At 72.4% G+C, this 115,343-nt stretch carries 86 protein-coding genes and 3 pseudogenes (1 of these 89 running past the window's edge); 48 read left to right on the top strand and 41 right to left on the bottom strand.

Translation table 11 applies throughout. The annotated features are described in order from the left end of the window. On the bottom strand, positions 1-1,043 hold the 5' portion of the coding sequence (locus NFU81_RS10805) for an FHA domain-containing protein (RefSeq protein ID WP_251488066.1). The gene continues 121 nt to the left of window position 1, outside the view; 1,043 of the gene's 1,164 nt are visible here — the first part of the coding sequence; the start codon lies at positions 1,041-1,043; its stop codon lies off the left edge, out of view. Positions 1,044-1,146: 103 nt separating this feature from the next. Here NFU81_RS10805 and NFU81_RS10800 point away from each other — a divergent pair, with 103 nt between their 5' ends. After that, a complete protein-coding gene (locus NFU81_RS10800) occupies positions 1,147-3,117 on the top strand; it encodes an ATP-dependent DNA helicase (protein WP_251488063.1) in 1,971 nt (656 codons plus the stop codon). A gap of 91 nt (positions 3,118-3,208) precedes the next feature. Here NFU81_RS10800 and lexA read toward each other — a convergent pair whose 3' ends face one another. Next, positions 3,209-3,988 carry a transcriptional repressor LexA gene (gene lexA / locus NFU81_RS10795; RefSeq protein ID WP_251488061.1) on the bottom strand — a complete coding sequence of 260 codons (780 nt, stop codon included), beginning with the start codon at positions 3,986-3,988 and terminating at the stop codon, positions 3,209-3,211. A 561-nt stretch (positions 3,989-4,549) separates the two neighbouring features. Here lexA and nrdR point away from each other — a divergent pair. The 3 genes from nrdR (at position 4,550) to NFU81_RS10780 (ending at position 8,831) form a co-directional block, all read left to right on the top strand. Then, a complete protein-coding gene (nrdR, locus tag NFU81_RS10790) occupies positions 4,550-5,062 on the top strand; it encodes a transcriptional regulator NrdR (RefSeq protein ID WP_251488059.1) in 513 nt (170 codons plus the stop codon). Positions 5,063-5,180: 118 nt separating this feature from the next. Next, positions 5,181-8,060: a vitamin B12-dependent ribonucleotide reductase gene (locus NFU81_RS10785; RefSeq protein ID WP_251488057.1), complete on the top strand. Its 2,880-nt coding sequence runs from the start codon at positions 5,181-5,183 to the stop codon at positions 8,058-8,060. Positions 8,061-8,225: 165 nt separating this feature from the next. Then, the gene (locus NFU81_RS10780) at positions 8,226-8,831 is read left to right on the top strand and encodes a YdbC family protein (RefSeq protein WP_251488054.1); all 606 of its coding nucleotides are present in this window, start codon (positions 8,226-8,228) and stop codon (positions 8,829-8,831) included. A 37-nt stretch (positions 8,832-8,868) separates the two neighbouring features. Here NFU81_RS10780 and NFU81_RS10775 read toward each other — a convergent pair whose 3' ends face one another. Next, positions 8,869-9,531: a TetR/AcrR family transcriptional regulator gene (locus tag NFU81_RS10775; protein WP_251488051.1), complete on the bottom strand. Its 663-nt coding sequence runs from the start codon at positions 9,529-9,531 to the stop codon at positions 8,869-8,871. Between the two features lie 73 nt (positions 9,532-9,604). Between NFU81_RS10775 and NFU81_RS10770 the strand changes: the two genes are divergently transcribed. The 6 genes from NFU81_RS10770 (at position 9,605) to NFU81_RS10745 (ending at position 14,346) form a co-directional block, all read left to right on the top strand. Continuing rightward, the gene (locus NFU81_RS10770) at positions 9,605-10,336 is read left to right on the top strand and encodes an SDR family oxidoreductase (RefSeq protein ID WP_251488048.1); all 732 of its coding nucleotides are present in this window, start codon (positions 9,605-9,607) and stop codon (positions 10,334-10,336) included. Beyond that, positions 10,333-11,169, top strand: coding sequence for an SDR family NAD(P)-dependent oxidoreductase (locus NFU81_RS10765; protein WP_308208275.1), 837 nt, complete (start codon positions 10,333-10,335; stop codon positions 11,167-11,169). Before NFU81_RS10770 ends, NFU81_RS10765 begins: the two co-directional genes overlap by 4 nt. Before the next feature lie 97 nt (positions 11,170-11,266). Beyond that, entirely contained in the window at positions 11,267-11,932 is a 666-nt protein-coding gene (locus tag NFU81_RS10760) for a histidine phosphatase family protein (RefSeq protein ID WP_251488044.1), read from the top strand. A 56-nt stretch (positions 11,933-11,988) separates the two neighbouring features. Then, positions 11,989-12,894, top strand: coding sequence for an ADP-ribosylglycohydrolase family protein (locus tag NFU81_RS10755; protein ID WP_251488042.1), 906 nt, complete (start codon positions 11,989-11,991; stop codon positions 12,892-12,894). 48 nt (positions 12,895-12,942) lie between these two features. Further along, complete coding sequence (locus tag NFU81_RS10750; RefSeq protein WP_251488040.1) at positions 12,943-13,635, top strand: ribonuclease HII; 693 nt, start codon at positions 12,943-12,945, stop codon at positions 13,633-13,635. A gap of 54 nt (positions 13,636-13,689) precedes the next feature. Continuing rightward, positions 13,690-14,346, top strand: coding sequence for a hypothetical protein (locus NFU81_RS10745; RefSeq protein WP_251488038.1), 657 nt, complete (start codon positions 13,690-13,692; stop codon positions 14,344-14,346). Positions 14,347-14,385: 39 nt separating this feature from the next. On the opposite strand, the gene NFU81_RS10740 is transcribed toward NFU81_RS10745, so the two are convergent. After that, positions 14,386-14,973 (bottom strand): hypothetical protein, encoded by a 588-nt coding sequence (locus tag NFU81_RS10740; RefSeq protein ID WP_251488036.1) that lies wholly within the window; start codon positions 14,971-14,973, stop codon positions 14,386-14,388. 449 nt (positions 14,974-15,422) lie between these two features. Between NFU81_RS10740 and NFU81_RS10735 the strand changes: the two genes are divergently transcribed. Then, complete coding sequence (locus NFU81_RS10735; protein ID WP_251488034.1) at positions 15,423-17,582, top strand: RecQ family ATP-dependent DNA helicase; 2,160 nt, start codon at positions 15,423-15,425, stop codon at positions 17,580-17,582. Positions 17,583-17,971: 389 nt separating this feature from the next. After that, positions 17,972-19,183, top strand: a complete 1,212-nt coding sequence (locus NFU81_RS10730) for a DUF4192 domain-containing protein (RefSeq protein WP_251488031.1) — start codon at positions 17,972-17,974, stop codon at positions 19,181-19,183. Here NFU81_RS10730 and NFU81_RS10725 read toward each other — a convergent pair. Beyond that, complete coding sequence (locus tag NFU81_RS10725) at positions 19,095-20,405, bottom strand: alpha/beta fold hydrolase (RefSeq protein WP_251488028.1); 1,311 nt, start codon at positions 20,403-20,405, stop codon at positions 19,095-19,097. The two genes, NFU81_RS10730 and NFU81_RS10725, sit on opposite strands and share 89 nt — an antisense overlap. 750 nt (positions 20,406-21,155) lie before the next feature. On the opposite strand from NFU81_RS10725, the gene NFU81_RS10715 reads away from it, so the two are divergent. From NFU81_RS10715 to NFU81_RS10695, 5 genes are all read left to right on the top strand, one after another. Next, positions 21,156-21,887, top strand: a complete 732-nt coding sequence (locus tag NFU81_RS10715) for an NUDIX hydrolase (protein ID WP_251488025.1) — start codon at positions 21,156-21,158, stop codon at positions 21,885-21,887. Positions 21,888-21,930: 43 nt separating this feature from the next. After that, positions 21,931-23,703 (top strand): ATP-binding cassette domain-containing protein, encoded by a 1,773-nt coding sequence (locus NFU81_RS10710; protein WP_251488021.1) that lies wholly within the window; start codon positions 21,931-21,933, stop codon positions 23,701-23,703. Between the two features lie 105 nt (positions 23,704-23,808). Further along, positions 23,809-24,711: a FadR/GntR family transcriptional regulator gene (locus tag NFU81_RS10705; protein WP_251488017.1), complete on the top strand. Its 903-nt coding sequence runs from the start codon at positions 23,809-23,811 to the stop codon at positions 24,709-24,711. A 256-nt stretch (positions 24,712-24,967) separates the two neighbouring features. Beyond that, a complete protein-coding gene (locus NFU81_RS10700; protein ID WP_251488014.1) occupies positions 24,968-26,530 on the top strand; it encodes an RNA polymerase sigma factor in 1,563 nt (520 codons plus the stop codon). A gap of 112 nt (positions 26,531-26,642) precedes the next feature. Further along, positions 26,643-27,512 (top strand): S1 family serine peptidase, encoded by an 870-nt coding sequence (locus NFU81_RS10695; RefSeq protein ID WP_251488010.1) that lies wholly within the window; start codon positions 26,643-26,645, stop codon positions 27,510-27,512. A gap of 76 nt (positions 27,513-27,588) precedes the next feature. Here the strand turns inward: NFU81_RS10695 and NFU81_RS10690 are convergent, their stop codons facing one another. Then, on the bottom strand, positions 27,589-27,819 hold the full coding sequence (locus NFU81_RS10690; protein WP_033173880.1) for a DUF7455 domain-containing protein: 231 nt from the start codon (positions 27,817-27,819) through the stop codon (positions 27,589-27,591). A 425-nt stretch (positions 27,820-28,244) separates the two neighbouring features. Between NFU81_RS10690 and NFU81_RS10685 the strand changes: the two genes are divergently transcribed. Next, positions 28,245-30,365, top strand: coding sequence for a DNA gyrase/topoisomerase IV subunit B (locus NFU81_RS10685; RefSeq protein WP_251488007.1), 2,121 nt, complete (start codon positions 28,245-28,247; stop codon positions 30,363-30,365). Positions 30,366-30,394: 29 nt separating this feature from the next. Here the strand turns inward: NFU81_RS10685 and NFU81_RS10680 are convergent. Continuing rightward, a pseudogene (locus NFU81_RS10680) lies at positions 30,395-30,520 on the bottom strand (tyrosine-type recombinase/integrase); the annotation flags it as partial. Positions 30,521-30,578: 58 nt separating this feature from the next. Here NFU81_RS10680 and NFU81_RS10675 point away from each other — a divergent pair. Further along, positions 30,579-30,890 (top strand): annotated as a pseudogene (locus NFU81_RS10675) (RtcB family protein); the annotation flags it as partial. Positions 30,891-30,947: 57 nt separating this feature from the next. Here the strand turns inward: NFU81_RS10675 and NFU81_RS10670 are convergent. Together NFU81_RS10670 and NFU81_RS10665 are read right to left on the bottom strand one after the other, a co-directional pair. After that, positions 30,948-31,748 (bottom strand): eCIS core domain-containing protein, encoded by an 801-nt coding sequence (locus NFU81_RS10670; protein ID WP_251488004.1) that lies wholly within the window; start codon positions 31,746-31,748, stop codon positions 30,948-30,950. A 92-nt stretch (positions 31,749-31,840) separates the two neighbouring features. Further along, positions 31,841-33,229: a COG1470 family protein gene (locus NFU81_RS10665; protein WP_251488001.1), complete on the bottom strand. Its 1,389-nt coding sequence runs from the start codon at positions 33,227-33,229 to the stop codon at positions 31,841-31,843. A gap of 197 nt (positions 33,230-33,426) precedes the next feature. Here NFU81_RS10665 and NFU81_RS10660 point away from each other — a divergent pair, with 197 nt between their 5' ends. Further along, positions 33,427-34,053: a helix-turn-helix transcriptional regulator gene (locus NFU81_RS10660; protein ID WP_251488164.1), complete on the top strand. Its 627-nt coding sequence runs from the start codon at positions 33,427-33,429 to the stop codon at positions 34,051-34,053. A 103-nt stretch (positions 34,054-34,156) separates the two neighbouring features. Here the strand turns inward: NFU81_RS10660 and NFU81_RS10655 are convergent, their stop codons facing one another. From NFU81_RS10655 to NFU81_RS10595, 13 genes are read right to left on the bottom strand one after another with little or no spacing between them, the layout of a single operon-like run. After that, positions 34,157-35,317, bottom strand: a complete 1,161-nt coding sequence (locus tag NFU81_RS10655) for a zinc ribbon domain-containing protein (RefSeq protein ID WP_251487998.1) — start codon at positions 35,315-35,317, stop codon at positions 34,157-34,159. Then, a complete protein-coding gene (locus NFU81_RS10650; protein ID WP_251487995.1) occupies positions 35,314-35,874 on the bottom strand; it encodes a phage tail protein in 561 nt (186 codons plus the stop codon). The genes NFU81_RS10655 and NFU81_RS10650 overlap by 4 nt, the downstream gene beginning before the upstream one ends. 1 nt (position 35,875) lies before the next feature. Next, positions 35,876-37,840, bottom strand: a complete 1,965-nt coding sequence (locus NFU81_RS10645; RefSeq protein ID WP_251487992.1) for a putative baseplate assembly protein — start codon at positions 37,838-37,840, stop codon at positions 35,876-35,878. After that, the gene (locus NFU81_RS10640; protein WP_251487989.1) at positions 37,837-38,244 is read right to left on the bottom strand and encodes a GPW/gp25 family protein; all 408 of its coding nucleotides are present in this window, start codon (positions 38,242-38,244) and stop codon (positions 37,837-37,839) included. Before NFU81_RS10640 ends, NFU81_RS10645 begins: the two co-directional genes overlap by 4 nt. 3 nt (positions 38,245-38,247) lie before the next feature. Continuing rightward, positions 38,248-38,520: a PAAR domain-containing protein gene (locus NFU81_RS10635; RefSeq protein ID WP_251487985.1), complete on the bottom strand. Its 273-nt coding sequence runs from the start codon at positions 38,518-38,520 to the stop codon at positions 38,248-38,250. Positions 38,521-38,541: 21 nt separating this feature from the next. Then, complete coding sequence (locus NFU81_RS10630) at positions 38,542-40,407, bottom strand: VgrG-related protein (protein WP_251487981.1); 1,866 nt, start codon at positions 40,405-40,407, stop codon at positions 38,542-38,544. A 3-nt stretch (positions 40,408-40,410) separates the two neighbouring features. After that, a complete protein-coding gene (locus NFU81_RS10625) occupies positions 40,411-41,214 on the bottom strand; it encodes a LysM peptidoglycan-binding domain-containing protein (RefSeq protein ID WP_251487979.1) in 804 nt (267 codons plus the stop codon). A gap of 4 nt (positions 41,215-41,218) precedes the next feature. Beyond that, positions 41,219-41,650: a phage tail protein gene (locus tag NFU81_RS10620; RefSeq protein ID WP_031525793.1), complete on the bottom strand. Its 432-nt coding sequence runs from the start codon at positions 41,648-41,650 to the stop codon at positions 41,219-41,221. Between the two features lie 48 nt (positions 41,651-41,698). Further along, the gene (locus NFU81_RS10615; protein ID WP_251487976.1) at positions 41,699-43,408 is read right to left on the bottom strand and encodes a hypothetical protein; all 1,710 of its coding nucleotides are present in this window, start codon (positions 43,406-43,408) and stop codon (positions 41,699-41,701) included. A 39-nt stretch (positions 43,409-43,447) separates the two neighbouring features. After that, positions 43,448-43,588: a DUF6760 family protein gene (locus tag NFU81_RS10610; RefSeq protein WP_199923532.1), complete on the bottom strand. Its 141-nt coding sequence runs from the start codon at positions 43,586-43,588 to the stop codon at positions 43,448-43,450. Further along, a complete protein-coding gene (locus tag NFU81_RS10605) occupies positions 43,585-44,046 on the bottom strand; it encodes a hypothetical protein (protein ID WP_251487974.1) in 462 nt (153 codons plus the stop codon). Before NFU81_RS10605 ends, NFU81_RS10610 begins: the two co-directional genes overlap by 4 nt. Beyond that, positions 44,046-44,489 (bottom strand): phage tail protein, encoded by a 444-nt coding sequence (locus NFU81_RS10600; RefSeq protein ID WP_251487971.1) that lies wholly within the window; start codon positions 44,487-44,489, stop codon positions 44,046-44,048. Before NFU81_RS10600 ends, NFU81_RS10605 begins: the two co-directional genes overlap by 1 nt. A gap of 53 nt (positions 44,490-44,542) precedes the next feature. Beyond that, complete coding sequence (locus NFU81_RS10595; protein WP_251487970.1) at positions 44,543-46,069, bottom strand: phage tail sheath family protein; 1,527 nt, start codon at positions 46,067-46,069, stop codon at positions 44,543-44,545. A 216-nt stretch (positions 46,070-46,285) separates the two neighbouring features. Here NFU81_RS10595 and NFU81_RS10590 point away from each other — a divergent pair, with 216 nt between their 5' ends. Together NFU81_RS10590 and NFU81_RS10585 are read left to right on the top strand one after the other, a co-directional pair. Beyond that, complete coding sequence (locus NFU81_RS10590; RefSeq protein WP_251487968.1) at positions 46,286-51,031, top strand: phage tail protein; 4,746 nt, start codon at positions 46,286-46,288, stop codon at positions 51,029-51,031. Next, the gene (locus NFU81_RS10585; protein WP_251487966.1) at positions 51,028-51,672 is read left to right on the top strand and encodes a hypothetical protein; all 645 of its coding nucleotides are present in this window, start codon (positions 51,028-51,030) and stop codon (positions 51,670-51,672) included. The genes NFU81_RS10590 and NFU81_RS10585 overlap by 4 nt, the downstream gene beginning before the upstream one ends. Here NFU81_RS10585 and NFU81_RS10580 read toward each other — a convergent pair. The 5 genes and pseudogenes from NFU81_RS10580 to NFU81_RS10560 form a co-directional block, all read right to left on the bottom strand. After that, entirely contained in the window at positions 51,662-53,917 is a 2,256-nt protein-coding gene (locus tag NFU81_RS10580) for an ATP-binding protein (RefSeq protein WP_251488161.1), read from the bottom strand. The genes NFU81_RS10585 and NFU81_RS10580 overlap by 11 nt on opposite strands. A 65-nt stretch (positions 53,918-53,982) precedes the next feature. Continuing rightward, positions 53,983-54,720 carry a Pvc16 family protein gene (locus tag NFU81_RS10575; RefSeq protein WP_251487963.1) on the bottom strand — a complete coding sequence of 246 codons (738 nt, stop codon included), beginning with the start codon at positions 54,718-54,720 and terminating at the stop codon, positions 53,983-53,985. A gap of 54 nt (positions 54,721-54,774) precedes the next feature. Next, on the bottom strand, positions 54,775-57,480 hold the full coding sequence (locus tag NFU81_RS10570) for an HYR domain-containing protein (protein ID WP_251487960.1): 2,706 nt from the start codon (positions 57,478-57,480) through the stop codon (positions 54,775-54,777). Between the two features lie 169 nt (positions 57,481-57,649). Then, positions 57,650-57,826 (bottom strand): annotated as a pseudogene (locus tag NFU81_RS41590) (phospholipase); the annotation flags it as partial. A 370-nt stretch (positions 57,827-58,196) separates the two neighbouring features. Beyond that, a complete protein-coding gene (locus tag NFU81_RS10560) occupies positions 58,197-59,219 on the bottom strand; it encodes an LLM class flavin-dependent oxidoreductase (protein ID WP_251487958.1) in 1,023 nt (340 codons plus the stop codon). Between the two features lie 283 nt (positions 59,220-59,502). Between NFU81_RS10560 and NFU81_RS10550 the strand changes: the two genes are divergently transcribed. From NFU81_RS10550 to NFU81_RS10540, 3 genes are all read left to right on the top strand, one after another. Further along, on the top strand, positions 59,503-59,676 hold the full coding sequence (locus tag NFU81_RS10550; RefSeq protein ID WP_251487957.1) for a hypothetical protein: 174 nt from the start codon (positions 59,503-59,505) through the stop codon (positions 59,674-59,676). A gap of 2 nt (positions 59,677-59,678) precedes the next feature. After that, on the top strand, positions 59,679-60,125 hold the full coding sequence (locus NFU81_RS10545; protein ID WP_251487955.1) for a hypothetical protein: 447 nt from the start codon (positions 59,679-59,681) through the stop codon (positions 60,123-60,125). Between the two features lie 345 nt (positions 60,126-60,470). Further along, positions 60,471-62,219, top strand: a complete 1,749-nt coding sequence (locus tag NFU81_RS10540) for an NlpC/P60 family protein (protein WP_251487953.1) — start codon at positions 60,471-60,473, stop codon at positions 62,217-62,219. 130 nt (positions 62,220-62,349) lie between these two features. Here NFU81_RS10540 and NFU81_RS10535 read toward each other — a convergent pair whose 3' ends face one another. After that, a complete protein-coding gene (locus NFU81_RS10535) occupies positions 62,350-63,309 on the bottom strand; it encodes a DMT family transporter (protein ID WP_251487951.1) in 960 nt (319 codons plus the stop codon). A gap of 98 nt (positions 63,310-63,407) precedes the next feature. On the opposite strand from NFU81_RS10535, the gene NFU81_RS10530 reads away from it, so the two are divergent. Then, a complete protein-coding gene (locus NFU81_RS10530) occupies positions 63,408-64,298 on the top strand; it encodes a LysR family transcriptional regulator (protein ID WP_251487949.1) in 891 nt (296 codons plus the stop codon). A gap of 390 nt (positions 64,299-64,688) precedes the next feature. Next, a complete protein-coding gene (locus NFU81_RS10525) occupies positions 64,689-68,720 on the top strand; it encodes a glycoside hydrolase family 3 C-terminal domain-containing protein (RefSeq protein ID WP_251487947.1) in 4,032 nt (1,343 codons plus the stop codon). Positions 68,721-68,795: 75 nt separating this feature from the next. Here NFU81_RS10525 and NFU81_RS10520 read toward each other — a convergent pair whose 3' ends face one another. Beyond that, positions 68,796-69,593, bottom strand: coding sequence for a helix-turn-helix domain-containing protein (locus NFU81_RS10520; protein ID WP_251487945.1), 798 nt, complete (start codon positions 69,591-69,593; stop codon positions 68,796-68,798). Positions 69,594-69,680: 87 nt separating this feature from the next. Between NFU81_RS10520 and NFU81_RS10515 the strand changes: the two genes are divergently transcribed. From NFU81_RS10515 to NFU81_RS10505, 3 genes are all read left to right on the top strand, one after another. Next, positions 69,681-70,061 (top strand): nuclear transport factor 2 family protein, encoded by a 381-nt coding sequence (locus NFU81_RS10515; protein ID WP_251487942.1) that lies wholly within the window; start codon positions 69,681-69,683, stop codon positions 70,059-70,061. Between the two features lie 375 nt (positions 70,062-70,436). Continuing rightward, positions 70,437-70,916 carry a DUF485 domain-containing protein gene (locus NFU81_RS10510; RefSeq protein WP_308208274.1) on the top strand — a complete coding sequence of 160 codons (480 nt, stop codon included), beginning with the start codon at positions 70,437-70,439 and terminating at the stop codon, positions 70,914-70,916. Positions 70,917-70,927: 11 nt separating this feature from the next. Beyond that, positions 70,928-72,577 carry a solute symporter family protein gene (locus NFU81_RS10505; protein ID WP_251488157.1) on the top strand — a complete coding sequence of 550 codons (1,650 nt, stop codon included), beginning with the start codon at positions 70,928-70,930 and terminating at the stop codon, positions 72,575-72,577. Positions 72,578-72,584: 7 nt separating this feature from the next. Here the strand turns inward: NFU81_RS10505 and NFU81_RS10500 are convergent, their stop codons facing one another. After that, positions 72,585-73,292, bottom strand: a complete 708-nt coding sequence (locus NFU81_RS10500) for a response regulator (protein WP_251487939.1) — start codon at positions 73,290-73,292, stop codon at positions 72,585-72,587. Then, a complete protein-coding gene (locus NFU81_RS10495; RefSeq protein ID WP_251488152.1) occupies positions 73,289-74,908 on the bottom strand; it encodes a sensor histidine kinase in 1,620 nt (539 codons plus the stop codon). The genes NFU81_RS10500 and NFU81_RS10495 overlap by 4 nt, the downstream gene beginning before the upstream one ends. A gap of 220 nt (positions 74,909-75,128) precedes the next feature. Here NFU81_RS10495 and NFU81_RS10490 point away from each other — a divergent pair, with 220 nt between their 5' ends. From NFU81_RS10490 to NFU81_RS10480, 3 genes are all read left to right on the top strand, one after another. Then, on the top strand, positions 75,129-75,944 hold the full coding sequence (locus NFU81_RS10490) for an ABC transporter ATP-binding protein (RefSeq protein ID WP_251487937.1): 816 nt from the start codon (positions 75,129-75,131) through the stop codon (positions 75,942-75,944). Beyond that, positions 75,934-76,800 carry an ABC transporter permease gene (locus NFU81_RS10485; RefSeq protein WP_251487935.1) on the top strand — a complete coding sequence of 289 codons (867 nt, stop codon included), beginning with the start codon at positions 75,934-75,936 and terminating at the stop codon, positions 76,798-76,800. Before NFU81_RS10490 ends, NFU81_RS10485 begins: the two co-directional genes overlap by 11 nt. Before the next feature lie 97 nt (positions 76,801-76,897). Continuing rightward, positions 76,898-77,974 (top strand): ABC transporter substrate-binding protein, encoded by a 1,077-nt coding sequence (locus NFU81_RS10480; protein ID WP_251487932.1) that lies wholly within the window; start codon positions 76,898-76,900, stop codon positions 77,972-77,974. Here NFU81_RS10480 and NFU81_RS10475 read toward each other — a convergent pair. Both NFU81_RS10475 and NFU81_RS10470 read right to left on the bottom strand, forming a co-directional pair. Beyond that, positions 77,958-78,878, bottom strand: a complete 921-nt coding sequence (locus NFU81_RS10475; protein ID WP_251487930.1) for a sucrase ferredoxin — start codon at positions 78,876-78,878, stop codon at positions 77,958-77,960. The genes NFU81_RS10480 and NFU81_RS10475 overlap by 17 nt on opposite strands. 102 nt (positions 78,879-78,980) lie before the next feature. Next, positions 78,981-81,434 (bottom strand): DNA gyrase/topoisomerase IV subunit A, encoded by a 2,454-nt coding sequence (locus tag NFU81_RS10470; protein ID WP_251487928.1) that lies wholly within the window; start codon positions 81,432-81,434, stop codon positions 78,981-78,983. Positions 81,435-81,645: 211 nt separating this feature from the next. Here NFU81_RS10470 and NFU81_RS10465 point away from each other — a divergent pair, with 211 nt between their 5' ends. The 3 genes from NFU81_RS10465 to NFU81_RS10455 all read left to right on the top strand — a co-directional run bounded on the left by NFU81_RS10465 (position 81,646) and on the right by NFU81_RS10455 (position 85,237). Next, positions 81,646-83,010 carry a M16 family metallopeptidase gene (locus NFU81_RS10465; RefSeq protein ID WP_251487926.1) on the top strand — a complete coding sequence of 455 codons (1,365 nt, stop codon included), beginning with the start codon at positions 81,646-81,648 and terminating at the stop codon, positions 83,008-83,010. A gap of 17 nt (positions 83,011-83,027) precedes the next feature. Next, on the top strand, positions 83,028-84,392 hold the full coding sequence (locus tag NFU81_RS10460) for a M16 family metallopeptidase (protein WP_251488150.1): 1,365 nt from the start codon (positions 83,028-83,030) through the stop codon (positions 84,390-84,392). A 170-nt stretch (positions 84,393-84,562) separates the two neighbouring features. Next, complete coding sequence (locus NFU81_RS10455; protein WP_251487923.1) at positions 84,563-85,237, top strand: GntR family transcriptional regulator; 675 nt, start codon at positions 84,563-84,565, stop codon at positions 85,235-85,237. Between the two features lie 171 nt (positions 85,238-85,408). On the opposite strand, the gene NFU81_RS10450 is transcribed toward NFU81_RS10455, so the two are convergent. Then, positions 85,409-85,699: an HPr family phosphocarrier protein gene (locus tag NFU81_RS10450; protein WP_251487920.1), complete on the bottom strand. Its 291-nt coding sequence runs from the start codon at positions 85,697-85,699 to the stop codon at positions 85,409-85,411. Positions 85,700-85,852: 153 nt separating this feature from the next. Between NFU81_RS10450 and NFU81_RS10445 the strand changes: the two genes are divergently transcribed. The 5 genes from NFU81_RS10445 (at position 85,853) to NFU81_RS10425 (ending at position 92,031) form a co-directional block, all read left to right on the top strand. Then, positions 85,853-88,687: a bifunctional acetate--CoA ligase family protein/GNAT family N-acetyltransferase gene (locus NFU81_RS10445; RefSeq protein WP_251487918.1), complete on the top strand. Its 2,835-nt coding sequence runs from the start codon at positions 85,853-85,855 to the stop codon at positions 88,685-88,687. A gap of 140 nt (positions 88,688-88,827) precedes the next feature. Further along, complete coding sequence (locus NFU81_RS10440) at positions 88,828-89,412, top strand: DUF5998 family protein (protein WP_033173900.1); 585 nt, start codon at positions 88,828-88,830, stop codon at positions 89,410-89,412. Beyond that, complete coding sequence (locus tag NFU81_RS10435) at positions 89,412-90,605, top strand: alkaline phosphatase family protein (RefSeq protein ID WP_251487915.1); 1,194 nt, start codon at positions 89,412-89,414, stop codon at positions 90,603-90,605. The genes NFU81_RS10440 and NFU81_RS10435 overlap by 1 nt, the downstream gene beginning before the upstream one ends. A 49-nt stretch (positions 90,606-90,654) precedes the next feature. Beyond that, positions 90,655-91,305, top strand: coding sequence for a thymidine kinase (locus tag NFU81_RS10430; RefSeq protein ID WP_251487912.1), 651 nt, complete (start codon positions 90,655-90,657; stop codon positions 91,303-91,305). Positions 91,306-91,467: 162 nt separating this feature from the next. After that, positions 91,468-92,031, top strand: coding sequence for a redoxin domain-containing protein (locus NFU81_RS10425; protein WP_251487909.1), 564 nt, complete (start codon positions 91,468-91,470; stop codon positions 92,029-92,031). Between the two features lie 86 nt (positions 92,032-92,117). Here NFU81_RS10425 and NFU81_RS10420 read toward each other — a convergent pair whose 3' ends face one another. Next, positions 92,118-93,557 carry an MFS transporter gene (locus NFU81_RS10420; RefSeq protein WP_251487906.1) on the bottom strand — a complete coding sequence of 480 codons (1,440 nt, stop codon included), beginning with the start codon at positions 93,555-93,557 and terminating at the stop codon, positions 92,118-92,120. Positions 93,558-93,651: 94 nt separating this feature from the next. On the opposite strand from NFU81_RS10420, the gene NFU81_RS10415 reads away from it, so the two are divergent. Continuing rightward, the gene (locus NFU81_RS10415; RefSeq protein WP_251487903.1) at positions 93,652-94,605 is read left to right on the top strand and encodes a helix-turn-helix transcriptional regulator; all 954 of its coding nucleotides are present in this window, start codon (positions 93,652-93,654) and stop codon (positions 94,603-94,605) included. 45 nt (positions 94,606-94,650) lie between these two features. On the opposite strand, the gene NFU81_RS10410 is transcribed toward NFU81_RS10415, so the two are convergent. From NFU81_RS10410 to NFU81_RS10385, 6 genes are all read right to left on the bottom strand, one after another. Then, entirely contained in the window at positions 94,651-98,589 is a 3,939-nt protein-coding gene (locus tag NFU81_RS10410; RefSeq protein WP_251487900.1) for a discoidin domain-containing protein, read from the bottom strand. A 94-nt stretch (positions 98,590-98,683) separates the two neighbouring features. Beyond that, on the bottom strand, positions 98,684-101,773 hold the full coding sequence (locus tag NFU81_RS10405) for an alpha-mannosidase (RefSeq protein ID WP_251487897.1): 3,090 nt from the start codon (positions 101,771-101,773) through the stop codon (positions 98,684-98,686). 51 nt (positions 101,774-101,824) lie between these two features. After that, a complete protein-coding gene (locus NFU81_RS10400) occupies positions 101,825-102,658 on the bottom strand; it encodes an NAD-dependent epimerase/dehydratase family protein (RefSeq protein WP_251487894.1) in 834 nt (277 codons plus the stop codon). Continuing rightward, a complete protein-coding gene (locus NFU81_RS10395) occupies positions 102,658-103,548 on the bottom strand; it encodes a carbohydrate ABC transporter permease (RefSeq protein ID WP_251487891.1) in 891 nt (296 codons plus the stop codon). The genes NFU81_RS10400 and NFU81_RS10395 overlap by 1 nt, the downstream gene beginning before the upstream one ends. Beyond that, complete coding sequence (locus tag NFU81_RS10390) at positions 103,545-104,552, bottom strand: carbohydrate ABC transporter permease (RefSeq protein ID WP_251487889.1); 1,008 nt, start codon at positions 104,550-104,552, stop codon at positions 103,545-103,547. Before NFU81_RS10390 ends, NFU81_RS10395 begins: the two co-directional genes overlap by 4 nt. Beyond that, positions 104,549-105,898, bottom strand: coding sequence for an ABC transporter substrate-binding protein (locus tag NFU81_RS10385; protein ID WP_251487884.1), 1,350 nt, complete (start codon positions 105,896-105,898; stop codon positions 104,549-104,551). The genes NFU81_RS10390 and NFU81_RS10385 overlap by 4 nt, the downstream gene beginning before the upstream one ends. A gap of 208 nt (positions 105,899-106,106) precedes the next feature. Between NFU81_RS10385 and NFU81_RS10380 the strand changes: the two genes are divergently transcribed. From NFU81_RS10380 to NFU81_RS10355, 6 genes are all read left to right on the top strand, one after another. Continuing rightward, positions 106,107-106,889, top strand: coding sequence for an IclR family transcriptional regulator (locus NFU81_RS10380; protein ID WP_251487881.1), 783 nt, complete (start codon positions 106,107-106,109; stop codon positions 106,887-106,889). Between the two features lie 118 nt (positions 106,890-107,007). Next, the gene (locus NFU81_RS10375; protein WP_251487878.1) at positions 107,008-108,294 is read left to right on the top strand and encodes an enolase C-terminal domain-like protein; all 1,287 of its coding nucleotides are present in this window, start codon (positions 107,008-107,010) and stop codon (positions 108,292-108,294) included. Beyond that, a complete protein-coding gene (locus tag NFU81_RS10370) occupies positions 108,291-108,944 on the top strand; it encodes a ThuA domain-containing protein (protein WP_251487875.1) in 654 nt (217 codons plus the stop codon). The genes NFU81_RS10375 and NFU81_RS10370 overlap by 4 nt, the downstream gene beginning before the upstream one ends. Beyond that, positions 108,929-110,008, top strand: coding sequence for a Gfo/Idh/MocA family protein (locus tag NFU81_RS10365; RefSeq protein WP_251487872.1), 1,080 nt, complete (start codon positions 108,929-108,931; stop codon positions 110,006-110,008). The genes NFU81_RS10370 and NFU81_RS10365 overlap by 16 nt, the downstream gene beginning before the upstream one ends. A gap of 279 nt (positions 110,009-110,287) precedes the next feature. Continuing rightward, a complete protein-coding gene (locus NFU81_RS10360) occupies positions 110,288-113,410 on the top strand; it encodes an alpha-mannosidase (protein ID WP_251487868.1) in 3,123 nt (1,040 codons plus the stop codon). Beyond that, positions 113,403-115,343 (top strand): ROK family protein (locus tag NFU81_RS10355; protein ID WP_251487865.1); only part of this gene is annotated, 1,941 nt, incomplete at its 3' end. The genes NFU81_RS10360 and NFU81_RS10355, both read left to right, overlap by 8 nt.

The following is a 115,343-nucleotide window of genomic DNA, read 5'->3' as shown; positions in this document are numbered from 1 at the left end:
AGCAGTTCCAGACGGTCGTGCAGGACGACCGACTCGCCCTTGCGCAGCCTGCGGGTGACGCCGTGCTCCAGCGGCCCCGTGGACTCGCCGCCGGGCAGCCGGCGGCGCACCCGGGTGCCGTTGGCGCTGCGCTCGTCCAGCACGCTCAGGGCGCCGCCGTCGTAGCTCAGCACCACATGGGTGCGGCTCACCGACTCCACCGCGCTGTCGCCGACCCACGCACCGAGCGCCACGCCACCGCCGGCCGGGGCGCGGCCCACCGCCACCGGATCGCCCTCCGTCACCATGAACCGGCCGCGCACGGTCCCGTCCATGACCACTTTGACCTGGGCACGGGGGCGCAGTGGGCCGGTGTCGGCGAGCTGCACACCGTGCGTGGGGCACAGCACCCGGTCCTTGCGGCGGCGGGGCAGCGCCGTGCCGGGCCGGTCGGCCGACCCGAACAGCGGGCAGCCGTTCTCCGGGCAGCGCCAGTCGCGGCTCAGCACCGCGCGGTGCTGAGCCGAGCGCTCCCAGCGCCTGACCACCCCGGCTTGCAGCAGCAGGCCCTCTTCCTCCTTGCGCGACACCTGCCATTCCTCGGGCACCGGCATGATCCGGGGCCGGACCCCGATGCGGCCGCCGGGCTCCAGGACAGGGCGCAGGAAGCGGTCCCGGTCACCGGCAATCCACGGGTAGGCGCGATGGAAGTCGAGGAAGTTGTCGGCGCTGACCACCCGCAGGCCGAGGGCGTCCGCCAGCTCCAGGATGCGGTCGTCGGCGCGCGGCAGCACCTCCAGCACCCCGTCGCGGTACCAGCACTCCAGCAGCTGCCGTTCCGCAGGCGTCAGCCGCCCGTCGACGAGCAGCGAGCGGTCGGTGATCGGGTAGACCTGGACGGCCGGGTCGCGGGCGAAATCCGCCAGGCCGTCGAGCAGTCCCGCGAGCCTGCCGAGATCGGCCGCCCTCGTCCCACCCAGCGCCGGCTCGCGGACCACGTTGGCGACGTCGATCACGTACTCCGCGGCCGAGGAGTCCAGGGTCAGGCGGTGCTCGAACGGCATGTGACCAGAAGCTAGCACCGGATGACGGGACCGGTCCCGTGGATGACCGACAATGGCGCAGCCGGACGGCGCTGTCGGTGGCTGCCCGTAGGCTTGCTCTCCTATGACTGACACGCCCCCACCCGCGCTCACCGACCTCCTGCATGCCGCCGTCACCGCCGTCGGAGGCGTGGAGCGGGCCGGTCAGGTCACCATGGCCGAGGCCGTCGAGGCCGCCGTGGACGACAAGTCCCATCTGCTCGTCCAGGCCGGCACCGGCACCGGTAAGTCCCTGGGGTATCTCGTGCCCGCGCTCGCCCACGGGGAGCGGGTGGTGGTGGCCACCGCCACCCTGGCCCTCCAGCGGCAGCTCGTGGAGCGCGACCTGCCCCGCACGGTCACCGCGCTGCAGCCGCTGCTGCGGCGCCAGCCGCAGTTCGCGATGCTCAAGGGCCGGTCCAACTACCTGTGCCTGCACCGCCTGCACGAAGGGGTCCCGCAGGACGACGAAGAGGGCCTCTTCGACCCGTTCGAGGCGGCGGCGCCGACCAGCAAGCTCGGCCAGGACCTGCTGCGGATGCGGGACTGGGCCGACGAGACGGAGACCGGCGACCGTGACGGCCTCACGCCCGGGGTGTCCGACCGCGCCTGGGGGCAGGTCTCGGTCAGCTCGCGCGAGTGCCTGGGCGCCACCAAGTGCGCGTACGGCGCGGAGTGTTTCGCCGAGGCGGCACGCGAGCGCGCCAAACTGGCCGACGTGGTCGTCACCAACCACGCACTGCTCGCGATCGACGCGATCGAGGGCACCCCCGTCTTGCCCAGCCACGAGGTGCTGATCATCGACGAGGGGCACGAGCTGGTCTCCCGCGTCACCGGTGTGGCGACCGGCGAGCTGAGCGCGGGCAGTGTCAACCGCGCGGTCAAGCGCGCTGCCCGGCTGGTCAACGAGAAGGCGGCGGACGCCCTGCTGAGCGCCGCGGAGGGCTTCGAGCGGGTGATGGAGCTGGCCCTGCCCGGGCGCCTGGAGGAGATTCCCGAGGATCTGCTCTACGTCCTCGCGGCGCTGCGGGACGCCTGCCGCCAGGTGATCACGGCGCTCGGCGACACCCGTGACAAGTCGGTGCAGGACGAGGACGCGGTGCGCAAGCAGGCCCTCGCCGCGGTGGAGCACGTGCACGAGGTGAGCGAGCGACTGGTCTCGGTCTCGGAGTACGACGTGGTGTGGTGCGAGCGCCACGACCGCTTCGGGGCCTCGCTGCGGGTCGCCCCCCTCAACGTCTCCGGGCTGCTGCGCGAGAAGCTGTTCACCGAGCGCTCGGTCGTCCTCACCTCGGCCACGCTCAAGCTCGGCGGCGACTTCAACGGCGTGGCGGCCTCGATGGGCCTGGCCGCCGAGGGCACCGAGGGCGACGACGTGGCGCGGTGGAAGGGCATCGACGTCGGGTCGCCCTTCGACTACCGCAAGCAGGGCATCCTCTACGTGGCCAAGCACCTCTCGCCGCCCGGCAGGGACGCCGGCCGCGAGGACATGCTGGACGAGCTCGCCGAGCTGATCGAGGCGGCGGGCGGCCGTACGCTCGGGCTGTTCTCGTCCATGCGCGGCGCCCAGACGGCCGCGGAGGCGATGCGCGGACGGCTGGACCACCCGGTGCTGCTGCAGGGCGAGGAGACGCTGGGAGAGCTGATCCGCGCCTTCTCGCAGGATGCCAGAACCTGCTTGTTCGGCACGCTGTCGCTGTGGCAGGGGGTGGACGTGCCCGGTGTGAACTGCCAGCTTGTGGTGATGGACCGGATCCCGTTCCCGCGGCCCGACGATCCGCTGATGAGCGCCCGGCAGAAGTCCGTCGAAGAGCACGGCGGCAACGGCTTCATGGCGGTCGCCGCCACCCATGCCGCGTTGCTGATGGCGCAGGGCGCGGGCCGGCTGATCAGGGCGTCGGGCGACCGCGGGGTGGTGGCCGTGCTCGACCCGCGGCTCGCGACCGCCCGCTACGGCGGCTTCCTGCGCTCGTCCATGCCCGACCTCTGGTACACGACCGACCGCAACCAGGTGCGGCGCTCACTGGCCGCGATCGACGCCGCGGCGAAGGTCTGAGGGGCCGGGCGCGACGACCGCGCCCGGGGGCCGCAACGAGGCCGCCCCGGAACCGTCGTACGGATTCCGGGGCGCTCGGACGACCCGCGCGTCAGACCCTGCGCAGGACTGCGACGACCTTGCCGAGGATGGTGGCCTCGTCGCCGGGGATCGGCTGGTAGGCGGCGTTGTGCGGCAGCAGCCACACATGCCCGTTGTCCCGCTTGAAGCGCTTCACCGTGGCCTCGCCGTCGAGCATGGCGGCGACGATGTCGCCGTTCTCGGCGACGGGCTGGCGGCGGACGGTGACCCAGTCCCCGTCGCAGATGGCGGCCTCGATCATCGAGTCGCCGACAACCTTGAGCACGAACAGCTCGCCGTCGCCCACGAGTTGCCGGGGGAGCGGGAAGACGTCCTCGACCGATTCCTCGGCGAGGATCGGTCCGCCGGCCGCGATCCGCCCGACCAGCGGCACATAGGAGGCCGACGGCTTGCCCGAGGTGTCGGTGGGCTGCGGGTGCCCGGCGTCGGAGGCACGTACTTCGTACGCCCGGGGGCGGTGCGGGTCGCGGCGCAGAAAGCCCTTGCGCTCCAGTGCCATCAGCTGATGGGCGACCGACGACGTGCTCGACAGCCCGACGGCCTGGCCGATTTCACGCATGGACGGCGGGTATCCGCGGCGCTGCACCGAATCCCTGATGACTTCGATGACCCTGCGCTGGCGTTCGGTGAGTCCGGAGCTGTCGGCGCGAATACCCGGGGGCCGTCCGGGAAGTGAGCGCGCGGGCTTCGGGCTGTTCTCTTCGTTCATCACGTCCAACGGGCCGATTCGATCCGGGGAGCGGTCATGGGCGGTCAATGTCGCTGTGGCGCTCTCTGCGGTGGTGGTCACGGCGGCCCCTTTCGAGATGTTCTCCCACCGCATGAACTGCGGGAGGCCCGCTTCACGGCCGCGGGCAGTTAGTACAACGGTAGTGGGTTTCGAAAGGTTGCGCCAAACACACGTTCGAGTGAATTTGTATAAATCCGCTGACGTGATCAAGGTACCGGGTGTATTGATCGAATGGAAGTTCGACTTCCGCTTCTGTGTCGGCCGGTCCGCTCAGGTGCCCGTCCGACTCGCAGGGGCGCCTGCTGTGACGCTCCGGCGGTGCGGTACCCCAGTGTGTCACCGGCGCCCCGCCGTCGCCCGGGCGGCGGCGCGACACACAGGACGCACGGTCGCCTACGGTCGGCGACTTGTGACACGCTCGGCGAGTCGGTTGAATCCACCGCACCACATCTAGTGGTTGGATAGGGACCGGCCCCCACGGGTTGTGGTCCGACGGGGGACCCGGCGGGTCCAACGCCGCAGGAATCACCTATGCTTGGGGACTGCTTCACGGGGTCGTTCGACACCGGGGAAGCATCTTTGGCGCGCGCTCACCACGGAGTGAGGGAGGGAGTAGGAACGATGCACTGCCCCTTCTGCCGACACCCCGACAGCCGTGTCGTCGACAGCCGAACCACCGACGACGGCGCCTCGATCCGCCGGCGCCGCCAGTGCCCGGACTGCGGTCGCCGGTTCACGACCGTGGAGACCGCGTCACTGATGGTGATCAAGCGCAGCGGCGTGACGGAACCTTTCAGCCGCAGCAAGGTGATCGTCGGCGTGCGCAAGGCGTGCCAGGGTCGCCCCGTCACCGAGGACGCCCTCGCCCAGCTCGGGCAGCGGGTCGAGGAGGCGGTCAGGGCCACCGGCAGCGCGGAGCTGTCGACCCACGACGTGGGACTGGCCATACTCGGTCCGCTCCAGGACCTCGACCTCGTCGCGTATCTGCGGTTCGCCTCGGTCTACCGCGCGTTCGACTCGCTCGAGGACTTCGAGAGGGCCATCACGGAGCTGCGCGAGCAGCTGCCACCCACCACTCCTGGCGGGCTCGACGAGGACCTCGGTGTCCCCGCGCCCGCATCCGCCGCCGACTGAGCGGCGCGCAGGACACAGATTTCTGCCGGAGCGCGACGCGCGCCGAGGCCGTGGACAACACCGTGCTGCGGGAAGAACCGCGCACATCAGGGCGTTTTCGCCCGTATAGGGAGGCGGAATGACAGAGACGACGAGCGGCCCGGTACGCGGTTCCCGCACCAAGGGGTCCAAGACGAGCAAGGGCCTGCACATGGAGCGCATCCACACCACCCCCGGCGTGCATCCGTACGACGAGGTGGTCTGGCAGCACCGTGACGTCGTCATGACCAACTGGCGCGACGGTTCGATCAACTTCGAGCAGCGTGGCGTCGAGTTCCCCGACTTCTGGTCGGTGAACGCGGTCAACATCGTCACCAGCAAGTACTTCCGCGGCGCGGTGGGCAGTCCGCAGCGCGAGCAGAGTCTGAAGCAGCTGATCGACCGGGTGGTGCTCACCTACCGCAAGGCGGGGGAGAAGCACGGCTACTTCAGCTCCCCCGACCAGGCCGAGGTCTTTGAGCACGAGCTGACCTACGCGCTGCTGCACCAGGTCTTCAGCTTCAACTCGCCGGTCTGGTTCAACGTGGGCACCGCCCAGCCCCAGCAGGTCTCCGCGTGCTTCATCCTGTCCGTCGACGACTCCATGGAGTCGATCCTCGACTGGTACAAGGAAGAGGGCATGATCTTCAAGGGCGGCTCGGGTGCCGGCCTGAACCTGTCCCGTATCCGCTCCTCCAAGGAACTGCTCTCCTCCGGCGGCAACGCCTCGGGGCCGGTCTCCTTCATGCGCGGTGCCGACGCCTCCGCCGGAACCATCAAGTCGGGCGGTGCCACCCGCCGCGCCGCCAAGATGGTCGTCCTGGACGTCGACCACCCGGACGTCGAGGCCTTCATCGAGACGAAGGTCAAGGAGGAGGAGAAGATCCGCGCGCTGCGCGACGCGGGCTTCGACATGGACCTGGGCGGCGACGACATCACGTCCGTCCAATACCAGAACGCCAACAACTCGGTTCGGGTCAACGACGAGTTCATGAAGGCGTACGAGTCGGGTGCGAACTTCGGGCTGCGGGCCAGGATGACCGGCGAGGTCATCGAGGAGGTCGACGCGCGGTCGCTGTTCCGCAAGCTGGCCGAGGCGGCCTGGGCCTGCGCCGACCCGGGCATCCAGTACGACGACACGATCAACCACTGGCACACCTCGCCGGAGACCGGCCGGATCACCGCCTCCAACCCGTGCAGCGAGTACATGCACCTGGACAACTCCAGCTGCAACCTGGCCTCGCTGAACCTGCTGAAGTTCCTGCGCGACGACGGCGAGGGCCACCAGTCCTTCGACGCCGAGCGCTTCGCGAAGGTCGTCGAGCTGGTCATCACCGCGATGGACATCTCCATCTCCTTCGCCGACTTCCCGACCGAGAAGATCGGCGAGACCACCCGCGCCTTCCGCCAGCTGGGCATCGGGTACGCCAACCTGGGCGCCCTGCTCATGGCGACCGGCCACGCCTACGACTCCGACGGCGGCCGCGGCCTCGCCGGAGCCATCACCTCGCTGATGACCGGAACGTCCTACAAGCGCTCCGCGGAGCTCGCGGCGGTCGTCGGCGCGTACGACGGCTACGCCCGCAACGCCGACGCCCACAAGCGCGTCATGAAGCAGCACTCCGACGCCAATGGCGCCGCCCGCAGGGTCGACGACCTCGACACCCCGGTGTGGGCCGCGGCGACCGAGGCGTGGCAGGACGTCGTCCGGCTCGGCGAGAAGAACGGTTTCCGTAACGCGCAGGCGTCGGTCCTCGCGCCCACCGGAACGATCGGCCTGATGATGGACTGCGACACCACGGGTGTCGAACCGGACCTGGCCCTGGTGAAGTTCAAGAAGCTCGTCGGCGGCGGCTCGATGCAGATCGTGAACAACACGGTCCCCACCGCGCTGCGCAGGCTCGGCTACCAGCCCGAGCAGGTCGAGGCGATCGTCGCCCACATCTCCGAGCACGGCAACGTGATCGACGCGCCCGGGCTGAAGAACGAGCACTACGAGGTCTTCGACTGCGCCATGGGCGAGCGGGCGATCTCGGCCATGGGCCACGTGCGGATGATGGCCGCGGCCCAGCCCTTCCTGTCGGGCGCCATCTCCAAGACGGTGAACCTGCCGGAGTCGGCCACCGTCGAGGAGGTCGAGGAGGTCTACTACGAGGGCTGGAAGCTCGGCCTGAAGGCGCTGGCGATCTACCGCGACAACTGCAAGGTCGGCCAGCCGCTCTCGGCCAAGAAGAAGGACGACGGCAAGGCCGACAGTACGGCGCAGGCGCCCGCGCAGGTCGAGAAGGTCGTCGAGTACCGCCCCGTGCGCAAGCGGCTCCCCAAGGGCCGTCCCGGCATCACCACGTCCTTCACGGTGGGCGGCGCCGAGGGTTACATGACGGCGAACTCGTACCCCGACGACGGTCTGGGCGAGGTCTTCCTGAAGATGTCCAAGCAGGGCTCCACCCTGGCCGGCATGATGGACGCCTTCTCCATCGCGGTGTCCGTGGGCATGCAGTACGGCGTCCCGCTGGAGACCTACGTCTCGAAGTTCACCAACATGCGCTTCGAGCCGGCCGGACTCACCGACGACCCGGACGTGCGGATGGCGCAGTCGATCGTCGACTACATCTTCCGCCGCCTGGCGCTGGACTTCCTGCCCTTCGAGACCCGCTCCGCGCTCGGCATCCACTCCGCCGACGAGCGGCAGCGGCACCTGGACACCGGTTCGTACGAGGCCGGCGAGGACGAGGTCGACGTCGAGGGACTGGCCCAGTCCGCACCGCGGCAGGTCGAACCCCGTACGCCGTTGTCCGTGGCCAAGCCCCCCGCGGCCACCCCGGCGCCCAGGGAGGCGCACAACTCGACGGAGCTGCTGGAGATCCAGCTCGGCCTGAACGCCGACGCACCGCTGTGCTTCTCCTGCGGCACCAAGATGCGCCGCGCGGGCAGCTGCTACCTGTGCGAGGGCTGCGGCTCGACCAGCGGCTGCAGCTGACGGCACGGCCTGACCGGCCGACCGGCATGTGACGGCGGTGGGGAGCGGACCGAAGGGTCCCGCTCCCCACCGCCGTCCGCCGTTCGGGGGCATCTGTCGGGCGCGGCGGGGACCGGAGTCGCGGACCGGGCCGAACTCAGGCCTGCGCGCCACTACGATGGCGCGGTGTTGGTGAAGTGGATACGCTGCGGCGTCCTCGACCAGGCCGGTTTCGACCGGGGGCAGCGCAGGTGGGCGGCGCTCAGGGAGCAGCCCGGATTCCACGGCCAGGGCGGCGGCTGGAGCCGTTCCCAGCCCGGCGTGGCACATCTCTTCGCCTTCTGGGACGGGCGGGCTGCCTACGACGCCTTCATGGCGGGTCCGCACGATGCCCTCGCGGCGACGCAGGAGGGCACGTTCGAGATGCTCGCGGCGCGGAACTTCACCCGCAGGCTGGACGTGAAGGTCGGATTCGAGCCGGACTTCTCCGACGCCGACCTGCTGCGGGTCGCGTTGTGCAAGGTGCGGCCCACCCGCGTCGACCACTTCGTCCAGGCGCAGGAGCGCGTGTGGAACCCCGCGATGGCCGGGTCGCCCGGCATGCTGCGCGGTGTCTTCGCGGAGGGTGCCGAGAGCGACTTCCTGGTGTTGTCGGCGTGGAATTCCGCCACGGAGCACGGCAAATACCGTGAGGGGGCGGTGGCCCGGCTCTCGGACCGGGCCGGCCTCGACGGCGACGTGCTGTCCGTGGCTGGTGACGTGGTCGACGTCGTGCAGGCGTGGACCGTCTGACCGGGCCGGCGCGGACCGTATGAGGGGACGCGCACGTTCACGCGGTGCCGACTGGGCGGCCCTCCGGAGCCTCGGCGGTGCCGGGCTCCGGCTCGGCCTGGGCGGTCCCGCCCGGTCGTAGCAGCGTGGTCAGCGCCGTGGTGATCTGCTCCGCCAGCCGGGAGTCGACCGGCGCGTGCCGGCTGATCAGCCGGTACCACATGGTGCCGAACGCGAAGTCGACGGCGAGGTCGAGCGACACGGTTCCGTCGGACAGCGAACCTTCGGCCACCCCGCGGGCCAGCAGCGCCCGTAGCGCTTGCCTGCGAGGTCCGATGACCGTGGACTGCAGCCGGTGCGACAGTTCCGGGTCGTGCTGCGCCTCGGCCATCAGCCCGATCAGCGCGTTGCCGGTGAGCGCGGTGGTGAGCGTGAACGTGGCGTCGAGCAGCGTGCGTACGTCGCGCAGCGTGTCGCCGGTCTCCGGGTCCAGGCGTTCCGCTTTGCGCAGTGCGAGGTCGCGCAGGGCATCGATCAGCACGTCCTGCTTCGCCGGCCACCACCGATAGACGGTCTGGCGGCCGACTCCCGCGGTCTCCGCGATGCCCTTCATCGTCAGCTGCTGGTAGCCGTCGCTCTGGCACAGCTCCAGCGCCGCGTCGAGGACGGCGCGTCGGGCCGTCTCGCTGCGGGGTCTGCCACGTGCCGGTGTGTCGTTCATGAGGTCACTTTACAAGGCATGGTGTCTCGCATATGATTTACGAGTCAGCATGTCTCGTAAATGGGGGAACGAAATGCCCGCATCGACAGAACGTGTCGTCGTCATCGGCGGCACATCGGGAATCGGTCTGGCCACCGCGCAGGAGCAGCTGCAGGCCGGTCGCGAGGTCATCGTCACCGGCCGCGACAAGGGCAGGTTGGACACCGCGCTCGCACAGCTCGGGGAGGGCGCGTCCGGCGTGTCGCTCGACGCGCTGGACGAGACGGCCACTCATGACTTCTTCGCAGGGCTCGGCCCGGTCGACCACGTGGTGGTGGCCGTCACCGGCAGCACCGCGGCGGGTCCCTTCGGTGAACTGCCGATAGCCGATCTGCGGGCCGCGGCGGAAGGCAAGCTCGTGGCCCAGACGGTCGCCGCCCAGGCGGCGCTCAAGGCACTGCGCCCCGGCGGTTCGATCACCTTCGTCACCGCGGGCTCCGCCGGCTCTGCGCGGCCCGGTACCGCCGGACTGGCCGCGGTCAACGCGGCCGTCGAGGCGATGGTCCCGGTCCTCGCCGTCGAACTGGCGCCGATACGGGTCAACGCCGTCTCGCCCGGCATCATCGACACCCCGTGGTGGGACTGGCTGGACGCCGATGCCCGCCAGCAGGTGTTCGACGGCTTCGCGTCGACCGCGCCCGCTGGACGGGTGGGCCGCCCCGAGGACGTCGCCGGAGCGATCGGGTATCTGATCGGCGCGACCTTCACCACCGGTGTGGTGCTCTCGGTCGACGGCGGTTCCCGGCTGCGGCCGGCGGCGTTGTGACCGGGCGCCGCCGGCGGACCGTACTGATCACCGGATCCACCGATGGAATGGGCCGCTGGCTGGCGCTGCGCCTGGCCGAGGCCGGCGACCGGGTCCTGATACACGGCCGGCATGCCGAGCGCGCGGAGGAGGTGCGCAGCGCGGTGTGGAAGGCCACCGGTGAGGACCGGGCCGAGGTGCTGCTCGCCGACCTCGCCGCGCTGCCGGAGGTCGACCGGCTGGCCGACGAGGTGGCCGCCCGCACCGACCGGCTGGACGTCCTGGTGAACAACGCGGGGATCGGCGGCGCCTCACCCGGTGGTCGGCGAGAGGTCGACGCGTACGGGATCGAGCGCAGGTTCGCGGTGAACTACCTGGCCGGATACCGGCTGACCCGCCGGCTGCTGCCGCTGCTCGTCGCGTCGGCGCCGTCCCGCATCGTCAATGTCGCCTCGGCTGGCCAGCATGCCATCGACTTCGCCGACCCCATGCTGGCCGCGGGTTACGACGCCTCGCGGGCGTACTCCCAGAGCAAGCTCGCCCAGATCATGTTCACCTTCGACCTCGCGGAGGAGTTGCGCGGGAGCGGCGTCACGGTGGACGCGCTGCACCCGGCCACTTTCATGGACACCACGATGGTGCGGGAGGTCGGCATCAGCCCGTGGAGCACCGTCGAGGAGGGCGGTACGGCGACGCTGCGGCTCATCAATGACGCCGAGCCGGGAAGCGGCCGCTATTTCAGCGGGGTCAGCGAGGCGCATGCCGATCGGCAGGCGTACGACCCGGCGGCCCGGCGAAAGCTGCGGGAACTGTCGGACGACCTGATAGCCGGTCCCGCCGGCGCCGGGAGCTGACGGAAGCGACGGTCCACCCCGTGCCGCCGGCGGCGGGGTGGACCTGGTCGGCGGCCCCGGCGAGCCGGTGACCAGGTCGCACCATAGGCTGAGCGCCATGGGACGCCCTCGCCGCATCGTGCTCATCCGGCACGGCGAGTCCCAGGGCAACAGGGACGACACCATCTACGAGCGGGTGCCGGACCACGCCCTGGAACTCACCGCCACCGGCCTGCGCCAGGCCGCCGAGGCCGGAGAAGGGCTGCGGCAGCTGTTCGGCGACGAGCAGGTCCAGGCGTTCGTCTCGCCCTACCGGCGCACCTGGGACACGTACCGCGCCCTGAAGCTGGACCCGCGCCTGACCCGGGCCAAGGAGGAACCCCGGCTCAGAGAGCAGGACTGGGGCAACTGGCAGGACATCGAGGACATCCAGCGGCAGCGCAAGGCGCGCGACGCGTACGGCCACTTCTTCTACCGCTTCGCGATGGGGGAGAGCGGTGCGGACGTCTACGACCGTGTCGGGGCGTTCCTCGAGACCCTCTACCGGGCCTTCGACAAGGAGGACTTCCCCGAGAACGTCCTGCTCGTCACCCACGGGATCACCATGCGCCTGTTCTGCATGCGCTGGTTCCACTGGACGGTGTCGGAGTTCGAGGCGCTGTCCAATCCGGACAACGCCGAGACGCGCACCCTCCTGCTCGGGCCTTCCGGCAGCTACGCTCTGGACCGGCCGTTCGAACGCTGGCGCACACCGGCTCCGCCGGGCGGCGACGACGGCGGGTGAGTTTCAGCACAAGGAGATTGACCCGGAACAGGCGCGATGTCAGAGTTTTCGACGTCATGACGGCTCACACCACCCACTCCGCGCGACTCTCCCGCGCCCTCACCAGCCTCCGGGGGCTTGCCGTGGGCGACGCCCTCGGCTCCCAGTTCTTCGTCCCCGCCCACTACACGGCACTGCAGAACGGCGAACTCCCGCCGGGCGCCTGGCAATGGACCGACGACACCGAAATGGCCTGCTCCGTGGTCGCCGTGCTCGCCGGCCACGGGCGCATCGACCAGGATGCGCTCGCCCTGTCCTTCGCCGAACACCACGACTTCGACCGGGGCTACGGCCCTGCCGTCAACCGCATGCTGCGGCTGATCCGCCAGGAGGGCGCCGACTGGCGGGAACTGGCGGCCGGGCTCTTCAACGGGCAGGGCTCGTGGGGCAACGGCGCCGCGATGCGCGTCGCCCCACTCGGCGCCTGGTACGCCGGCGATCCCGTCCAGGCCAGCCACCAGGCCGAGATCTCCGCGTACACCACCCACCAGCACCGCGAGGCGGTCGCCGGTGCGATGGCGGTCGCCGCCGCGGCGGCGCTGGCCGCCGATCCCGCAGGTCCGCAGGACCCGTCCGACCTGCTCGGCGCGGTCCTCGACGTCGTGCCGCGGAGCGCCGTCCAGGCCGGCGTCCGGCGGGCGCGGGACATGCTCGACTACGCCGACGTCGCCACTGTGGCAGCGGTGCTCGGCTGCGGCCGGCGGACGAGCGCCCACGACACCGTACCCTTCGCCCTGTGGTCGGCCGCACGCCACCTCGGGGACTACGAGCAGGCGTTCTGGGCCACCGCGAAGGCCGGCGGCGACATCGACACGACCTGCGCGATCGTCGGCGGCATCATCTCCGCCCGGCCCGGCGGCGAACCCCCGGCGGCATGGACCGAGCGGACCGAAGCCCTGCCGGACTGGGCCGGGATGTCCTGATCGGCGCGTGGAAAGCGCCGGAGACCGGCGAGTAGGCTGGTGACCGCCATGGCCTACCCACCACCCACACACAGCGTCGAGCGCTCCATGCGTGCCACGCTCGGCGTGAAGACCGTCGCTGGCATCGACGAGGTGGGCCGCGGCGCCTGGGCGGGGCCGGTCACCGTCTGCGCCGCCGTCACGGGCCTGCGCCGCCCGCCGGACGGCCTGACCGACTCCAAATTGATCACTCCCAAGCGCCGTACTCGGCTGGCCGCGGTGCTCACCGGCTGGGTCACCTCCTACGCGCTCGGCCAGGCGTCCCCCGAGGAGATCGACGCGCTCGGCATGACGGCCGCCCTGCGGCTCGCTGCGCTCCGCGCCCTCGAAGGACTGCCCGAGCCGCCCCAGGCGGTCATACTCGACGGCAAGCACAACTATCTGGCCGGCGGCGGGCCGTGGCAGGTCAGGACGGTGATCAAGGGCGACCAGTCGTGCGTGTCGGTCGCCGCCGCCTCCGTCATCGCCAAGGTGCGGCGCGACGGCGAGATGGCCGAACTCGGCGTGGAATACGCCCCGTTCGCGTTCGCCGACAACGCCGGTTATCCCTCGCCGGTCCACCGCTCGGCACTTGAGGAGCTGGGGCCGACGCCGCTGCACCGGATGTCGTGGTCGTACCTGGACTCCATGCCGCGCTGGCAGCACCTGAAGAAGGTGCGCAACCCGGACGACTCAGGGGAACAACTCGGTTTCGATTTCTGATCCAGCACCCACCCGCCGCTGCGCATTCGGTGCGCATTTGATAGACATCAACTCATGCCTCTCACCCCCGAGGAGCCTCAGATTCACGAGAGCGTCCCGGGTCCTCGCACTGCTCCGACCAGCGGCCGGAGTGCGTCGACCCCCCGTCCTGTCCCAGGCCCGCCCCGGCCCGCCGCGCCGCGGCCGGCACCGCCGAGGGTAGTCGCCACCGTCGGCTCCGGCCCTGTGGGAAGCGGCCGCCCGACCGGTAGTGCCGGTCCCGCGGCTGCGACCCAGCCGGCCCCTGCCGCAGCGGTGCCCCAGCAGCGCCCGGCCACCCGGGAAGCCGCACAGATCCAGCTCATCCCCGCCCCGGCCGACGGTGCGCTCGACGCGGCCGAGGAGGCCGTCGACCTGCTGCTCGACACCGGTCGCGTGCCCGGAGAGATCCTGGTGCTCACCACCGGCGAGCAGCACCCGTGGGCCGTCCACGAGTTGAGCTTCGGCGAGGCGTCCTACTGGGCGCAGCACGACGCCGGCGACGACGTGTTCTACGCCGACATCGCCGCTCCGCGTGCCGCCGGCCGCCCGGTGGTGGTCGTGGCGCTCAACGGCGGCAGCGACGACACGCTGCCGCGGGCGCTGGCCACCGCGCTGGCCAGGGCCGGACTGCTGCTGATCGTGTGTGGCGAGCCGGCCCGTGTCAACAGCCTGCTCGGCGCCAGCGCCTGAGCGTCCGCGCACCGGGCGGGTCGTCCCGCCCGGTGCGGCTCAGCGCGAGGAGACGTGCCGCAGTGTCTGCGGTGTGCCTTTGGCGACCGGCGGCGGGTCGCTGCGGGCACGCGACCAGGAGGTCGCATTCGGTGTCCGCCCGGCGCGGTTCTCACCGATGACGTGCCAGCCGTCGGCGGTCAGCGTCACGTAGGAGCCGCAGCGCAGCCCGTGCAGCGTGCAGGCGTCGCGCAGCCCCCACATCCACGCGCCGTCCTCCGGGGTCCACCCCGGCGCCCCGTCGCGGCAGATCATCAGCACCGCGGTGCGGACGGGTCTGCGCAGGCGCAGGTCGTGCGGAATGACGCGGCGCAGGTGGGACAGCAGCGCATTGCGGCGCTCCCAGCCGTCCACGACACCGCTGCGACCGGCGAACGAGGCGCTGGCCCTGATCCGCCCGTCCGGGTCGTAGACCGCGACCACCGCGGTCGACGGCGACGGCAGATGTCTGGCGTGCAGGTCCTTGACCACTTCCCGCGGACTCGCGAGCAGCGGGACGCCGATGTCGGCCCACTCGGCCGGCTCCAGCGTGCGTGACGCGAGTGAGGGAAGGGCGGAGGACGTCCCCGGAACGAAGCCGATGGTCACGGTCCTCCCTTCACGGATGCACCCGTGGACCGGCCGCGGGCGTGCGCCGGTCAAGGGGCTCGAAGAGCCGTTCGGGGATCCGCGTCCAATTCTTCCCCGCGTATTGCCCTGCGGCAACGGGCAATTGGCGTCGGCGACCGGAATAGTCCCGTCCGTCGGATAGATCCCGGCCGCCGCGGCGCTGGCGGGTCTCTCGCCTCCATACCGCCAGGACCAGCGGGAACGCCGTTGTGACCGCGGGCTCTGCGCCGCAGGCCGGCCGTGACAGCCGGCGTCCGGCCGCTGTCCGGGAAATCTCCGGCGAGCAGCACGGGTGACGCTGCCGCCTTCACGACTTCAACCGATTGCGGCGGCGGCACGACCGCTGCGTGCAGTGCCCGTACGCGCCGGCGGCCCTGCCCGACGCGGCGGATTGGCTGATTGTCCGTGCCATCGGGTTGCATGGGGGCATGGACAACCTGGAACTCCGTGCAGAAGCCGATGCCATCCTCGCCGGGCTCGTCGGCGACCCCGGAGGCTCGGCGCGGCTGCGGGAGGACCAGTGGCAGGCGGTGTCGGCGCTGGTGGAGGAGCACCGGCGGGCGCTGGTGGTGCAGCGCACCGGGTGGGGCAAGTCGGCGGTGTACTTCGTGGCCACCGCCCTCCTGCGGCGGCGCGGCGCCGGGCCCACGGTGATCATCTCGCCGTTGCTCGCGCTGATGCGCAACCAGGTCGAGTCGGCTGCGCGTGCCGGAATCCGGGCGCGCACCATCAACTCGGCCAACCCGGAGGACTGGGAGGCGATCTACGGGGAGGTGCAGCGCGGCGAGACCGACGTTCTCCTGGTAAGTCCTGAACGCCTCAATTCCGTGGACTTCCGCGACCAGGTGCTGCCGAGGCTCGCGGCCACCACCGGTCTGCTGGTCGTCGACGAGGCACACTGCATCTCCGACTGGGGCCATGACTTCCGGCCCGACTACCGGCGGCTGCGGACGATGCTGGCCGAACTGCCCGCGGGCGTGCCGGTACTGGCCACGACGGCGACCGCGAACGCCCGGGTGACCGCGGACGTGGCGGAGCAGCTGGGCACCGGCGGTGACGAGGCACTGGTGCTGCGGGGGCCTCTGGACAGGAAGAGCCTGCGACTGGGGGTCCTGGAGCTGCCGGACGCCGCGCACCGGCTGGCCTGGCTGGGGGAGCGGCTGGGGGATCTGCCGGGTTCCGGGATCATCTACACCTTGACCGTGGCGGCGGCCGAGGAGGTCGCGGCGTTCCTGCGCCAGCGCGGTCATCCGGTGGCCTCCTACACAGGGAAGACGGAGAACGCCGACCGCCTGCAGGCGGAGGAGGACCTGCTGGCGAACCGGGTGAAGGCGCTGGTGGCGACCTCCGCGCTGGGGATGGGCTTCGACAAGCCGGACCTGGGCTTCGTCGTCCACATGGGCTCGCCCTCGTCGCCGATCGCCTACTACCAGCAGGTCGGCCGGGCGGGCCGCGGGGTGGACCACGCGGACGTGCTGCTGCTGCCGGGCCGCGAGGACCAGGCGATCTGGGCGTACTTCGCCTCGGTGGGCTTCCCGCCCGAGGAGCAGGTGCGGCGCACGCTGGCGGCGTTGGAGGACGCGGGCCGCCCGCTGTCGCTGCCCGCTCTCGAGCCGCTGGTGGACCTCCGGCGCTCGCGCCTGGAGACCATGCTGAAGGTGCTGGACGTGGACGGGGCGGTCACTCGCGTGAAGGGGGGCTGGACCGCGACAGGGCAGCCGTGGGCGTACGACGCGCAGCGGTACGCGTGGGTGGCCCGGCAGCGGGAGGCGGAACAGCAGGCCATGCGGGAGTACGCGGCGACCACGGGGTGCAGGATGGAGTTCCTGCAGCGGCAGCTCGACGACGAGAAGGCGGCCCCGTGCGGTCGCTGCGACAACTGCGCAGGCTCCTGGCTCGACCCCGCGGTCTCGCCTGCGGCCCTGTCGGGAGCCGCCGGGGAGCTGGAGCGCCCGGGGGCCGAGGTCGAGCCGCGCCGCATGTGGCCCTCCGGCATGCCCGCGGTCGGAGTCGACGTCAAGGGCCGTATCCCCGAGGACCAGCAGGCGGCCACCGGGCGGGCGCTGGGCCGGCTGTCGGACATCGGCTGGGGCAACCGGCTGCGCCCGCTGCTGTCCGCGCAGGCCGCGGACGGGCCGGTGCCGGACGACGTGCTGGCCGCCGTGGTGACGGTGGTGGCCGACTGGGCGCGCTCGCCGGGCGGATGGGCCAGCGGCACCCCCGACGCGATGGCCCGGCCGGTGGGCGTCGTTGCCATGCCGTCGCGCAGCCGTCCCGAACTGGTCGCCTCGCTGGCCCAGGGCCTGGCCCGGGTCGGCCGGCTCCCGCTGCTCGGCAGCCTCGGCTACGCCCCGCAGGCCGACGACCATGCCGCGCACCGCAGCAACTCCGCCCAGCGGCTCCGCTCGCTGGCCGCGTCCTTCACTGTGCCGGACGACCTCGCCGCCGCCCTGGCAGGCGCTCCCGGCCCGGTCCTGCTCGTCGACGACTACACCGACTCCGGCTGGACGCTCGCCGTGGGCGCACGCCTGCTGCGCCGGGCCGGGGCCGCTCAGGTGCTCCCGCTCGTCCTCGCCCTGGCCGGGTAGCAGGGGCGGGAGTCACCGCTGGAAGCGCCCGCCACCCGGTCGGGTGCGGCGGGCTTGTCGGCACCGATACGGGCCACCGCATCGCCGGTGCCCGGGACGAAGCCCTGCGCTTCGTCGGCGCCCGTGAACGCCAGCGGCTGCCTGTCGGCGGGGTGTCACCATACCGTCACGCAGTGTGGGCCGTTCGGGTGGGCTTGGGTGGGAGGCCGGGGGATTCGCCGTTCTGCCTGGAGTGCAGGCTCGGCATCGTTACGCGGCCTGTGGATAACTCTGGGCCAGAGTTATCCACAGGTTTTGAGGGGGTCTGGCGTGAAGCGCCCCGGCTGCGGCAAGCTCGAATCATGACACAGAGCAACCAGATTCAGCACGGAGAGTCATCATCGTCCGGCGTGGAGACGAAGGTCGTCCTGCGCAGCCCGGAAGAGCTCGCGCAGGCCCTGCCGTTCCTGATGGGCTATCACCCCACCGACTCGATCGTCCTGCTCGCCCTGCACGGTGAGCACGGGCGCTTCGGCGGCAGGCTGCGGGTGGAGCTGCCCGACGAGCCGCAGGACGTCGCGGAGTGGCCGGGCCTCGCACGGCAGCTTGCGGACTTCCTGGTGGCAGGGAGCCTGCGGCGCGGGAGCCGGCCGTCCTCGATCGTCGCCTTCCTCTGCCAGGACCCGCGCGCGGGCGAGCGGCCCTCCCAGGTGATGGAGCGTCTGCGGCCGCTCGCCCAGCAACTCCGGGTCGCCTGCGGTGAGATGGACGTCCCGGTGATCGAGGCGCTGTGCGTCTCGGGGGGCCGATGGTGGTCCTACTGCCGGCCCGGCTCCGACAGCACCGTGGAGGAGCCCGACGAGGGTGCCCCGGTGGCGGAGGCCGGCCGATCAGTGATCGCCGCCACGTCCGCCTACGCCGGGATGCCGATGCCGGTGTCGCTGCGCGAACTGGAGTCCCGGCTGCGGCCGGTCGAGCCGCCGGCCCTCGAACACGAGACAGCGCTCGACCTGGCGTGCGCCCGGCTGGTGCCGCGCATGCTCGACCGCAGCGCGAGCGTCTCGGTCACGGATCGCACGGTCGAACTCGCCCGCGGCGCACTGGAGGACTTCCTCTCCGCACCGTCGGTCAACGACCCGGTGTCGTCCGACAGGAGGGACGACGCGCTGCTCGACCACAAGGACGCGGCCGAGATGATCCTCGGCCTTCAGGACCACGCGGCCCGCGACCGCGTCGTGGAGTGGGCGGACCCGGTCAGGGCCGGGGCCGCGATCCGGCTGTGGCGAGCGCTGGCCAGGCGCTGCGCGGGGCCGTACGCGGAGCACGCGGCGGCGCTGCTCGCCCTGACCGGCTGGGTGGCCTGGTGCCTGGGCGACGAGGCGGAGGCGCGCGTCGCCCTGTGCAGGGCGCTGGACCTCGAACCGCACTGCACCTTCGCCCGCCTGCTGCAGCACGCCGTCGCCCAGGGCCTGGACCCCGACGTGGTGCGGCACTCCCTGCGGAGCGCCCGGCGCAGAAGGGTCCTGGAGGCGGCTACCGTTCGCCGCGGACCAGCTGGACCAGCCGGTCGAGGACCTGGCCGCCGCTCGCCCGGAGGCCGTCGTGCTCGTATTCGTCGGTGACCCAGGTCCGCAGACCGCGGATCGCCCGCGCGGTCTCCAGGGAGTCCGCGGTGTCGACGTACATGTCGTCGTGGTACACGGCGGCCGCGACGGGCACCCGGTTCTGCGCCAGCCGGGCGGGGTCGTAAAGGTCCGGCCACTGCTCGCGCTGCGCCAGCAGGTCGGCCGTCTCGCGCAATGGTGCAAGCGCAGGGTCGGTCTCGAACATCCACGGGTGGATGGTCTCCCCGGTGAAGAGCACCGGTCCGTCGCCGTCCAGCGCGGCGTCCGCGTCGAAAGCGGGGAATTCGCCTCTCACGGTCTCGGCCGCCCAGTGAGTCCCCCGCGCGGAGACCGACACCTGACCGTAGATCGCCTCGTGCAGCAGCGCGTAGAGGGGGCCGCCCGCGAACGAGAGGTGCCCCTGGACCTCGGCGAGGAAGGAGTCGGACAGGACGCGGCCGGCCGGCCCGGTCACGAAGGCGTCCTCGACCAGATAGTGCAGGGTGTGCGAACCGGTGCCGGAGCCGAGCATCAGGCCGAGTGCCTGGAACGCGCGCGGGGTCAGCACACCGCCGCCCGGCAGTTCGGCGGGGCGCTCGCGCAGGTGGCGGGCGATGTCGCGGACCGCTTCGACGTCGTCGGGGTAGCGGGCATAGTGCGCCGCGTTCTTCCGCTGGATGCGCGGGTAGGCCGCGCGGTAGACCTCCTGCGCCGGCGTCCGCAGCCCGGGCAGGCCGCCGGTGATCAGTACCTCGTCGAGGGCGTCGGGCGCGAAGGACAGGTAGCTGACGGCGCAGAAGCCGCCGAAGCTCTGGCCCAGCACGCTCCACGACTTGTCCTCGCCGAGCAGCCGGCGCCGGATGGCCTCGCAGTCCCGCACGATCGAGTCGGCCCTGAAGTGGGAGAGGTATTCCGCCTGCGCGGCCGCGTCGCCGCGGGCGGGCAGCGTCCGGCGGTTCGCGGGCGTCGACAGCCCGGTGCCGCGCTGGTCGAGCAGCAGCACGCGGTAGTCGTCCAGCGCACGCGCCAGCCAGCCGTCCCTGCCCAGCGGGCGCGGGCTGCGGTTGCCGGGGCCGCCCTGGAGGAAGAGCAGCCACGGCAGCCGGTCGGAGTCCTTCTTCACCGCCACCACTTCCCGCGCGAAGACCTCGATCTGCTCGCCGTCGGGTTCGGCGTGGTCGAGCGGCACCTGGATGCGGTGGTCGGTGAGGATGGTGCCGGGCTGGCGGTGGACGGGCATGCTGCCTCTTCCTGTTGTCTGCGGCTGCGCGGGTTCCGGGTGCGGCACGAGCAATGTCGTTCGTTCAGGAACCGTAGACGGCCCGTGACCTGCGCGCTCGGCAGGCCGTTCCTCACGAGTGCAGCTCTCAGCGCGACAGCCGAACCCCCTGCGGCCGGACGCGGGCGCGGACAGCGAGCCCGCCCGCCGGCCACGAGGTGATCAGGGGCTTCGACCCGTTCGGGCACAGGAGCGGCGCCGTGCGGGTCCACGAGACCGCCGTGGCAGCGGCGGGGCCGGCGGCCGCAGGCCTTGACGAGGCCGCGGTCACGCTGATGACCGGAGTGCTGGACGCGGACGCGGCCGCGTCGTTCGGCCTGCGGCTGCCCGAGATTTACGCGGCGGAGCAGCGGGGCCGGCGGCGTCGCGCCCTGCCTGCATCCGCTGGCCCGCCGTCCCGCCGCGCCAGCGGCGGCCGGGCCGGTCCATCTGCCGGCCGCCCCGGCCGGGGTGCGGACCGACGTGCCGGGCGGGGCCGTCGCGCTGCGGCCGCTGTCCCGTGCACCGGTGGGGGCGGTCCGGCTGAGCGGGATGCGGGTCGCCGGGCGCCGTTCGCGGTGCGCGTCGGCCGGCTGGGGACGGCGATTGCGGAGGGGGCCGCGCCGGGGCCGCGGCTCGGTGCCTGACGCGGGCAGGACGACGGAAGGAGGTGATCGCGGAGCAGGTGTCGAACCTGCTGATTATCGTCAGGCAGACGACTAAGATCGCGGCATGTCGCCCTACGACCCGTCGGCCTTTCCGCCCTTCGCCGTCACCGTCGACCTGGTCGTGCTGACCGTGCGGGAGCACGCGCTGTGTGCGCTGTCGGTACGCCGGGGTGAGCCTCCCTACCAGGGGAGATGGGCACTACCCGGCGGTTTCGTGCGGGCGGACGAGGATCTCTCGCAGGCCGCGGCACGTGAGCTGGCCGAGGAGACCGGGCTCCGCGCGCAGAGCGGCGCCCACCTGGAACAGCTCGCGACCTACGGGGACCCGCAGCGCGACCCGCGGATGCGGGTGGTGAGCGTCGCCCATCTGGTGCTGGCGCCCGACCTGCCCGCTCCGCGGGCCGGCGGCGACGCGCGCAGCGCGCGCTGGGCGCCGGTCGGCACGCTGTTCGCCGAGGGCGGGCAGGAGCCCGCGGAAGCGGCGCCGTTGGCCTTCGACCACGCGCGCATCCTGGCGGACGGGGTGGAGCGGGCGAGGTCCAAGATCGAGTACTCGTCCCTGGCCACGGCCTTCTGCCCGCCCGAATTCACCGTGGGCGAGCTGCGCCGGGTCTACGAGGCGGTGTGGGGAGTGGCGCTCGACCCGCGCAACTTCCACCGCAAGGTCACCGGCACGGTGGGCTTCCTGGTGCCCACCGGGGGGACGACGACACGTCAGGGCGGTCGTCCCGCACAATTGTTCAGGGCGGGAGGGGCCACCCTGCTCAATCCGCCGATGCTCCGGCCCGAGGTGTAGTTCGCGGGGCGATTTACCCCATTTCCGGCGTTATGGTGCTGGGGTGATCCAGGCCATCGGATTGACCAGCAAGCCCCGCCGCGGCGCTCCGCCCGCTGTCGCCGACCTCACCTTCGACATCCGCCCGGGCGAAGTCACCGGCCTGCTCGGCCCGGCCGGGTCGGGCAAGTCCACCGTCGTCCGCCTGCTGCTCGGCCTCCAGTCCGGCAGAGGCGCCACGCTCGTCGACGGCCGCCCGCTGCACGAACTGGCGGGACCTGCCCGGGCCGTGGGCGCCGTGCTCGGCGATGTCCCCGGGCATCCGGGCAGGACGGCACGCAGCCACCTGCGGATGCTCTGCGCCGCCCATGGCCTGCGCGTCGCACGCGCCGACGACCTGCTCGAATCCGTCGGCCTCGCTGAGGTGGCCGACCGGCGGCTCGGCACGTACTCGCTCGGCATGGACCGCAGGCTGGCCTTCGCAGTGGCGCTGCTGCCCGATCCGCACGCGCTCGTCCTGGACGACCCGGTACGCGACCTGCCGCCGCGCGAAGCCGCCTGGATGCACGCGCTCGTGCGCCGCCACGCGTCCGCCGGCGGCGCCGTCCTGCTGACCGGCCGGGACGCCGGGGCGCTGGCCAGGACCGCCGACCGGGTGGTCGCGCTGGCGGACGGGCGGATCGTCGCCGACCAGACGGCCGCGGTCTTCGCCGGCACCCGGCTGCGCCCGCACGTGGCCGTACGCTCCCCGTACGCCCAGCGGCTGGCCGGGCTGCTCGCCGAGGACGGCGCCGAGGTGGTCGCGGCCGGCGGCAGCCGTATCGCGGTCTACGGCGCCACGGCGGCGGCCGTCGGCGAGGTCGCCTACCGACACGGCATCCTGCTGCACCAGCTGGCCGACGAGACGGCCGCAGACGCAGCCCAGGACGCTGTCCAGGCCCCGGAGGACGCCGACCGCCAGCCGTCCCCAACCCCCAGGAACCGGCCCTCCCCGCATCGCACGCAGCACCGGCCACTGCACCCGGTGCGCTACGAGCTGCGCCGCTGCTTCGGCGTGCGCACCCCCTGGCTGCCGGCGGCAGCCGCACTGGCCGCCTCCGTCCTCTGCGCGCTGCTGCTGGCGCGCGGCGGTGCCGCCCACGCCTCGCCGCTGCGCCTGCTGTCCGGCTGGCCGGCGGCCCTTCCGCTGCCCGCCGCCGCGGTCGGCGCGGGAGCGCTGGGCGCGCTGTCCTACGGGCAGGAGTTCGCCTACCCCGCGCTGACGCCCGGCTTCGGTCCGGAGCCCCGGGCCGCGCGGCTGCTGGCCGCCAAGCTCGCGGTGAGCGGCGCCCTCGCGCTGGGGCTGGCCGCGCTGGCGGCGCTGCTGAACTCCGCCGCGCTGCGGGTCGCCCTCGGCCCGGGCCGCGCCCCGGACCCGATGGCGCTGTCGGCCACCACGGCGGGCTGGGCCGCGCTGGCTGTCGGGTGCGCGTGGACCGGGGTGCTCGCGGCGTGCGCGTTCCGCACGACGGCGCTCGGGCTGTCCGCGGTGCTGTCGGTCCCCCTGCTGGTCGCACCAGGCGTACGGGCGTTGCTCGGTGGGAGTGCGGGGCGCCAGTTCCTCGACGCGGGCGGCGCGTTGTGGTCGCTGCTCAGCGGGGCGTCGCGAGCCGACGACCGTGCGGCTCTCGCCGCGCTGCGATCGGCCGCCCAACCACTCTTCGTGGCAATGGCGTTGTCGCTGTCCGGCCTGGTCATCGCCTATGTGGCAGGCGCATTGCGCGGTCGCAGGCGTGGCCGCAGGTCAACTCCCGTCCGTTCCGGGGGAGCTGTCAGGATCGAGGGTGAAGAGGGATGATTCGTCCCCATAAAACGTCAATTATCAGGTGATGAGCGCTCACCCTTTCGTGTGCTTTTCAGCAAAGCCCTCAAGGCTCGCATCGGCATCGCCGACAAAGGATGCGTGAGTACCCTTGCGCACACCATGATGACCGCGGCTCGATCCGCCGACTCCGGCATGGCCGGCCCGGGCGAGCTGGACCGCTACTCGTATGCCGACGCCCCCGGCGGCGACCGCCCAGGACTCGGCTCCTGGGACGGTATGGACCCGGACATGGGCCGCGTGGGCCGCCGTGCGGGCGGCAGCCGCGGCCGCGGACTGCACGGCCAACTCGTCCAGCAGCTCGGACAGATGATCGTCTCCGGCGATCTCGGCGCCGACCGCCCGCTGGTGCCGGAGGAGATCGGCCAGCGGTTCGAGGTCTCCCGCACCGTGGTGCGCGAGTCCCTGCGGGTCCTTGAGGCCAAGGGCCTGGTCAGCGCCCGGCCCAACGTCGGCACCCGGGTCCGGCCGGTCAGCGACTGGAACCTGCTCGACCCCGACATCATCGAATGGCGCGCCTTCGGGCCGCAGCGCGACGAGCAGCGCCGCGAGCTGCTCGAGCTGCGCTGGACCATCGAACCGCTCGCCGCCAGACTCGCGGCCGGCCACGGCCGCGAGGACGTCCAGCAGCGGCTGGCCGACATGGCCGAGATCATGGCCCACGCCGCGGCCCAGGGCGACGCGCTCACCTTCACGCGCGCCGACGTGGAATTCCACACCCTGCTGCTGCAGGTCGCGGGCAACCGCATGCTGGAGCACCTGTCCGGGATCGTGTCGTCCGCGCTGCACGTCTCCGGTGGCCCGGTCACCGGCTGCGAGCGGCCGGGCGACACCTCGGTGGGGCTGCACCACCGCATCGTCGACGCCCTCGCCGAGGGTGACGGCGGCACCGCGGAGGCGGCGATGCGCCAGCTGCTCGCCGTCCCTTCCGAGCAGGCGGCCGCTCCCGCCGACCATGTCGTCCCCGCCCCCCGCGAGCACTGACCGCCCCGCCCGGCCGCCGCGGACCCGCCCCCCAGCCGGGGCCTGCGGCGGCCCGCGCGTGTCACATGTCCGACTTTGCCGCTGATCTGCACAATTTGGGGTGTGACTCGGGCCACGTAAGCTGGGCGTAACGCCAGGCGAGGCAGTGCGATGACTTAAGAGGTGGCGGCCGTACGAGGAATATTCGGCGTCGATCTTGACGCTGAGTCGCTCTGCGGTTCCACCGAGTCGTTCCCATCGTTCCGAGAGGTTGTTCGTGTCGGCCAGCACATCCCGTACGCTCCCGTCCGAGATCGCCGAGTCCGAGTCTCTGATGGCGCTCATCGAGCAGGGTAAGGCCCAGGGGCAGATCGCAGGCGACGACGTGCGTCGGGCGTTCGAAGCGGACCAGATTCCGGCAACCCAGTGGAAGAACGTTCTGCGCAGCCTCAACCAGGTCCTCGACGAGGAGGGTGTGACGCTGATGGTGAGTGCCGCTGAGGCGCCCAAGCGCACCCGTAAGAGCGTCGCAGCCAAGAGCCCGGCGAAACGTACTGCCACCAAGACGGTCGCCACCAAGGCGGCCCCTGCCAAGAAGACCGTAGCGCCCAAGGCCCCCGCTTCCGAGGCGGTGGCCGAGGCCGAGACCACGGTGGAGCCATCGGTGGAGGCGGAAAACCCAGCAGCCAAGAAGGCGCCCGCGAAGAAGGTCGCCGCGAAGAAGACGGTCGCCAAGAAGGCCCCCGCGAAGAAGGTGGCGTCCAAGAAGTCCGCCGGCGAGGACGAGGCGGTCGAGGCAGAAGAGGGTATCGAGGACGCCGCTCCCGGCAAGGCCGGCGAGGACGAGGCCGAGAAGACGGAGTCCGAGAGCTTCGTGCTCTCCGACGACGACGAGGACGACGCGCCCGCGCAGCAGGTCGCGGTCGCCGGCGCCACCGCCGACCCGGTCAAGGACTACCTCAAGCAGATCGGCAAGGTCCCGCTGCTCAACGCCGAGCAGGAGGTGGAGCTGGCCAAGCGCATCGAGGCGGGCCTCTTCGCGGAGGACAAGCTGGCGGCGGCCGACAAGCTCGCCCCCAAGCTCAAGCGCGAACTGGAGATCATCGCCGAGGACGGGCGCTGGGCCAAGAACCACCTGCTGGAGGCCAACCTCCGGCTGGTCGTCTCGCTGGCCAAGCGCTACACCGGCCGCGGCATGCTCTTCCTGGACCTGATCCAGGAGGGCAACCTGGGCCTGATCCGTGCGGTCGAGAAGTTCGACTACACCAAGGGCTTCAAGTTCTCCACGTACGCCACCTGGTGGATCCGGCAGGCGATCACCCGCGCGATGGCCGACCAGGCCCGCACCATCCGTATCCCGGTGCACATGGTCGAGGTCATCAACAAGCTGGCCAGGGTGCAGCGCCAGATGCTCCAGGACCTGGGTCGCGAGCCCACTCCGGAGGAGCTGGCCAAGGAACTCGACATGACCCCCGAGAAGGTCATCGAGGTCCAGAAGTACGGCCGCGAGCCGATCTCCCTGCACACCCCGCTGGGCGAGGACGGCGACAGCGAGTTCGGTGACCTGATCGAGGACTCCGAGGCGGTCGTGCCCGCGGACGCGGTGAGCTTCACGCTTCTGCAGGAGCAGCTGCACTCGGTGCTGGACACCCTGTCCGAGCGCGAGGCCGGCGTGGTCTCGATGCGCTTCGGCCTGACCGACGGGCAGCCCAAGACGCTGGACGAGATCGGCAAGGTCTACGGCGTCACGCGAGAGCGGATCCGGCAGATCGAGTCCAAGACGATGTCCAAGCTGCGGCATCCGTCGCGCTCGCAGGTGCTGCGCGACTACCTCGACTGACCTCCGCGATCCGCCGCCCTGCCCTGCGGGGCGGCGGATCTCTGCGGATGCGGCCTCCGGCCCTATCGATGACTCTGGGTATCCAGAGGAATTCACAGGGTCAGGAGGCCGCATGCATGTCCCCATCCGCACCCGCCCGCGTCGCCGCGCCGTGGGCGGCCGCCGTGCAGTGATAGCCGTGGCGGCCCTGCTGCCGGCGCTCGCCGTCCCCCTGGCGGCGCCCGCGGCCCCGGCCGCCGCCAACGGAGTCGTGGTCGGGGGCGCACCGACCACCACCGGCAGCGAGCCGTGGGTGGTGGCGCTCACCAGCCGGCAGCGATTCGGCTCGGCCAGATCCGGGCAGTTCTGCGGCGGTGTGGCGGTCGGGCCGCGTACGGTCGTCACCGCGGCACATTGCTTCGGCCAGGAGGCGCTCGGCGTCACCGACTGGCGGAAGGTCCCCGATCTGCGGGTCATCTCCGGGCGTACGGATCTCAGCGGGTCGGCGGGACAGGAGCTGCCGCCGGCCGACGTGTGGGTCAACCCGGACTTCGACGCCGCCACCAACGCCGGCGACGTCGCCGTGATCACGCTGTCGCAGGCACTGCCCGGCGGAGCCGTCATCCCGATGGCCGGACCCGCGGACACCGCGCTCTATACGGCGGGGACCCACGCGCAGGTCTACGGCTGGGGGGACACGACGGGCACGGGGGCCTATCCGGTGTCGCTGCGGTCGGCCACGGTCGACGTCCTGGCGGACACGGTGTGCGAGAAGGCTTACCCGGGCAACGCCGACGGTACGTATATGCGCGCATCCATGGTGTGCGCGGGGGTTTCAGGCGGGGGCAAGGACGCCTGCCAGGGCGACAGCGGCGGTCCGCTGGTCGCGGAGGGCAAGCTCATCGGCCTGGTCTCCTGGGGGACAGGCTGCGCGGAAGCAGCCTTCCCCGGGGTGTACACGCGCGTCTCCGCGGTGTCCGCGCTGGTGTCCCAGCACATGTGACGGGAAAGCCTGCGGGCGGACACCCCCTCATGGGGTCCGTCCGCCCGCAGGTCCGAGCTGTCGCTGGTGCGACGTGTCAGCGCTCGTCATCTCCCGCCGACGCCGGGGGGTCGGTAAGCCGTCCGGTCTCGTCCTGTATTTCTGCAGCGATCTTCTTGAGTTCCGGCTCGAACTTGCGGCCGTGGTGCGCGCAGAAAAGCAGCTCTCCGCCACTGATGAGCACGACACGCAGGTAGGCCTGAGCGCCGCAGCGGTCGCAGCGGTCTGCCGCTGTCAGCGGACTCGCGGGGGTCAGAACAGTAGTCACGTCGCCTCTTCTCTAGCTCGACGAGCTGTCGTACCAGGGTCAACATCCAACCAGGCCGAAAACGTTCCCGCTGACGACTTTTCCTCGAAAACGGGCCTCGGGATGACTGGGTGTGACCGATTGGCGGCGAATAGGAGTTTTTTCGTCAGATGTTGCTTGTGGGGCTTTTGGTGTGCTTGTCCACATCTGGCCCCGACCGGCTTGCCGGGGTGTTGGTGAGGACGTGCCCGGAGCCTAAATGGTTCATGCCTCTTTGGGAACGTGACATGTGTATCACTCGCGCGGGTGATCGAACACATGCTCGAACGAGACTAGGATGGAGGCCCGAATACCGGGTGGCGGCGTGGCCGCCGCCGCTGACCTCGGTACCCTCTCACCGATACGGCTGAAGACCTTCAGGCCATCCAGATCGAGGAGTTGTCCGCGTGACCGCCGAAACATCCGTGCCGTCCTCCGCGCTGCTGACGGGCGCCGATCGCGACGGCTCCAACTACACTGCGCGGCACCTGCTCGTTCTCGAGGGGCTCGAAGCGGTTCGCAAACGGCCCGGCATGTACATCGGCTCGACGGACAGCCGCGGCCTCATGCACTGCGTCTGGGAGATCATCGACAACTCGGTGGACGAGGCGCTGGGCGGCCACTGCGACTACATCGAGGTGATCCTCGGCGAGGACGCCTCCATCGAGGTCCGGGACAACGGCCGGGGCATCCCGGTGGACGTCGAGCCCAAGACCGGACTGTCCGGCGTCGAGGTCGTCATGACCAAGCTGCATGCAGGCGGCAAGTTCGGCGGTGGCTCGTACGCCGCCTCCGGCGGTCTGCACGGCGTCGGCGCGTCGGTGGTCAACGCGCTGTCGGCCCGCCTCGACGTGGAGGTCGACAGGAGCGGCCACACCCACGCCATCAGCTTCCGGCGCGGGGTGCCCGGCTCGTTCAGCGGCGCGGGTCCCGACGCCGCCTTCGACCCCGCCAGCGGCGTCAAGAAGGCCAAGAAGGTCCCTCGCACCCGTACCGGCACCCGCGTGCGGTACTGGGCGGACCGGCAGATCTTCCTCAAGGACGCCAAGCTCTCGCTGGAGACCCTGCACCAGCGCGCCCGGCAGACCGCGTTCCTCGTCCCCGGCCTGACCATCGTGGTGCGCGACGAGCGCGGCATCGAGTCGGACAAGCCGGTCGAGGAGACATTCCACTTCGACGGCGGCATCAGCGAGTTCTGCGAGTTCCTGGCACCGGACAAGCCGATCTGCGACGTCCTGCGCCTCACCGGAAGCGGCACCTTCAAGGAGACCGTGCCGGTCCTGGACGACCGCGGCCACATGACGCCGACCGAGGTCACCCGAGAACTGGGCGTCGACATCGCCCTGCGCTGGGGCACCGGATACGACACCACCGCCCGCTCGTTCGTCAACATCATCGCCACGCCCAAGGGCGGCACCCATGTGACGGGCTTCGAGCGCTCCGTGACCAGGACGATGAACGAAGCGCTGCGTGCGGCGAAGCTGCTGCGGGTCGCCGAGGACGACATCGTCAAGGACGACGCCATGGAGGGCCTGACGGCCGTCGTCACCGTACGGCTCGCCGAGCCGCAGTTCGAGGGGCAGACCAAGGAGGTGCTCGGCACCTCGGCCGCCAACCGGATCGTGGCCACCGTGGTCGCCAAGGAGCTGAAGGAGTTCCTGACCTCCACCAAGCGGGACGCCAAGGTCCAGGCACGCGCGGTGCTGGAGAAGGCCGTCGCCGCCGCCAGGACCCGTATCGCGGCCCGCCAGCACAAGGAGGCGCAGCGCAGGAAGACGGCGCTGGAGACCTCCTCGCTGCCGGCCAAGCTCGCCGACTGCCGCAGCGACGACGTCGAGCGCAGCGAACTGTTCATCGTGGAGGGCGACTCGGCGCTCGGCACCGCCAAACTGGCCCGCAGTTCGGAGTTCCAGGCCCTGCTGCCGATCCGCGGGAAGATCCTCAACACCCAGAAGTCGTCGGTCTCCGACATGCTCAAGAACGCCGAGTGCGGCGCGATCATCCAGGTCATAGGAGCCGGCTCCGGGCGCACCTTCGACATCGACCAGGCGCGCTACGGCAAGGTGATCTTCCTGGCCGACGCCGACGTCGACGGCGCCCACATCCGCTGCCTGCTGCTGACCCTCTTCCAGCGCTACATGCGCCCGATGGTCGAGGAGGGCCGGGTCTTCTCCGCGGTCCCCCCGCTGCACCGCATCGAACTCGTCCAGCCCAAGAAGGGCCAGGACAAGTACATCTACACCTACTCCGACAGCGAACTGCGCCAGACCCTCCTGGACCTCCAGCGCCGCAACGTCCGCTACAAGGACGGCATCCAGCGCTACAAGGGCCTCGGCGAGATGGACGCCAACCAGCTGGCAGAGACGACGATGGACCCCCGCCACCGCACCCTCCGCCGGATCAACATCAGCGACATCGAAGCGGCAGAACAGGCCTTCGACCTTCTGATGGGCAACGAGGTGGCCCCCCGCAAGGAGTTCATCACCAACTCTGCCACGACGCTCGACCGCTCGAAAATCGACGTCTGACCTGCGGCTTTGCAGCCGAGCGGTGGGGGGGTGCAGATGTTCAGCGTCATCGCCGCGTTGGTGTGGCCGAGGCGCTCGGAGACGGTCTTCACGGACTCGCCGTGCTTGATGAGCAGGCTGGCGTAGTGGTGCCGCAAGACGTGCGGCCCGACGCCCGCCCCGCACCACGAGGCCCGTGCGGCAGCCAACCACCCCAGGTGCACACGAAAGGCCGGCGTGGCCCAGGCCCTGCCGCACAACAAGGGCCTGGTCGACTGCGAGCTCGCCGTGTTCGTCGCGGACACCCCGCGGATGGCGGCGTACCGCAACGACCTGTTCTGGGCGCAGGAGTACGCCAAGCGCAACCGCGCGCTGATGATGGGCCTGCTGCAGGACGTAGACGCGCGGGGTGGAGTGCCGCAGGGACTCCGGGGTCGTCGACGAGACCCGGGCGCGTACAAGCCGATCGAGAAGGTCATCGACCAGCAGCGCGGCCTGGTCGAGGTGGTGGCCAAGCTCAAGCAGGTCGTCTGCGTCAAGGGCTGAGCCGCGGAAGGGGCCGGGCTCTCCGGGGAGGGGGCGCGGACGGCGGGGGAAGAGGCGTCAGCTTTCGGGCGGCGCTTCTTCCTCGTCCTCCTTGTCGCCCTTTTCCTGCTCCGGCGCCCGCTGGACGGCCGCCGCCGCGTCGTCCTCCTCGCGCTGGACGGCCGCTCCCGCCGGGACGGCCGCCGGGGGCGCGGGTTCCGCCGGCCGGGCGGCGGGGGAGGGCGCGGCCATGACGCGCTCGGCGTTGGCCGACGCCTCCTGCTCGAAGCGGTCGGAGGGGTTGCTCACGCGGATGCCGCCGGCGGCCTCGGTGCCGTCGACCGGGCCCTGCCGCTGCTGCATGACGTGCGTCAGCTCGTGGGCGAGCGTGGTGCGGCCGGCGTCGGACGCGGTGTCGTAGGCGTCGCGCTGGAAGACGATGTTGTTGCCGACGGTGTAAGCGCGGGCGCCGACCTCGGTCGCGGAGGCGTGCGCGCCGGAACCGGTGTGCAGGCGGACGTCGCCGAAGTCCGCGCCGAGCCGGGACTCCATGTCCGTACGCGTCCCTGCGTCCAGGGGCTCGCCGCCCCCACCGCCGACGACGTCGTGCACGGACGACCGCGGTGCGGGCTCGGGCGCCTCCGCGTGGTCCTCGTCCTCGTGCCGGCGCTCGCGCTGGAGCACCGCGCCCACCCCGCTGTTGCCGACGAGCCGCTGGAGCACGCCCATGCCGGCGGTGCCGACCACGTCCGTGCGGCCCGCGGCCGCCGCCCTGAGCAGATGGGGCAGGGCCGCCTGCTGCGCGTCGGCGTCCGCGTTCTGCCGCTGGGCGCCGTCCTGCTCGTGGTCGTGCTCAGGGCCGTGGTCGTGCGCTCGCATGCCGGCTCCTCCCGGAGGGTGTCGTACGAGGGGTGATGCGGGTGATGCGGGTGGTGCGGTTCTCGTGGGCCTTGCGGGTCGTGCGCGCCCGGTCAGCGCCTGGGGCTCTGGAGGGTGCCGCCGAGGAAGAGGGACTCCGTGCACTGCGAGGGGACGGGCGCCTTGACCGGGCGGCCGACCTCGCGGCAGCCGACCGTCAGCGTGGCCCTGCCGCCCGCCGGGATCACGATCGGCGTGACGAAGTGGTAGTCGGAGGAGCGGAAGTCCTCCAACGCCAGACTGAGGATCTGCCCGTCCGCGGTGGCGACCACGAGGGTGCCCGCGTCGCCCTGCGGGTTCTGCACCAGGATGTCCGTGACGTTGAAGCTTTTGCCGCTCGCGACGGTGTAGGAGGCCGACTTGGTGCCCCCGCCGACCGAGTCCTTGGCGCTGATGCGGGCGCTGGTCGGCACTCCGGCCGCGGCGTTCGTGCCGCTCGCCGGGTTGGCGCCGCCCGCGCTGCCCGCGCTGCCCGCCGTGCTGCCGGTGCCCGCGGAGGTGCCGCCCCCGGTCGCCGCCGGGGCGGTCGTGCCGGTGCCCGCGGTGGTGCCCGTACCCGCCGTGGCACCGGCGGTGGAGCCCGCGGAGGTGCCGGTCGTGGTGCCTACGGCGGTCGTCCCCGGGGTGGCGGACGCGGCGCTGGCGATCGACTCGGGCGTGATGGCGTCGCGCGCCGCGGACCGTACGGTCGGACGCAGCAGCCCGTACCAGAGACCGACGAGGACGCCCGCGAGGAGCACCGTGGTGATGATCGCGCGCGGCAGCCAGCGCGGCAGGACGGCCTGCTGCTCGTAGGTGCCGTCGAGGACGGCGGGTGGGCGGGCGCTGCCGTCCGGCGCGGGCTCCGGCGTGACCAGGACCTGGAAGGAGTGCGTCGCGGGCGCGCCGCGCCAGATCCGGCGTACCGGACGGGCGCTGAGACGGGCGAGCTTCGTCTCGCCGCAGGGGATGGTCAGTTCGGCGGGGTCCAGCACGAACCTCACGCGCTCGCCCATGCCCTGGGCTGCCAGCGCGATGGTCAGCGGGGTGTTGCCCCGGTTGTCGACCGCGGCCTCGTGCCGGCCGCGCCACGCGCTCTGCGAGGTGCGCGGCACCAGTTCGGCGGAGAGGTCGGTGAACAGCATGACCTCCAGCGGCCGTTCGGCGACGACCGGCAGGTTCGCGTCGCTCGTGGGCACCAGCCGCAGGCCCAGCGTCGTGGCGCCGGGGGCGGTGCCGGGCGCGCGCGGCGGGCGGACGTGCACCTGCGCGCTGCCCGAGGCACCCGGGTAGAGCGACAGCCGCTCGGGCTCCACCGTGGTCCACGCGGCGCAGGGGCCGACGGGTTCGAGGTGCAGCTCCTCGACGGTGGTACCGGAATTGGCCACCTGTACCAGCAGCGCCACGTCATCGCCAGGTTCCACGGCGACGGCACCCTCGTCGAAGCTCGCCGAAATACTCATACGCGCCACCGTAGGCGCGGAAGTTTTCCCTCCGGAGTGGCCGTGCAGGAAGTCTTTCGGGCAGGAATGGGTTCGCTTTGAGTCATCCTTCGTCGCGTCAGGGAATATCGGGATGACAGAACGGGAACTCCAGATGCCGGCAGTGCACGTCAGGAGACTGAGAATTGTGCACGAAAGGGGGAGGGACCGTGAAGGAAATGAGTGTTGATCGGATCGCCGTCGATCTTCGGACGTGGGATCCGATCTCGCAGGCCGGGGTGGCGAGCCAATTGCGGCTGCGGCCTGAAGTCCGCCTGCTCGACCGAGATCCCGAGGCGGCGTCCGTCGTCGTGGCGGTCGTCGACGCCGTGGACGACGAGGTGCTCGGTATGCTGCGGCAGATCCACCGGGCGGGGAGCCCGCGCGGGGTGCTCGTGGTGACCCTCATCGACGAGAATCAGCTGCTCAAGGCGGCGGAGTGCGGCTTCATCGGGGTGATCCGCCGCTCCGAGGCCTCGCCCGCGAAGCTCGTGGAGGTCATCGGCGCGGTCGCCCGCGGCGAGGGGTACGTTCCCGCGGACCTGCTGGGCGGGCTGCTGGTACAGGTCGGCCGCTTCCAGGGCGAGCGGACGAATGCGCACGGGCTGAATCTCAGCCGGCTCAACGAACGGGAGATCGAAGTGCTGCGGCTCGTGGCCGAGGGGTGCAGCACTGCGGATATCGCCCTGAAACTCGCATATTCCGACCGCACGATCAAGAACATTCTGCACTCGGTGATGACCCGGCTGAATTTGCGGACGCGTTCGCAGGCGGTCGCTTACGCGATGCGTCAGGGGCTGATCTGACGGACCGTTCGCCGGTGATCGTTTTTCCGTGGCCGACCCGGAAAACGATCACCGGTCGCCGTTCCCGGCTCGACGGCCGCAGGTCATGGATTGACGGAATCGGTCACTGGCGCCCGAAGAACTCCACTTCCGCAATGGCCAGCCGGTGGCGGCCGGTCGCGCCGTAACTGGCGTCGGTGGTGAGGCGGACCTTGGTGACGTCCGAGGCGTGGACCTCGAAGGTCTGCGGGCCCGCCTGGTCGTGCAGCGTGACCGTGTGCGTGGTCGGGCGGCCCGCGGTGTCGTAGAAGGTGAGGGTGATCTTCGACGGGCGGGCCTGCATGAGGAAGGTGCCGTCGTCCGCCGAGCAGCCCGGGGTGATCAGGATCGTCACCAGGCGCACGGCGTGCGGGAACCCGGCCTCCACGTACTGGCCGGCGCCCGCGCCCGGGGCGGCCGGCGCCCAGTAGCGGTTCGCGTAGCCGTCGAAGGCCATGTCCGCCGGGTGCGCGGGTTCCGCGGTGGACGCGGTCGCGGTGTTCGGGTGCAGCGGCGCCGGCTTCGCCGACCGGTCCTGGATGTTCGAGACCAGGTCGGAGAGCTGGACCCGGACCAGCCAGCCCACGAGGGCGAGCACCACGACCACCGCCGGCCACACCACACGCGGGCGCAGCCTGCGCCGGGTGCGGGTGTGCGGGCGGTACCCCGCGGCGACGGTACGCTCCGGGCGCCGCAGCCGCCGCCACCACGGCGGCCGCGCCTCGGGTACGGGCGCGGGCGCCGTCGGGGCCGGGGCGACCGGGTCGAGCACCGCGCCGCACCGCCCGCACAAGTGCCGGTCCGCCGGGTTGGCGGCCCGGCAGCGCGGGCAGGGCCGGTCCGGCGGCCGCGCCGACTCGGCGGCGGGCTGCTCCGTGCCGACGTCGAAGAAGCCCGTCACCGGCTGCGGCCGGTCCATCCGCTCGCCGGGCCGCCGGGCCGCGGCCGCGTCCGGCACGACGGGCCCGCTCCGCGGATCGGGCGGCGGCAACGGCGGCGGCACGGGCTCGTACCGCTGCGGCGGCGGCCCGAACCCCTGCGCGGGCGGTTGCGGTGGGGGTGCGGGCTCCGGCAGCGCCGCGGGCGGGGGGCCGTACCCCTGCGGCGGGGGCCGGTGGTGGGCGTCCGGGTCGGGCGGCGGGTCCGCAGCGGATTCGGGGGCCGGGTCCCATGCCAGGAAGGCCTGGCAGGCGGCGCAGAAGCGGGTGCCCGGGGGGTTGTCGTGGCGGCAGGTGGGGCAGATCATGACGACCCCCCGGCGGAGTCGAGGGGGAGGATCTCGATCCGGTACGTGACGTGCGCGGGCACCTCCGACGCGACGAGGGTGTCCAGCGCCGCCCGGTCGATCTGCGCGGGGTCGGCGACCAGCAGCCGTACCGTCACCCGGGCGCCGGGCGTGCCCGGCAGGGCGGTGCCGGGCCGCGGGGACCACGCGGTGCCGCCGTTCTCCCGGATCTCCGGTTCCGTGCCGGTCGCCCGGCGGACCGCCTGGACCAGCCCGCGCCGGGTGCCGCGGATGCGGTGCTGGCCGACGGCCGCGGCGATGACCTCGCGGCGCAGCGCCTCGGGCCGCTCCTGGTCCTGCTGGACGGCCGCCCACTGGCCCAGCCACGCGAGGAAGTCGGCGGGCGCGGTGCCGGTGCTCAGATGAGCGTCGAGGTTGTCCAGGACGAGCAGGTCGGGCGCGACCACCTCGTCCAGCGCGGCGAGGAAGCGGTGCAGGAAGTCCTGCTCCTGGTAGACCGCCGGGAGCCGGTCGATGAGCGGGTGCGGGCTGGGCAGCCCGGGGATGGCCGAGCGCATGTCATCTCACCTGCACCTGGACGTCGTGGCTGTAGCTGAACACCAGCGAGTTCGGGGCGAGTTCGAGCCGGTCGACGGGGTCGGTGCGCTCGCCGGTGTACGGGTCGGCGGGGAAGAGCTTGACGTCCTCGACGAGTTCGACGCCCGGCACGCGCTGGAGGACCGCGAAGACCTCGCCGGCGTGGACGGGCCGCCCGAAGGGCCAGCCCTGGTCGTCGGTGCCGCCGGTGAGCGGGCTGAAGTGGTGGTAGAGCGCGGCGAGCGCGGCGTCCCGCAGCGGCCCGGTGGGCGTGCCCGGCACCGCCTGCACCCGCGCGGCGACCGTCATGCCCTGGTAGAAGGGCGGTTCGACGTTGAGCCGGGTGCCGATCGGGCAGCGGTCGTGCAAGTAGGAGGCGATCGAGGAGAGCATGTCGGTGGGCGGCTCCAGTTCGGGGAAGTCGATGCGGCCCTGCGCGTCGCCGCGCCCCGCCGGGACGACCAGCAGCCGCACCCCGCCCGCCGCCTCTTCCGGGTCCTCCCCGGAGGCGGCCGCGGACAGGCAGCGCACCCGGGCGACTCCCGGCGCGACCTCGCGGGCGAGCCGCTCGTAGTCCTCGGCGACGACCGCGCGGTGCAGGGTGCGCAGGGTGAGCGGGCCGCGCACCCGGGCGTTGGCGACGGTCTCGCCGTCGACCCCGCCGACCGCCGCCCGGCGGTTCTCGACCCGCGCCACGAAGGGCACGGAGCTGCGCATGATCCGCAGCGACCCGCGCGAGACGTTGCCGCGCCGCCCGCCGCCGGTACGGTAGCCGCGCACCCGCACCGTCGCGTCCTTCGGCGGCACTGCGCCGAACAGCCTTACCGTTCCGTCCGGTTGGTGCACCGCCGGGCCGAAGTCGACGCGCCCGGAGCCGGGGTCGAGGGTGAAGTGCCGGTCGGACCAGGTGGAGTGCGCGAAGTCGTCGACCTGCTGCCAGCGCGCCCACCCGTCGCCCTCGGCGACCTCGACGACGAAGGGCGCCCCGGTCGGCTCCACGGGTGGCCGGGCGACGTAAAAGGTCTGCCCGGGCAGCCCCTCGGCCGCCCCCAGCACCTCGGCGGCGACGCTCTCGGCGTGCAGCGCCTCCACCGTCCCGCCGATCGTGAACGCGCTCGCCTGCCGTACGGTCGGCGGCGCCACGTACGTCGGCCGGCCCTGCCCCGCCGGGACCAGCCGGCAGCGCACCCAGCCCGCGGTGACGCCCGCACGCACCGCGGCCGCGTGGCCCTCGGGGACGTGCAGGACGACCTCGCCGGCCTTGTTGAAGCCGCCCGTGTCGTCCTTGTCCACCTCGCACGGCAGCCACTCGTCCCCGCACAGCGCCTCCCAGCGCAGCGGCGGGTCGGTCGGGTCGACGCCCACACCGTGCACCTGGCAGTCCAGCCGCAGCACGACCGCGCAGCCGGGCACCGCCGCCGACAGCCCGACGTACAGGCAGTCGCCGGGCTGCGGGGTGGCGCCGAAGCACGGCACGTCCCGGCCGAGGCGCAGCTCGGCTGTGCGGTCGGTGATCGAGCCGCCCGCCGTGCCCGTCGCCAGGTATGCCCGCTCGCACGGCACGACCGCGAGGTCGCGGGCGGTGCTGAAGACCACCGCCTCCTGGGTCTCGGTGCGCACGGTCGCGACCTGGGTGCCCGCCGGGACGCGCACCGTGTCAGGCTGCGGCGCCGACAGCCAGAGCGTCACGTCCGTGCGGGCCGCGGTCGGCGGGAAGAGCCGCACCCCGATGAGGTCGAGGAAGGCCAGGTAGTTCTTCTCCGGCACCCTGTTGAGCCGGTAGATGAGCTGGTCGACCATCGTGGCGAAGGCCTCGATGAGCGTCACCCCCGGGTCGGAGACGTTGTGGTCGCTCCATTCCGGGCAGCGCTGCTGCACCAGCTGCTTGGCCTGGTCGACCAGTTGCTGGAAGGTGCGGTCGTCCAGGTTCGGGGCCGGCAGTGTCATTCGCCCTCCTGGTGCTGCGGGATCACGTAGAACGGGAAGACGAGGTTGCGCGGGTCGTTCGCGCCGCGCACGCAGTAGCCGACCTCCAGGTAGAGCACGCCCTTGTCGGCCTCGTCGAAACGCACCGCCACCTCGGCGACGTCGATGCGCGGTTCCCAACGGTCGAGCGCGAGCCGTACCTCGTAGGCGAGTTGGCCCGCGGTGCCCGCGTCGGCCGGCGCGAAGACGTAGTCGCCGAGCGCGCAGCCGAACTCGGGCCGCATCGGGCGCTCGCCCGGCGAGGTGGACAGGATCAGCCGGATCGACTCGGCGATCTCCCGGTCGTCGCGGACCAGCGCGATGCCGCCGGTCGCGTCGGTGTGCGGCGGGAAGGCCCAGCCCGCGCCGATGAACTCCTGCCCCATGGCTCAGCCTCCGATCAGCACGGTCGGGCAGCCCGCGACGACGGGCGAGCCGCATCCGGCGGTGTCGCCGACCCGGGCGGCGCGCCGCCCGCCGATGAGCACGGACGTGCTGCCCGGCCCCTGTATCGCGGACGGCGCGTGCAGCGGCGTCCCGCACGTGTGCGGGGTGCCGACGACCGCGGCGGCCCGGCCGCCGATCAGCACGGAGGCCACGCCGGGGCCGCTGATCACCCCGCCGTGCCCGGTCGCGTCGCCCATCCGGGCCGCTGCTGCCATCCGCTCCTCACCCCTGTGACGTCAGTTGATACGGACCATCGGTGCGGTCACCGACAGCGAGCCGTTGCTGCGGATGTCGGTGCGCTCGGTGCCGTCCACCGTCACCTGCCGACCCTGCACCGAGACGGCCGCCTCGGTGGTGAGCGACATTGCGCCCGACCCCGCCTGGAGCACCAGGCCCGAGCGCGCGGCGACCTCGACCACGTCCCCGGCGAGCCGCAACCGGCCCTTCCCGGCGTCGAGTTCGACACCGTCGGCCGCCTTCACCGAGACCTGCGAGCCCGCCTCGATCGCGACCGAGCCGTCGCTGTGCACGGTGATCGCGGTCTGCTGCCGGTCGAGCGTCAGATGCGTCTTGCCGTCGCCGGTCACCAGCCGGACGCCCTGCGGGCCGCCGGCGGTGTCCAGCAGTTCGAGCTTGTTGCCCTCGCGGGAGGCCAGCGCCCGCCGGTTGACCGCGCCGCTCGTCGGGTCGACGGCGTGCCCGCTGCCGCCCTGCGCCGCCGCGGGCTTGTCCTTGCCGTTGAAAAGCCCGCACAGCACGTACGGCGCTTCGAGCCGGCCCTGCTCGAAGCCGGCCAGGACCTCCTCGCCGACCTCGGGGATGAACGCCTCGCCGCCGCCCGTGCCGCCGGCCTGGCCGCAGCGCGCCCAGTCGCTGGTGTAGTCGTCCGACAGCCACGGGAAGCGCACCTTGACCCGGCCCAGGCCCTGCGGGTCCTGGGTGTCCGTGACGGTCGCATTGACCAGCCCGAAGCAGCGGCCGTCCGCCGCGGGCCCGCCGCCCGGCTCGCCCGACAGGCCGTAGAGCGAACGGTCCTGCCCGCCGGTCACGCCGATCCACGTCTCGTAGCCGCTGAGCGGATCGAAGACGTGCCGGACCGACGTCACCGTGTAGCCGCCCTCGAAGGGGGCGCCGACCCCGGCGAGCGTCACCGTGCTGCCCGCGCGGATCTCCGGGTTGCCGCGGACCACCGCGTCCAGTTCTGCGAACGACCCGGCCACGCGCGCCGCCAGCGCCTTCGCGGCCTGGTCGACGTGCGCCTGGTCGCCGTAGGCGGTGTCGCTGACCAGCAGGCTCGCCGGGCCGAAGGGGCGGGTGACGTCCGCGGCCGTCACGCCGAGCCGCAGCGTGCCGGACGTCCCGGCATCCGCGTGGCCCACCAGCGGCTGCTTGGTCTGCACGTCCCAGCCGCGCACCTCGACCTCGGTGACCTGCTCGGCCGCCGACACCGACGCCCGGCAGCGCAGCAGGTTGTCGCCCATCTCCAGCACCAGCGGGTCGCGCGTGGCCCGCGCGGTCACCGCGGGCGCCCCGCCCGCGCCGGGCGGCGCCGTCACGTTGAGCTTCCCGTCCTCGACGTAGACCTGCGCGCCCGCCTGCTCGGCGAGGGAGCGCAGGAACGCCCAGTCGGTGACGTTCGGCTGCACGACGTGCTCCAGCACCGGCCCCGCCACGTCGATCGAGCCCGGCCGCAGCCCCGCCCGCTGGGCGACCTGCGTGCAGATGTCGGACAGCGTCATGTTCTGGTAGCCCGCGACCCGGCGGCCGCGGAAGAGCCGGTAGGAGTCGTCCGTGCCGCGCACCACTGTGAAGGTGCCGCCGTCGTCGATCTCCAGCTCCAGGGCCGTGACCGCGCCCGTCAGCAGCGGCTTCGTGGTCGGCGGCCCGCCCGCCGCCGCCCGCAGCCGCACCTGCGTGCCGACCGCGATGCCCGCCTTCGCGAGCAGCACGCGACCCGGGTCGCGGAAGCGCAGCAGGAACGTTCCGGGCAGGGTGCGGCTGCCGTCCACGGACGCCTCGACGAGCGTGTCGCCGAGCCCCGCGGGCAGCGGCCGGCCGCCGAACTCCATCACCAGCGTCTTCGCGACGCTCTGGCCGACCACGGGTCACGCCCCGCCGCTGCCGTTGCCATAACTTGCGCGCCCCGCCTGGCGCAGCCGGTCGATCTCCTCGACCGCGGGCAGCAGCAGCTCCCGCCCGTGCGCGAGCCGGATCGGGTCGTCGATGCCGTTGGCCTCGGCGATCACCCGCCAGGCCGCCGGGTCCCCGTACTCGCGCCACGCGAGCACCGCGAGGGTGTCGCCGCTGCTCACCTTGTGCACGCGGTGCGGGTGCAGCGCGCCCGACGTCGGGTTCTGGCCAGGGGTGTCACCGCTGATCTCCTCCATCGTGACCTGGCAGACCGCCCGGATCGGCACCCCGGAGGTCGTGAAGAGCGTGTAGTTCGCCTGCACCTGGCTGACGTAGCCGGGGAAGCCGGTGAGGCCGCCCCAGTGGAAGACCACCCACGGCGGCGACGCGCGCTTCTGCTGCCGCGTCTGCCCGGTCGGCACGCAGCACGAGAAGAGCTGCTCGACCGTCTTCACGACGCTGGTGTCGTGCGTGTCGCTGGCGTCCAGGAACATCTCGACCGTCAGCTTGCTGGGCTGCGGCCCCTGGTACTCGGGCGGGCCCGCGCTCTTGGCGCCCTTGGCGGGCGTACGGTTCCAGGTCGCCGCCTTGGTCAGGCTCAGCTCCTTGGGGTTGAACTGGAAGTCGATCCGCCCGCACGCCGGGCCCGGCGTCAGGCTGCCGCCCGGCGGCGGGGTGCGCATCTCCAGGTAGGCGTGCTCCAGCTTGGGGCGCGCACCGCCCGCCGCCCCCGCCGCGGTGCTCGCGCCCGTCGCGCTGAACGCCACAGGACTGCTCATCGCGTCAGCTCCCCATCACGTAGCCGTGGTGGGCGATCTCGATCGTCTCCACCGCGACCTTCGGCGACTCCGGGCTGAACGACGGCCCGCTCCACCGCACCGGCACCACTTCGAGCAGGCCCCACTGCGCCACGACGTGGCCGTCGGCGGTGCGCGCCTCGATGTGTGCGGTGCGGCGCTTGATGCCCGTCGTCATGCTCGCGAACCACTTCGCGACCTTCTCGGTGTCGCGCGTCAGCGGCCGGGAGAGCTTGACGTTGGAGTAGCGCAACCGGGTGGGCAGCTGCCACGACAGGCTGTTGTTGCCGCCCTCCTCCCGCGTCTCCAGAACCACCTCGCAGCCGAGCCCGTCGCAGGTGTTGAACGAGCCGAGCTCGATGCCGTCGACGGTCACGACGAAGCAGACGCTGACCGCGGGGTCATCGGTGACCGACATGACATCACTCCTTCTGTTGCCGGTAGGGCCTTGTCAGTGGCGGGTGATTCAGTGACGGGTGTTGATGAGGAAGCCGACGCGTTCGCGGTCGCGCCGCAGCTCGTCCTTGAGCAAGCGGCTCAGCCGCGGGAAGAGGGCGCGGACGAGGGCGTCGTCGACGTGCTGGGCGGCGCCCTCCGCGTCGGGCTTCTGTGCGGGGTCGGCGGGCTTGCTGGTGGTCGTGGCCGCGGGCCCGCCCGGGTCGGGGGCGGCGCTCGCGGAGTCGGCCGCGTCGGACCCGTCGGATACGGGGGAGGGGGCGAACTCGGGATCCGTCGTGACGGGGGCGGGGTCGGGCGCGCGCTGGACGGCGAGGGCGGTGGGGGACGGCGCGGTGAACACCACGGAGCCGTCCGCCGTGCGCTGGGCTACGCCCGCCGCGATCGCGACCGAACCGGCGTCCGTCCAGGGGCGGTTGGCGGCAGCGCGGCGACGCTCGGGGTGCGGTGGGGGCGGCGGGTTCGGGCCAACGGGTGCGGTGCCGGTGGAGCGCTGGACGTAGGGGGTCGCGGGGGCGGCGGTGCGGCGTGCCGGCTCGTCCGGTGCCTCGGTGGCCCAGCGCGCGACCACCGGCTGCTCCGGGTCGGGCGCGGGCGTCGTGGTGGTTTCCGGGCTGCCGGTGCGCGCGAAGAGCGGGACGGGGCGCTCGCCGACCAGCCCCGTCATGCGCTCGGGCCCGGACGCATGCGGCGGCGGAGGGTGCGGCAGGTCCGCGGGGAGGCGCTGCACCCCGACCAGGGCCAGGGGGTCGCGGAGGGCTTGCGCGGTGCCGGGCGCCGCGTCCGGGTCGGGGGCGGCGCCCGGTTCGGCGGCGTTGTCCCCCGGGGGGAGCAGGGGGTTGTCGCCGAGCAGCGGGCCTTCCGCCGGGGAGTCCGCCGGGGCCGGGGCGTCGTGCGCTTCCGGGGCCTGCGGGGCCTCGGGCTCGGGCCGTGCGGGCGCGGGCGTGGAGCGGGCGGCAGGCCCGCGCGCGGTCGGCGGCAGCCCCGGGAGGGGCTCGCCGATGCCGAGGTGCTGGGGGGGCCGGACCGCGGGCTGCTCCGTCGTCCGCTGCACGGGCGGGGTGGCGGGCCGCGGCAGAGGCGGGGCCTCGGGGTGGGCCGAGCGCTGGACCGCGGGCGGGGCCGGGGGCTCGGCACCGGAGGGCGGTACGAGCGGCGGCACGGGCAACTCCCGTACCGGCTCCGGCTCCCGTACGGAGGAGAGCTCGTCCCCTGCGGGCACGGTGTCCGGCGGGGTGAGCGGCCGTACGGCGACGGGTTCGGCGGCGGCGCCCCCGGCCACCTCGCGGGGTGCCGGGAGGGACGTCAACGGACCGCCGTCCAGGACGCGTTGCAGCGCCACCGCCGGGTGCGTGCCCGTACGGCCCGAAGTCGGCGGCGCCCAGGTGCGCGTGCCCTGCTCCGCCGCCTCCGGGGCCGCAGCGGGCGGCGGTTCGGGGGACGCGGACGCGACGTCGTACAGCATCCCGGACGGCGCCTCGGGGCTCACCAGGTGGCCCAGCGGGCGGGACAGCGAGACGTCCTGCCAGGTGTCGAGGGACGCGCGGAAGCCGCCGGGCTCGGTGATCAGGCCGAGGTCGTCCGCGGTGCGCTGGATCGGCGGCAGGTCGCGCCACGCCTCCCCGCCGCGCCTCCCGCCGGCCGCAGGGTCCGCGGCGGCCGCGAGCCCTGCGTTCGGTCGGTGGCGGCTTCCGCCGCCGAGCCATGACAGCAGTCCCACCCCGTGTCCCTCCCTTCCCGCTCAGCGGCTGTGCCCGGCTCAGCCGCTGAGCTGTGCCGCGTGCCTGACGTACCGGAGCCGGTCGGCGTGCTCCAGATCGAGGATCTGGTCGAGCGGCCAGTGCAAGTGGTAGGCGAGGTACGCGACTTCCTCGTGGATACGGTCGGCCGCGTACGTCACGATTCCCCCAGGCGACCACCGCCGCCGGACAGCTCCACCGCGAAGTCCTCCCGGCACGCCGGGCAGGTGACGCGGGCGCGCGTGTGGCCCTCGGAGTTGATCCGTCGGTAGAAGTCCTGGAGGAAGGCCAGGTCGGACGCGAAGAGGTCCTCGATGACGCCCGGGTGCACGTCCTCGACCGTCCCGATCCGTACGACCACCCGGGAGATCAGTACCACCGACAGATACGCCGAGTTCTCCCGCACCCGGTCGTCGCGCAGCGGCACCAGCTCGTCGCGTGCCGTCGCCAGCCGCATCACGCCCGAGCGGTGCACCTTGCCCGACTCGTCGACGTAGCCGCGCGGCAGCTCGAAGGCGAACTCCGTGCGCAGCTCGCCGCCCTGGCCGCTGTCCGGCGTTCCGGCGGCCCCGCCCTCCGCGCCGCGGGGAGCCGCGGCCGCGGCCGTGATCCGGCGCATCAGTCGAGTTCCACGCTCTCGTAGGTGATCGACAGCTTCTCGGTGAGTACCGAGGTGTCGCCCGCCTTGAGGGTGCTGATCTCCAGGGACTTGGGCCAGGCGTTGATCAGCTTGTACCGCTTGATCGGCAGGCCCTCGTAGTCGTAGACGATGATCGACCCGTTGCGCCGGGCGTTGGCCATCCTCCCGAACCGCGAGTCCTTGATCCACTTCTCGAAACTGTTGTCCTCGGTGAGACCGCGAGTGACCGTGACCTCACCCGCCTTGGGGCGGCCCGGCAGCTTCTTGATCGCGTACTTGCCGTCCGCGGTGTTCTGCTTCAGCTCGATGACGTCCTGCTCCATCTTCAGACCACTGACCTCGGTGATCCGCTTGATGAGGACGCTGTCGAACTCCAATCCGAACGAGTGCCCGACAGAGCTGTCGAGTTCGGGCAGCGGCATGTCCTGCCTCCTGTGGTCGCCTTCCGGCTACGGGACTTGGGGGTCTGCACGTCCTACTCGTCGACGGCGCCGGAGCCGGCCGACATCTGCGCGAGCCGGAAGACGACGAACTCCGCCGGCTTCACCGGGGCCACCCCCACCTCGCACACGACCTGTCCCACGTCGATCGCCTCCGGCGGGTTGGTCTCCGCGTCGCACTTGACGTAGAAGGCCTCGTCCGGCGTGAGGCCGAACAGGGCGCCCTTGCGCCACTCGTTGACCAGGAAGGCGGAGATCGTGCGGCGGATCTTGGCCCACAGCGCGTCGTCGTTCGGCTCGAAGACCGCCCACTGGGTGCCGCCCAGGATCGACTCCTCCAGGTAGTTGAAGAGCCGGCGCACGTTCAGGTAGCGCCACGACGGGTCCGACGACAGCGTGCGCGCGCCCCACACCCGGATGCCGCGCCCCGGGAAGACCCGCACGCAGTTGACGCCCGCCGGGTTCAGCAGGTCGTGCTCGCCCTTCGTAACCTGCGTCTGGAGCGCGACGGCGCCGCGTACGACCTCGTTCGCCGGGGCCTTGTGCACCCCGCGCGTCTCGTCGCTGCGCGCCCACACCCCCGCGATGTGGCCGCTCGGCGGCACGAAGCCGTCCCGGCCCACGGACGGGTCGAACACCTTGATCCAGGGGTAGTAGAGCGCCGCGTACTTCGAGTCGAACGCAGCCGTCCGCTCCCGCCACACCTTCACCTGCTGCGGGGTCATCGCGGGCGGCGGATCCAGGATCGCCACCCGGTCGCCCATCAGCTCGCAGTGCGTGACGATCGCCTGCTGCACCGAGATCAGCTGCTCGGCGTCGATCCGGCCGGACTGGTAGGCGCTCATCAGATCCGGGGCGGCCACCATGGTGACCTCCTCGACCGCTTCCAGGCCCGCCACGCCCGTCCGCTGCTCCGGGTCGCCGGTGTACGACGACGCCGACACCTCCAGCGGCTCCGGCGCGGCCGCAGGCACCGCCACCTGCTGCGCCTGCGGGCGCTGCGGCGCGGGCCCCTGCTGGCTCTCGGCCAGCGCGATGTACTGCGAGCGGGAGCGTACTTGCGTCGCCGCGTTGTCCTTGCTGCGCTTGGTGGTCAGCTTCGGGTACGTCTCCACGACCTCGCCGTCCCGCCGGACGACCAGCCCGAACGTGTCCTGCGGCGGGTCCTCGCCCTCCGGCTCCGTGACCTCCACCGTGATCTGCCCCGTGGCCTGCGGCAGCGCCCGCACCACGTACGGCCCCAGGCGCGCCGGCTCCCCGCCGGTCAGCTCGGCGGGCTCGTCCTGGGCGGCGGAGTCCGGTGCGCCGATACGGACGACGTAGCAGATGCCGCCGCCGTTCGCGAAGAAGCCGTAGACGGCGCCGGGGAGATACGCTCCCTCGGCGAAGTCGCCGAACACGCTCTTGAACTGCGTCCAGTTGCTGATCGGCGTCGGCTCGTGCAGTGGACCCTTGCGAGCGAACCCGATGAACGCGGCAACCGCGGTCCCGACCCCCTCGATGGGCCTCGACCCGGACTCCACCTCTTCGACGTAGACGCCCGGGGACAGGTACGACGGCATGCCACTCCCCCCTCGACCATGAGATACGGGAGGAAATCCTCCGGCGACCTCCCCTGCCGCGCACAGGATTTGGGCCGTACCGGCGACTCGACCTTGATGACCGAGAGGGCAGCCCGAACGGGGGAACCGAAGGGGCATCCCTTCCTTCCCCGACGGCCCGCCTCGTTGCTTGCTCGCTTGTGCCGCAGGACCGGGGCAGGAGTGACCCTGGCGTTCATGGTGTGGACCGCGCGCGGGGAACGCGGAGCGGCCGAGCGGACCAGGGACCGCCCGGCCCCGTCCCACGAGCCCGCACCCTCCGTATCCACGGAGGCCGCTGCCGAGCCGGTGGCTCCGCTGAGCCGGGCGTCGGTGCAGCTGCTCCAGGGGGCGGCGGGGAATGCGGCGGTGGCGCGGTTGGTGGCGCAGCGGTATGCGGCGCCGGTTTCCCCTTCGCCGTCGCAGGCGCCGGGGATGCGCCGGGTGTCGGCGGACGTGGCGGCCAAGCGGGTGCGGCTGTCGCATCACCAGCCCGCGGCGACGGAGTCGAAGTCGGCGCAGGATGCGGCGGTGGCGCCGCCGGACGACAAGCAGGCGCAGGGCAAGGTCGCGAACTCCGCGAAGATGGACGCGGCCAAGCCAGGCGCCTTCGACAAGGCGGCGTTCATCAAGGCCGTCAACGACGCGATCGCGGCGCAGGCGCCGAAGAACCTCGACGACGCGGACAAGTTCTCCAAATCGGGCAAGGCGGAGAAGATCAAGGGCGCCGTCGACGGCAAGGTCACCGACGGCAAGAACACCTCCGCGCATGACATCACGACGACGACCAGCGCCCCGCCGGACACGTCCGCGGCCAAGGAGAAGCAGGTCACCCCGCTTCACCCGGACCAGCCCCCGGTGAACCCCGGTGCCCCGTCTGCTGCTGATGCGGCGCCGGCGCCGCAGCCGGCGGCTGTCACGGACTTCTCGCCCGGTCCGAAGCAGACCGACGAGCAGATGAAGTCCGCGGACGTGACCGACGACCAGCTCGCGAAGAGCAACGAGCCGGATTTCACGGGGGCGTTGAAGGACAAGAAGCAGGCCGACGCGCACTCGGCGACCGCGCCGGGTAAGGCGCGGGGTGCGGAGAAGCAGCAGATCTCCGCGGCGAAGTCGGGTGCGGCCGCGACGGGTGCGCACGCCATGGCGCAGCTCACGGCCACCCGGCATGCGGCGGGCAAGGCGGTGGACGGGGGCAAGGGCGGGGCGAAGTCGAAGGACGATTCCCGCCGCGTGGAGGCGACTTCCCGGCTCCAGAAGGTGTTCGACGCGACGAAGAAGGACGTCGAGGGCATCCTCGACGGCCTCGACAAGAAGGTCGACACCCAGTTCAACGCGGGCGAGGCGAAGGCACGGGCGGCGTTCGAGGCCGATCAGAAGGCCCGGATGAGCGCGTACAAGAAGAAGCGGTACGGCGGCTGGCTGGGCGGCGCGAAGTGGGCGAAGGACAAGCTGCTGGGGATGCCGAAGGAGGCGAACGACCTCTTCCAGATCTCCCGCCGGCTCTACGTCACCCAGATGCAGAACGTGATCTCGTCGGTCGCGGACACGATCGGCACGGAGCTGGGCAAGGCGAAGTCCCGTATCGCGACAGGCCGTCAGCAGCTCACGGCGGAGGTGAACAAGCTCCCCGCGGACCTGCGCACGTACGGTCAGGACGCGGCCGAGGACTTCGCGGGGAAGTTCGACGACCTCGAATCGGAGGTCAACGACAAGTCCAAGCAGCTGGTGCAGGACCTGGCGACGAAGTACACGCAGGCGCTGCACAATATCGACGACGAGATCAAGAAGCTCCAGGACGCCAACAAGGGCCTGGTGTCCAAGGCAGTCGGCGCGATCGCGGGCGTGATCAAAACCATCATGGAGCTCAAGAACCTCCTGATGGGCGTCCTGGCGAAAGCAGCCTCGGCGATCAGCAAGATCATCAAGAACCCGATCGGGTTCCTGAACAACCTCGTCCATGCCGTCGGCGCCGGTTTGAAGCTCTTCGTTCAGAACATCGCCGACCACCTCAAAAAAGGCCTCGTGTCCTGGCTGCTCGGCACCGCGGTCAAGGCGGGCCTGAACCTGCCTTCGTCCTTCGACCTGAAGGGCATCATCCAGCTCATCACCGGCCTGCTCGGCCTGACCTGGGCCAACATCCGCGCCCGCATCACCTCCAAGGGCATCCCCGACCAGGCCATGACCGAGGTCGAGAAGACCGTGCCGGTCGCCCAGAAGCTCGCGAAGGAGGGCCCGGCGGGCGTCGAGCAGGAGATCGTCAAGGACGTCGGCGACCTCAAGGCGACCATCCTGGGCAAGCTCACGACCTACCTGATCCCCACCGTCATCATCGCCGGCATCACCTGGATCCTGTCCCTGCTCAACCCCGCCTCCGCGTTCGTCCGAGCGGTCAAGGCGATCATCGACATCGTCTCCTTCGTGATCAACCAGGGCGCCCAGGTCATCGAGTTCGTCAACGCCGTCCTCGACGCCGTCATCGCCATCGCCAACGGCGGCGAAGCCGGTGTCCCCAAGATGGTCGAAACCGCCCTCGCCGCCGCCATCCCCACCCTCCTCGGCCTCCTCGCCTCCCTCCTCGGCATCGGCAACCTCGCCTCCAAAGTCAAATCCGTCTTCCACGCCGTCGCCCGCCCCGTCAACCGCGTCATCGACAAGATCGTCGGCTTCATCGTCAAGATGGGCAAGAAGATCTGGGCCAAACTCAAATCCAAGTTCGGCAAGGGGAAGAACAAGGACAAGCACGGCAAGGACAAGGACGACGAGAAGGACGCGGGATCCCTGCGGTCGACCGTGCGGGCGGCGGCGCGGCGGGGATGGGCGTCGGCCGGGGAGCTGTGCCGGACCCAGGTGGTGCGGATCGGCGCCCTCCGGGACGCGCTCGGGAAGGCGGAAAGCAAGCAGCAGGGCGCGACGATCAAGCTCGACGTCGCCGAGAGCGGCACGTCATGGCATGTCCGGGCGGAAGGCAGCAAGGGCGGCGTCCGCAAGGTGACCGCCGAGGAGGGCAAGGGCTGGATCGCCGAGGACGGGCCCGGCGAGCGCTGGTACGCCGCGCAGAACATGTCGTCCTTCAACGGCTCGCTCATCGACGGAGCCTTCCAGCAGCTGGAGCAGAGCCCGGACGACGACTCGTCCGACCTCCATACCGGCTATCAGATGAAAGTCGCCGCCGGGCAGAAGGTGGAGCAGCAACAGCAGGCCCGCCTCGACAGCAAGCTGAAAGGCATGCGCTTCAGCGTCGCGATGGAGCCCTACCGCAGCGTCGAGAAGGACAAGACGATCCGGACCACGATCGGCGTCACCCCCAACGCCAGCAAGAAGGAGGCCGACGTCCCCGTGAAGGGGGGGCCGTTCCCCTTCGTCCTCGGGGAGGCCCAGGCGCCCATCACCACGGAACGGCTCGGGGCGGTGAGGGAGAACGTGGAGCACTTCGGCGAGTCCATGCACGACGGGAAGGACGACACGACGGGTTTCGTGGTGAACATGGCCGCCCTGCTGAAGGAGGTGGGGCCCGATGTCGCCGCCCGCTATCTGGACCAGGCGTGGGACGGCTCGGACCGCGAGAACAGCGCCCTGACGAGGACCGCCGTCGTGACGGGTATCAACACGATCAAGTCGCTGGACAAGGAGAAGGACGAGGCGGGGCGGAACGCGGTCACGAACGCGATCTCCGGCGTCACCCAGCCGAGCGGGCTCCGTATGGCCGTCTTCGGCTTCCAGTGGGCTCCGCGCTGGAAGCACGAGGACGGCAAGTCGGTGTCGTTCGCGGAGGTGCAGCAGGCCTTCGACCGCATCAAGGGAGAGGACGGCGAGGCCCGGGCCAAGGCCATGGCCGAAGAGGGGAATCTCTCGGCCGAGAAGCTGCCCTACGGCGTGTTCCGGGAAGAGGTGCTGGGGTCATCCTACACGAGCAAACTGGTCGACGTCCTCTCCAAGGTCAACCGGCAGGTGCACATCCTGAGCCAGGACGCCGACGGCGGCGTGCAGGCTGTCGGAGGCGGGGGTGTGCTCACCGAGTACACGCGGATCCTCTCGGAGTTCGAGCGCCATCCGCTGCTCACGGTCGGCGGCTACACCTTCGACGGGTTCAACTGGGAGGGTCTGGCCACCTCGCGCACCAAGCAGTTGACGACCCTGGCCAACGCGATCGACCGTGCCATCCGCGTGGCGATAGCCAAGCTGCATCCGCAGATGCTCTACCCGACCGAGCCGAACATGCTCATCAAGGCGTCGGACCGGGACCACGGCGACGGTGTGTTCCAGAACGAGGGCGTGGTCGCCGGGCTTCGGTCGACACAGGGCTCGTTGTACGGGATCGGCCAAGCGGAGGGCCGCCAGCTCAGGAACAACCTCATGGCGGCCTACGGAGGCGACTTCTCGATGGCCTACACGCCCGACGCCGCTACCGTGACGAGTCCGCTCCCGTACAGACCGGCCCGCGGGCTCAAGGTAGGTCCTGAGGAGGTCCACGCGACGGCGAAAGGCGAGAAGTTCCCGGACAACAACCGGAGCCTCCACCCGATGTACGCGCTCATCGTCCAGTCGCAGTCCTTCGCGAGTGCGCGGACCCTCGCCCGGGAATACCGGCAGGCCGATCCGAGGCTCGGCTCGAGCGACCAAAAGCGCCTCCGGGAGGACATCTTCGTGGAGGTCGAGGAAGTCGCCAAGATGATGGCCGACAACCCGTCTCTAACGGCGGACAGCCCGGAGATCGTCCGGCGGTTCAACGCCCTCGACGCAGAAGTGGAGGCCCGGGCCGCCCGGCTCAATGGTCTGGGCAAGGCAGGCTCGCGGCAGGCGCTGGAGCATGCGCGCGACCTGACGAAGGAGATCGTCGGCGCGCTGACGGCGGACGAGCTGAAGGGTGTATGGGCGCAGGTGAAGAAGGTTCTGGACGAGGTCATGGCGGCCCGGCGGCCCAGCGAAGGAGGCTTTCTGTGACGGACGGTGAGGAGCAGCGCGGGGAGCGGTCACGCGCCGACTACGCGTCGATGGTCCGTGCGGCGATCGCGCTGTACGGCGAGGGCCGCACGCCGCGGGAAGTCCTGCGGGAGCTGTATGGGGTCGGATTCCCGGAGGAGTTCTTCCTGCTCGCGCAAGCCGACCCCTACACACTCGACCTCAGCGTGGATCTGACCTGGCAGCCATGGGAGTTGGCCACCTCCCCGGACGAGGGCGGTCCCGCGCCGCAGCCCGGGAGCGCCGGGGGGAGCGAGCGGGTGATCCTCGCCTCCGACCCGGACCTGCTGCCGCTCGTGCGTCTCCTGACTGACTCCGGGAATTACGGGCGGAAGTACGGCTGCTACCGCCTGAGCGAACTCGCCGCGGGCCGTACGACCACGTACTTCGTACGGGAACTGGACGGCAGGTGCGGCGAGCCGGTACGCGCGGCCGACTCGCTGCTGGACCTCCTCTACGAGCAGCAGGCCGCCGTCCACCGGGAGTTGGAGGAACAGCACGCGAGCCCTGCCAACCGCGGTGCCGGTTCGGTCGACCGGCAGGAGATCGACGAGGCGTGGTCGATCCTCGAAAGCATCGAACAACTCCGCCTCCAGGTCCCCGACCGCCCCACTATGTCGTGAGCAGGTGCGCATACTCGCCGAATTCCGAGGGCAAGGTCAGGCGGCCGAGCTTCTGGTATTCGCGCTGCACCGCGTGGATGAGCATCGGCATCGTCAGCTCCGTGCCGGCCTCAGCCGCGAGGTAGGCGGCGGTCACTGCGATGGAGCGGATGTTGCCGCCGGCCAGTTCGAAGGACTGGGCGCAGAAGTCGAGGTCCAGGGGGGAGTCGGGGGGGAGGACGGGGCGGAGGGCGCGGTGCCAGAGGAAGTGGCGCTGCTCCGCGTCGGGGAGGGGGAAGTCGACGACGAGGTCGAGGCGGCGGGTGAAGGCGTCGTCGAGGTTCGCGCGGAGGTTGGTCGCGAGGACGGCCAGGCCGTCGAAGGTCTCCATCCGCTGGAGCAGGTACGCGCTCTCGACGTTGGCGTACCGGTCGTGCGCGTCCTTGACCTCCGAGCGCTTGCCGAAGATCGCGTCGGCCTCGTCGAAGAGCAGCACGCCGTTGACGCCGGCGGCCTCGCTGAAGATGCGTTCGAGGTTCTTCTCCGTCTCGCCGATGTACTTGTCGATGACGGTCGCCAGGTCGACCGTGTAGAGGTCGAGCCCGAGGTCCTTCGCGATGACCTCCGCGGACATCGTCTTGCCCGTGCCCGAGTCGCCGGCGAAGAGGGCGGTGACGCCGCGGCCGCGTCCGCCGCCCGGGCGCATGCCCCACGCGCCGAGGACGAGGTCGCGGTGCCGGGCGCGGGCGGCGAGTTCGTGGAGCTGGGAGAGCGGGTCGGCGGGCAGCACGAGGTCGTCCCAGCCCACCGCGGGCTCGACGCGCCGGGCCAGCCGGTCCAGGCCTGCGGCGTTCTGGGCGCGGGCGCCCGCCCGTACGTGGTCGGCGTCCAGCGGGCCGTCCGAGAGCAGCGCGGCCTGGGCGGTGCTGCGGGCGGCACGGGTGATCTGGTCCGGCGTGAGGAGGAAGGGCGCGAGCGTGCGCCGTACGTCGAGGTCGTCCGGCACCGGGGCCTCGTACGTGCGGGCCCACAGCGCCGCCCGCGTCACCGGGTCGACCCGCGGGGCGTGCAGCAGCAGCGGGGGCCGCGTGGACCACGCGGCGTCCCACGGGGTGCGCCCGACGAGGACGGTGAGCGGCGCGGTGTCGGCCAGCAGCCGTAGCGCCTCGGTGCGTTCGGGCGTGAGCGCTTCGAGCGGCGCGCACACCAGGCCCGCGCCCGTGAGCCGCGCCTCGCGGGCCAGGACGCGTACGGACTCCCCGGGGTGCGGGTCCTGGGCGAGGCGCAGCAGGTCGACACCGAGGACGCGGTGGCCCGAGCGCAGCAGCGCCGCCGCGGCCAGCGCGGTGCCGGCGCCGCCCTGCTCCTCGCGCAGGTGGGCGAGGCGGACGCCGTGGGCCAGGGCGCGGGCGAGGACGTCCGGGTCGCCGACGCCGGGGACGTCGTGCCAGGGCGTGAGCAGGTCGGCGAGTCGCGGGGCGGGGGTGTCGTCGCCCAGCAGGTGGCCGGCGACGCGGTCGGGCACGCGCAACGACCGGCTGAGAAAGGGCCGTTCGGTCTCCTCGACCACCAGCAGGCCGCCCGCCCGCAGCGGCGCCTGCGGCGCGAGCCGCGCCCGCGCGTGCGGGTCGGCGGCAGCCCGCCCGCTCAGCCCGAGGGCCAGCCCGACGGTGGGGCGGCAGCGCGCGACGTGGTCGTTGAGGTAGCCGTAGAACTGCTCGAAGCGGTCGTCCAGGTCGGGGACGAGCGCGATGAGCAGGATCTCGACGTCGAGCGGAGTGAGGTCGAAGGCCCGGGCGAGGTGGCGCAGCCGGGAGGCGCCACCGGCGGGGGCGGTGGCGCGCACGGGGCTGCCGCCGTCCAGGGGGCCGCCGAAGGGGCCGGCGCCGAAGCCGTGGCCAGGGCTGGCACCGAGCGCGCTTCCGGGGCTGCCGGTGAAGAAGCCGTCGGTGGAAGGGCTGTTGCCGGGAGGGCCGTCGGCGAAGGGTGCCCCGCCGACCGCGCCGCCACCCGGGAAGCCGCCGCCGGGCGGACCCTCGGACGCGTCCGCCAACGCCTCAGCCGCCGCGAAGCGTTCGGCGTCGGTCTGGTCGGGTCCGGCGAGCGAGCGGCCCTCGTCCAGCAGCCGCCGCACCGTCTCGTCGCTGAGGTAGAGCCCGCGGAAGGCGTCGTCCGGCTGCGGGTCGACCGCCTGCCGGGCGTCCACGGCCCGCCGCACCCGCTCCTCGACGAGCGCGGCCCGGGCGAGCAGGTGCCGCAGGCTCAGGTCGGTGGGCGGGACGACGCCGTACGACCCGCCCGCATAAGGCTCCTCCGCCGCGGGCTCCGCGCTCACTGGTCCTCCGCCACGCGGGACCTGATGCCCGACCGGCGGGGCTCGCGCGGCTCGCGCTGCGGTGGCGCGGGCACGTCCGGCCTGCCGCCGTAGACGGGGAGTTCCGCTCCGGACGGCGCCCGGGCGGGCGGGCGCTCCGGCGGCGCCGCGGGGGGCGGGACGCCCTCGGAGAAGCCGAGCCGCAGCCCGTCCTCGCCGACCGGCGGACCCGCCGCGTACACCGGCGACTCCGTCACCGGCACGCTGATCACCAGGTCCAGCGACGGCTTCAACTCGCCCCCGAGCGCGCTCCATACGTCCGCGAACGACCGGTCCTCCGGCGGCGGCAGCGCCACGCTCATCGGCACGGAGACGCCCAGTTCGGACAGCGTGCCGCTGAACCGCTCGGGCGACAGCGCCTCGTAGCGCAGCAGGCACAGCAACAGCGAGGACAGCAGCCGGTGTTCGTCCTCCGGGCGGCGCGTCCAGGCGGTGATCAGGTACGAGAGCTTGAAGTAGCGGGGAGGGCGACGGCGGGCCGTGACGGTGCCGTGCTCGTCGTACTCGTTGAGCAGGCCGCGCTCGCGCCGCCGCATGTCCTCGCGGATGTCGTACAGGTAGAGGTTGACGGTCGGGGCGTTGACCTTGGCCGCCCAGTCGCGCGTGGGGGCGTCGAAGACGACCGCGACCTGCCCGCCCGCCAGCGGTTCCGCACGGAAGAGGGCGCGCAGGGCCTCGTCGACCTCGTGGATCATGTGCCTTCCCTCCTCCGTCGGTTGCCTGCGGCTCCGTACGTCCGCGGCAGGGACTCAGCTGCGGGCCGCGAAGTCCGGTGGCTGCACGGTCTGCTGCACGACCAGCACCGGCACCGGCACCGGCGGGTCGTAACGGGTCGGCGCGGACCGCACGTTGCGCGCGCCCAGCACGTCGCGGGGGAGGATGAGGACCTGCGCCGCGAACGTGCCGTCCGGCGCGACGAGCGCGGGGTCGGTCCGGGCCGTGATCCCGCGGCTCCACGACAGCGGAACGGCCGTCCCCGGCGGGAAGTCCGTGCCACGCACCACGACCACGTCGCCGGGCCGGGCGACCGTCGGGGTGACCGTCAGCTTCGGCTGGAGGACGCGGATCGGGGCGGTCGCGGTGTTGTCGGCCGTCCGCGGGTCGGCGGGCGAGCCGTGCACGTTGACGCGCACGGTGCCGGTGAGCGGCACGTGGTAGACGGCCTGCTGGAGCAGCGTGACCCGGCCGCCCGGCGGGATCGTGCACGGCTTCGCGCTCGTGCACGCCGTCGGCGCCCCGACGCTGCTCCGGCCGGCGACGGTCGCCGGCCACGCCGACGACACGACCACGCCGGTGGCGGCCCGCGGGCCGGTGTTGGTGATCGTGACCTGCGCGAGCGTACGGGCGCCGGTGTACGCCGGAGCGGGCCCGACGCCGATGTGCACGGCGAGGTTCGCCTGGTTCGGGATGGGCTTCGGGAGCACCGTGAACGTCGCCTTCGCGGCGCCGGTGTTGCCCGCGCTGTCGGTCGCCGTGCAGGTGACGGTCGTGGTGCCGAGCGGGAAGAGCGAGCCGGAGGCGGGCGTGCAGCTGACGGGCAGCGGGCCGTCGACGGCGTCGGTGGCGGTAGCGGTGTAGCGGACGCGCGCGCCCTGGGAGCCCTGTGCCTCGACGGACCGGCTGTCGACGGCCACGACGGGGGCGGTGACGTCGCGGACGGCGATGCCGATGATCTCCTGGTAGTCGTTGGCGGGCTCGGGCAGCGGGGCCCCGGGACCGCCGGTGGTGCCGGTGGTGGTTGCGGCGGTCGTGCCCGTGGTCGTACCGGACGACGTACCCGTCGTCGTGCCGGTGGTGGTTCCGGCGGTCGTGCCCGTGGTCGTACCGGACGACGTACCCGTCGTCGTGCCGGTGGTGGTTCCGGCGGTCGTGCCCGTGGTCGTACCGGACGACGTACCCGTCGTCGTGCCGGTGGTCGTACCGGACGACGTACCCGTCGTCGTGCCCGTGGTCGTACCGGACGACGTACCCGTCGTCGTGCCCGTGGTCGTACCGGAGTCCGTGCCCGTACCGCCCATACCGCCCGTCGCGCCGTCGCAGCCCCCCACGCCGCCGAGCAGGCCCGCTCCCGCGCCCGCGACGAGGCCGTCCGGACCGGCGATCAGGCCGGTGCCGAGTCCGGCCACCAGGCCCCAGTCGCAGGCCGCGTTGCCGCCGCCCACGCCTGCGGCGAGGCCCACTCCGGCGACGGTGCTGCCTGGGCTGCCCGTTCCCGCTGCCGTACGGTCCGTCGTCGCGGGCGTGCCCGTCACCCCGTCCTCGCCGGACGACGTCGTTCCCGGGGCGGCAAGGGCCGTACGGACCGGGCCCGTTCCTGATCTGTTGCGTACGGGCGCCGCGGTCACGACGTCGGGGGCCTCGCCTCCAGGCACCTTGCCGTCGAGCAGGAACTGCACGGCGCAGGTCAGTTCGGTACCCTGCGGCGCGTCGGGGGCGACGGTGATCGTCTCGTCGAAGGACGCGGTCTCGCCGCTGGTGACCGTCCTGGTGGCGGGGGCGAGGCTCACAGTGAGCGCGGGGTCGCAGCCGACGGTCTCGTACGTGACGGTGGTCGGCAGGTTGACCAGGCCGTCGCTGATGGCCTGGGCCACGGCGTTCTCGTTGACGCCCGATATCAGCTTGCCGCCGGTGGCGTCGACGACCTTGGTCGCCTCGTCGGGGTCGTGTGTCCCCTCGTGGTTGTCGGGCGTGTCGCCATCGCCGTCGAGGCCGTCTCCCAGGACGGTGTCGATGTCGACGGCCAGCACCCGGACACCCGCGGTCTTCAGCGCGCCGATGGTGTCGTCGAGGGAGTGGTTCACGCTGGGGTCGTGGCTGGAGGCGTCCCCGATCAGGACGACGATCGGACTGGCCTCCGGCCGGAAGGTGATGCGTCCGCTCGCCCCGTTGGCTATCTGCCAGAGCCCGTTGATCCAGTCCTCGGCGGGGCCGGGGCTGCCGTAGCCGCGTTCCGCCGTGAGCTCGGTGAACCACGTGTCCTTCATGTCGCTGACGTCCGACGTCAGCTGGTGCTCCACGGTGAAGACGTCCGCGCCGTCCGTCACGTCCCCGTAGGCGGTGAGGGCGAAGCGCGCGTCGGGCTGTTGCCGGAGGACGTTCGTCGCCACGTTCTGCATCGAGCCGGCGACGTTGCTGATGCTGTCCTTCATGCTGCCGGTGTCGTCGATCATCAGCACGACGTCCGGCCGCGGCGGAATCGTCGGCGTGTCCACCGTCTTCGCCACGTGAGTCGACTCCCCGGGCGCCAGCGCCTGGTCCACTACCTGGGGGTTCACCGGCGGCCCGGCGACCGACGGGGAAGGCCCCGCCGCAATGCCGGGGACGGCCCCGGCGACGAGCACGAGCCCGGCGACCAGGGTGCCGAGCCGCAGCGTGCGGCTCGCGGACCGGCCGGGCCGCGCCCCTGGGGCACCGGCACCGGCTTCCCTACCGCCGACGTGCTGACGCTTGCGCACCGAACCCCCAGCTCCCGGAAACTGCACCAGCCGACACCGTCGCGTGCGCGGGCCGGAATGGGCAGCGCGGAGCGGGTCAAACCATCGGGTACGAAAGGGCTGCCTCTTCGGACACCTTGCCCTCCGGGGTGGGCGGGGGCCGGACAACGGCCCCCGCCCACCGAGTGGTTCAGGAGGCGTTCGTCGCGGGTGCGACGCTGCCGAAGACATCCACGGCGTGGAAGTACGTCCACGCCGTGGAGTCTCACGCGGACTTCGTCACGCCGGACTACTTCGCGCAGACCCGCTTGGGGTCGGCGAAGAGCATGTTGTCCAGCCGGGCACTGTTGGCGGTGAAGGTGCCGGCGCCGGCGTCTGCCAGCGGTGTCGTGCGCCGTGCTGGACGGCTTCCGGTCCGCGTCGAGGCTGGGTGCTCAGTCGCCCAGAGAAGCAGTCGAGAACGGCCGTCGGTAGCCAACGCTGGCCATCGGGAAAACGCCAGTTCAGCGCAGGATCGGCGGCTTCGCCGCAGGTCAGAAGGGTGGCCGAATGGTTCAACCCCGCCACGACGCTCGACCGCTCGAAGATTGGCGTCTGACCTGCGGCGGAGCGAGCGGGTGGCCCCACGGACACCCCGTGCTCGGTCTGCTGTGCCTGCCGGTCGGCGGTGGCTGTCGCCTGGTGCAGCCCTGGGCGCTGTGGCCCAGGGCTGCTGCTCGGCCGGGGGGTGCGGCGGGTCAGCGCCAGCCGAGGGCGGGGGCGACGTGGGTGAGGATGTTCTCCAGGACGTGGCTGTTGTAGTCGACGCCGAGCTGGTTGGGCACCGTCAGCAGCAGCGTGTCGGCCTCCGCGATCGCCTCGTCCTCGGCGAGCTGCCCGACCAGGGCGTCCGGCTCGGCGGCGTAGGTGCGGCCGAAGATTGCGCGTTTGCCGGCGTCGAGGTAGCCGATGTGATCGGCGCTGTCGCTGTCGCCGCCGAAGTAGGCGCGGTCCTGGTCGGTGGTGAGCGCGAAGACGCTGCGTGAGACGGAGACGCGGGGCTCGCGCTCCCAGCCCGCCTCGGCCCACGCCTTGCGGAAGGCGCGGATCTGCGCGGCCTGCTGGACGTGGAAGGGGGCGCCGCCCTCGTCGTCCTTGAGGGTGGAGCTCATCAGGTTCATGCCGAGCTTGGCCGCCCAGACGGCGGTGGAGTCCGACCCCGCCCCCCACCAGATGCGGTCGCGCAGCCCCTCCGCGTGCGGCTCGATGCGCAGGAGGCCGGGCGGGTTGGCGAACATCGGCCGCGGGTTGGGCTGGGCGAAGCCCTTGCCCTGGAGGACGGACAGCAGCACCTCGGTGTGCTTGCGGGCCATGTCGGCCTCGGTGTCGCCCTCACCGGGTGCGTAGCCGAAGTAGCGCCAGCCGTCGATGACCTGCTCCGGGGACCCGCGGCTGAGGCCGAGCTGGAGCCTGCCGCCGGAGATGAGGTCCGCCGCGCCGGCGTCCTCCGCCGTGTAGAGCGGGTTCTCGTAGCGCATGTCGATCACGCCGGTGCCGATCTCGATCCGCGAGGTCCTGGCGCCGATCGCGGCGAGCAGCGGGAACGGCGAGGCGAGCTGCCGGGCGAAGTGGTGCACGCGGAAGTAGGCGCCGTCGGCGCCGAGCTCCTCGGCCGCCACGGCCAGATCGACGGCCTGGAGCAGCGCGTCAGCCGCCGACCTCGTCTGCGAGTGCGGGGTGTCGGACCAGTGCCCGAAGGACAGGAAGCCGATGCGTTTCATGCTGTCGACAACGCCGCGGGTAGCTGGTTGATTCCTAAACTATCGGCGGGCGGGCCTGTGGCCCCGCAGCCCCGGCCCGGGGTGGCGCGGCGGTCACGACACCGGCCTGGCGCGACTCGCCCGCGACCGTCGTCCAGGTGACCCGCTCGCCCGGGATCTGCTCGGTGATCTCCGCCGCGCACCGGGTCCGGCCCCGCCGATCGAGGTGCCGGGCGCCGCGCGTGGCGGACCGTTTCCGCGCGGCGTCCGGGTGTCAAGCGCCGGCGTACCTGCGTTCCGCGCCATGCCCGGGCCGGTCGAGGAGGCGCTGCTCACCCTCGACGCCGGGTGCGCGCTCATCCCGGCCGCCGGCCTGGGCGGGATGACGGCGGACATCGCACGCGAGCGGGGCGTCGACGCCTGCGCCTGGGTGCCGCCGCACGGCGGCGGCGCTGGAGGTGACAGCGCTGGGCACTGACCGTGGCCACATTCACCCTGGGGTTGCTGCTGACAGGCGGTGTCGAGGTGGTGCACGGCATCGTCCTCGGGGCGGCGGCCTTCGCCTCCCAGGCCATGGTGGCCCCGGTGATCGCGCGGCGGCTGGAGCGGGTAGACCGGGCCTGCCTCGCCCTCGGCCAGCAGAACGGCGTCACCGCGATCATCCTGGCGCTGTCGCTGCAGCCGTCGTTCCCGCGCGCGGTGGGGATCGTGGCTCCCGCGATCGTCACGGTCAACGTCCTGCACACCGTCTCCAACGCCCTGTGGCTGCGCACCCGGATGCCGAACGGGGACGCTCAGGCCTCCGCCGGGTCCGCGGTCCGCGGCCTTCCGGGGGAGTCCGGCACGGAGGCGGTGGACGGGCCGCCCTCGCCGAGCGTGAACTCCGGGTCGCGGACACCCGCCGGCCGGACGAAGCGGAGCGCGTAGGCGCGGGAGCCGGCCTGCACGACAGCGAGCCCGGCCCGGCAGCGCGCGGCATCGGGCCAGTCGGACTCCGGCAGCCCGGGGTGGTGTTCCGGCGCCCAGCGCCGCACGGATCTGTCGTCGCGTCACCTTGTGCCGGGTGCGACGCCCGCGGTTGCCGACCTCCGCTTCGGCCGGTCCTGTTGCCGCGTGCCCGACCCGCTCGGCTGACTCCCACGGGGACGTCGCCACATCCATGCCGAGGAGAGCAGGGGCGACAGCGGCCGTCGGAGGCCGGTGCCCCGGTCGCCGCAGGGCAACGGGCGGGAACGCGGGCGTGTCGGGGGGAGGGGCGGGATCATGGGCGGCATGGCGAATACTTCTCGGCGCGGCCTGCTGACAACTCTGGCCGCCTCCGCCGTCTCCGTCCCGCTCGGCAGTCTGGCCGCCACCCCGGCCCGCGCTGCCGAACCGGCAGTAGCCGTGCCGCCCTTCCCGGCTTCGACCGGGTTGACCTCGGCTCTTTCCTCCGTCGTGATGCCCCCGCTGGACGCCTCCTACTTCACCTCGGTGGCCCTGGGCAGCCCGCTCACCGCGACCGTCCTGCCCGGGACCCCGGCCCGTACCGAGGTCACCTCCGGCGGTCGGCGTGTCGCGCTGCTGACGCACGGCGCGCGGACCGTCGTACTGCCGGGACCGCAGCGGACGTTCGCCGAGAACAAGCGGCCCTTCGTGGACGACTTCCAGCGCACCCTGCCGGACCCGGCGGCCACTGACCGGCAGTACTGGGGCACCTCACCGGGCGGCGGCAGCTGGTCCACCCTCGGGCCTGCCGACACCGACTACTCGGTGGTGCCCGGGACCGGCGTCATCACCCTCACCACCGACTTCGCCAGTCGTCACGCGAGCCTGCGCGACGACGAGATCACCGACGTCGACGTGCGCTCCGTGGCCAGGTTCGACAAGGTGCCCACCGGTCAGGCGTGTTCGTACGCGCTGTCGTTCGGCTACCAGGACACCCACAACAGCTACCGGGCGCGGCTGTCCTTCCTCACCACGGGTGCGGTCGAACTCCGCGTCGAGAAGGAGGTCGCCGACACCGTCACGCAGTTGGTGCCGTCCCTGACGCTCGCGACGGGCGTGCCCGCAGGCACCGACTGGACGATCCGGGTGCGCCGGGAGGGCTCCCGCATCCTGGCGAAGGCGTGGAGTTCGGGGTCGGCGGAGCCGGCCGCGTGGGCCGTCGACGTCAGCGACTCCACCTTCCCCAAGGGCAGGGTGGGCCTGCGTGCGCTGGCCAACAGCGGATGCACCAACCTGCCGGTCAGGCTCCTCGTCAGCCGTCTCCAGGTGGATGCCGCGAACTGGGACGTCCCGCCGAGCGTGACGCACGGCGACTGGGTGCGGGTACTGTCCCAGCCCTTCGACGGTACGTGGACCGGCGAGGTGGAGCAGACGATACGGGCCTGGGCCGGTTCCACGGCTCCTGACGTGCTCGCGCACGCCGCGATGTTCCTGGCCGGGGCGCAGGCGGTGACGGCCGGGTCGGGGCCGGCCCAGGGTAGGCAGGTGCTGGGCGAGGCCGGGTACGGCTACCTGGATCCCCAGGGCTTCCGTTACGAAGGAGCCGACTTCCACGAGTACATGAACGTCGGCTGGACCTTCGACGACGGCGCCTACACCGGCCCTTCCGGCAAGCAGGTCGGCAACCTCGACTGCTCGGGCTACACGCGCATGGTGTTCGGCTACCACATGGGAGTGCCGCTGGCCGCGGACGCGGACACCTCCCGGCTGCGAATCCCCCGCCGGTCCGGCCAGATGGCCGACTACGCACCCGGTGTGCTGATCGACAGGACCGACGGCGTCCATCCGCCCGCCGCCTCCCTGCTCCAGCCCGGTGACCTGGTGCTGTTCAACGCCGACTCCGGGGACGACAACCCGACGGTCACCGTCGATCACGTCGGGATCCACCTGGGCGCGGACGCGGCCGGCAAGCGCCGCTTCCTCTCCAGCCGCAAGACCGTCAACGGACCCACCATGGCCGACCTCGGCGGTGCCTCGCTCCTGGACGGCACGGGCACTTACGCCCAGAAGCTGCATACGGTGCGCCGCATCTGAGCGGTGCGCCGTTCGGAGGGGGCCGCCCTGCGGTCAGACGGGCAGTTCGGCGCGGAAGGCCGTCGCCGCGTCACCGATGATGGACACCGGCAGGTCTTCGGCGCCCTCGGCGGCGCCGATGACCGCGGCGTCAGCGGGAAGCGACGCGGGGCGGGCGGAGACCGTGGTCAGGTGAGCGCTTCCCCTTCTCGTACGCCGCCGCGGCCTGCGGTTTCTGGCGGCGCGTCATGCCGACGCCGACGAGGACGACGGCCATGCCCGCGACGATCCTCGGGCTGAGCGCCTCGCCGAGGACGATCGCCCCGAGCAGGACCGAGACGACCGGCAGCAGGTAGCCGACCGTCGCGGCGTTGGTCGCACCCTCGTCGGCGATGATCCGGTACGTGAGGTGGAAGGTGATCCCGGTGGCGAACACCCCCAGGACGACGACCGCGAGCAACGGCTTCGGGGAGACGTGCACCGCCGCAAGGCCGTTGGCCGGCAGGGTGAGCGCGGTCAGTCCTGTCGCGGCGACGAGCTGCGCCGCGGAGAGGGAGAGGGTGGGGACGCCCTTGCCGACGAGGTGGCGGGACATGTAGGCGAAGCCGACCGCGTAACTCGCCGCGGCGGCGGCGATGGCCGCTACGCCCCAGCCGGCCTGACCCGTCTGCGACCACGGGGCGAAGATCAGCACCGTCCCCGCGAAGCCGAGCAGGAGCCCGGCCAACCGGACGGGCCGCAGGGCGCGTTCGGTGCCCAGGACCACACCGGTCAGCACCGACCACAGCGGCGTCGTGGCGTTCAGTACGCCGGCCAGCCCGGAGCCGACGGTTCGCTCGCCGATGCTGAACAGGGCGAACGGCAGGGCGTTGCAGAAGAAGGCCGCCACGAAGATGTGGCGCCACAGGGTGCGGCCTCGCGGCAGCCGGTGGTGCGACCTCAGGCACAGAGCCAGCAGCACGGCCGCCCCCAGGACGCAGCGGGTCAAGGTGACCTGCACGGGGGCCAGGGCGGTCAGGGCCAGCTTGATCCACAGGAAGGTGGAGCCCCACAGCAGGGCGAGCACCCCCAGCCGTGCCCATGTCCATACCCTGCCTGCGGTGCTGTTCACGGCGTGTACTCCTCGTCCGGGTCCATGCCCAGGAACGATGCCCGAGCCCAGATGCAAGGACAAGCACAAAGAACTGCATCATCGTTAAGCTCATCTACATGCTTGATGTGCGACGTCTGAACCTGCTGCGGGTCGTGGTCACCAGCGGATCGATCACCGCGGCCGCCCGGAACCTCGGCTACACGCCCTCCGCGGTGAGCCAGCAGATCACCCTGCTGGAGAAGGAGGCCGGGCTCCCGCTGCTCGAACGGGTCGGGCGGGGCGTCCGGCCCACGGCGGCCGGGCGGCTCCTGGCCGGGCACGCGGGCGTCATCAGCCAGACCCTCGCCGAGGCGGAGACCCAGCTGGCCGACCTGCGCGCAGGCCGTACGGGCAGGCTGTCGATCCGCTACATCTCCTCCATCGGCCCCACCGTGGTGGCACCGGCCCTGGCCCGTCTGCGCCGGGAGCATCCGGGAGTCCAGATCGATCTCAGACTCATCGATCCCGTGGACCCGCTGCCGGCGGCTGACAGGGACCGGGCGGACCTGACCATCGTCGTGGGGCCGGACCACGGCAGCCCGCAGGGCGTCCATCTGGTGCACCTGCTCGACGACCCCTACTGCGCGGTGCTGCCCTCGGGGCATCCGCTCGCCGCGCAGCGCGCCTTCGACCTGGCCGAACTCGCCGGCGAGCCGTGGGTCGGCAGCGAACCCCCCGGCCCCTGCCTCGTGCCCATCACCGACGCCTGCGCCGCGGCCGGGTTCAGCCCCAACTTCGTGGCGACGAGCGAGGACTACGCCACGGCGCAGGCCTTCGTCGCGGCCGGACTGGGCGTGTGCCTCATCCCACGTATGGGACTGGGCAAGCGCCACCCGGGCGTCGCCGTCCGCAGGGTCCGCCGCCCCGAGCCGGTCAGGACGATCCACGCCGCGGTCCCGGAGATCACGCTCGTGCAGCCCGCCCTGCGCACATTGCTCAAGGCGCTCAAGGACGCGGCGCGGGGATAGGACGTACCCGGGCTCGCGGCGGGAGGCCGCGGCAGGACTTCCGACGATGTTAGTCAGAACATCCCTGCCGGGCTGTGGTTTGCGTCTGCTGGCGGCGGAACACCAGGAGTCGTTGGCCGCCTTTAGTCATATTGCGCCCCATCGAAAGGTGCTGGGCCGACGGCGTCCAATCGTCGGATTTTGCCTGTCAGGGCGCTGATCTGACGCTTCGTACGGGTCTGCGCGTGCCCTGCTGGAAGCCTTGACTTTTGCTCATTTCAAGCTGAACAGTGTGTCCGCGAGTTTTCATCAGTTCGGTGGGCGGCCGCGGTACGCGGTGCTCGGGAAATGAAGGAGACAACGTTGTCAGCGCTACGTTCCAGCCGGCACGGCTTCGCGAAGGAGACACCTGTGCGCTCCGGAAGACGCAGATCACCAACGGGACGGCTGCTGGCCGCCGCGGTCGCGGTGAGCGTGGTCGCCGGGGTGCCGGCGGTGGCGCGGGCGAGCTCTGCGCCTTCCGCGCGGGCCGCCGCCTCGACCCGGCCGGTCTACCTGGACACGCACTACACGTTCGCCGAGCGGGCGGCCGACCTGGTGTCCCGGATGACGCCGGCCGAGAAGACGGCGCAGCTCCAGACCAACAACGCGCCGGCCATCCCGCGGCTCGGCGTCCAGCAGTACACGTACTGGAGCGAGGGCCAGCACGGCATCAACCGGCTCGGGGCCGACACCGCGGCGGGCAGCCAGGGCGAGCTCGACGTGACGGCGACCAGCTTCCCGGTGAACTTCGCGTCCACGATGTCCTGGGACCCGGAGCTGACGTACCAGGAGACCACGGCGATCTCGGACGAGGTGCGCGGGTTCCTCGACAAGTCGCTCTGGGGCAAAGGGCAGAACAACATCGGCCCGTCCGCGTCGGACTACGGCGATCTCACCTTCTGGGCGCCGACCGTCAACATGGACCGCGACCCGCGCTGGGGGCGGACCAACGAGTCGTTCGGCGAGGACACCTACCTGGCGTCCACGATGGCCGGCGCGTTCGTCAACGGCTACCAGGGCCAGACGATCACCGGCCGGCAGATGACCCCGTACCTGAAGGTCGCGGCGACCGCCAAGCACTACGCGCTGAACAACGACGAGAACAGCCGGCACACCCAGAGCGCGAACACCACCGACGCGAACACCAGGGACTACTACACCAAGCAGTTCGCCGCCCTCGTGCAGAACGCGCACGTCTCCGGCGTGATGACGTCGTACAACGCGGTGAACGGCACGCCGGCGCCCGCGGACACCTACACGGTGAACGAACTGCTGCAGGCCACCTACGGGTTCGGCGGGTACACCACCTCGGACTGCGGTGCGATCGGTGACGTCTACTCCTCCGGCGGCCACAACTGGGCGCCCCCGGGATGGACGACCAACGGCACGACCTGGACGAACACCGCCACCGGCAAGCAGGTTCCGGCGGCGGCCGGCGGGCAGGCGTTCGCGCTGCGGGCCGGAACCCAGCTGAACTGCGCCGGCGGGGAGTTGACGGCGCAGAACATCGACGCGGCGATCACCATGGGCATACTGACGCCCGGGGTGATCGACAGCGCGCTGGCGAAGCTGTTCACGGTCCGCATGCAGACCGGCGAGTTCGACCCCGCGGGCAAGGTCGCGTACACGAAGATCACCAAGGCGCAGATCGAGTCGCCCCCGCACCAGGCGCTGGCCGAGAAGGTCGCGGCGCAGGACCTGGTGCTGCTGCAGAACAACGAGGTCACCGGCACATCGACGCCGCTGCTGCCGGCGGATCCCGCGAAGCTCGACAACATCGTCGTGGTCGGCAACCTCGCGAACACCACGACGCTCGGCGGCTACTCCGGCCGGCCGACCCTCACGGTCAACGCCGTGCAGGGGATCACCGCGGCGGCCAAGGCGGCCAACCCGTCGGCGACGGTCACCTTCGACGCGTGCGGCACCACGACGACCGCCACGGCGCCCGCCGAGTGCTCGGCCGCAACGCAGGCCGCGGTCAAGACGGCGGACCTGGTCGTCGTCGCCGTCGGCTCGGACATGGGCGTGGCCGACGAGGGCACCGACCGCTCTGCGCTGTCCCTGCCGGGCAACTACGACTCGCTGATCAGCCAGGTCGCCGCCCTCGGCAACCCCCGTACGGCGCTGGTCATGCAGGCCGACGGCCCCTACGACATCCAGGAGGCCCGGAAGGACTTCCCGGCGATCGTCTTCAGCGGCTACAACGGCGAGAGCCAGGGCGCGGCTCTGGCCCAGGTCCTCTTCGGCGAGCAGAACCCCTCCGGCCACCTGGACTTCACCTGGTACGCCGACGACTCGCAGCTCCCGGCGATGGACGACTACGGGCTCACTCCGTCGGAGACCGGCGGGCTCGGCCGCACGTACATGCACTTCACCGGCAAGCCGACCTACCCGTTCGGATACGGCCTGTCCTACTCCCGCTTCACCTACTCCGGCGTCCACGTCGGACCCGGCTCCGTCTCCGCCGACGGCACGGTGAACGTCGGCTTCGACGTCACCAACACCGGTACGGTCGCGGGCTCGACGGTCGCCCAGCTCTACGCTGCACCGCAGTTCACCGTTCCCGGCGTGGAGCTGCCGAAGGAGCAACTGGCCGGCTTCAAGAAGACGGCGGTGCTCGCGCCCGGGCGCACCCAGCACGTCAGCCTGTCCGTCAAGGCCGCCGACCTGAGCCACTGGGACGAGGACTCCCTCAAGCAGGTCGTCCACAACGGTGCCTACCAGTTCCGCGTCGGACCCGACTCCGCCACCGTGGCGGGCTCCGGCACGGTGCGGGTGCACGGCGCCATCACCCCGCGGGTGCAGTCGGTGACCGTCCAGCCGGCCCAGGTGGTCTTCACGCCCGGCGACTCCCTGGACCTCACCGGCACCAACCCGTGGATCGCGCCGGACACGGACCCCACGCTGGAGCAGAAGCACGCCCCCGCGGACCACATCGTCGAAGCGGCCATGAGCGACCAGTCGCTCGCGGACCTCTCCCGCGCCCACGTCACCTACCGCTCCAGCGACCCGCGGGTCGCCACGGTCGCCTCCACCGGCGTCGTCACCATGCGGGCACCCGGCGCGGCGACGATCGAGGCGACCGTGAACGGCGTGACCGGCACGACCCCGATCGTGGTGCAGAACCCGTTCAGCCTGCGGGCGGCCGGCATCGTCAAGCCGAACACCACGATCACGGCGACCGCCACGTTCGCCAACACCAGCGGGCAGGCCGTACGCGGCCTGACGTTGGACCTGACGTCGCCGAGCGGCTGGACGGCCACGCCGACCTCACCGGTCTCGCTGCCCGAGGTCGCTCCCGGCCAGACGGTGACGGCCACCTGGAGCGTCGGCATCCCGGGCTCCGCGAGTCCGGGGACGAAGGCGGAGCTGGACGCGACGGCCGCCTTCACCGGCCGCGCGGGCGCCTACTCCGAAGCCGCGGTCAGCGCGCTCACCGTGACCTCCGGCGCCACCCCGGAACAGGTCACCCCGGTGGTGACCGGAACGAACCCGCCCGCCGGTTCGCTCAAGGTGGTCGTGAACAACCCGTCGGACACCCCCACCACGGTGACCGCGGTCGACTGGAAGCTCGGCAGCGCATCGGGCACGCAGCCGGTCAGCGCGACCATCGCCCCGCAGGGGTCGGCCACCGTGGACGTGCCCGTGACGGGCATCAGCTTCGCCGAGCCCTACACGTTCACGGTGACCAGCGTCATCTCCGGCGACCTGTCCTCCGAGCCCTTCTCCGGGCATGCCACCTTCCTCCCCGTGGCCAACAAGAGCCTCGGCGACTCCTGGACGCTCGCCGACGTCCAGGACGGCCCCGCGGTCGACCTGGCCACCACCGCGGACGGCACATGGTCGACGCTGGACGGCTCGCAGCCGTACGGCGGCGCGTCCGACCTGTCGGGCAAGGTGTGGCTCGACTGGGACTCCACGAACCTCTACCTCACGGCGAATCTCACCGACGACGTCTTCTCAGAACCCGCCACCGGGGCCGACATCTGGCAGGGCGACTGCCTGCAGTTCGCGGCCACCTCGGGTGTGCCGGGGTCGTCGGCCGCGTCGAGCACCGCCTCCGTCAACGGCCACTACGAGTACGGAGCCGCCCTCACCTCGGCCGGCGCCCAGCTCTACCGCTGGATCGCCCCGACCGAGGGCAGCGGCCAGGTCACGAACGCGACCGTCCACGTGACCAGGGACGAGGCGGCCCACACCACTCTGTACCAGCTGGCGATCCCGTGGAGCGACCTCACGTCGGTCCAGCCGGCGGCGAACACCGTGTTCTCCTTCGCCCTCGACGTCAACGACAAGGACAACGGGGTGCGCAAGGGCTACATGCAGTGGGGTGACGGCATCGGCTCGAGCAAGGACGTCAGCGGCTTCGACATGGCGCAGCTGATGCCCGCCGGCGCATAGCGGCAACGCCGGCGCCACGCCGCCCGGCGCTCTTCCGGACCCCGAGTCCTCGAAGAGCGCCGGGCGGCCGCCGTCTCACACGCCGGCCGTGCGGGGCGGCGGGGTGTCGGCGAGGGCTCGCAGGACGGCGGCGCTTGCGGCGTCCGCCGGGTAGTAGGACTCGATCGAGATCTCGTCGAGAGTGATGTCGTGCGGCGTGCCGAAGGTCGTGACGGTCGAGAACAACCGCACCTCGTGCTCCCGGAAGCGGAAGACCATCGGTGTCGCGACCTCCGACTGCGGCGGGGGCTCGGATTCGCCCGGTCCGTGCTCCGCCAGGAACTCGTCGTAGAGCGCGGCGACCACCGGGTCACCGGTCCTGGCGACCTGGCGCGACAGGCGGGCGCGGAAGAGGGCGCGGACCTCGGGCAGGTTGACCAGCCGGGAGGCGAGGCCCCGCGGATCGAGGCCGAGGCGCACCATGTTGACCGGGGCGTCGAGCAGGCCGGGATCGACGTCCGCGAGGAAGTGCAGGACCGGTGCGTTGGCCATCACGATGTTCCAGTGCCGGTCCACGACCAGCGCCGGGTAGGGCTCGTGGGCGCGGAGCACCCTGAGTACCGCCTCCCGGGCGGCCGCCATGTCCGGTTCGTCGAGCGGTCGTTCGCGATACCGGGGCGCGAACCCGGCCGCCACCAGCAGGCGGTTGCGATGCCGCAGCGGCACCTCCAGCTGGACCGCGAGACGCAGCACCATGTCGGCACTCGGCCGGGACCGTCCGGTCTCGACGAGGCTGACGTACCGCGGCGACACGTCGGCTGCCAGCGCGAGTTCGAGCTGGCTCAGCCGCCGGCTGTGCCGCCACTCGCGCAACAGGCCGCCGACCGTCTCCACGGCGCCAACCCTAGCCGCGAGGTCGGCTGCGGGCCATGAACTGCGAGTTCATCGACACTCCCGGAGCGCGCCGCCACACTCCTCGGCATGACCACTGACACCAAGGACCTGGTCCTCACCTGCCTGGAGTTCTACGGCAAGGGCGACCTCGAAGCCGTCGCGACGCTGCTGCGCGAGGACTACGTCGATCACGGGCTGCCGTTCGGGACCGCCACGAAAGCGGACTGGATCGCGAAGGCGCGGGAGCTGCCCCTCGCCGGGATGCGGGTCGACATCCGCCGGCTGGTCGCGGAGGGGGACTACGTGACGATGTTCTCGCGGCGGTGGCTGCCCGTGGGCGAGGGCGGCGTCGCGCTCGACATCGCGGTGGCGGATGTCTTCCGGCTCGAAGGCGGCCTGATCGCGGAGCGCTGGGAGGTCGTGGAGCCGATCCCTGCGGATGCGCCGAATCCCGTGGCGACGCTGTGAGCTGCCCGGCACCGGCACCGGCACCGGCACCGGCACCGGCACCGGGCCTGGGCTCGCGTTCGGGCCAGGGCGCCGCGTCCGCGGCCCGTGCTGCGGGGGCACCCTCGCGGTGGCCGCGGGCCGGCTGCGTCGCAGCCCTGCGCCCCGGCCGCCGGCCGGTTCTCCACCCGGGGGTGGAGACGGCATTTCAACCCCGGGCTTGATCCAACCTCTTCGCCAAGACGGGGGTGCGCGACCGCGCTCAGGCGGTCGGATACGCCTACCGGAACGGGATCACCTGATGAGGTGAAGGTTTCGGGTTGTTGGCCCTGGATCTTCCCGCTCTGTCCATGATTGGGCGCACTGCCCATCTGGCCGTGGAACGAGGAGAGTTCGGTGGACAACGAGGACGGCGGCGACCCCCTGGCGCTGCGGGTGGACGACCCGTGGAGTGATGCAGGTGGAGCAGGGCTCTGGGTACCCGAGCAGGCGGCGCCCGTCGCGCCGCCGGCCGCGGTGCCGCAGGCTGTCGCGGGGACGACGGGGGATCGGAGGGCGGTTTTCCAGGAGGTGCAGGACAGTGCGGCCTTCCAGGAGGTGAGAGAGCGGTATCGCGGGTTCGTGTTTCCCGTGGCGGCGGCCTTCGTTGCCTGGTATCTGCTCTACGTCGTGCTGGCCACCACCGCACCCGGGCTGATGGGGCGTCATGTCGCGGGGGAGGTGAATGTGGCGATGGTCGCCGGGCTGGCGCAGTTCGCCACCACGTTCCTGCTGACCTGGGCCTATGTCAGACATGCGAGGTTGCGCAGGGATCGGGCGGCGCTGGATCTGCGGTGGACGCTGGCGACCAGGACCGGACAGGAGCGGGTGCGTTGAGCGGCGGGCAGATGACGGCCGGCCGGTACCTGGCGGATTCGGCGGGGGAGCACCAGGGCCTGGCGGTGGTGCTGTTCACGGTGTTCGTGTCGGTCACGCTGGCGATCACCGCGTGGGCGGGGCGGCGGCGCAGCTCCTCGGAGGAGTTCTTCGCGGGCGGGCGGATGTTCTCGCCGATGGAGAACGGCTTCGCGATCGCGGGCGACTACATGTCGGCGGCGTCCTTCCTCGGCATCTCGGGTCTGATCGCGCTCTTCGGCTACGACGGGCTGCTCTACTCGGTCGGGTTCCTGGTCGCGTGGCTGGTGGTGCTCATGCTGGTCGCCGAGCTGGTGCGCAACTGCGGGCGCTACACCCTGGCCGACGTGCTGTCGGCGCGGATGCGGCAGCGGCCGGTACGGATCGCGGCGGGCACCTCGTCCGTCGTGGTCTCGGTGCTCTACCTGGTGGCGCAGATGGTGGGCGCCGGCAGCCTGGTCGGTCTGCTGATCGGCGGTCAGGGGACGGCGCCCAGGACCTGGGCGGTGATCGGCGTCGGGGCGCTGATGGTGTTCTACGTGTCCTTCGGCGGCATGCGGGCCACCACCTGGATCCAGATCGTGAAGACGGTGCTGCTGATCAGCGGCACGGTGATGCTCACGGTGATGGTGCTGGTGCGCTTCCACGGCAACGTCGACGACCTGCTGCATGCGGCGGCCACCGGCAGCGGGCACGGGGACGCGTTCCTCGCACCGGGGCTGAAGTACGGCGGGAGCTGGTCGTCGCGGCTGGACTTCATCAGCCTCGGGCTTGCGCTGGTGCTGGGCACGGCAGGACTGCCGCACATCCTGTCGCGCTTCTACACGGTGCCCACCGCGCGGTCGGCGCGACGGTCGGTGGTGTGGGCGATCGGGCTGATCGGGGCGTTTTACCTGATGACGATCGTGCTCGGCTTCGGTGCGGCGGCGGTCGTCGGGTCCGACACCGTGCGGTCGTCCAACGCGGCGGGCAACACGGCGGTGCCGCTGCTCGCCGAGGCGCTCGGCGGCGGGTCCGGGTCGACCTGGGGCACCGTGCTGTTCGCCGTGGTCGGTGCGGTGGCCTTCGCCACCATCCTCGCGGTGGTGGCCGGTATCACCCTGGCGTCGTCCGCCTCGGTGGCCCACGACCTCTACACCGCGCTGCGCAGGCCCGTCGCGCGGCACGGGCGGCGGGACCCGGCCGAGGAAGCGATGGAGCAGGACGAGGTTCGGGTGGCGCGCTTCGCGGCGGTCGGCATCGGTGCGGTGGCGATCGCGTTGAGCCTGCTGGCGCAGGACCAGAACATCGCCTTCCTGGTCGGCCTCGCCTTCGCGGTGGCGGCGTCGGCGAACCTGCCGGCGCTGCTGTACTCGCTGTTCTGGCGGCGTTTCACCACGCGGGGGTCGGTGTGGGCGATCTACGGCGGGCTGGTCCCCGCGCTGGTGCTCGTCGTGCTGTCGCCGGTGGTGTCGGGACGGCCCGACGCGCTCTTCCCCGGGGTCGACTTCCACCTCTTCCCGCTGGAGAATCCGGGCCTGGTCTCGATCCCGCTGGGCTTCCTCGCGGGATGGCTCGGCACGGTCCTCTCGCCCGAGCCCGCCGATCCGGGGCGCTACGCCGAGACGGAGGTGCGCTCGCTCACCGGGGCCGGGGCGGTGTAGGGGCGGGTCAGTCGGCCGGTGCCTGCGCCGCCCAGGCGTAGCGGTGCTCGGGGCGGCCGGTGTCGCCGTACCTCAGGGTGAGGCGCAGCCGGCCCGCCTGCTCCAGGTGCTTGAGGTAGCGCTGGGCGGTGGACCGGCTCAGCCCGGCGCGCTCGGCCACCTCGTGGGCGGACAGCGGATGCGGGGCCGCCCGCAGCACCCGGCGGATCAGGTCGGCGGTGGGCGCCGACTGGCCCTTGGGCAGGGCCGCGGGCGCCGCGGACGCGGTGCGCAGCGCGCCGAAGATCCGGTCGACCTGTTCCTGGCCCGCCTCACCGCCGCCGCCCCCGACGACCCCGTCGAGGGTGCGGCGCAGCGCGGCGTAACCGTCGAGCTTGGCCCGCAGCCCGCCGAAGCCGAACGGCTTGACGAGGTACTGCAGCACCCCGAAGCGCATCGCGGCCTGCACCGTCGCCACGTCCCGCGCGGCCGTCACCATGATCACGTCGGCGTGGTGGCCCAGCTGCCGCATCCGGCGGACCAGCGTCAGCCCGGTCTCGTCGGGCAGGTAGTGGTCGAGCAGCACCAGGTCGATCCGGTGGCGCTCCAGGGTGGCCAGCGCCTGCGCGGCGGTGTGCGCGCGGGCCGCCACCCGGAAGCCGGGAACCTTGCCCACATAGGCCGAGTTGATCTCGGCGACCCGGAAGTCGTCGTCCACGACCAGCACGTCGATCATCGGGCACCTCCGGTGAGGGCGGCGACACCGCCGCGTTCTGCCAGGTCCGGGTCGGTGAGCGCCTCGGGCAGGACGACGGTGAAGACCGCGCCGCCGCCCGCGCGGGCGGCGACCCGGGCGGTGCCGCCGTAGCGCTCCGCGAGCCGGCGCACCAGGGCCAGGCCCAGGCCGCGGCCGCGGTGGGAGGGCGACTCCTTGGTGGTCCAGCCCTCGTCGAAGATCTTCCCGCGCAGCTCCGGCGGCACCCCCGGCCCGTCGTCGCCCACCCGCAGCAGCACCGTGTCCCGCTCCGGGCGCAGTTCCACCTCGACCTCGCAGGCGGCCGCGTCCAGCGCGTTGTCGACCAGGTTCCCCAGCACGGTCACCAGGTCGCGCGGGTCGACCACCCGGTCGGGCAGCAGCGTGCCCGGCACGATCCGCAGGGTCACCCCGCGCTCCGCCGCGATGGCGGCCTTCCCCACCAGCAGCGCCGCCACCAGCGGGTCGTGCACCCGGTCCGAGACCTCCTCAGCCGACGCCCGGTGCGTGTCGGCGACCTCGGCCACGTAGTCCACCGCGGCCTCGTGCAGGCCCAGCTCCAGCAGCCCCAGCAGGGTGTGCAGCCGGTTGGCGTGCTCGTGGTCCTGGGCGCGCAGCGCGTCGAGCAGGCCGTGGGTGGAGTCCAACTCGCGGCCCAGCAGTTCGAGTTCCGTGCGGTCCCGCAGGGTGACCACCGCGCCGCCGCCCTCGGTCGGCATCCGGTTGGCGACCAGCACCCGCCCGCCGCTGACGGTCAGCAGGTCCTTGCCCTCGGCCCGCCCGGCCAGCACGTCGGTGGTCCGCCCCGGCGGCAGCGCCTCGTCCAGCGGCCGGCCCGCGGCCCCGCCGTCGAGCCCGAGCAGCCGTTGCGCCTCGTCGTTGACCAGCCGGATCCTGCCGCGCGGGTCGAGCGCCACCACCCCCTCGCGGATGCCGTGCAGCATCGCCTCCCGCTCGTCGAGCAGTGCCGAGATGTCGGCGAAGGCCAGACCGTGCGTGGCCCGCTGCAGCCGCCGGGCGGCCCACAGCGCCGCCAGCACACCCACGGCGAGCGCCGCGCCCGCGTACCGCAGCAGTGGCACCACGGCCAGCAGCCGGGCGCGCAGCCCGGTGTAGGCGAAGCCGACGGACACCGCGCCGACGATCCTGCCGTGCGCGTCCCGCAGCGGCACCTTGCCCCGCGCGCTGCGCCCCAGCGTGCCGCTGTCGATCTGCATGATGTCGTGGCCGCCGAGCGCGACGCTCGGGTCGGTCGAGACGTGCTCGCCGATCCGTGCGGTGTCGGTGTGTGACCAGCGGGTCCCGTGGGTGTCCATCACCACGATGTAGCTGGCGTCGGTGGCCGTCCTGATGCGCTCCGCCTCGGCCTGCACCGGGCCGTCCGCGGTCGGCGGGGTGGTCAGCAGCGACTGCGCCACCTGCGGTTCCGCCGCCACCGTCTGCGCGATGGCCAGCGCCCTGTGCATCGCCTGCTCGTCCATCTGGCGGCTGAGCGGCGCCAGGAAGAGCCCGATGGCCAGCGCGGTCACCCCGCCGGTGATCAGCACCTGAACCAGCAGCACCTGCGCCGAGACACGGCGCGGCCATCCGATCCGCATCATCAGCTCCTCCGGCTTCGCATCCCCCGCACTGCCGGCATCCGCCGACGTCCATGTCGTCAACGCAACGTAAACGCTGGACGCCCTGAAGGGCAGACTCCGTTTCGCATTCGTTGTCCAGCGGCGCGCAAAACGAGCAGAAGGCCTGCTTGTGCGCACAAGCAGGCCTTGCGCTCACAAGGCTGTCGGGGTGCGGCGGGCGCTCGTAGCGTCCACCGCCATGACCCACCACACGAGCCCCGCCATCGAACTGCGGGGGGCGGGCAAGGCGTTCAGGACCCCGTCCGGCGCCCTGCACACCGCCGTAAGGGAACTGGACCTGACCGTGGAGCGCGGCGAGTTCGTCGCGGTCGTCGGCCCCACCGGATGCGGCAAGTCCACCACGCTGACCCTGGTCAGCGGCCTTGAGGAGCCCACCGAGGGCGAGGTGCTGGTCGGCGGCGAGCCGGTGCGCGGCATCGGCGGCGACGTCGGCTTCGTCTTCCAGCAGGACGCCGTCTTCCCATGGCGGACCGTGCTGTCCAACGTCATGGCCGGGCCGCGTTTCCGCGGGGTGGCCAAGACCGAGGCACGCGAGCGGGCCAGGGACTGGCTGGCCCGGGTGGGCCTGTCCGCCTTCGAGGACCGCTACCCGCACCAGCTCTCCGGCGGCCAGCGCAAGCGCGTCGCGCTCGCGGCCACCTTCGTCAACGACCCGTCGATCCTGCTCATGGACGAGCCCTTCTCGGCGCTCGACGTGCAGACCAGGGCGCTGATGTCGGACCAGCTGCTGGAACTGTGGGCGGGCACCGGCTCCTCGGTGGTCTTCGTCACGCACGACCTGGAGGAGTCCATCGCGCTCGCCGACAAGGTCGTGGTCATGACCGCAGGCCCGGCCACCGTCAAGGAGGTCTTCACGATCGACCTGCCGCGTCCGCGCAAGGTCGAGGAGGTCCGGCTGGAACCCCGCTTCGTCGAGATCTACCGGGAGATCTGGTCCTCGCTCGGCGAAGAGGTCCGCATCACCCGCGAAAGGGGCACCGCAGATGCCGCCTGAGTCCGTCGCACTGGCACAGCCGGCGACCAAGCCCACCGACCGCACGGCGGCCCGCGCCCGCGCCGTACGCAACCGCACGCTGCTCGTCCAGGGCTGCCGGCTGCTGGTGCTGGCCGCGGTGCTCGGCCTGTGGGAGTGGTTCGCCCGCACCGGTGTCATCGACCCGTTCAACTTCTCGATGCCCAGCAGGATCTGGGACCAGATCTGGACCTGGACGGCGCACGGCACCGCCCAGGGCCCGCTGGGCGCGCAGATCTGGGCCACCCTCTACGAGGCCCTCTACGGCTGGGTGATCGGCGTGGCGGCCGGCGTGCTGCTGGGCATCGCGCTCGGCCGGGTGCGCTTCCTCGCCGACGTCTTCGGACCCTACGTCAAGATCCTCAACGCGATGCCGCGGATCGTGCTGGCCCCGATCTTCCTCATCTGGTTCGGCCTCGGCCCGGCCTCCAAGATCGCCTCGGCCGTCGTGCTGGTCTTCTTCCCGGTCTTCTTCAACGCCTTCCAGGGCGCCCGCGAGGTCGACCGCAACCTGGTCGCCAACGCCCGCATCCTGGGCGCCAGCGACCGCAGGGTCACCTTCCAGGTGGTCATCCCCTCGGCGACCTCGTGGATCTTCACCAGCCTGCACATCAGCTTCGGCTTCGCGCTGATCGGCGCGATCGTCGGCGAGTACATCGGCGCGACCGAGGGCATCGGCCTGCTCGTCGCGAACTCCCAGGGCACCCTCAACTCCGCCGGCGTCTACGCGGCCATGGTGATCCTCGCCGTCGTGGCGCTGGCCGCCGAGGGACTCCTGACGCTCGTGGAGAAGCGGCTCTTCCGCTGGAAGCCGGTCCAGCCGGGCGCGGAGCGCTGACCTGCCAGGCACCGCCCGGCGGCCGCAGAGCGCCGCCGCGAACCCCCGTCGCACACCCCGCCCGAACCCCCCGTTCGACGCTCACAAGGACGTGACCATGCGCAAGAACATCCGCCTCGCCGCGCTCGCCCTCGCCGGAACACTGGCCCTGACCACCCTGACCGCGTGTGCCGACGACGCGGCCTCCTCCTCGGGCGGCTCCGGCTCCGACGCGGCCGCCGGGTCCGGCGCGGCCGCCGGCAAGACCACCAAGGTCAAGATCATGGTCGGCGGCCTGGACAAGGTCATCTACATGCCGGCGATGCTCTCCCAGAGACTCGGCTACTTCCAGGCCGAGGGCCTGGACGTCACGCTGCTGAGCGAGCCCGCCGGCGTGGACGCCACCACCGCCCTGGTCGCCGGCCAGGTGCAGGGCGCGGTCGGCTTCTACGACCACACCCTCGACCTGCAGACCAAGGGCAAGCACGTCGAGTCGGTCGTGCAGTTCTCGCAGGCGCCCGGCGAGGTCGAGGTCGTCTCCACCAAGGCGGCCGGCGACATCACCTCGGCCAAGGACTTCAAGGGCAAGCACCTCGGCATCACCGGCCTCGGCTCCTCCACCGACTTCCTCACGAAGTACCTGGCGGTGCACAACGGCCTGAAGGTCAGCGACATCACCCCGGTCGCGGTCGGCGCGGGCGCGACCTTCATCGCCGCGCTCCAGCACGGCTCGATCCAGGCCGGCATGACCACCGACCCCACCGTCGCGCAGATCCTCGACAAGGGCACCGGCAAGGTGCTCTACGACATGCGCACCCCGGAGGGTTCGCGGCAGGCGCTCGGCGGGCTCTACCCCTCCTCCAGCCTGTACATGAACACCGACTGGGTGAACGGCCACAAGGACACCGTCCAGAAGCTGGCCAACGCCTTCGTCAAGACCCTCAGGTGGATGTCCACCCACAGCCCGGAGGAGATCGCCGCGAAGATGCCCGCGGACTACGCGCAGGGCGGCGCGCAGCTCTACGCGGACGCGATCAAGGCGACACTGCCGATGTTCACCACCGACGGGGTGATGCCGGCCGACGGCCCCACGACCGTGGAGTCGGTCCTCAAGGCCTTCAACCCCAACCTGCAGAACGCGACTGTGGACCTCAGCCAGACCTACACCACGGAGTTCGTCAAGAACGTCCACTGACCGCGGTGAGCCCGGTCGCCGTCAGGGTGGCCGGGCTGCCGAGCGGGCCGTCGCAGCTCTCCGGGCGCGGCGGCCGCGCGGCGCTCTGCGTCACCGCCACCTCCCAGGCGCGGCCGTCGGTGTGGGCGACCAGCACCGACCAGCTGCCGCCGTCCGGCGCGGCGACCGTACGCCGTACCGTCAGCGCGCCCTCCAGGTCCACGCCTGCCAGGGCGCGGACGGCCAGGTCGGCGGCCTGGCCCGGGCGGTCCCAGGCGGACCGGCCGCGGCAGCCGTCGAGGACGATCCGGCCGGTACGTGCCGCCTCCAGTACGTCCTTGGCCAGCCGGCCGTCCACCCGGCCGTAGGTGTAGCCGTAGGGCAGCACCAGCATGGTGGGGGAGAAGCGGTGGCCGCCCAGGTGGGTGACCTCCCAGGCGTCGGCGCCGCCCGAGGCGGCCAGCTCGGCGGCCAGCGGGCGCCCGTTCACCGCGCAGCAGCGGTCCCGCCTGCCGTTGGTGCATACGAGCGCCAGCGGCGGCCCCGCGTGTGCGGTGCCGAAACCGCCGTGCGAGCCCGCGCCCAGCGCCGTGAAGTCCAGCGCCGTCAGCTCCGCCGGGTCGGCGAGGGTGTCGGTGCGGACCCACGCGTCGCCCGGCGCGGTGTGCGCCAGGTAGACCCGGTGGCTCGCCGGGGTGTGCAGGTCGGCGTGCCGCCCGGGCCTGCGGATCAGGGCGACGCGCACACCGGTGCCGTCGGCGGCGCGGTCCAGCGCCCGGCCCACCGCCGGGTCGAGCCTGCTGCCGGTCAGCGCCTTGCGCCCCCACGGCCCCGGCTGCTCGACCAGCAGCCAGGTCCTGGCGGTGGCCGCGGTGGCGCCCACCGGCTCGGCCAGCTCCGCCGACGCCGTCGTACACGTACTCACACAGGTGAGCCTAACCGCCGCCGGACGGCCGCCGGTACGGCCCCCGGCGGGCGTACGACCGCGCGGCGGCCGTACGCCCGTCCCGGCAGGCCGGGACCCGGGTCACACCGGTCCCGCCACCACCGCCACGGGCTTGGCCAGCGGGACACCGGAGCCGTCCCGGCGCGGGTCCTTCGGCGGGAGGTCGGCCGGGGTGCCGGTCGCGGTGGCCGCGCGGGCCGGGGCGGCGCCCGCCCAGGCCATCAGCAGGCCCGTCTCGCCGCGCAGGAAGCGCTGGCAGCGCACCCCGCCGGTGGCCCGGCCCTTGCGCGGGTACTGCTCGAACGGCGTGAGCTTCGCGGTGCCCTCGCCCGCGCCCTCCAGCGTGTCGTCGGCGCGGGCCACCGTGAAGACCACCGCGTCCACCGCCGGGTCCACCGCGGTGAAGGAGATCACCTTGGCCCCGTCGGCGAGCTTCACGCCCGCCATACCGCCCGCCGGGCGGCCCTGCGGGCGCACCTGCGAGGCCGGGTAGCGCAGCAGTTGGGCGTCGTCGGTGATGAAGACCAGGTCCTCCTCGCCGGTGCGCAGCTCCACCGCGCCGACCACCGTGTCACCGTCCTTGAGGCCGATGACCTCCAGGTCGTCCTTGTTCGCCGGGTAGTCGGGCACCACGCGCTTGACCACGCCCTGCTCGGTGCCCAGCGCCAGGCCGGGCGAGGACTCGTCGAGCGTGGTCAGGCACAGCACCCGCTCGCCGTCCTCAAGCGACAGGAACTCCGACAGCGGCGCACCGCCGGCCAGCGAGGGCGCCCCCGCGGTGTCCGGCAGCATCGGCAGGTCGATCACCGTCACCCGCAGCAGCCGCCCGTAGGAGGTCACCACGCCGACGTCGGCGCGGGCCGTGGTGGGCACCGCCGAGACGATCACGTCGTGCTTGACCCGCCGGCCCCCGCCCCCGCTGTCCTCCGGCTCCTCGCCGCTGGAGGTGCGGGCCAGCAGCCCGGTCGAGGACAGCAGCACCCGGCAAGGGTCGTCGGCGACTTCCAGCGGCACCGCCGAGACCGGCGCACCGGCCGACTCCAGCAGCACCGTGCGGCGCTCGGTGCCGTACTGCTTGGCCACCGCCGCCAGCTCCGCGGACACCAGCTTGCGCAGCTCGGCGTCGGACTCCAGGATCCGGGTCAGCTCGGCGATCTCCGCGGTGAGCTTGTCGCGTTCGGCCTCCAGCTCGATCCGGTCGAAGCGGGTCAGCCGGCGCAGCGGGGTGTCCAGGATGTACTGCGTCTGGATCTCCGACAGGCCGAAGCGCTCCATCAGGCGCTCCTTGGCCTGCGCGGCGTTGTCGCTGGCCCGGATGATCGCGATGACCTCGTCGATGTCGACCAGCGCCACCAGCAGGCCGTCGACCAGGTGCAGCCGGTCGCGGCGCTTGGTGCGGCGGAACTCGCTGCGCCGCCGCACGACCTCGAAGCGGTGGTCGACATAGACCTCCAGCAGCTCGCGCAGGCCGAGGGTGAGCGGCTGGCCGTCCACCAGGGCCACGTTGTTGATGCCGAAGGAGTCCTCCATCGGCGTCAGCTTGTAGAGCTGTTCGAGCACGGCCTCGGGGTTGAAGCCGTTCTTGATCTCGATGACCAGCCGCAGGCCGTGCTCGCGGTCGGTGAGGTCCTTGACGTCGGCGATGCCCTGCAGCTTCTTCGCGCCGACCATGTCCTTGATCTTGGCGATGACCTTCTCGGGGCCGACGGTGAAGGGCAGCTCCGTGACGACCAGGCCCTTGCGGCGGGGGGTGACGTCCTCCACGGAGACCGTGGCGCGGATCTTGAAGGTGCCGCGGCCCGTCTCGTACGCGTCCCTGATGCCGGAGAGCCCGATGATCCGGCCGCCGGTCGGCAGGTCGGGACCCGGGATGTACCGCATCAGGGCGTCCAGGTCCGCGTTCGGGTACCGGATCAGGTGCCGGGCGGCCGCGATCACCTCGCCCAGGTTGTGCGGCGGCATGTTGGTGGCCATGCCGACCGCGATCCCGGACGCCCCGTTGACCAGCAGGTTCGGATACGCCGACGGCAGGACGGCCGGCTCCCGCTCCTGGCCGTCGTAGTTCGGCGCGAAGTCGACGGTGTCCTCGTCGATCGACTCGACCATGAGCTGCGCGGGACCCGACATGCGGGCCTCGGTGTACCGCATCGCGGCCGGCATGTCGTCGAGCGAACCGAAGTTGCCGTGCCCGTCCACCAGCGGGAGGCGCTGGGAGAACGGCTGCGCCATGCGCACCATCGCGTCGTAGATCGACGCGTCGCCGTGCGGGTGCAGCTTGCCCATCACCTCGCCGACGACCCGGGCGCACTTGACGAAGGCCCGGTCGGGGCGCAGGCCCATCTCGTTCATCTGGTAGACGATGCGGCGGTGTACCGGCTTCATGCCGTCACGGGCGTCGGGCAGGGCGCGCGCGTAGATCACCGAGTAGGCGTACTCAAGATACGAGGCCTGCATCTCGTCCACGACGTCGATGTCGAGGATGCGCTCCTCGAAACCGTCGTCGGGCGGCGGGGTCTTCGTCGTGCGGCGGGCCATCTCGGCGGCGCTCCTTCGTCTGGACCGGAAGGTCGTTCGGCTGGACCGGTGAACTGACGCGGACCATTGTGGACCGCGCCACCGACAACGCGAACCACGACCCGGCACGAGCGCGCCCGCGACCGGGAACTTCGCCGCCCGCCGACTCGCTTGCCTAGAGTGGCAGCACTCTACGCAGTCACGAGCACGCGACCGGAAGGACAGCTTGCCCATGGGTCACACGGCCACGCCGGAGGCACACTCCAGCGGCCTGACAGCCACCGAGCACCGCCTGGCGAACGGCCTGCGGGTGGTGCTCTCCGAGGACCACCTCACCCCGGTCGCCGCCGTATGCCTCTGGTACGACGTCGGTTCGCGGCACGAGGTCAAGGGGCGCACCGGTCTCGCCCACCTCTTCGAGCACCTGATGTTCCAGGGTTCGGGGAGCGTCAAGGGCAACGGGCACTTCGAACTGGTCCAGGGTGCGGGCGGCTCGCTCAACGGCACCACCAGCTTCGAGCGCACCAACTACTTCGAGACGATGCCCGCCCACCAGGTGGAACTGGCCCTGTGGCTGGAGGCCGACCGGATGGGCAGCCTGCTGGACGCCCTGGACCAGGAGTCCCTGGACAACCAGCGGGACGTGGTGAAGAACGAGCGCCGCCAGCGGTACGACAACGTGCCCTACGGCACCGCCTTCGAACGGCTCACCGCGCTGGCGTACCCCGACGGCCACCCCTACCACCACACCCCGATCGGCTCGATGGCCGACCTGGACGCGGCCTCCCTGGAGGACGCCAGGTCGTTCTTCCGCACGTACTACGCGCCGGGCAACGCGGTGCTGTCCGTGGTCGGCGACATCGACCCGCAGCAGACCCTGGCGTGGGTGGAGAAGTACTTCGGCAGCATCCCCGCGCACGACGGCAAGGCCGCGCCGCGGGACGGCTCGCTGCCCGAGGTGATGGGCGGTCAGCTGCGCGAGGTCGTCGAGGAGGACGTGCCCTCGCGCGCCCTGATGGCGGCCTACCGGCTGCCCGAGGACGGCACTCGTGCGGGTGACGCCGCCGACCTGGCGCTGACGGTGCTGGGCGGCGGTGAGTCGTCCCGGCTGCACAACCGCCTGGTGCGCCGCGACCGTTCCGCGGTGACCGCGGGCTTCGGGCTGCTGCGGCTCGCGGGGGCGCCGTCGCTGGGCTGGCTGGACGTCAAGGCGTCCAGCGGGGTCGAGCTGACCGCCATCGAGACCGCGGTGGACGAGGAGCTGGCCCGCTTCGCGGACGAGGGTCCCAGCCCCGAGGAGATGGAGCGGGCGCAGGCCCAGCTGGAGCGCGAGTGGCTGGACCGGCTCGCGACGGTCGGCGGGCGGGCGGACGAACTGTGCCGCTTCGCCGTGCTGTTCGGCGACCCGCAGCTGGCGCTGACCGCGGTGCAGCGGGTGCTGTCGATCACACCCGACGAGGTCAGGGAGGTGGCCGCGGCCCGGCTCCGCCCCGACAACAGGGCCGTGCTCGTCTACGAGCCCACCGGGGGCGGCCAGCAGGACGACCAAGCTGACGACGAGGCTGTCGAGGCCGACCAGGAAGAGGGCGAGCTGTGAGCGACACCGCTGCCGTCATGACGTTCCACCCGCAGCCGCAGGCCGGCGACCCCAAGCCGTGGGCCTTCCCGGCCCCGGAGCGCGGCTCGCTCGGCAACGGCTTGACGCTGCTGACCAGCCACCGCCCCGGCCAGCAGGTCGTCGCCGTCGAGGTGCTGCTCGCGGCGCCGCTGGACGCGGAACCCGAGGGCCTCGACGGGGTCGGCACCATCATGGCCAGGGCGCTGTCCGAGGGCACCGACCAGCACACCGCCGAGGAGTTCGCGGCCGAGCTGGAGCGCTGCGGCGCCACCCTGGACGCGCACGCCGACCACCCCGGGGTGCGGGTCTCGCTCGAAGTGCCCGCCTCCCGGCTCGACCGGGCGCTCGCGCTGCTCGCCGAGGCGCTGCGGGCGCCGGCCTTCCCCGACGACGAGATCAAGCGGCTGGTCGCCAACCGGCTCGACGAGATCCCGCACGAGCTGGCCAACCCGGCGCGGCGGGCCGCGATGGCGCTGTCCGAGGAGCTGTTCCCCGCCACGCTGCGCTGCTCGCGGCCGCGGCAGGGCACGGAGGAGACCGTCCGCAGGATCGACGCGGACGCGGTGCGCGCCTTCTACACCGCCCATGTGCGTCCCGCGACGTCCACCGCGGTCGTCGTCGGCGACCTGACCGGCATCGACCTGCCCGCGCTGCTCGACGACACGCTGGGCCGCTGGACCGGCTCCGGGGCCGAGCCGCGGCCCCGCCCGGCGATCACCGCGGACGACACCGCCCGGGTGGTCATCGTGGACCGGCCGGGCGCGGTGCAGACCCAGCTGCTCATCGGGCGCACCGGCGCCGACCGGCACGACCCGGTGTGGGCCGCGCAGGTGATCGGCACCTACTGCCTGGGCGGCACCCTGACCTCCCGGCTCGACCGGGTGCTGCGCGAGGAGAAGGGCTACACCTACGGGGTGCGGGCCTTCGGCCAGGTGCTGCTGGGCTCGGCCGACGGCACGGGCGCGGCGCTGCTGGCGATCAGCGGCTCGGTGGCGACCGAGGTCACCGGCGAGGCACTGGCCGACCTGCTGCAGGTGATCCGCACCCTCGCCGAGGGCGGCCTGACCGACGAGGAGCGGGACGTCGCGGTGCAGAACCTGGTCGGGGTGGCGCCGCTGCGCTACGAGACGGCCGCCGCGGTGGCCGGCACCCTGACCGACCAGGTGGAGCAGGAGCTGCCCGACGACTTCCAGGCCCGGCTGTACGCCCGCCTCGCTGCCACCGGCACCGTGGAGGCCACCGCGGCCGCGGTGCGGGCCTTCCCGCTCGACCGCCTGGTGGTCGTGCTGGTCGGTGACGCCTCGGTGATCGCGGAGCCGGTCCGCGCGCTGGAGATCGGCCCGGTGCGCGTGACGAGCTGAGCCCCGACCGGCAGCACCGCAGACCCGCGAACCCCGGCGCCCGCCACGGCGCCGGGGTTCCGTGCGTATCGGCACAATTCAGGGGCCGCATTCCCTTTTCCTTCCGTGCTGGAATAGAGTCGCTGCAGAATAACGGGGAAAGAACGGAGTCCTGCGATGCGGAATCTGATGTGAACGGGACGGAAGGCACGGCGAGGCGTATCTCGGCCGAGGTGGTGTGTACGGCCATCCGCGACGACATCGTCGGGGGTTACTTCCCGCCGGGCAGCCGGTTGACCGAGGAACTGCTCGCACAGCGCTACGGGGTCTCGCGGGTGCCGGTGCGCGAGGCGCTGCGCACCCTGGAGTCCGAGGGCTTCGTCCGCACCCGCAAGCACGCAGGCGCGTCGGTCGCGGAGCCCACCGAGCAGGAGGCCGCCGACCTGCTGGAGATCCGCGGGCTGCTGGAGCCGCTGGGTACCGCGCGGGCCGCGCAGCGGCGTACCGACGCGCATCTCAAGGTGCTGCGCGGGCTGGTCCGGCTCGGCCAGGAGCGGGCGGTGCAGGGACAGTTGTCCGACCTGCCGTCGCTCAGCGGGTGGTTCCACGAGACGCTGGCGCAGGCGTCGGGCAGCCCGACGCTGGCCGCGCTGCTGATCCAGCTGCGGCACAAGATCTCCTGGGTCTACGCCGACGGCGGATCCGCCCGGGCCGCCGAGGCGTGGGAGGAGCACGCCGCGATCGTGGACGCGGTCGCCCGCGGTGACGCCGAGCGGGCGCGCCGGCTCGCCGCCGTCCACGTCGAGCACGCTGCGGCGGTGAGGACCCTGAAACACCGCGTAAACGCAGTGCGCCGCCGTAATTAACAATCACACCGTATACAAGAGTTGTGAATTGCCGTCCCGCTCTCGCGGTCGGCAATTGTGAAAAAGCGGGTCCCGGCAATCCGGGGGGATTGCCAGGACCCGCTTCAATTCCGCATGCGCGCGTGACGGCGGCCGGTGGCCGGGTCCGCGGTGAAGGTTGCGGGAAAACCGTCAGACAGTCTCGGGGAGTTCTTCGAGGCCTTCCGCGACCAGCTTCGCCAGCCGGTCCAGCGCGACCGCGGCCTCCTGCTCGTTCGCGGCGTCCGAGGCGAGCACGACCTCCTCGCCGCCCTGCGCGCCCAGGCTCAGCACCGCGAGCATCGAGGCGGCGTTCACCGGGCCGCCGTCGGCCTTGGCGATGGTCACCGGCACCCCGGCGGCGGTCGCCGCGCGGACGAAGATGGACGCGGGGCGGGCGTGCAGGCCTTCCGCCCAGCCGATGTTGACGCGGCGCTCAACCATGGTGTTTGCCCCTCAATGTGTGTCAGGTCTTCCAAGTTGTCTAGACCATTTTTGCACGACGGGAGTGCTGCTCGGGCACGCCGCTGCGCATGGCCAAGACTGCCCTCTGCGCCTGCCCGCCGCTAGCCGGGCACGCCGCATACGCTGGGGGCCATGAACGACCAGCAGGACCCGCGGGACCCCGCGCGCCGGCCCTACCCCGTCCACTGGGAGGCCGACGTGGTGCTGCGGGACGGCGGCATCGCGCACATCCGGCCGATCGGCCCCGACGACGCGGGGCGGCTGGTCGACTTCTACGAGCAGGTCTCCGACGAGTCGAAGTACTACCGCTTCTTCGCCCCCTACCCGCGGCTGTCCGACCGGGACGTGCACCGCTTCACCCACCACGACTACGACGACCGGGTCGGCCTGGCCGCCACCGTCGGCGGCGAGTTCATCGCCACCGTCCGCTACGACCGCACCGACGAGGCGGGCCGGTCCGTCTCCGGCAGGAGCGGCACCCGCGCCGAGGTCGCCTTCCTCGTGCAGGACGCGCACCAGGGCCGCGGGGTGGCCTCCGCGCTGCTCGAACACATCGCGGCCGTCGCCCGCGAACGCGGCATCCTGCACTTCACCGCGGAGGTCCTGCCCGCCAACCGCAAGATGGTCAAGGTCTTCACCGACGCCGGCTACACCCAGCAGCGCAGCTTCGCCGACGGCGTCGTCCACCTGGACCTCGACCTGGAGCCCACCACCGAGTCGGTGCAGGTCATGCGGTCCAGGGAGCACCGCGCCGAGGCCCGGTCCGTCCAGCGGCTGCTGCGGCCCGAGTCGGTCGCGGTCATCGGCACCGGCCGCCGCCCCGGCGGCGTCGGCCGCACCCTGCTCCGCAACATCGCCGCCGGCGGCTTCACGGGCCGGCTCCACGCGGTCAACCACTCCTTCCCGCCCGGCGGCACCGACCTCGACGGCGTCCCCGGGCACCGCTCGGTGCGCGAGATCACCGAGGGCGGCGAGACCGTCGACCTGGCGGTGATCGCCGTCCCCGCCGACCGGGTGCCCGAGGCGGTCGCCGACTGCGGGGAGGCCGGGGTACGGGGCGTGGTCGTGGTCGCGGCCGGCTACTCCGAGGCCGGGCCCGAGGGCCGGGAGCGCCAGCGCGAGCTGGTGCGGCAGGCCCGCAGCCACGGGATGCGGGTCATCGGCCCGAACGCCTTCGGCGTGCTCAACACCGCGCCGGGGGTACGGCTGAACGCCTCGCTGTCGCCCGGGATGCCGCACCGCGGGCGGCTGGGCCTGTTCACCCAGTCCGGGTCGATCGGCATCGCCCTGCTGTCAGGCCTGCACCGGCGGGGCGCGGGACCGTCCACCTTCGTGTCGGCGGGCAACCGCGCCGACGTCTCGGGCAACGACCTGCTGCAGTTCTGGCAGGACGACCCGGACACCGACGCGATCCTGATGTACCTGGAGTCCTTCGGCAACCCGCGTAAGTTCACCCGGCTCGCCCGCCGCACCGCGGCCGCCAAGCCCGTCGTGGTGGTCAAGGGCGCGCTGCACACCGGCTCGGTGCCCGCCGGGCACCAGGTGCCGGTGGCCCGTATCCCGGACAGCACGGTCGACGCGCTCTTCCGGCAGGCCGGGGTGATCCGGGTCGACACCGTCACCGAACTGCTCGACGCCGGGCTCTTCCTGGCGCTCCAGCCGCTGCCCGCGGGGGACCGGATCGCGATCCTCGGCAATTCCGAATCGCTCGGCCTGCTCACCTACGACGCCGCCCTCACCGCGGGCCTGCACCCCACCGCGCCGCTCGACCTCACCACGGCCGCCACCCCCGCCGACTTCGCCGCCGCCCTCACCACCGCGCTCGCCGACCCGGCCACGGACGCCGTGGTGGTCACCGCGATCCCCCGCGTCGGCACGGAGGAGCAGGCCGACCAGTCGGCCGCCGACCCCGGCCCGGCAGAAGGCCCGGGCGAAGGCCCGGCCGCCGGGTCCGCGTTCGGCGGTGACGCCGGCGGGGACGATCCGGCGCTGGGGGAGGCGCTGCGCGGGGCGGCCGCGGGGGACAAGCCGGTCGTGGTGGTGCACCTGGCGCTGGACGGGCTGGCCGACCGGCTCGGCCGGCCCGAAGGGGGCGGCGCCCGTATCCCCGCCTACCGCGCGCCCGACCGGGCCGTCCGCTCCCTCGCCGAGGCCGCCGGATACGCCGCATGGCGGGCCGGGGCGGTGGACCCCGGCCGGGTCCCGCAGTTCGACGACATCCAGGAGGCCGCGGCGGCGGACGACGTCCGGCGGATGCTGCCGGACGGATCGCCGCCCGCGGGGGTCACGCTGTCCGACCGGGACGCCGCGACGCTGCTCGGCCGCTACGGCGTCACGGTCCGCCACGCGCTGCCCGCGCCGGACCCGGAGGCCGCCGTGGCCGCCGCCGCGGCGCTCGGCTACCCGGTGGCGCTCAAGACCACCGCCCCGCACCTGCGGCACCGCGCCGACCTCGGCGGCGTCCGGCTCGACCTCGCCGACGAGGGCGACCTGCGGCGCGCGTACGACGAGCTCACCACCCGCCTCGGCGGCCCCGCCGAGCTGCGTCCTGTCGTGCAGGCGATGGCGCCGCGCGGCGTCGACACCGTCGTGCGCGCCGGGATGGACCCCGGCGCCGGGGCCGTGCTGTCCTTCGGCCTGGCCGGGCCGCCCTCGGAACTGCTCGGCGACATCGCGCACCGGCTCGTCCCGGCCACCGACCGGGACGTGGCCGAGCTGATCCGATCCATCAAGGCGGCGCCGCTGCTGTTCGGCTGGCGCGGGGCCGAGCCGGTCGACACGGGGGCGCTGGAGGCGCTGCTGCTTCGGGTGTCGCTGCTGGCCGACGACCTTCCCGAGGTCGTCGGGGTCTCGCTCGACCCGGTCGTCGTCGCGCCCCGCGGGCTCACCGTCCTCGGTGCCACCGTGCGGCTGGCCCCGCCGCCCGCCCGCACCGACCTGGGGCCGCGCGCCCTCTCGTCCTTCTGACCCGCCGGTCCGGTTCGTCCCTCCGCCCCGCCGGGCCCGCCGTTCGCGGGACCCCCTCCCGGCGGCGCGTTCCTCACGCAGTCCACAAGCCGACGCACAGCGAAGGAGGCAGGGGGGCGGCGGCGACTAGGATGTGAGGCATGGCGAAGACCGGGACCACGACGCAGGGGCTGCGGACGGCGATCGAGCGCAGCGGCTACTACCCGACGCTCGTGTCGGAGGCCGTGGAGGCCGCGGTCGGGCAGGAGCCGGTCGCGTCCTATCTGGTGCACCAGGAGACGACGTTCGACGCGAACGAGGTGCGGCGGCACGTCACCGTGCTGGTGCTCACCGAGGGCCGCTTCATCGTCAGCCACACCGACGAGCAGGCCGCGGACGACACCTCTCCGACGCCGTACGCCACGACCTCGACGGAGTCGGTGAAGATCGGCCGGATCTCCTCGGTCGTGGTGAGCCGGGTGGTGGCGAACCCGGAGTCGTACACGCCGGGCACGCTGCCGCGCGAGGTCGTGCTGACGATCGGCTGGGGCGCGGTGTCGCGGCTCGACCTGGAGCCCGCCGCCTGCGGCGACCCGAACTGCGAGGCCGACCACGGCTACACCGGCTCGTCCACCGCCGACGACCTGTCGCTGCGGGTGAGCGAGGCGGGCGACGGACCCGACACCGTACGGCAGACCCTGGCCTTCGCGCAGGCGCTCTCCGAGGCGACCGCGGCCGTCGACTGATGGGCCATCCGTTCCACGCCGGCCCCGAGCCGGTGCCGCTCGACCCGCGCAAGGCTCCCGCACCCGGCTACGGCAGTGCCGCGCTGTGCGACGTGATCCCCGCAGCCGTCGCTGCCTTCGGCATTCCCGGCATGCCCGCGACCGGGCTCGACCTGGCCCCGGCCGACCGGGTGTGCGTCTTCCTGGTGGACGGCCTCGGCTGGGAGCTGGTCGGGCGGCACCCGCAGGAGGCGCCGTACCTGAACTCGCTGCTGCCCTCGTCGCTGGGGGGCACCGGCCGCCCGCTGACCGCCGGCTTCCCCGCGACCACCGCGACCTCGCTGGCCTCGGTCGGCACCGGGCTGCCGCCCGGCGCGCACGGCCTGGCCGGCTACACCGCGCTCAACCCGGACACCGGCGAGCTGATGAACCAGCTCCGCTGGCAGCCCTGGACGTCGCCGACGGCCTGGCAGCCGTATCCGACGGTCTTCCAGCTGGCCGACGCCGCCGGGATCGCGACCTGCCAGGTGTCCTCGCCGACCTTCCAGAACACCCCGCTGACCAAGGTGGCGCTGTCCGGCGGGGTCTTCCACGGGCGGCTGACCGGCGAGGAGCGGGTCGACCTGGCCGCGGACCGGCTGGGCGCGGCGGACCGGACGCTGGTCTACACGTACTACAGCGAGCTGGACGCGATGGGCCACCGGCACGGCGTGGACTCCGACGCCTGGCGGGGCCAGCTGATGATGGTGGACCGGCTGGCGCAGCGGCTCGCCGAGCAGCTGCCGCCGCGGGCGGTGCTCTACGTGACCGCCGACCACGGCATGATCGACATCCCCTTCGACGAGGACTCGCGGATCGACTTCGACGAGGACTGGGAGCTGCGGGCCGGGGTCGCGGTGCTCGGCGGCGAGGGGCGCGCACGGCATGTCTACGCGGTGCCCGGCGCCGCCGCGGATGTGCACGCGGTCTGGAGCGAGGTGCTCGGGGACCGTATGTGGGTCGCCACCAGGGACGAGGCGGTGGACGCCGGCTGGTTCGGCCCGGACCCCGAGCCGCGGGTGCTCGCCAGGATCGGCGACGTGGTCGCCGCCGCGTGCGACGACGTCGCGATCACGGCGTCCAGGACCGAGCCGGGGGAGTCCAGGATGACCGGTCTGCACGGTTCGATGACCCCCGTCGAGCAACTCGTGCCGCTGCTCGAAGTACGCTCCTGAACGTCGTACGCCCGTTCCTGTCCCCGATCGAAAGGCCGCCGTCCCACCCATGCCCGAGCTGGTCTTCTTCTCAGGAACGATGGACTGCGGCAAGAGCACGCTCGCCCTGCAGATCGTCCACAACCGCACCTCGCGCGGACTGCAGGCGGTGATCTTCACCAAGGACGACCGGGCGGGCGAGGGCAAGCTGTCGTCCCGGCTCGGCCTGGTCACCGACGCGGTCGAGGTCACCGACGGCATGGACCTCTACGGGCACCTGGTCGGGCTGATCAGCCGCGGTGGCCGGGTGGACTACGCGATCGTGGACGAGGCGCAGTTCCTGGCCCCCGAGCAGATCGACCAGCTGGCCCGGGCGGTGGACGACCTGGACCTGGACGTCTACGCCTTCGGCATCACCACCGACTTCCGCACCCGGCTCTTCCCCGGCTCCCAGCGGATGATCGAACTGGCCGACCGCGTCGAGGCGTTGCAGGTCGAGGCGCTGTGCTGGTGCGGTGTGCGGGCCACCCACAACGCCCGCACGGTCGGCGGGGTGATGGTCGTGGAGGGCGCGCAGGTCGTCGTCGGCGACGTCGACGGCAAGTCGGCCGAGGTGGGCTACGAGGTGCTGTGCCGCCGCCACCACCGGCGCCGGATAACCAGCGACGCGGCCAAGGCGGGCGCGTTGTCCCCCGATGTCCTGCCGGTCCCGTCCGACTGACGGACCGGCTGCGCGGCGGCGATACGAACGTACGGCCGTGTTGCGCCCGCGACCGGGGCGGGATCGGCGATATCTTTCACGACGTACCTTGCACCCCGGACCGTTCGCGACGAGCTGTCCGACCGCTGATCGCCCGCCGGCTCGACCAGAGGGAGCTGTCCCATGCGTGCCGACATCGTGCCCGGTGCCGTCTTCCCGGACTACGAGCTGACCGACCACACCAAGGTGCGTCGGCGCCTGAGCGACCTCCAGGGCGGCGATCCGATGATCCTGCTGCTCTCCCGCGGGCACTTCTGCCCCAAGGACCACCAGCAGCATCTGCGCCTGGCGGCCCACCACCCGGAGATCGCCGTCGCGTACACGCAGATCGTCACGATCGCCACGGACAACTTCTTCGAGCTCAACGAGTTCCGCGCCTCCGTCGGGGCGCAGTGGACCTTCCTGTCCGACGTGGGCCGCAAGGTGCAGAAGGACCTGGACATCCAGGAGTACACCGACCCGACCCACGACCCGATGGTCCCGCACACCCTCGTGCTCAAGCCGGGGCTGGTGGTGCACAGCATCTACAACGGCTACTGGTACTGGGGCCGTCCCTCGATCGAGGACCTGCGGCGCGACCTGCGTGAGGCCACCCGCGAGGTCCGTCCTGACTGGGACCCGAACCTGCCCGACCTGCGCGCGGCCTGGGAGGCCGGCGACCGCTCACGGCACTACCCGTACGAGTAGGGCAAGAAGGCGCGGCGGCACAACCGTAAAGCGGGCGGTGGCCGGGGATTCCCCCCGGCCACCGCCCGCTGGACTCCGTCAGGGCGTCATCCCGCCAGCGCGGGCGCCTTCGCGGTCCCGGCCGCGTGGTCCGCGGGCTCCGGGGTCCTGGCGGCGCGCCGGGGGAGGGCCGTCATGAGGACGGCCGCGATCGCCATCGCGCCGACCATCCAGAGCATCGCGTGCTCGAAGGCGCGGATCGGGGTCGAGCCGGTGAAGGCCACCGAGACCAGTGCCAGGCCGAACGCGTTGCCGAGCTGGTTGGTGGTGTTGATCAGGCCGGAGGCCGACCCCGCGTGGTCCTGCGGCACGTCGGACAGGACCGCGTCCGTCAGGGGCGAGAAGATCATGCCCATCCCCGCACCCATCACCAGCAGCGGCAGCGCCATCTGCCACGAGTGGACCGACTGCCCGTAGCGGGCGGCCTCCCCGATGTAGAGGAGCGCGCCCGCGGCCGTGGTCAGCGCCCCGGCCTGCAGCACCTTGCGGCCGAAACGCGGCACCAGCAGCTGGACCGACATCCCCGCGGAGGCCGAGCACGCGACGGTGAAGGGGAGTCCGGTCAGCCCGGCGTGCAGCGGGGACCAGCCCAGGCCGATCTGCATGTAGAGCGTCCAGACCAGGAAGAAGATGCCGCACCCGGCGCCGAAGACCAGCTGGACCCCGATCCCGGCGGCGAAGCTGCGGGCGCGGAAGAGCGCCAACTCGACCAGCGGCGAACCGTCCTTGGCTTTCTTGGCCCGCTCGTAGCGGACGAAGCCCGCGAGGACGGCGACCCCGCCGGCCATCAGCGCGTAGCCCCACAGCGGCCAGCCGTTCTCGCGGCCCTGGACCAGCGGGTACATCAGCAGCAGCAGACCGGCGGTGGCAAGGGCGACGCCGGCGATGTCGAGCCGGAGCGCCTGCGGTGCCTTCGACTCGTCGATGAACCGGCGGCCGAGGAGCAGGCCGGCGATCCCGAAGGGCAGGTTGATCAGGAAGATCGGCCGCCACTCCAGCCCGAGGATGTTCCACTGGGTGAGCAGCGCGCCCAGCAGCGGGCCCGTGACGGCTGCCAGCCCGATGACCGCACCGAACATCCCGAAGACCTTGCCGCGCTCCTCACCGGAGAAGGTCGCGTGGATGATCGACAGCACCTGCGGCACCATCAGCGCGGCCGCCGCGCCCTGCAGGAGGCGGGTCGCCACCAGCATCTGCGGATCGGCAGCCACTCCGCACAGCAGCGACGCGACCGTGAAACCGGCCGTGCCGATCAGGAACACCCGCTTGCGGCCGTAGATGTCGCCGAGCCGCCCGCCGGTGATCAGGCCGACCGCGAAGGCGAGGGCGTAACCGGCGGTGATCCACTGGACCGCGCTGAAGCCGGCGCCGGTGTCGCGCTGGATGCTCGGGACGGCGATGTTGACGATGGTCGCGTCGACCAGGTCCATGAAGCTGGCCGTCATCACGACGGCCAGCGCGATCCAGCGCCTGCGCTCGGTACTCATTCAGGGGCTCCTGCCTGCCTCTTTTGTTGACGGGACCTACGTTATGCAGGATGTAGGACAGCTCTTGTCCTACAAGGCGCGGACTCTGGAGAACATGACGGACACCCCGGCACGACTGCTGAATCTGCTCTCCCTCCTGCAGACCCCCAGGGAGTGGCCCGGCACGGAACTGGCCGAACGGCTGGAGGTGAGCACCCGCACCATCCGCCGGGACGTGGACCGGCTGCGCGAGCTCGGCTACCCGGTCGAGGCCACGATGGGCTCGGTCGGCGGCTACCGCCTGGTCGCGGGCAAGGCGCTGCCCCCCTTGCTGCTGGACGACGAGGAGGCGGTCGCCATCGCGGTCGGCCTGCGCGCGGCGGCGGGCAGCGCGGTGGACGGCATCGAGGAGGCCTCGCTGCGCGCGCTGACCAAGCTGGAGCAGGTGCTGCCGTCCCGACTGCGGTACCGGGTGGGCGCGTTGGGCTCCGCGGTGGTGACGATGACCGGTGGCGGCCCGCGGGTCGAGCCCTCCGCGCTGACCGCCCTGGCCGGTGCGATCGCCAACCACGAGTGCGTCCGCTTCGCCTACCGCGCAGGCGACGGCGCCGAGACCCGCCGCCACGCGGAACCGCAGCGGCTGGTCGCCAGCGGCCGGCGCTGGTACCTGGTCGCCTGGGACCTGGCACGCGACGACTGGCGCATCTTCCGGGCCGATCGGCTCACCGACGTCACCGCGACCGGCGCGCGGGCCGCGCCGCGGGTGCTTCCCGCCGCCGACGCGGCGCAGTTCGTCGCGTCCAAGCTGCGCAACATGTGGCCCACGGTGCCGGCCGTGGTGGACTTCGAGGCCCCCGCCGACGTGCTGCGGGCGAAACTCGGCCAGGCGCCGGGCGAGGTCGACGCGCTCCCCGACGGCACGTCGCGCTGGCGCGTGGACGCCGACCGCATCGACTGGATGGCCGCGCGCCTGCTGATGCTGGACCTGCCCTTCCGCGTCCGGTCGCCTGCCGCCCTGATCGACCGCCTGCGCACCTTCGGCGAGCGCGCGAGCAGGGCGACGGAGTGACGCGGGACCGGGCGGCCGCGTACGGCCGCCCGGTCCCGCGGTCCGTCAGCCCGCCGAAGCCGGGCCGAATGCGGCGACGACCGTGCGGTCCGCCGTCACCGGGATGCCGACCGTCGGCGCGGTGCTGCCGAGGTCGGTGCCGTCCAGCGTCCAGCCGAGCAGGCGGAAGCCGGGCGCGGGGACGGCGGTGGCGGTCACCGTGTCGCCCTTCTCGTAGCGGCCGGGCTCGGTCGCGTTTCCGGTGACGCGGACCGTGCCGCCGGTCGCCGGGTCCGCGGCCGCGGTCACGGACTGCTGCACCATGTTGATCACCATGATCCCGTACAGCTTCGCGGGACCGGTCGACGTCGTGCCGTTGTAGCGCATCACGTTGACCGCGCTGACCTGGGCGTCGGCCCCCGCCTTGACGGTGTACCCGCCGTCGCCGAGGTTGTCCGTGCCCAGGTTGAAGGCGTGGACGTCACCGGAGTCGACGACCAGGCCGTTGTGCATGCCGTAGCCGAAGACGTCCACGACGGTCAGGTCGCGGGCGCCGTCGACGTGCACCAGGTCGGTGTTCTTGCGGGTGACACCGTCGATGGTCTGGGGGAAGAGGTTGCTGCCCAGGCCCCAGTTCGGGATGCCGTAGCCCACCCTGGCCACACCGTTGCCGTTGCTGAGGACGCCGTTGATACGGCCGCCGTCCGCCGCGCCGACGTTGACGCCCCGGTTGAGGAAGACGCCGGTCAGCTTGTGCACCACGAAGCCGTCGTTGCGGTCCGAGGCCATGTCGACGCCGTTCCAGGCGTTGGTCAGGCCGACGTCGACCACGTAACTGCCGCGCCCCGCGCCCCTGATGTCGTACGGGTAGGGGACGTAGCCGGTGGCCGGGTTGTTCTCCGGGTGGAAGACCCGCAGGCCGCGCACTCCGGCACCGGTGCCGTCCAGGGTGACGGTGGCGGTGGCCGTCGCGGCGTCGGCGCTGTCGCGTCCGGCGTAGCCGAGCAGGACGGTGCCGCCGCTGTTCTGGCTCTCGTCGCGGTTGGGCGACGCGGCGGCGCCGCGCAGCTCCACCCCTGCCGGGACGCTCAGGTGGCCGCCGATCCTGTACCACCCGGCCGGCAGGTAGACCAGGCCGCCGCCCTGGGCGCCCGCCCGGTCGAGCACCTGCTGGATCGCCGCCGTCGCGTCGGCGGCCGGCTGGTAGCCGACGCCGTGCGGCGCGCTGCTCGCGACGTACAGCACGTTCCGCCTGGGCCGCGGGTCGGCCGCGGGGGCGCGGTAGGCCGGTGCGGTGCCCGGCATGGTGATCACGGTGCCGCTGGTCGGACCGGTCAGGGTGCTGCCGGTGGCCTTCACGTAGCCCGCGGTGGTGTTGCGGACCGAGGCGGTGCTGCCCTGCAGGGTGCTGCCGGCCAGCGTCATGCCCCAGCGGGAGTCGAGGTCGTCCAGTTGCAGGGCGACGTCGGTGCGCAGCACCCGGGTCTGCACGAAGGCGCCGGTGAAGGTGGCCCGCTGGCCCTTCACGACGTGGATGCCGGTGCGGTAGTCGGACAGGGTGATCCGGGAGAACTGGTCCCACTCCAGGTCACCGAGCACGAGCCCGGTGCCGTTGGCGCGTGTCCAGCCGTCCAGCGCCGCCCGCTTCGGCGGCTGGTAGGCGGCCGGGGCGCCGGCCCAGTACGCGTTGGAGAAGGTGATGTCGTTCCAGGTGCCCACGTCGGAGCCGTTGTAGGCGACGGCCCCCTCGGACAGCACCGTGCCCTTGATGTCGTCGAGCGTCGCCGACTCGTGGACCTGGCCCTGCACCGCGGGACGGCCCCGCTCGTCGGTCATGGTGGAGATGCCGACGCCCTTGTACGAGTTGAGCATCGTGACGTGCTCGACGGTGCTCATCATGAAGTTCTCGTCGCTCGCCCATGCCGAGCCGGGAATCTCGAACGTGTAGTTGTACGGCACCGGACGGGTCGCGCTCTGGTTCGGGTAGTAGGTGGTCAGGCCCTGGACGGAGGCGCTGCCGCCGACCCGGAAGAGCACCGGCCCGTCGGCGCCGGACGGCAGGTCGGCGCGGATCAGCGTGCCGTAGTCGCCCTTGCCCTGGTCGGGGTCGCGCCGGTCGCCGCGCAGCGAGCAGAAGGCCGGGATCTCCACGGTGCCGGTGATCCGGTAGGTGCCCGCGCCCATCCACACGGTGCCGCCGCCCGCGTCCTGGCAGTCGTAGAGCGTCGCCTGCACGGCCGCGGTCGCGTCCTTGTGCCCGGTGGCGTCGGCGCCGTGGTCGCGGACGTCGAAGTCCGCGACGACCGGACTGGCCGCCGGGTAGCGGGTGGCGACCAGCTTCGGGTGCGCGGTGACGACCCGCTGGTCGTAGACCTTCAGCTGCGCCAGCTCGACCTTCGTCACGCCGGCCGCGTAACCGTGGACCACCAGCCGTACGTAACGCGCGGTCGTCGCGGGGAAAGCGGTGGCGAAGACGTCGCCGGGGCCGGTGCTGCCGGTGCGTCCGGCTTCGGTGAAGTGCGTCCCGTCGGTGGACAGCTGGACGGTGTAGTCCGGGGCGAAGGCGCCGCCCCAGACCGCCTTGACCTGCGACACCCGCTGGGCCGCGCCCAGGTCTGCGGTGAAGGTCTCGCCCTTGCCCGCGTCGCCGCTGACCCAGGCGGTGCCGCCGTCGCCGTCGATCGCCGCGGCCGGGGAGGAGCCGGCGGCGGTGGACGAGGCGGTGGCGGTGCCGAGGTGGGCCAGGTCGGTGTTCACGACGGTGGCGTGGAAGGCGTCGAGCGCGCCGGCCAGCGTGTGGAAGGCGGTACGCGCCTGCTCGTCGGTCACGCCGGTGCCGTTCGCCACGCTGCGGGCCGTGTCTGTCGCGGCCTTGAGCGTTTCCCTGGCGCCCACCGGGTACTGCCCGTCGCGGGTGCCCTCGCGGGCCGCGGAATAGGCGGTGTCGGCCTGCGCGACCAGCTGCTTCAGGCCGGTCGTCGGGTCGAGCACGGTCGGCAGCGCGGTCACCGAGACCCGGGCGACCTTCAGTTCCGCCGCGCCGCCGCCGGTGGTGATGCGGAAGTCGGAGCCGTTGGAGCGGTTGGTGAGGATCGCGTCGTCCAGCAGGAAGGTGTGGGTCTTCCAGGTCCCCGAGTCGCCGTAGGTGAACAGCGGCGACTTCTTGAACATCTGCGGGATGGTGTCGCCCGGGGAGTCGTATTCGAGCTGGATCGAGCCGTTGCCCTGGTCGAAGTAGTCGATGCTGACGGCGACCGGGTCGCGGTTGTCGTAGAGGGTGCCGTCGTCGGCGTTCATGTAGAAGAAGCCGGTCTCGGCGCCCGGGTGGCTCTGGTCGGTGCCCCAGTAGCCGCGGCCGTCCTGCACGCCGGTGACCAGGTGGGTGTCGTTGTCGCCGGCCCGCGGGGAGACGCCCCGCGAGTCGACCGCGGTGCCGAGGTTCACCGACAGGCCCGTGGTCACCCTGACCGCGGAGACCGTGACGTCGGCGGGCGCGTCGCCCTGGACGCCGGAGATGCGCAGCTCGCGGCCCGCGGAGAAGTCCGCGGGAACGAGGAACGCCTCGGTCCTGAAGGCGCCCGAGTCCGCGAGCGCGGCGCTGCCCAGCACCTCGCCCGCGCCCCGGGTCAGCCGCAGGGTGCCGCTGCCGGTGTCCTGGTAGGTGACGGCGACGGTCAGCTGATCCGCCGTCACCGTGTCGGTGTACTCGCTGTCGAGGTCGAACGCGAGGTAGCCGGTGCCGGCCGCGACGTCGGTACGCCAGTACGGCGTGCCGTCCTGCGTCCCGGTCTTCAGGCCCCCGGCGTCGTCGCCCGCCGACGCGGTCAGGCCGAGGGTGAAGGGCTGCGGCCCGAGATCGGCGCCGACGCCCAGCGGGTAGAGCGAGGGCGCGGCGGCCGACGCGGGCAGCGAGGCCGGCAGCAGCAGTGCGACGGCGGCGAGCAGCAGGAGCGCGGGCGCACGCAGCAGCGCCCTGATGCGTATGCGTATGCGTCTGGGTGGCACGGACAACCTCCGAGGATCACGACGGGACGTGCGGGTCAGGGGTCGTGCGGGAGCGACGCCTGCCGGACGGCGGCAGGCGTGCGGGCCGCGCGGGTCAGGTCCTGCGCAGCCGGAGCGTGAGGATCTGGAAGGGGCGGAGGTCCAGCGGCAGCGCGCCGCCGGCCTCCGGTTCGAGCCGGTCCACCGGGTTCTCCAGCAGGTCGGTGACCTCGGCGCCGGAGACCGCGAAGTCGGCGCGCAGCGCACCGCGGGCCGTACCGCCGCGCGACTCGTACAGCCGCACCACGACGTCGCCCGACCGGTCGTCGGCGAGCTTGACGGTCTCCACGGTGATGTCCGGGTTGTCCACGGCGATCAGCGCGGCCCCGCCGGCCGGCGCCACGCCCGCGGGCCGCAGCGGCAGGTTGAGCGCGTAGCCCGCCGCGATCGCGTCGCCGACGCCTGCGCCGACCACCAGCGCGTAGGAGAAGGAGTGCCGGCCCCGGTCGGCCTGCGGGTCGGGGCTGTGCGGGGAGCGCAGCAGCGACAGGCGCAGGGTGGTCGTGGTGCCGCCGTCCTCGCGGGTCTGCCGGGAGACGTCGTGGCCATACGTGGAGTCGTTGACGACCGCCGCGCCCCAGCCGTGCTCGCCGATGTGCACCCAGCGGTGCGCCCACAGCTCGAAACGGGCCGCGTCCCAGCTGGTGTTCTCGTGGGTGGGGCGGCGCACGTGCCCGAACTGGATCTCCGCGCTCTCGGTGTCGGCGTGCACGTTGACCGGCCAGGCGGCCTTGAGCAGTGTGTCGCGCTCCTGCCAGTCGATGTCGGTCCTGACGGTGAGCCGGTCGCTGCCCGCGGTCAGCTCCAGGTGCTGCACCAGGTGCGAGCCGCCGAAGGCGCGCTCCACCCGCACCGAGGCCAGCAGCGGCCCCGACTCGGCCAGTTCGACCGACACCGCCTCGTCCAGGTCCCTGACGGTGTCCCGGTAGTAGCCGTCGATGTTCCAGGCGCTCCACAGGTTCGGGTCGTCCGGATGCAGCTGCAGGAGATTGCCCGCGCTGCCCGGCGCGATCGCCTCGCGGCGGGCCCGCAGGTCGTAGACGGAGCGCACCAGCCCCGCGGCGTCGATCAGCACCCGCAGCACCCCGTTGTCCAGCACGGTCGTGCCGTCCTGCGTGCTCGCCGCGACCGGGGGCGGCCCGCCGGCCACGACCCGCCCGGTGCCGAGCGGCGGCGCCTCCACCAGGACGGCCTGCCGCCCGTCGGACAGCGGCTGGCCGCCCTCGGTGCGCAGCTCCGCCGGGAGGACGGCCACCTCGCGCCGGGCGTAGGGGCCGGCGTTGAAGAAGGCCAGGCCCTCGCCGCCGTCCAGCGCCGTACCGATCACCTCGGCCAGCTCGGCCTGGAGTTCGGCGTGCACCGCCTCGGCCTCCTGGTGCACCCAGGCGATCGAGGAGCCGGGCAGGATGTCGTGGAACTGGTGCAGCAGCACCCGCTGCCAGATCGACTCCAGCCGCTCGTACGGGTAGGGCGCCCCGCAGCGCACGGCCGCGGCCACCGACCACAGCTCGGCCTCCCGCAGCAGCGCCTCGGCCCGCCGGTTGCCGCGCTTGGTGCGGGCCTGGCTGGTGTACGTGCCGCGGTGGTTCTCCAGGTACAGCTCGCCGCGCCAGACCGGCAGCCGGTCGTACTCGGCGCGGGCCGCGGCGAAGAAGTCCGCGGGGTCGCCGACCTCGACCCGGGTGGAGCCCTCCAGGTTGCGCAGCCTGCGGGCCTTCTCCAGCATCTCCCGGGTGGGGCCGCCGCCGCCGTCGCCGAAGCCGAACGGGGCGAGCGAGCGGGTCGCCGCGCCCTTGTCGGCGAAGTTGTTCTCGGCGTGCGCCAGTTCGGCGCCGGTCAGGCTGGCGTTGTAGGTGTCGACCGGCGGGAAGTGGGTGAAGATCCGGGTGCCGTCGATGCCCTCCCAGTCGAAGGTGTGGTGCGGCAGCCGGTTGGTCTCGTTCCACGACAGCTTCTGGGTGAGGAACCAGCTCGCCCCCGCCAGCTTCGCCAGCTGCGGGTAGGCGGCGGTGTAGCCGAAGGAGTCCGGCAGCCACACCCCTTCCTGCGCGATGCCGAACTCCTCGGCGAAGAAGCGCCGTCCGAAGATCAGCTGGCGGGCCAGCGCCTCACCGCCGGGCAGGTTGCCGTCGGCCTCCACCCACATGCCGCCGACCGGCGCCCAGTTGCCGTCGGTCACCGCCTTCTTGATCCGCTCGAAGATCTCCGGGCGGCGCTCCTTGATCCAGGCGTACTGCTGCGCGGAGGAGCAGGCGAAGACCAGCTCGGGGTACTCCTCGGCGAGCGTGGTCATGTTGGTGAAGGTGCGCGCGCACTTGCGTACGGTCTCCCGGATCGGCCACAGCCACGCCGAGTCGATGTGCGCGTGGCCCACCGCGGTGACGGTGTGCGCGGAGGCGTAGGCGGGCCGGGACAGGACGTCGGCGAGCCGGTCGCGGGCGGCCTGCGCGGTGCCGGGCACGTCCGTGACGTCGACCGCGTCGATCGCGTGGGCCAGCGCCCGCAGGATCTCGTGCCGGCGCGAACCGCCCACCGGCAGCTGCCGCATCAGCTCGTCGAGCACCTCCATGTCGTGCAGCAGGTGCCACACCGCGTCCTCGCGGACGGCGATGTGCGCGGCCCGCAGCTGGTAGAGGTGGTCGGTGCCTGCGGTCTGCCGGGACCCGAAACGGGTGCCGACCGACTTGGCGCCCTCGATCATCGGGTTGGCGGCCAGCTCCACCAGCAGGTCCACCGGCTCGCCGCCCGCCGCGGGTTCGGCGAGCAGCACGCTGCGGTGGTGCGGGTGCAGCCCCTGGACGGGGGAGCCGGCGGCGTCGTGCACGAAGCCCTCGGCCTGGCCGCCCGGTCCCTTGGACGGGTCGAAGCCCAGGTCGAAGACCGCCTCGACGCGCCGCCCCGCCCATTCCCGCGGGATGCTTCCGGTGGCCTTGAGCCAGCTGGTCGACCAGGGGCCGCCCCAGGTGTCGCCGATCGCCACGGGTTCGTAGGCCGCCGTCAGGGCGTCGGCCACCGGGACGGGTTCGCCGGGGACGTGCCAGGCGGCCAGGCCGAGGTCCACGGGGGCGCCGTAGAGTGCCGGTCTGACGGCCTGCGCCAGGAATTTGGTGATCCGCTCTTCGACGATGTGCCGGTCGTCATGCACAGGTGTGCTCTTTCTGCTGGGGAGTCTGCCGAGGCCGGGGTGGGGGAGCGATCAACGCCAGGTGCGCTGGGGGACGAACCCCAGCAGATCGGTACAAGCGGTCGTGTCGAACAGGGTGCCGTGCCCGGTGACCGACGGCGGTACGGGCACGCCGGGGTGGTGCGCGGCCATCAGTTCCGCGGACGGCACGGTGGAGGTGGTGTCGGCTGCGGTGACGTTGACGACGTGGCAGCCGCGTACGTCGCCCTCGACGGCCAGCCGGACCGCCCGCGCCGCGTCGAGGGTGTGCAGCCAGCCCCACAGGTCGTGCCGCTGCGCGGCGGGGTCGGCGGCGCAGGCGGCGAGGAAGTGGTCGAGCCGTTCGCCGGTGCCGGTGAAGGGGAAGCGCATGCACACCGCGTCCAGGCCGAAGCGCCGGTGCGCCGTCGCCGCGACCTCTTCGAGCACCACCTTGGACAGCCCGTAGGGGTCGCGGACCAGGCTCGGATGCGCCTCGTCCAGCGGGACGTACGCCGGCGAGACCGGCACCGGCGACCAGGCGAGCCCGGTCGCCGCCATGCTGGAGGCGGCCACCACCCGCCGCACCCCGGCCGCGCCCGCCTCCTGGAAGACCCGGTGCGCGGTGTGGCAGTTGGCGGCGAACATCGCGCTGGGGTCGTCCACGTTGGGGTGCGGGATCGCCCCCAGGTGCACCACCGCCTCGACGCCGTCCATCGCCTTGCGCACCAGCTCGGGGTCCTGGAGGTCGCCGGTGTGCACCCGGTGCGCGCGCGGCTCGTCCACCGGCAGCAGGTCGGTCAGCACCAGCTCGTGCCCCGCGTCCAGCAGCTCTGCTGTGACATGGCCGCCGATGTGCCCGGCGGCCCCCGTCACGAGGATGCGCATCAGCCCTTCACCGCCCCGACCAGGCCGTTGACGAAGTAGCGCTGCAGGCTCAGGAAGAGCAGGATCACCGGCACCACCACGATGAGCGCGCCGGCCATCAGGTTGTTGTAGTGCGGCACGTTCTGCGCGGCGAGGGTCTGCAGGCCCAGCGGCAGGGTGTACGTGCTCTCGTCGTTGAGCGAGACCCGGGTCAGCAGGTACTCGTTCCAGGTGGGGATCGCGGTGATCAGGGCCACCGTGATCAGCGCCGGCCGGGTCAGCGGCAGGTAGATGCGGGTGAAGATGTGGAACTCGTTCGCGCCGTCGACCCGCGCGGACTCCCGCAGCTCCTTGGGCACGGTGGCGAAGGCACCGGTCATCAGCAGCACCGACAGCGGGGCGCCGCCGTTGACGAAGGGCAGCACCAGGCCCATGTGGGTGCCGAGGATGCCCATCTTGTTCTCCAGCAGCACGATCGGCAGCATCACCGTGACACCGGGCACGAACAGCAGTGCCACGAACAGTTTCTGCAGCGCGCCGCGGCCGGGGAAGTCCAGCACCGCGAAGGCGTAGCCGGCGGCCGCGTAGACCACCAGGGTCAGCACCACGGTCAGTGCGCTGACCTCCAGGCTGTTCATGAAGTAGCGGAAGAAGTGCAGCTGGTTCCAGGTGTCGGTCAGCGTCTGGAAGGTCGGGTGGTGCGGGATCAGATGGCCGCCCCTGATCACCTCGACCTGGTCCTTGAACGCCGCCGAGACCATCCACAGGAAGGGGTAGATGCTGATCACGCCGTAGAGCGCGAGCAGGGCGCCGACCAGCACCCGGGCACTGATCCTGCGGGCGCGGGCCGCTCCTGTGCCGCTGCCGCCGGGGGCGCGGCCCGGCCGGGATGCGAGGGGAATCGTTGTCATGTCTTGCTCCGCATGACTCGCAGGTTGATCAGCGCGATGACCAGCGCGGCGGCGAAGAGGATCCAGCCGAGCGCACTGGCGAGCCCGAGGGTCGGCGCGAGGTCCTTGAGGAAGGCCAGCCGGTAGGCCTCAAGGCCCAGCACGTTGGTGTGGTCGCCGGGGCCGCCGTTGGTCATCACCAGGAAGGTCTGGAAGCCCTGCAGCGAGTCGCGCAGGTTCAGCAGCACCACGATCGAGGTGATCGGCCGCACCAGCGGCCACACCACCGAGGCGTTGGTGCGCCACCAGCCGGCGCCGTCCAGCTGCGAGGCCTCCAGCACGCTGCGGTCGATGCCCTGCAGGCCCGTCAGGTAGAGCAGCATCGCGACCGGCACGGAACCCCACACGGTGACCACGATCATGGTGGGCAGTGCGGTGTCGGGATTGCCGAGCCAGCCCTGCGGCTGCGCGAGCGAGCCCATGCCGAGGCTGCTGAGCACGCTGTTGATCGCGCCGTCCGGCTGCAGGATGTACTGCCAGGCGAAGAAGACCGCGATGCCGCTGGTCACGTACGGCACGAAGTAGACCGAGCGCAGCACGCCCTGCATCCGCTTGGCCGAGTTGAGCAGCACCGCGAGCGGGAAGGACACCAGCACGGTCAGCAGCGGGACGGCGATCATCACGTACAGCGTGTGGATCGCCGCGTGGTGCAGCCGCGGGGCGTAGGCGGGGTTCTGCCAGAGCAGGTCCTTGTAGTTCTGCAGGCCCACCCAGTCCCAGTGCGGAGCGAAGCCGTTCCACTGGGCGAAGCTCAGCAGGAAGCCGTAGCCGACGGTGTACAGGCCCATGACCGCGAAGAGGATCACGGCGGGGGCGACGAAGAGATAACCGGAGACTGCCTCGTAGGTGCGGCGGCGCATAACGCGCCGGCCGCCGTCGGGGCCGGCCGCACCTGCCGGCCGGGGAGCGCCTCCCCGGCCGGCGGCGGCCGTCTCCGTCAGCGCGGGACGGGGTGCGGTCGTCACTTGTTCGCCGTCGCCCAGAAGTTGTTGTTGAGCTTCGCCAGGGCCTTGCCGGTGGCCTCGGGGCTCTTCTGCTTCAGCGGGGTGAGGTCGGCGAGTATCTCGGCCATCGAGTCCTGGTCGTATCCCGGCGGCCGGAAGTCGTTGACGTTCGGGTCGTAGGTGTTCTCCGGGCTGCCCTCGAAGGCCTTGGTCATGTCGGCGAGGGTCGCGCCCATCACGGAGGCGGCGTCGGCGCCGAGCTCGGTGGACGGCACCTCGGTGGCGTCCTTGGCGAACTGCGAGGCGACGGCCGGCTGCGCCAGGAACTTCATCCACTTCTCGGCGTTCTCCGGGTGGCTGCTGGTCGCCGAGACCGTCAGGCCGGTGAGCGCCAGCGGGGCGAGGGCCGGCTTGGGCACCGCGCCGCCCTGCGGGCCGGGGAAGCCGAAGGCCATGACGTCCTCGGGGTTCATGCCGTTCTGCTGGAGGAAGGCCAGCGTGAAGGTGCCGCCGATGTCCCAGGCGGACTTGCCCTGGGCGAAGGCCTGGTCGGCCGCGTCGATGTCCAGCGTCTGGGTGCCCGGCATCCAGTACGGCTGCATCTGCGAGTACAGGCCGAGCACCTTCTGGCCGTCGGGCGAGGCGAAGTCGGCGGAGGCGTCCTGGCCCCACAGCGCCTGGTACTTCTCCTTGCCCAGCTCACCGAAGGCCAGCGGCTGGAGGCCCCAGGTCAGACCGGTCGCCTTGACCTTCAGGCCGAGGCTGACGCCGCCGTTCTTCGGGTCCTTGCCGGTCGTCGCCTTGAGGTCGGTGAGGAACTCCTCGTAGCTGGCCGGGGGCTTGGTGATGCCGGCGGCGGCCAGCATCTTCTTGTTGCCCATGACGATGCCGAAGGTGCCCGAGGTCAGCGGGACGCTGAAGCGCTGGCCCTCCTTGACGCCGTGCGACTTGGAGTCCGAGGGGATGGACTCCTTGTAGTGCGCGGGGGTCACCGTGCCGGAGGTCTGGACGCCCTTCTGGTACAGGCCGCTCCAGTCGGCGCCGACGTCCTTGGCCAGGTCGCGGGCGATGCCGGTCGCGCCGAGTGCGAAGTCCTCGCCGTCGGAGTGGACTTCGAGCACGTCGGGCAGGTCGTGGGTCTTCGCGGCGGCCTGCACCTTGGTGGTGTAGGCGTCGTCCGGGCCGTAGGCCTGCACGGTGACCGTGATGCCGGTCTGCTTCTTGAACTGGGCTGCGGCGTTCTTCAGCGCCGCCACGTGCGACTGCTTGAAGGTCCACATCGTCAGCGACTTGGCGTCGCCCGACCCCGAGGAGCCGCCGCCGCAGGCGGCCAGCGGGCTCAGCGACAGGACGGTCGCCACCGTCACGGCGGCAAATCTGGTTTTCGGGGTAAAACGTGCGAATGGAGTGCGCATGGGCCCCTACCTAGGCTTCGGCCGTTCAGAAGACCGAATGACGTTGGAGTGACTGAACTTAGGGTCGCGTTTGGTATAGCGTCAAGACGCGCGCTGAGGTGAGATGGGCTCAGCGCGGCCGTGTGGGCGTGGCGCGGGGAGCGGAGGATCAGTGGAATCGGTGGCAGAAGCGGCACGCGGGCGGAAGCCCGAAGAGGTGAAGTCCGCGGCTCGCGTCCTGGAGGTGCTCGAACTGCTCGGCGTGCAGGGCGCGCGGCTCTCGCTCGCGGAGATGGCCGCGGCCATGGCCGTGCCCAAGAGCAGCCTGCACGCGATCCTGCGGACCATGGAGGCCCGCAAGTGGGTCGATCTGGACCCCTCGGGGACGCGGTACGGCATCGGGCTCAAGGCCCTGCTGACGGGTACCGCCTACCTGGAGGGCGACGACGTCACCAGCCTCGCCGGGCCGGTGCTCGACGCCCTCGCCGAGGAGACTGGCGAGGCGGTTCACCTGGGCAGGCTGGACGGCACACACGTCGTCTACCTGGCAAAACGCGAGTCCCGGCACGCGCTTCGGATGTACTCGGCGGTCGGCAGAAGGCTGCCGGCGCACGCCACGGGACTGGGCAAGGCGGTGCTGTCGCAGTTCGACCCCGCCGAGGTGCAGCGGCGGCTGGACTGGCCGCTGGAGCGGCTGACCCCGAGCACGGTCACCGACCCCGACGCCTTCCTGGCCCAGCTGGCCGAGACCCGGCTGCGCGGCTGGGCGGTGGACGACGGCGAGAACTCGGTGGACATCCGCTGCGTGGCGGTGCCGCTGGGCGGCGGGCAGGGCATGGACGCGATCAGCTGCTCGGCGCCCAAGAGCCGGATGGACGACGCCCGGCTCGAAGAGGTCGCGCAGGCCGTCACCGAGGCCGCCCACAGTCTGAGCACCCTGCTCAAACGCCTCGGACAGCACTGACCTGACGCCCCGTTCCCCGGCCGGTCCCGGTTTGTCATTGGCGTTGACAAACTCGGACCGGCCTCCTTACGTTCAGGAGGCAGTACGTCATTCTGCTACCTGTACGTGGGAGTCACGCATGGCTTTGCCTGATGCCGGCCTCGCGCCGCTCGCGCCCGCACCCTGGGTCGAGGAGCGTGGTGCCACCCTCCGCATCACGGCCGTCCGCACGTTCCTGACAGCCCCGCACGGCTGTCCCCACCTCATCGTCCGCGTCGAGACCAACGACCCGGGACTCTACGGCCTCGGCTGCGCGAGCGACCCCCAGCGTCCGCTCGCCGTCCGCTCGGTCCTCGACGACTACGTCGCCCCGCTGCTGGCCGGCCGGGACCCCGACGACATCGAGGACATCCACCGGCTGCTGCTCAACAGCGCCTACTGGCGCGGCGGCTCGATCACCGGCAACGCCCTCGGCGGTGTCGACGTCGCGCTGTGGGACCTGAAGGCCAAGCGCCTCGGGGTGCCGCTGCACTCGCTGTTCGGCGGCCGGGTCCGCACCTTCGCCGAGGCCTACACCCACGTCGACGGGCGCGACGCAGCCGAGATCGCCGACAAGGTGCTGGCCGCCCGCGAACGCGGCTACCGGCACGTCAGGATCCAGGCCGCGGTCCCGGGCGCCGACACCTACGGCGCCGCGGGCGGCGGCGCCGCGGACCCGGAGGCGGTGCGCACCCGGCGCGCGCCCTGGGACAGCGCCGGCTACCTGCGGCACGTGCCCGCGGTGCTCACCCGGGTCCGGGAGATCGTCGGCGACGACGTCGAGCTGCTGCACGACGTGCACGAACGCCTCGACCCGCGGCAGGCCAGGGAGTTCCTGCGGCGGATCGAGGACGCCGCGCTGTACTTCGTCGAGGACCTGCTCGCCCCCGAGGACGCCGGGCACTTCCGGCGGCTGCACGACGCGTCGCCGGTGCCGCTCGCGGTCGGCGAGCTGTTCCACGACCCGGCGCAGTTCACCGCCCTGCTGGCCGGTCCCGACATCGACTTCGCCAGGATCAGGGTGCCCACCCTGGGCGGGCTGACCCCGGCGCGTAAGATCGCCGCGCTGTGCGAACTGCGGGGCGTACGGCTGGCGCCGCACGGGCCGGCCGACGTCAGCCCGGTCGCGCAGGCCGCGACGCTGGCGATGGACATCTCCAGCCACGCGTTCGGCGTGCAGGAGGCCGCGGTCTTCAAGCCGCCGGTGCACGAGGTCTTCCCCGGCACGATCGTCGCCGAGAACGGTGGGCTCACGCCCCACCAGGCCCCGGGCCACGGGGTCGACTTCGACGAGGCCGCCGCGGCCGAGTACCCCGTACCGGAACCGCTGGCCCACGACCGGTGGGCTCTGCTGCGCAACACCGATGGGAGCGTGCAACGCCCGTGACCGACCCGATACGCAAGGCCCTCGTCGTCCGCGGCGGCTGGGAGGGGCATGCGCCGGTGGAGATCACCGACCTGTTCCTGCCCTTCCTCAAGGACCAGGGCTTCTCCGTGCAGACCTCGCAGACGCTCGACGTCTACGCCGACACGGGCCTGCTGGCCGCGACGGACCTGATCGTCCAGTGCTGGTCGATGGGCGAGATCACCGCGGAGCAGAGCCGCGGCCTTGCCGACGCCGTCCGCGCCGGCACCGGCTTCGCCGGCTGGCACGGCGGGATCATCGACTCCTTCCGCGGCGACCTGGACTACCTGCGGCTGACCGGCGGCCAGTTCCTGATGCACCCGCCGGGCTTCGTGGACTACACCGTCAACCTGGCGCCCGCCGCGCACCGGATCACCGAGGGCCTGAAGGACTTCGCCGTGCACACCGAGCACTACTGGGTGGCCACCGACCCGGCGAACGAGGTGCTGGCCGCCTCGGTCTTCCCGGCCGGCGGCGACCGCGCACGGGACGTGGTCATGCCGCAGGTGTGGACCAGGACCTGCGGGGCGGGGCGGGTCTTCGTCTCCGCGCTCGGCCACAAGGCCGACGACTTCGACGTGCCCGAGGTGCGGGCGATCACCGAGAGGGGACTGCTGTGGGCGAGCCGTTGAGGATCGGCATGGTGGGCGCGGGCAAGATCAGCGGGCAGTACCTGGACACCGTCGCCCGGCTGGACGCCCTGCGGCTGACCGCGGTCACCGACCTGGACCCGGCCCGCGCCAAGGAGGCGGCGGGCAAGGCCGGCGCCGAAGTGGCGGGCAGCGTCGCGGAACTGGTCGCCAGGGACGACGTGGACGCGGTGCTCAACCTGACGATCCCCGCCGTGCACGCCGAGGTCGCGCTGGCCGCGATCGCCGCGGGCAAGCACGTCTACGGCGAGAAGCCGCTGGCCACCACCCGCGCGGAGGCCGCCGCCGTCCTGGCCGCCGCGCGCACCGCGGGCGTACGCGTCGGCAGCGCGCCCGACACCGTGCTCGGCACCGGCACCCAGACCGCGCGCAAGGCGGTCGACGACGGGCTGATCGGCACCCCGGTGGCGGCGACCGCGTTCATGACCACCGCGGGCCACGAGGCCTGGCACCCCGACCCGGAGTTCTACTACCGGCCGGGCGGCGGGCCGCTGCTGGACATGGGGCCGTACTACCTGTCCGCGCTGGTGCACCTGCTCGGTCCGGTCGTGCGGGTCACCGGCGCCGCCGCGACCCCGCGGGCCGAGCGGGAGATCGGCAGCGGCCCGCGGGCCGGGCAGCGCTTCCCCGTCGAGGTCGACACGCACGTGACGGGCGTGCTCCAGCACGCCGGCGGCGCCCTGTCGACCCTGATCATGAGCTTCGACATCCACGCCGCCCACCTGCCGCGGATCGAGGTGCACGGCACCGCGGGATCGCTCGGCGTACCCGACCCGAACGGCTTCGAGGGGCCGGTCGAGCTGTTCACGGCCGGTTCCTGGCAGCCGCTGCCGGTCTCGGCCGGCTACCGGGGCGCCGGGCGCGGCACCGGCCTGGCCGACCTGGCCGCCGCGGTGGCCGACGACCGCCCGCACCTGGCGTCGGCCGACGTGGCCGAGCACGTCCTCGACGTGATGCTCACGCTGCTGGACGCGGCGCACGAGAGCAGGTCGCTGCCGGTGGCGAGCAGCTGCGAGCGGCCCGCACCTGTGCCGCTCACCGGCTGACCCGGGACGCCCGGGCGCGCTGATCCGGGGGTCCGCAGCAGGGCGAGCGCAGGCGGCAGAAAGGGCCGGACACGGGGGCGGTCCTTTCTGCCGCCTTTTCGCGCCGCTGATGTCATGTTAATTAACGGACGAAGAATGCCCATTGTGGTGGGAAATTCGCCTGACAAATATGTTCTCGCAGGTCACAACCAGCAAGAAAGCCGAATTGGGCGTAAGCGTTGACTTGATAACACACATGGTTTTACATGGCGGTCACTGGCTGGACAGGAAGGGCTGCCCATGCATGACCGGATCACGTCCGGGGAAGAGCGCACCGCCGCCTTCCTCGCCGAACGGCTGCGTCCCGCGCTCTATCCGCAGCGGCTGCCCATGGATGTCGGCGCCTGGCACATCGCGGGCGAACCGGTGCCCGCGGAGGTGGCGCTGCGCGCCGACTACGCTCCCTTCACCGTGGGCGAGCCATGGGGCCGCCCCTGGGCGACCAGCTGGTTCGACGTCCGCGCGACCGTGCCGGAGCGGTGGGCGGGGCGCCGGGTCGAGGCCCTGATCGACCTCGGTTCCGCAGACGGACCCGGCGCCCCCGACGGCCGCGCGGAGGGCCTGGTCCACGACGAGCACGGCATCCCGCTGCAAGGCCTGCACCCGCACCTCGGCGCGGTCCTGCTGCACCGCTCGGCGTCCGGCGGCGAGAGCGTCAGGCTGCTGGTCGAGGCGGCGGCCAACCCCCGCATCGAGGGCGGCACCGGCGCCGGCACCCGCTACGGCGACCCCGCGACCGCCGGCGACACTCCCCTGTACCGGCTGCGCCGCGCCGACCTGGCGGTACGCGACGACACCGTCTGGCAGCTGATCCACGACTTCGAGACGCTCGGCGGCCTGATGCGGGCGCTGCCCGCCGACACCCCCCGCAGGCACGAGATACGCCTCGCGCTGGAGCGGGCCGTCGCCGCCGTCGACCCGCGGGCCGTCGGCAGGACCGCGGCCCGGGCGCGTACGGTGCTCGCCCCGCTGCTGGCCCGCCGCGCCCACGAGTCCGCGCACCGCATCGACGCGGTCGGCCACGCGCACATCGACTCGGCCTGGCTGTGGCCGGTCCGCGAGACCGTACGCAAGTGCGCGCGCACCTTCAGCACCATGGCCGCACTCGCCGAGGAGTACCCGGAGCTGATCGTGGCCGCGTCGGCGGCGCAGCACTACGCCTGGATGAAGGACCACCAGCCGCACGTCTTCGAGCGGATCCGCAAGGCCGTCGCCCACGGCAACTGGGCGCCGGTCGGCGGCATGTGGGTCGAGGCCGACGCGGAGATGCCCGGCGGCGAGGCGCTGGTGCGGCAGTTCGTCTACGGGCGGCGCTTCTTCCGCGACGAACTGGGCGTGGACAGCGACGGCGTGTGGCTGCCCGACGCGTCCGGCGCGTCCGCGGCCTTCCCCCAACTGGCGGCGCTCTCCGGCGCGAAGTGGTTCCTCAGCAGGCGCCCCGATCCCGGCACCGGCCCCGCGCACCACACCTTCCGCTGGGAGGGCATCGACGGCACCCGGCTGTTCACCCACCTCGCGCCGGGCGGCCCCGAGGGCAGCACGCTGACCGGCGCCGAAGTGACCGGCGCGGTCGCGGACTTCGCCGAGATGGGCGCCGCCACCCGCTCTCTGCTGCCCTTCGGCCGCAGCGACGGCGGCCCCGACCGGGACATGATGGAACGCGCCCGCCGGCTCGCCGACCTCGAAGGCGCCCCCCGGGTCGCCCTGCGCTCTCCGGCGCACTTCTTCCGCGACGCGGAGGCCGAGTACGCCTCCGCCCCCGTGTGGCGCGGCGAGTTCGACCTGACACCGCACGGCGGCTCCTACACCAGCCAGGCCCGCACCAAGCGCGGCAACCGGCGCAGCGAGGCGCTGCTGCACGAGGCGGAGCTGTGGTCGGCGACCGCGGCCGTCCGGCACGGCATCCCCTATCCCTACGAGGAGCTGGAGCGGCTGTGGAAGAAGGTGCTGCTCCAGCAGTGCCACGACATCCTGCCCGGCACCTCGATCGCCTGGGTGCACGGCGAGGCCGAGCTGACCCACCGCGACGTGCAGCGGCGGCTGGAGAGGCTCATCCGGCGGGCCGCGGGCGACCCCGAGGGCTGGACCGTCCTCAACTCCGGCCCCCGCGACCGCCGCGAGGTCGTCGTGCTGCCCGCACCCGAGGCCGGCGCGGGATCGCCGCACACCAACGGGCAGCCGCTGCCCGACGGGCGGGTCGCCGTCATGGCGCAGGCGCCCGCGCTCGGCGGCGGACCCGCGGGGCTGCCGCTCGACGGCACCGCGCCGGTCACCGTCACGCCCGCGCAGGACGGCGGGCACCTGCTCGACAACGGCCTGCTGCGGGTGCACATCGACCCGCACGGCCTGGTGCGCTCCGCCGTCGACCTGGCCACCGGGCGCGACGCGGTGGCCCCGGGCGAGGCGGGCAACCTGCTGCAGCTGCACCGCGACGAGCCCGCCGGCTGGAGCGCCCTGCACCTGGACCCCGGCTACCGCAGCACCCGCCGCGACCTGGACACCGCCGAGCGCGTCGAGGTCCTGGCCGGCGGTCCGCTGCTCGCCGCGGTCCGGGTGACCCGCGGCACCGGCCGCTCCACGGTCGTCCAGGACCTGGTGCTCAGCGCCGGCAGCCGGTCGCTGACCGTGGACACCGAGGTCGACTGGCGCGAGCAGGACACCGTGCTCAAGGCCGCCTGGCCGCTCGACGTGCACGCGGAGAGCAGCCGAGCCGAGGTCCAGTTCGGGCACGTCGCCCGCCCCACCCACGAGAACACCGCGGCCGACGCCGCCCGCCAGGAGGCCGCCGCCCACCGCTGGGTCCACGTCGGCGAGCACGGCTTCGGCGTGGCCCTGGCCTGCGACGCCACCTACGGCTACGACGTCACGCGGCACACCCGCGCCGACGGCGGCACCACCACCGTGGTCCGCAGCACCCTGCTGCGCGCCCCGCACAGCCCCGACCCGCACGCCGACCGCGGCGTCCAGCACTTCCGGCACACCCTGCGGCCGGGAGCCGGTGTCGGCGACGCCATCGCCGAGGGCTACGCGCTCGGGCTCCCGCTGCGGCCGGGACCCAGCGCCCCCGCACCCGCCCCGCTGGTCGCCGTCGACGGTCCCGGCGTGCTGGTCGAGACCGTCAAGCTCGCCGACGACCGCAGCGGCGACGTCGTCGTCAGGCTCTACGAATCACGCGGCGGCCGCGCCCGCGCCACGCTGGCTGCCGGCTTCCCCCTCACCGCCGTCCACGAGACCGACCTGCTGGAGTCCCCGCTGACCGCCCACCCGCACGACGCCGGCCGTGTCGCGCTGACGCTGCGCCCCTTCCAGATCCTCACCCTGCGCCTGACCCCGGCTACGGGCGGCGGGGTGAGCCGTGGCTGACACCCGGACCACGCAGGCCGCAGGCGCCGAGGCGGCGCAGAGCCGCGAGGTGCTGCGCGGCTGGGCCACGGGCGGCGGGCCGATGGCGGTGCGCGCCCAGGTCGTGCTGCTCGCGGAGGAAGGTGTGCGGGACGCCGAGATCGCCCGGCGGCTCGGCATCTCCCGGCAGACCGTGGGCACATGGCGGCACCGCTGGCAGAGCGCGGGACTGCCCGGGCTCGAACAGCGCCCCCGCACCGGCAGACCCGCGACCGTCGACGAGGCCGAGGTCGTCACCCGTGCGCTGCTCGCCCCCGGCGGCAGCGGCGCGGGGCGGGCCATCGCCCGCGAACTGGGCCTGTCGCACGCGACCGTGGCCGCGATACGCCGCCGCTGGCGGCTCACCCCCGACGCGGGACCCGGCCCCTTCGTGCCGACCGTGCCGCCGCTGCCCGGCCCCGACGTGTGGGTCCTCGGCCTCTACGCCGACTCCCGCCGCGCCGTCCTGCTGGCCGGCACCCGCCCCGGGGCCGCGGCCGCCGCGGCACCGGCCGCGACCGTCATCGGCGAGGACGTCCTCACCGGCCTGGGCCGCGCCCTCGGCGCCCTGCGCCCTGCGGGCCGACCGGACGCCAGAGGCGGCAAGGACCCGGAACAGCCGTCGGCGGCCGACGCCCTGGCCGAGTTCCTGGCCGGCGCGGCCGAGCACCACCCGGACATCGCACTGCACGCGATCACCCTGTGGGACGACACCGCCGGCGACGGGTCCACCCCCGCCCCCGGCGGCCCCAGCGTGCACCTGCTGCCGGCCAGGTCGTCGTGGCGCGGCTTCCTGCGGGCGATGGTCGCACTGGACAGCACCAGCCACCCCGAGTCGTCCCGCCGGGTCTACCTGGACCTGATCGCCGCGCTCCAGCAGGCGGACGGGCCGGTCGGCTGGCTGCGGGAGAGCGTCGCGGGCCATCTGCGCGCGCCGCGCGGCGCGGTGCCGCAGGGGGGCACCCCGGGCACGGCACCGCACCCGCCGTCGTCGAGCGGGGTCAACCAGATCGACCTGGGCTCCTTCAACGAGTGCGTGGTCATCGAGTCGGTACGGCTGTCGGGCACCATCACCCGCGGCGAGATCGCCCACCGCACCGGCCTGACCCAGCAGTCGGTGTCCCGGATCGCCAGGTCGCTGCTGGACCGGGGCATCCTGGTCGAGGACGCCCAGCGCCGGGCGACCTCGGGCAAGCCGCGCACCCCCGTCCGGCTGTGCGGCACCGCGGCCCACGCGCTGGGCCTGCACATCGACCCGGAGCTGCTGACCGCGGTCGTCATCGACCTCGACGGCGCCATCGTGTGCACCTGCACCCGGCCGGTCAGCGCCGACATCGACCCGGGCGAGTTCGTCGACCAGGTCGTCGCGCTGGGCCGCGAGGCGCTGGAGAAGGCGCGCGGCGCGGTGCAGGAGGACGGCTTCCTCGGGATCGGCGTCGCGGTGCCGGGACCGGTGGACAGCGCCTCGGGCACGGTGCTCGACCCGCCGCTGATGTCGGCGTGGCGGGACCTGCCGCTGCTCTACCTGCTCCAGGACCACTTCCCCTGCCCGGTGATCATCGAGAAGGACTCGCTGGCCGCGGCGGCGGGGGAGCGGTGGATCGGCCGCGACCGCAGGGCGCGCGACTTCGCGTACCTCTACCTCGGTACGGGCGTCGGCTCGGGGCTGTACCTCAACGGCGACCTCTACCGAGGGGTGAGCGCCAACGCGGGCGAGTTCGGCCAGCTGTGCGCCATCGCGCTGGGCCGGGTCGGCGAGGACGGCAGGCCCGAGGTGCTGCCCGAGTGCAACCCGCCGGTCTCCGTACCGGACTTCGCGGCCCGCCGCGGCCTGCCGGCCGCCGGCGGCGCGGGCGGCAGTACGGCCGCCTACCGCGCGGTGGGCCGCGCTGCGGCAGGCGGCCGTCGTCGCCGG

The organism is Actinacidiphila cocklensis, from assembly GCF_907177275.1.
Classification (GTDB): domain Bacteria; phylum Actinomycetota; class Actinomycetes; order Streptomycetales; family Streptomycetaceae; genus Actinacidiphila; species Actinacidiphila cocklensis.
Note: the sequence above shows the minus strand (reverse complement) of the source record. Positions and strands in the feature narration are given on the sequence as shown.

Excerpts from the sequence above, each read along its gene's own strand:
- NFU81_RS10645 (WP_251487992.1), bottom strand. The coding sequence starts at position 37,840 with ATGACACTGCCGGCCCCGAACCTGGACGACCGCACCTTCCAGCAACTG.
- NFU81_RS10560 (WP_251487958.1), bottom strand. The coding sequence starts at position 59,219 with ATGAAACGCATCGGCTTCCTGTCCTTCGGGCACTGGTCCGACACCCCG.
- NFU81_RS10655 (WP_251487998.1), bottom strand. The coding sequence starts at position 35,317 with ATGATCTGCCCCACCTGCCGCCACGACAACCCCCCGGGCACCCGCTTC.
- NFU81_RS10735 (WP_251488034.1), top strand. The coding sequence starts at position 15,423 with ATGGACAACCTGGAACTCCGTGCAGAAGCCGATGCCATCCTCGCCGGG.
- NFU81_RS10515 (WP_251487942.1), top strand. The coding sequence starts at position 69,681 with ATGACCACTGACACCAAGGACCTGGTCCTCACCTGCCTGGAGTTCTAC.
- NFU81_RS10495 (WP_251488152.1), bottom strand. The coding sequence starts at position 74,908 with ATGCGGATCGGATGGCCGCGCCGTGTCTCGGCGCAGGTGCTGCTGGTT.
- NFU81_RS10665 (WP_251488001.1), bottom strand. The coding sequence starts at position 33,229 with ATGAGTATTTCGGCGAGCTTCGACGAGGGTGCCGTCGCCGTGGAACCT.
- NFU81_RS10450 (WP_251487920.1), bottom strand. The coding sequence starts at position 85,699 with ATGGTTGAGCGCCGCGTCAACATCGGCTGGGCGGAAGGCCTGCACGCC.
- NFU81_RS10750 (WP_251488040.1), top strand. The coding sequence starts at position 12,943 with ATGGCCTACCCACCACCCACACACAGCGTCGAGCGCTCCATGCGTGCC.
- NFU81_RS10770 (WP_251488048.1), top strand. The coding sequence starts at position 9,605 with ATGCCCGCATCGACAGAACGTGTCGTCGTCATCGGCGGCACATCGGGA.
- NFU81_RS10785 (WP_251488057.1), top strand. The coding sequence starts at position 5,181 with ATGACAGAGACGACGAGCGGCCCGGTACGCGGTTCCCGCACCAAGGGG.
- NFU81_RS10360 (WP_251487868.1), top strand. The coding sequence starts at position 110,288 with ATGCATGACCGGATCACGTCCGGGGAAGAGCGCACCGCCGCCTTCCTC.
- NFU81_RS10395 (WP_251487891.1), bottom strand. The coding sequence starts at position 103,548 with ATGACAACGATTCCCCTCGCATCCCGGCCGGGCCGCGCCCCCGGCGGC.
- NFU81_RS10800 (WP_251488063.1), top strand. The coding sequence starts at position 1,147 with ATGACTGACACGCCCCCACCCGCGCTCACCGACCTCCTGCATGCCGCC.
- NFU81_RS10620 (WP_031525793.1), bottom strand. The coding sequence starts at position 41,650 with ATGTCGGTCACCGATGACCCCGCGGTCAGCGTCTGCTTCGTCGTGACC.
- NFU81_RS10490 (WP_251487937.1), top strand. The coding sequence starts at position 75,129 with ATGACCCACCACACGAGCCCCGCCATCGAACTGCGGGGGGCGGGCAAG.
- nrdR (WP_251488059.1), top strand. The coding sequence starts at position 4,550 with ATGCACTGCCCCTTCTGCCGACACCCCGACAGCCGTGTCGTCGACAGC.
- NFU81_RS10595 (WP_251487970.1), bottom strand. The coding sequence starts at position 46,069 with ATGCCGTCGTACCTGTCCCCGGGCGTCTACGTCGAAGAGGTGGAGTCC.
- NFU81_RS10485 (WP_251487935.1), top strand. The coding sequence starts at position 75,934 with ATGCCGCCTGAGTCCGTCGCACTGGCACAGCCGGCGACCAAGCCCACC.
- NFU81_RS10440 (WP_033173900.1), top strand. The coding sequence starts at position 88,828 with ATGGCGAAGACCGGGACCACGACGCAGGGGCTGCGGACGGCGATCGAG.
- NFU81_RS10460 (WP_251488150.1), top strand. The coding sequence starts at position 83,028 with ATGACGTTCCACCCGCAGCCGCAGGCCGGCGACCCCAAGCCGTGGGCC.
- NFU81_RS10600 (WP_251487971.1), bottom strand. The coding sequence starts at position 44,489 with ATGCCGCTGCCCGAACTCGACAGCTCTGTCGGGCACTCGTTCGGATTG.
- NFU81_RS10480 (WP_251487932.1), top strand. The coding sequence starts at position 76,898 with ATGCGCAAGAACATCCGCCTCGCCGCGCTCGCCCTCGCCGGAACACTG.
- NFU81_RS10695 (WP_251488010.1), top strand. The coding sequence starts at position 26,643 with ATGCATGTCCCCATCCGCACCCGCCCGCGTCGCCGCGCCGTGGGCGGC.
- NFU81_RS10625 (WP_251487979.1), bottom strand. The coding sequence starts at position 41,214 with ATGAGCAGTCCTGTGGCGTTCAGCGCGACGGGCGCGAGCACCGCGGCG.
- NFU81_RS10640 (WP_251487989.1), bottom strand. The coding sequence starts at position 38,244 with ATGGGGCAGGAGTTCATCGGCGCGGGCTGGGCCTTCCCGCCGCACACC.
- NFU81_RS10540 (WP_251487953.1), top strand. The coding sequence starts at position 60,471 with ATGGCGAATACTTCTCGGCGCGGCCTGCTGACAACTCTGGCCGCCTCC.
- NFU81_RS10575 (WP_251487963.1), bottom strand. The coding sequence starts at position 54,720 with ATGATCCACGAGGTCGACGAGGCCCTGCGCGCCCTCTTCCGTGCGGAA.
- NFU81_RS10530 (WP_251487949.1), top strand. The coding sequence starts at position 63,408 with ATGCTTGATGTGCGACGTCTGAACCTGCTGCGGGTCGTGGTCACCAGC.
- NFU81_RS10465 (WP_251487926.1), top strand. The coding sequence starts at position 81,646 with ATGGGTCACACGGCCACGCCGGAGGCACACTCCAGCGGCCTGACAGCC.
- NFU81_RS10650 (WP_251487995.1), bottom strand. The coding sequence starts at position 35,874 with ATGCGCTCGGCCATCCCCGGGCTGCCCAGCCCGCACCCGCTCATCGAC.
- NFU81_RS10635 (WP_251487985.1), bottom strand. The coding sequence starts at position 38,520 with ATGGCAGCAGCGGCCCGGATGGGCGACGCGACCGGGCACGGCGGGGTG.
- NFU81_RS10505 (WP_251488157.1), top strand. The coding sequence starts at position 70,928 with ATGACGGCCGGCCGGTACCTGGCGGATTCGGCGGGGGAGCACCAGGGC.
- NFU81_RS10375 (WP_251487878.1), top strand. The coding sequence starts at position 107,008 with ATGGCTTTGCCTGATGCCGGCCTCGCGCCGCTCGCGCCCGCACCCTGG.
- NFU81_RS10470 (WP_251487928.1), bottom strand. The coding sequence starts at position 81,434 with ATGGCCCGCCGCACGACGAAGACCCCGCCGCCCGACGACGGTTTCGAG.
- NFU81_RS10400 (WP_251487894.1), bottom strand. The coding sequence starts at position 102,658 with ATGCGCATCCTCGTGACGGGGGCCGCCGGGCACATCGGCGGCCATGTC.
- NFU81_RS10445 (WP_251487918.1), top strand. The coding sequence starts at position 85,853 with ATGAACGACCAGCAGGACCCGCGGGACCCCGCGCGCCGGCCCTACCCC.
- NFU81_RS10500 (WP_251487939.1), bottom strand. The coding sequence starts at position 73,292 with ATGATCGACGTGCTGGTCGTGGACGACGACTTCCGGGTCGCCGAGATC.
- NFU81_RS10415 (WP_251487903.1), top strand. The coding sequence starts at position 93,652 with ATGACGGACACCCCGGCACGACTGCTGAATCTGCTCTCCCTCCTGCAG.
- NFU81_RS10760 (WP_251488044.1), top strand. The coding sequence starts at position 11,267 with ATGGGACGCCCTCGCCGCATCGTGCTCATCCGGCACGGCGAGTCCCAG.
- NFU81_RS10550 (WP_251487957.1), top strand. The coding sequence starts at position 59,503 with ATGCCCGGGCCGGTCGAGGAGGCGCTGCTCACCCTCGACGCCGGGTGC.
- NFU81_RS10715 (WP_251488025.1), top strand. The coding sequence starts at position 21,156 with ATGTCGCCCTACGACCCGTCGGCCTTTCCGCCCTTCGCCGTCACCGTC.
- NFU81_RS10605 (WP_251487974.1), bottom strand. The coding sequence starts at position 44,046 with ATGCGCCGGATCACGGCCGCGGCCGCGGCTCCCCGCGGCGCGGAGGGC.
- NFU81_RS10435 (WP_251487915.1), top strand. The coding sequence starts at position 89,412 with ATGGGCCATCCGTTCCACGCCGGCCCCGAGCCGGTGCCGCTCGACCCG.
- NFU81_RS10755 (WP_251488042.1), top strand. The coding sequence starts at position 11,989 with ATGACGGCTCACACCACCCACTCCGCGCGACTCTCCCGCGCCCTCACC.
- NFU81_RS10430 (WP_251487912.1), top strand. The coding sequence starts at position 90,655 with ATGCCCGAGCTGGTCTTCTTCTCAGGAACGATGGACTGCGGCAAGAGC.
- NFU81_RS10590 (WP_251487968.1), top strand. The coding sequence starts at position 46,286 with ATGGTGTGGACCGCGCGCGGGGAACGCGGAGCGGCCGAGCGGACCAGG.
- NFU81_RS10420 (WP_251487906.1), bottom strand. The coding sequence starts at position 93,557 with ATGAGTACCGAGCGCAGGCGCTGGATCGCGCTGGCCGTCGTGATGACG.
- NFU81_RS10660 (WP_251488164.1), top strand. The coding sequence starts at position 33,427 with ATGAGTGTTGATCGGATCGCCGTCGATCTTCGGACGTGGGATCCGATC.
- NFU81_RS10775 (WP_251488051.1), bottom strand. The coding sequence starts at position 9,531 with ATGAACGACACACCGGCACGTGGCAGACCCCGCAGCGAGACGGCCCGA.
- NFU81_RS10425 (WP_251487909.1), top strand. The coding sequence starts at position 91,468 with ATGCGTGCCGACATCGTGCCCGGTGCCGTCTTCCCGGACTACGAGCTG.
- NFU81_RS10745 (WP_251488038.1), top strand. The coding sequence starts at position 13,690 with ATGCCTCTCACCCCCGAGGAGCCTCAGATTCACGAGAGCGTCCCGGGT.
- NFU81_RS10670 (WP_251488004.1), bottom strand. The coding sequence starts at position 31,748 with ATGCGAGCGCACGACCACGGCCCTGAGCACGACCACGAGCAGGACGGC.
- NFU81_RS10725 (WP_251488028.1), bottom strand. The coding sequence starts at position 20,405 with ATGCCCGTCCACCGCCAGCCCGGCACCATCCTCACCGACCACCGCATC.